The organism is Dietzia sp. ANT_WB102 (genome assembly GCF_008369165.1).
Classification (GTDB): Bacteria; Actinomycetota; Actinomycetes; order Mycobacteriales; family Mycobacteriaceae; genus Dietzia.
The window spans coordinates 1,765,060-1,880,402 of record NZ_VOBA01000001.1 but is presented as its reverse complement, the minus strand read 5'-3'; the positions used below and the strand labels follow the sequence as shown (position 1 = coordinate 1,880,402).

The following is a 115,343-nucleotide window of genomic DNA, read 5'->3' as shown; positions in this document are numbered from 1 at the left end:
CCACCTCCTCGTCGGAGGTGATCCCACCGACAAAGATGTCGGCTGTCTCCTCAATGCGCGGCGCCCAAGATTTGAGCGCGTTCGGTGTGAGCGCGCCCATGATCAGTCGACGATGGCGGCCGTGCTCCGGCGGGTCGGCGAAGAGCAGGACCTTCCGGTCGCTCGTCCCATAGTCTTCGCCAAGTTCCTCTTTGGCCCCGGGACGCTGGGCTGCCATGTCAATCATGCGCTGCCACTCGTCGGAAACTTGCTCACCGAGCATCTTCTTGGTCGAGAACACCGTGGCGTCCTTGAACACCTTTTGCGCATGCTCGTGGTCGGCCACCACCCAGAAGCCCAACGCATCACTGCGGGAGACGGGGCACTTCGACTGCACCTCCTCGAAAGCGGTATGAGGGCACTTGAGCTGCTCCGCGTCCAGGCCGAAGAACTTCTCGTAGTCGTAGCTGGCCGTCACTTGACACCTCCGAAGTGGGTGAAGCCGCTCACGAAGTCGAACTTCCGGACGCTTCCGAAGCCCTCGAGGAGCCCGTGCAATTCGTCGTTCATCGGTCCGTAGATCCGGAGATCGAGCACCTCAACGGACGCCATGAGTCGTCCAACCTTGTCCTGGTCCATCTCCTTGAGGTGCCTGAGCATCGCCACGGCGTCCGCGTAGTGCTCATGAGCGAAGAGAATCCTGGCCTCTTCGTCGACGTAGAAATTGTGCCCACGGATGTGCTCTCCCTCTGTCGAGGAACTGGAGCTCACATCGCCGACGATCGACCTGAGCTCGTCAATCGTTACGTCGTCGTTGATCTTCATCTCCGAGGTGGCCCGCACCTCGTTGCTACTGCCCGCCATTCCAGCATCCCTTCGACTGAATTGAACTCACTTCTTTTACCGTATGTGAGTGACACCACATTGTCAACGGTTGGTCGCCACGCTAAGCCGTCCCCGCCAGCATCCGACACAAGCCGAACGGAGACGTAATGTGCCCCGCCACGAGACCGCACTGACCACCAACGACCGGATCGAGACCCTGTCCTTGACCTCACGTTATGCCCACGCGCTCGACCGGCGGACCCGGGATCGACTCGAGTCGGCGTTCCTGCCCGACGCGATCATGGAATTCGTCGGCATCCCGGCCACGACCGGGCCGACGGAGATCGTCGGAGTGTGCGCCGGGGCTCTCGCCCCCCTGGAGTCCAGCCAACACCTGGCGAGTTCGCCTCTACTGGAAGTGACTGAAGACGGAGTGACGGTGTCGAGCCACTTTCACGCCCCGCACGTCCGCAACGAGGCTCCGGGACTGTTCACGGTCGCCTGAACCTACGACGATCGGATTAAGCGGCGCCCCGAGCGCTGGCAGAGCACACTCCGGCGCCAGTCAGTCAACTGCCAGGCCAGCGATCCCCGGGTCCTGGGCTGACTGCTTCGCCTGTCGAGCAGAGGTGGCTTCGGTCTCGCCGGAGCGGCTCCGCTACGCCACAACTCCGCATCGGCTCGCGCCACGTGTGCGATTTAGACGAGGCATGTCGGCTGCTGCGCGCGACAGCAGCCAGTCCCTGCCCTACTCCCAGACCTCGATCATGCCGACGCCGACGAAATCCACGCCAGGCGACATCGCGGTGACCCCGCAGGAGTCCGATCGAGACTCGTCACCAATCCGGCCCGACACCGAGGACTTGCCGCGGTCACACTCTGCTCGCGGCGGATTCGCCCTCCGTGCCCGACAACACTGCCCGCAACTAGAAGGCAAGGAGCATCCCGCGCGCGCCTTCCGAGTGGAGATTGCGAGCCATACCCTTCCCGATCGCCCGGCGAGGCATGTGCTCACCCGAGGGCCACCACACATTTGCCGATTGTCCGCCCCGACAGCATGTCCACGACCGCTTGCGGGGCTGACTCCAGCCCCTCGTACCGCGCGAGATCCAGCGTCAACCGGCCAGACCCCCACAGATCCGCCAGATGCGCCCGCGCCTCCGGGAGTCGATCCGCGAACGTGCCCGCCAGAAAGCCACGCAAGTTCAGGTCCTTGGTTGTCGCAGCGAAGAGGTTTTCCGGCGCACTCGGGGGCTGCCCGTCGTACCCGGCGATCGCGCCACACAGAGCCACCCGGCCGTACGGGCGAAGTTGGTCGAGCGCGGCCCGCAGATGTTCCCCACCCACGCTGTCGAAATACACATCGATACCGTCAGGAGCGAACTCGGCCAGTGGCCCATCCAGGCCATCACGCCAGTTGAATGCGGCATCCAGCCCGAGCGTATCCGTGAGATAGGCGACCTTCTCCGCACTACCAGCACTCCCGATCACCCGACACCCGTGCGCCTTGGCCAACTGCGCCGCCACACTGCCCACCGCGCCAGCGGCGGCGGAGACCCATACCACGTCCTCCGGCTTGAGCGAGGCCACCTCGAACAGCCCGGCCCACGCCGTGAGGCCAGTCATTCCAAGCAGCCCCACCTGGAGTTCTGGCGGACCCAACTCGCTGTCCAATTTGGCCAGCGACCCTGCCACGCCCAGCGCCTGGTTTCCCGGGTCGACCAGCGCGTAGTCGCGATACCCGAGATCGTGGTGGACGAGATCCCCGGGCGCAAAGCCTTCCACGTCTGACTCGACCACCTCGCCCACCACCATTCCCGCCAGCGCCTCCCCCACCTTGAGCGCCGGCAGGTAGCCGGGAGGCGAGATGGGATCAAGACGCAGACGCGTGGCGGCATCCACCGACAGGAGAAGATTCCGGATCAGGACACGCCCAGGCGCCATGACGGGCATCTCGGCGGGCACCACTTCCAGGTCGCCCACCGCGAGTGCGCCGTCGGGATGCCGCACCAGCCGGACCTCGCGATTGACCCGCCCTCTCGAGTCGAATGCCTTGCCGTGCAGTGCCGTATCAGTCATCAATGACCCGCCTTCCGGTGTGTGGGATGCCCCCAATGAACGCCCTGTGTGGGACAGCTCACACAACCCTAAATGAACTGACTTCACTTTGATAGCAATTTGGCGAGAATCGCTGGACCAACCTGAAATCCAATGCCACAGCACACGTTGGCGAGATGCCCCGGACGCCCAACCGGCACACGCGACCCCGGGCAGTCGCACGAATATGCCGAGAGCAGGTGGACGACGTCGTCGTTGACCCCGGAAAGTACCCTCCCTATCGTCACACCATGCGTGGGCACGATGACCAACCGGATCTCGTCCCCCGCGGCGCAGACGCAGTCCGCCGTTGCCGACCACGAGCTCGGTACCGATCAGCAGCTGGGAGCCGACATGGTCGGATGTGCTCGCTGCAAGTTGCGCCCGCGCGCTCGAACCGCTACGGGCGAGCCATCACCTGGTGGGTTCGCCCCTAACTGGAGTCCGGCAACCACGCAGTAACAATCTCCACCAATCTTTTTCACGCGACAGACCCACTACCCGTGGGTACCCGCCTAATCACCACACTTACCGAGTCGGCGGCGCCCCCGTCTCACCCACCGGGACGCCGCGCCGCCGCAGTTCGGCCTCGGCCCGGTCGAGCCCACCGTGTTCCAGTGCGGCCAGCGAGCTGCGATCGGACCACACCAGGCGACCGTGCCGACGAACCTCTACCTCCAGCTCACCGGCCAGGTGCTCGATCGCCCCGGCTGTGTTGCGCTTCTGCGAAGGCAGCGGCACGGGCAGCACGTGCGCTCGGTCGAGGGGCGAGCGTCCGTTGATGCGGACCTGCCAGCCGTAGCCGCGGCCCTCGAGCTGCCATCGCTCGTCGGTCACCTCAGCGCGGACCGGCGAGACGACCGGGTTGCCCAACCGGATGACCTTGCCGCCGGGAAGCCGCACGACGACCGCAGTCACTTCGGTGCGCAACGGTCCGGAGTGGATCTGCCCGCCAGCGAACGCCACGCACGTGTTCGGCTCGGAGAACGCCTGCGCCTGCCCCCACCACCACGAGTCGGGGAAGCCCTCGGCGCCCCAGTTCTTCTCGCCGTACACCTCGGCGCCGTCGAACTCCCAGCGCTCGCCGTCGAGTTCCGCCCAGCCGGTGGCGCGACCGCCGAGTAGCCAGGGGTGCCAGTACTGATTGAGCGCGGGTACCGCCTGAAAGATGCTCGAGCCGCCGACGGCGGGGTGCGGCCACTGCACCTGGTCGGTGATGTCCACGTGCAGGCGAGCGCCCTCCCCCATGTCCACGCGGACCCCGTCGGGCCGGTACTCGAACAGGTCGCCGGAGCGGGCGCCGATCCGGTCCGGATCGGCCCAACCCTGCGGCGCGGCCATGAGGCGCAGCGTGGAGGACGACGACGAGGTCTCCCCGTCGCTGGCCCGGCGCGATCCACCGGCCTCCATCGGGATGGACACCTCGTCGGAGGCGAGTCCGAGCGTCGCCCAGTGCCCGCCCGGACCCCGGTTGACGCCGACGAGGGCGATCACGACGCGCCCGCGCTCGCGGTCGGTGACCCGAAGGAAGTACCCCTCCATGGCCACGTCGTGCGCCCGGAGCGGATCGCCGAAGGGCAGGTCTGCGCCGGTGGCACGGTATCGCCGGAGAAGTCCCATGCGCGTCAGCGTCCCACAATCGCCCCGCGGCGAGGGCATGAATGCCACGACCGACTGGTCAGGCCGGGCAGTGTCAGTCGGCGTCCACGGGCCGGACGTCGGTGGCCCGATCCAGCTTCCGCACCAGACTTGGCGCCAGATCGGAGAGCGTGTATTCGTCGAGCAGGCGGCGCACCTCGTCGTCGTCGACCCCGGCGAGGACCCGCCCGATGGTGACGCCGTGTGTCGGCTCGGTGACCACTCGGATCACGTCCCCTGCCTCGACGGGTCCCGGGGCGAGTACCCGCGCGTACGCGCCCGGTCGTCCGCCCTCGGTAAAGCGCCGCACCCAGCGCGGTTTGCCCACGCGGTGGGCGAAGGTCCGGCACGGTATGCGTGGCGTGGTCACCTCCATCCGCAGGCTGCCCACCTCCAGCACGGTGCCGATCTGCAGTTCCGAGGTGTCGACTCCGGAGACGCGAAGATTCTCGCCGAAGTACCCGGGCGGAATGGGCCCGCCGAACTCGGGCTCCCACTGCTCAACGTCGGAGTCCGAGAGCAGGTAGACGGCTTTCCACACGCCGCCGTGGTGCTGCCGGTCGGCTTGGACGTCGCCGTGGAGTCCGTACTCGCGCACCTGGACGGGGCCGCTGACGGGCCGCTTGTCGATCGCCGACACACCGACGCGGCCGGGCACCTCGAGCAACTGGTCCACCACGCACACGGTGCGCACGGTGAACGAGGCGGGGACGGCGGCCGTCATCAGTGCCCGAACCGGCGGTTGCGGGCCCCGTAGTCCCGCATCGCGCGCAGGAAGTCGACGCGGCGAAACTCGGGCCAGTAGGCCTCGGTGAACCAGATCTCGGAGTAGGCGCTCTGCCACAGCAGGAATCCCGATAGCCGCTGCTCGCCGGAGGTGCGGATGACGAGGTCGGGGTCGGGTTGACCGGAGGTGTACAGGTGCTGGCCGATCGCCTCGACAGTCATGCCGTCGACCAGTTCCTGTCCGGTGCGCCCCTCGCCGATGAGCTGGGCGACGAGGTTTCGGGCCGCATCCGCGATCTCGTGTCGCCCGCCGTACCCGATCGCCACGTTGACCTTGACCCCGGGCCGACCCCGGCTGGCCTCCTCAGCGGCGCGCAGCCGCGCTGCCATCCAGTCAGGCAGCACTTCCAGACGTCCGACGATCCGGACCTCCCAGTTCCGCCCGGGCCCGGTGATCTCGTCGACCACGTCGGCGATCACCTGCAGCAGCTCATCGAGCTCGCCGGCGTCACGCCCCAGGTTCTCGGTGCTGAGCAGGTAGATAGTGGCGACGTCCACGCCGAGGTCGTCGCACCAGCCCAGCAACTCAGCGATCTTCACCGCGCCAGCCCGGTAACCATGTGCGACGTCGGTGAACCCGGCTTCGCGCGCCCACCGGCGGTTCCCGTCCGCCATCACGGCGATGTGTCGGGGCAGCCTCGACTCGTCCAACGATGCGCGGAGTCGCGCTTCGTACAGTGAGTACAGGGGGCAGGAGGCGTCCACGCGGAAAGCGTACCGCGCGGCGCCCCCTCCACTGAGGCGCCCCTGACCCGCCTGCCCGCTCAGCCGCGCCGGCCGGTGCGGACCGCCGCGGCGAGCGCGCGAAGGCTGTCGGCGGTGGTGTCCCATCCGATGCACGCGTCGGTCACGGACTGGCCATAGACGAGTTCCGTGGCATCGACGGACTGGGCGCCGGGCTCGAGGAAGCTCTCGATCATCAGACCGGAGATCCCCTGCTCCCCCGCGCCGATCCGCTCGGCAAGCTCCGCCACGACCTCGGCCTGCCGCTCGTGCGACTTGCCCGAGTTGGCGTGGCTCGCATCCACCATGACCAGGCCGGGCAGCCCGACCTTCCCGGCCGCGGCCACAGCCGAGGACACGGATCCGGCATCGTAATTGGGGCCGCCGGTGCCGCCCCGCAGGATCACGTGGCAATCAGTGTTACCGGCGGTCTCGACAACCGCGGCACGACCGTCGGCGTCGGTGCCGAAGAACACGTGCCGAGCCGCGGACGACCGACAGCCGTCCACCGCTACCTGGACCTCGCCGTCGGTGCCATTCTTGAAGCCCACCGGCATCGACAGGCCCGACACCAGCTGACGATGCACCTGGCTCTCCGTGGTGCGCGCGCCGATCGCTCCCCACGACACGGCGTCGGCGATGTACTGAGGGCTGGTGGGCTCGAGGAACTCGGTGCCCACGGGCAGTCCCAGGTCGAGGACGTCGAGGAGCAGCTTGCGGGCGGTGCGCAGCCCGCGCGGGATGTCGTAGCTGCCGTCGAGTGCCGGATCGTTGATGAGGCCCTTCCACCCGACCGTGGTGCGCGGCTTCTCGAAGTACACGCGCATGACGATGAGCAGGTCCTCGGCCGTCTCCTTCGCGAGGGCGGCCAGGCGGCGGGCGTAGTCGAGCGCGGCCTCGGTGTCGTGGACGGAGCAGGGGCCCACCACCACGATGAGGCGGTCGTCGCGGCCGGCGAGCACGTCGGCGACCTCGGTGCGGCTGCGCTCGACCAGAGCTTCGCGGGCCTCGCCCAGCGGGAGTTCGCCGAGAATCTCGGTGGGGGTCGGCAGCGGCGAGTAGGACAGGACGCGCCTGTCGGCGGTCTGGGTCGGATTCTCAGCGGTCACGGTCACGGCGGTTGCTCCTGATGCTTGGTCGTGGCGGGCCGGGTGCCGTGATCCTCGTCGGCGCCCAAAGTCGCACCCGGATCCGCCGTCTGGAAAGGCGGGAGGCGGCGACCATGATGGTCACCGCCTCTGGGCTCCGGGTGTCGAGACGTCCGGCTAGCGGACGCGTGCGCTCGCGGCGCGGGCTCCACCCGGAGCCCACATAAAGCGCCAATAGGCGCGAGCGATCGACATGCCCGACACAATAGCAGACCCCACGTCCAGGCGGACCCGCACCTTCGCCACGCGCACGCAGCGAGCGAGGGGGGAATACCACCCCACGCCCTTTTGTTTGACATGTCAGCAAGTTACAATGGAAGCAACCAGACGAGAGGCCACCATCATGCAGTTCGGAATCTTCAGCATCGCCGACATCACCCCGGACCCCACCACCGGGCGGATACCCACAGAGCACGAACGTCTCGAGTCGATCGTCGAGTACGCCACCCTCGCCGAACAGGTGGGCCTGGATGTCTTCGCACTGGGCGAGCACCACAATCCGCCGTTCGTGACGTCCTCCCCCACCACGACGCTCGGGTATGTGGCCGGCAAGACTTCCGAGATCATCCTCTCCACGGCGACCACGCTGATCACCACCAACGACCCGGTGAAGATCGCCGAGGATTACGCCATGTTGCAGCACCTTTCCGGTGGTCGGGTCGACCTGACGATGGGCCGGGGCAACACCGGCCCCGTGTACCCGTGGTTCGGCCAGGACATCCGCCAGGGTCTGCCCATCGCGATAGAGAACTACGAACTACTTCACCGGCTGTGGCACGAGGACGTCGTGGACTGGGAGGGCAAGTTCCGCACGCCCCTGCAGCAGTTCACCTCGACCCCGCGGCCGATGGACGGCGTCGCGCCCTTCGTGTGGCACGGGTCGATCCGCTCGCCACAGATCGCCGAGCAGGCCGCGTTCTACGGCGACGGCTTCTTCCACAACAACATCTTCTGGCCGATCCACCACACCAAGCAGATGGTCGAGCTGTACCGCCAGCGCTACGAGCACTACGGTCACGGCTCGGCTGACCAGGCGATCGTCGGCCTCGGCGGGCAATTCTTCGCCCGCGCCAACAGCCAGGACGCGGTCAACGAGTTCCGTCCCTACTTCGACAATGCCCCGGTTTACGGCAACGGCCCGTCGATGGAGAACTTCACGGCACAGACCCCGCTGACGGTGGGTTCGCCGCAGCAGATCATCGACCGCTACATGACGATGCGTGAGCACGTGGGCGACTACCAGCGCCAACTGTTTCTCATTGACCACGCCGGTCTGCCGCGCACGACGGTGCTCGAGCAGATCGAGATCCTGGGTACCGAGATCGTGCCAACCCTGCGTCGTGAACTCGACGCCCTGCGCCCGGCGCACGTGCCGGACGGACCCACCCATTCCGCCCGGGTCGCCGCCCGCGACGCCGAACTGGCTGCCGCCGACGCCCCCGCCTACTCCGACGCCTACCGCTTCGGCACCGGTGACAACTGGACCGGCCTCACCGCTGAGGGCGGGCAGCGCGCGCAGGAGCAGACATTGGCCCGCGCGCGTCGCGACCAGGTCCGCCTCGGCGACGCGCCGGCCGGAAAGGACTTGAAGTGAACACCCACCACGATCAGTCAGCGGAACGGTCGCTCAACCTTGTCGTCGTCAGCGCCGGCACCTCCGTGCCGTCCAGCACCCGGATGCTCGCCGACCAGCTCACCTCCGCCACCAGTGACGCCCTCGCGCGCCACGGCCAGCAGGTCAGCGTGACGGTTCTCGAGGCCCGCGAACTGGCACACGAGGTCGTCGACGCCACCTTCACCCGGTTCCCCGGGGAGAAATTGCGCGCGGCGGTCGAGGAGATCGGCCGGGCGGACGGTCTGATCGCCGTGACACCGATCTACAACCAGTCGTTCTCCGGCCTGTTCAAATCCCTGTTCGACGTAATCGACCCGGGCACTCTCGCGGGGGTCCCGGTGGCACTCGGCGCGACCGGCGGCACGGCGCGGCACTCGCTCGCGGTCGACTACGCGTTGCGGCCCCTGTTCGCCTACCTCAAGGCCGACGTCGTGCCCACGAGCGTGTTCGCGGCCGCAGAGGACTTCGGCGCCGTCACCACCGCCGGTGACGAGAACTCGCTACGCACCCGAGCCGGGCGTGTGGGAACCGAGCTGGCGGACTACATGCTGCGGTTCGCCGGGGTCACCGCCGGGGCGGTGGCGCCGACGCGCGCGGACGAGGGCCGGGGACGGAAGACCGACGACGACGAGTTCACCGACTTCGTCCCGATGGGCGATCTCCTGGGCCGCTGAACTGGCCGAACGTCTGGCCCCGGAGGGTGCGTGCGCCCGCCGGGGCTAGCCCCTCATCATCTGAGGTAGGTCTCTGATGGGGTCTCCCGGTCCGATGTCGAAGGTGCACTCCGACGACCTCGGATCGGGGACGAAGGACCACAGCATGGCCCCGGCGACACCTCTTCTTCGGTAGTCCTCGATTCGCTCGGATACCCGCACGGCCCTGTCCTCGAGCGGCAGGCACGAACCGGCGGCGATCCCCAGCTCGGTCACGACGAGGGGTTTGTCGCTCTGCGCGAGACGCAGGGGCAGGAACCCGCCCTCGTCGTAATCGTGGTACTGGAGGACGTCGACGTAGGGCGACTCCGCGATCAGGCGGTATCCATCAGCGACGAGACCACACTGGTCTCCACCCAACAGCCCGGCCGTGATGAGCCGGCCCGGGTCCAGATCGCGGATCAGCCTGCCCACGTCATCCGTCCACTCGCGGAGCACCTGAGCGGAATCCTCGGGGCATCGCCGGTGCTGCCATCCGCAGTCAGGGGTGCCGCACACCGCCGTCTCGGGCTCCCCGATCGGTTCCCATGCGGCGACAGCCGGTGAGCTCGACCACCTCTCGACCGCAGTGGTGAGCCAGGCCCGGTAGCTAAGCGGCATCGTGCCCGGCTGTTCCCAGCCGCTCGTGTACCAGGACCGGTCCTTGTATTTTTCGTCCTCGCACGCCCCGTCCTGCCCCGCCAGCACCGGGATGACCATCTGGCCATGACGTTCCGCCGCGGCGAACACGGCGTCCACCGGAGAGAAGTCAAGGTGACCGGTGTTCTTGTTGACCGCGAGCTGCTGGAAGGCGTTGAACCTCGTGAGGGCACCATCGGGAAGCGACCCGAAGTACTCGTCGAGGTCGACCATTGCCCCGCACCCGACATTGACGTTCCAGTCGGTGGCCAGCTGGTAGGCGTTAAGCCCGGTCGGCCACCAGGGCTTCCCGTCGAGTCGGAGCTGGCCCTGCGCGACCGTCGCCCGCGGGGAGAGGTGCTGCGAACGCGAATCCGGTGGCGCGGCACAGGAGACCGCGACGGCGACCGCGACCATCAGGACGGCGACCAGCGAGAGCTGTCTCATGCGTCGACAGTAGAGGAGCCGTCGCCCACTGGGCCCACGCCGTCGGCAACGGTGGTCGGGTCCCCCTCTGTCAGCGGTTCACCCGCCAGAGTCGCCAGGTCGGACGGTCGTTGCCCGAGTTCAGCACCTCCATGACCAGCGTGGCTATCCCCGCGCCGTTGTCATGAATCGTCGGATACCGAAGATTGAGCGCGTCGGACGTCCCCCGTCCTTCGTTGGGAACGGTCAGCATGAACTGCACGCCGTGGCCGGCCGGGTCGTTGAGGATGGTCACGAAGTCCCGGTCGGACGGGATGACGAATCGATCCGGGCGTTTCGTTGACGCGATGATCGGGAAGCCCTGGACGGTGTCCATGAGTACGGATCCCTCGGGCAGTCCGAGAGCGTCGAGGTGATCCGCCAGTCTGCGTTCGGTGTCGAACGAGGCGATGATGGCCTGCTGCTCGAACCGCAGGTCCGGATCGGAGTAACCGAGCCACGGGACCACGGCGGTGTGAAGCGCGTGCTGCTCCTGGGACAGAGCAGGTGAGAGCATCGCGAACGCGCTCACTGGCAGTCCGGCGACGACGACGAGCAGGCCCACAACCTGAACCGGTCGGACCCCGACCATCGGATCAGGTCGACGCTCTGCGGGCATCGGTCCGAGTCTCCTGGCCCGCACTCCCCCCCGACGCGGCGCGATGAAGACGACACAGAGCACCGCCAACGGAACAGCACTGATGTAGAACCGCAGGAACGGGAACGTCATCCCCCGCAGATAGGTCAGGACGGCAAAGGTGAGGACGGCGAGCAGTACGAGCAGCACCAGCGGTTCGGGGTCGCGCCGCCGCACGGCGAGAACAACACTCACGACGCCCACCAGCGCCAGGGCCGGGGCCAGCACCACGATCTCGGCGAGCGAGAACGTCAGCGCGTCCATCCCTCCCCCGGAGCCGCCACCGGACTGCTCCAGGATCGCGGCGTTTCCGTAGCGGGAGGAGAACTGGGCCATGGCGTTGCCCGTGATGAGCCAACTCGTGGCCGCCCACGCCACGAATGCCAGCACGGTGGGAGCCGCGACCAGCAACCCGTCGAGAATCGCCACCGCGGGACGACGGCTACGCCGCCAGGCCACCGCACCGACGAGCAGGGTGGCCGTACCGGAGGCCGCCAGCGCATCGTATCGCGCGAGGTAGGCCAACCCGAGCGCGCAACCGGCGACCATGAGGTCGTGGACGTCGTCGGTGGACATCCAGCGGAACAGACGCCGCACCGCCCACACCACGAGGAATACGAACAACGCCTCGCTCATCCCGTTGGCGCCGTAATAGACGATCATCGGGTGCAGCGCGAACACCGCGGTCAGACCCCACGTCAACCAGGGCGGGCAGCCGCGCTCGCGGGCGAGGGCGTTGACCTGCACCACCGCTCCGGCCATCGCGGGCGCACTCACCGCCACCGCGGTGAGCGACCAGGTCGTCAGCCCTGGAATCCACGCCGACAACCACACGAGCGGCAACTGCAGCAACGCCGTCAACGGGGTGAAGATGAATCCGATCGCCGCGAGGTGGGGGTCGCGCGACAGCAGCGCAGCGCGGGTGTCCGCGACGCGGCTGAGGGCGTCACCCTGCAGGTACCCCACCCCGAGCGAGAGGTAGAGCCCGGCCGCCAGGTAGAGGACGGTGACGACGACGAACAGCACCCCGGTGCGGGACCTCATGAGGCCAGCCCGTGGACGGTCTTCTCCCAGTAGGAGGGATTGGCGAACAACTGGTACGTGCCCTTGATCGCTGCCACGGACATGAGGACCCAGTAGAGCGGGACCGTCAGACACGCCCACCACAACTGCGGGTTCCCGCTCTCACGCACGGCCACGAGGTTGCAGTAGAAGATCGTCGCGTTTCCCAGCAGCAGACAGATCAGTGCCGGGAAGTACACGTAGGCTGGGAACACCTGGGCCACCGCCTCGGGCTGCCCCAGGATCCACGACAGTGTGACCAGCCAAAACACCATGTTCAGGCAGGCGATCACCGGAGTGCCTGCGAGGAGGGTTGTGAACCGGAACATGCCCACCGGCCCCAGTGCGCGCCACAATCGTGCCGGCCGTCGCATGTGCACCAGCCAGGTCTGCAGGTATCCCTTGTACCAGCGCGAGCGTTGCCGGACCCAGTTGATCGGGTCGGGGTTGGCCTCCTCCAGTGTCGTCGAGTCCAGGACCGCGGTCCGGTATCCCCGAGCGGCGATTCGGACGCCCAGGTCGGCGTCTTCGGTCACGTTGTACGGGTCCCACGCGCCAATCTCCGACAGGACGTCGGAGCGGATGTGATTCGAGGTCCCGCCGAGCGGGATGGGCGAGTCGGACTTCATCAGGCCCGGCAGCAGGAAGTTGAACCACAGCGCGTAGTCGGCGGTGAACCACGCGGTGAGCATGTTTTGCGAGCCGTTGTGGAACGCAAGCTTGGCCTGGACACACGCCACCTCGTTGTCGAGTTCGGCAAACGCGACGGCCACCCGACGCAGCTGCAGCGGGTCGGGCCGGTCCTCTGCGTCGAAGATGGTGATGATCGTGCCCGTGGCGTAGTGCAGCGCGTAGTTGCAGGCCTTGGGTTTGGTCCGCGGGTCGGCCGGCGGGATCCGGAGAATCCGACACACCCTCCCGAGACCAGCCGCCTCGGCGGCGTCGATCGTCACGTCATCGTCGGCCTCCAGCAGCAGGAGCACCTCCAGTTTGTCCGCGGGATACTCGAGGGCACTGACCGCGTCTATGAGGTCCGCGATCACCTCGGGTTCGTTGTAGGCGGGCACGAGCACGGTGTAGGTGGGCAGATCCTCGTCGGGTACCTCGCGGGCCAGGTCGTCGGGCACGGTCATGATCGCATCGCGGGCCAGCCCCCGGGTGAGCAGCACCACCCGGTCGGCGAGCGTGACGAGGTAGACGAACGTGCATAGGGCTGTCAGCGCAATCAGGGTTGGGGTCGTCGCCAGAACCAGCAGCACCACGAGTACGAGCAGTCCCGCGAGACCCGCCCTCTTCTGCCATGGCACGAACGCCACCGCCGCCGAGGCGAGCGGCTCCCGCTCGCGGAGACCATGAACGGAGTCGTACAGCGCCGCGTCGCTGCGAGCACGCTCGTCGGCCGGACTCATCGGGTGCTCCATTGCGCCTCCACCAGTCCGCTGCCGAGCTCGGTCAGCAGATCGAGATCCTTGAGTTCGTCGTCGTCCGCCGTCACCGAGGCCTGTCCTCGTAGCAACAACGCGACCAGCCTCGAGGCTGTGGACCTGGCCCCCGGGACCGTGGCGGGGAATTGGGCATCGAAGTCGTGATCGTCGACGGTGAGGATCGAGACCCTCTGGTAGCGGTCGACTCCCCCCCTCGTCCACACGAAAGACAGCAGACTCCAGGTCTCCAGTTCGCCGTCGTTGATGACGGACCGGTATCGGGCGCGGACCCCGTGCGGAAGGTCGACGACGACGGGGGCGCTGATCCGTGCGGCTCTCAGGTCAAAAGTCATCTCGACGGGAAACGCGTCGAACGTTCCGGGGTGGGCCACGGTCAGTGTCTGTACGACCGCCTGCCGTGGACGGCGCAGTGGATCCCAGTCGGCACGCGGCTGGTCCGCTCGGATGAATTGCCGGTGCAGGGTCGCGGCGGGTCCGTATACGCGCGTCGCCCACCCGAAATCCTCACGTGACCGCTCACTCCACCCCACCGGCACCGCTTGTCCGGGACCGATCAGTGAGGGCGGTCCGAGGGCCAGACGTTGCTCGGCCGTCGCCGGCAGCGGGGCCAGGGCGAGGACCACGGCCACCAGCACGAGCAATGGGACGCTCCGCCACGCCTCCCGGCGGGTCACCGCCGGTCCGGGCCACGGCGACGCGCCCCTTCCCCGACCACGCCTCCGGGCCCCGATCAGGGCCCCCACCGGGCCGACGAGCACGACGATGACGACGACGCATGCCAGCGCCCAGGGGCCACCGCCGAGGACAGCCGTAGCCAACCGGATCACGACTGGAGACGCGCCGAACAGCACCAGCCAGGCCGACCAGAACTTGCCGGTCCGCCGCAGACCGAACACGAACACACACCCCCCGAACAGGAAGGCCCACACAGCGGCGATGTCCAGGTGAAGCAATACGTACGTGCCGGCGAAGCGGGGCAGCACCAGCCACTGGATCATGAGCGCGATCGCCATCATGACAGTCCCGACGATCTTGTCCGTCTGACGGTCGTGGATCGGCAACTCCGGCCGGTTGAACCACACCAGGACAGTGAGGGTCAGCGCTGCACCCACGGGGCCTGCGAGCAGCACGGGGCTACCGGCCCCCACGCCGATCTCGCTCACCACCCGGCCCCAGGTCCGGGCCGACGCTGCCACGGCGACAACCAGGAGCACGACGCCGCGAGCGGCGTACTCGGCGACCACCGATCGCCCGGTGGCGCCGGTGGTCACGACCGTCGACCGGATCGGCCGCTGCGTGTGGCCAGCCAGACCAGCCCGCCGAGAGCAAGGCCGGCGACCAGCGTGACCGAACCCACGATGAGAGCGGTGCGGACAGGTCCGCCATCGGCGCTCTTCTCCGCTGGCAGGCCGAGCGCTTCGGTAGTCGACAGGGACAACGGATCGCGGCTCGGTGCAGTGAACACGACGTTGCCGCGCAGTGCCCCCCACCGGTCTTTGTCATCTGATAGCCAGTCGAGGGTCCGGTCGAGCTCGGCGGAACCGGACGTCGTCGAGGCCACAAGCACCGCCCTGTCTCCGTCCTCGACCACCTGCAGAGACGCGAAGTCGATGTCCTCGTAGAACCGCAGTGTGGACGGGTCCTCCTCACCTCGGGCCACCACCTCCAACGCGCGCCCACCGGTGAGCTCGAGCGGCAGGGTCAGCTGCTCGGGAACACCATTGGAGGCGATGAGAACTCCGTGCGCGCGGCCGGAGATGAGCTCGTCCACGGTGACCCACTTCGGACGCAGGGGCACCTCGGACAGTCGTTGCAGCTCAGTCACCAGGTTGATCGCCCGGCGGGTATCGGCCAACGAACTCGTGCCGGTGGCGATCTGCACTTCTGGCATGAATGCCTGGGGAAGGGACTCGAACCCGCGGGGCGCCGGGGACGCGGGATCGGAGAGTCGCAGGCGCGTGTCGCCGGAGATGAGCATCGTCAGCGGCTGCATCACCCCACAGGCGGCGCCCTCACCCGCCGTCTGGAGGGAGACCGAGACCTCCGTGTACCGGCCCAGAAGCGCCGCGGGGATGGTGAGCGAGCGGTCGAGGACGCCGGAGTCGTCCGCGGCCCACGAGTCCAATATCGTGTCCCCGACACTCACCACCAGGAGACCACTGCGTCCACCTGGTGGGGGCGAATAGCTTCCCCTTAGGTCCACCGTGACGTCTCCAGTGACCGCCGCCAGCCTGGTCTGGTCGACTCCGAAACCGGCGCGGACCGACCCCGCCGACCGGACTGACACCGACCCGGTCCCGAGCTCATCAAGAGTCGCCTCGGTGATCAAGCCCCGCGGGACAGGTAACGGGGCCTCCACTGTCACCGCGTCGCTGATCGCGAGCCGGCCCAGATCGGTGGACACCGAGCGAGCCTGTTGCGACAGCGACGCGGCGTCACCGACGATCTCCACCGTCGGCACCGGCGCCTTCAACAGATCGATCCGGGGTTCGCCCCCCTCCCGGATCTCCACCCGGCGGGTAAAGGACGTCGCGGTGTCGGGCCGGGTGGCAGAGGCGGGAAGGACGTCGACCTCCAGCCCTCGCTTGCCGAAACGTGCGGCGGCGACGGCCGACAGATCCGCGGCGGCCTGCGACTCTGCCACACTCGGCTCGTCCGGGAGATAAATCTCCAGCCGATCCAGTACCGGGGGGATGAAATCGGCCAGGACACCCGGAACCTCGGGCTCACCGCCGTATACGACCTTGCTATCGCGCAGTTCCAGCGACCGCTCGCTCCAATCCGGACACGCCTGGCCCACTGAGGTCAGCACTGTACGCAGGGTGAGATCAGCCACCTTGTCCCGGACTCGGGCCCGGTCCAATGGCACTTCGACGCGCTGGAACACCTGCGCCCCGTCCAACTCGACGCGCGCCAGCAGCAGACCTCCCGACCACGCCTCGAGGTGTCCTCGTTCGAGATCCACCGGGGTCTGCACGGTGGCGATCAGAGTTCGCGGGGACAGTCCCCCCGGCACGGGGATCGGCATCATGATCTCATCGGTGCGGTCTCGGAAGGAGAGCTCGTCACTCACCCCGATTGCCGTTGCGTCGAGCACGGTCTCCGCGCCGACGGGCATGGGCGCAGCGAGTAGAGCTGCGAGGAACACTGCGCTGACACCCGCGCGCCGGGCCGATCTCATCACGGGTCCAAACAGTACCTGCGGTAGCTAACGGCTAAGCCAAAAGGCGGTCAGCGGGGGTCCGGATGCCCATCGGTCTCGGTGAGGGGCGGCACGCCCGCCCGGTCGGTTCCCTCGTCGGCCAGCTGATCGAGTTCGGGATGCTCGACGTCGAAGCTCTCCGGAAGGTTCTTGATGTGCTTGTTCATGTTGCGGATGAGCAACACGGTCGCGATGAGCAGTAGAAGGATCACCGGGATGCCGATCGGCGACGCCTTGCCGAACTCCGGTCCCACCGGGTTGTCGTCGTATCCGGGTGTGCCGGGCGACTGGTTCTGCGCGAGGACCATCGCCGACTGGTACGCCAGTATCTGGACGTCCGGTCCCAGGGTGATCATCGTGGGTCCTCACTCGTGCTCGGTCCGACGGGGAGCTCGACGTACGGGTCCACTCCCTCGAAGAGGTCTGACTCGTATTCTCCCTCACCGAGGCGAGGAAAGCCCACCCGGCTGGCGGCCAGCTCGAACTCCTCGGTGGGCCACACCCGTTGCTGCATCTCCACCGGCGCGGCAAAGAACCAGCCGTTGGGGTCGATCTGGGTGGCATGCGCTAGTAGTGCCGAGTTGCGCTGCTCGAAGTAGTCCGCGCACTCCACCCGTGTGGTGACCCGCTCCATGATGTCCGGACGGTCTCCCAGTCGGGACAGGAAGTCCTCGAAATGGCGGACGCCGTCGCGGGCGAACAGTTCCTCATCCAGCAGTTCGAGGCGCTTCTTGGGGAAGCCGTGCGTGTAGTAGACCTTCGCGATCGCCCAGGGCTCGCCGGCATCCGGAAACCGCGTGGGGTCGGCGGCGGCCTCGTAGGCGGCCATCGACGCCGAGTGCACCTTGAGGTGATCCGGGTGGGGATATCCACCGTTCTCGTCGTAGGTGATCATCACGTGGGGTCGGAACTCGCGGATTCTGCGGACCAGGGCCTCGGTGGCCTCGTCGTCGTCGACAAGGGCGAAGCACCCCTCCGGCAGCGGCGGCTTGGGGTCCCCCTCCGGCAACCCGGAGTCCACGAAGCCCAGCCAGTGGTGGTCGACCCCCAGAATGTCGGCTGCGCGCGCCATCTCACGTACCCGCACGGCGGGCAGATCCGCTGTGATGTCAGGGCGGTCCATCGCGGGGTTGAGAATGTCGCCTCGCTCGCCTCCGGTGCACGTCTCCACCAGCACATGGACGCCCTCGGCGACGTACTTGGCCATGGTCGCCGACCCCTTGGACGACTCGTCGTCGGGGTGGGCGTGGACCGCCATCAGCCGCAGACCGGCCATCGTCGCACCTGCCGTTCTTCTCGAGAGAGTGGATGACCGCATCATTCTATGGTCGTCGGCGACCACCGCGCCCCCGGCGGGGCCCGGGTACGCCCCCGGACCGTCGCAGGCGGGCAGCCCGGATACCCTGGTCGCATGAGTGAGCCGAGCTCGGACGCCCCGTCGCAGCGCACCGTGAGCCCGCCAGCCGACCGGTACGCCGCAGCCGACACCGGCTCGAACGTGACCGGGAAAATTGTCGCGGTGGTCCTCGCCCTGCTCGTGGGCGGACTCGTCGCAGCCGGCGCCGTCACCGTGTACCGGCTCAACCAGACGCCCGACATCAAGGGCGAGGCGATCGGGGTGGAGGTCGTCGACGACACCCGGGTCGACCTGACGTTCACCGTCACCCGCGACGAGCCCAGCACGCCCGCCTACTGCATCATCCGGGCCCAGGAGGAGTCCAAGGGCGAACTCGGCCGACGCGAGGTGTACGTCCCGCCGTCGGAGAATGACACGATCCAGATCAACGCCTCCGTCTTCACCACGAAGCGCGCCTTCGCCGCCGACGTCTACGGCTGCGGCGCAGACGTTCCCGACTACCTGCGCAGGTAGTGTCGCCGACACCGGCCGGCGGCAGTCGTGCCTGTGTTAGAATCGCCCCATCAGCACGGCTCCCTTTTCGCGGGGCCGTGTTTTTCTTACATCACGCACGCGAACAGATTGGAGTGCGCTCATGGCGAACGACACCCAGGTCCACTGGCTGACCCAGGACTCGTACGACCGCCTCACGGCCGAGAAGGAGGCGCTGATCGCCAACCGTCCGGTCATCGCAGCCGAGATCAACGAGCGGCGCGAAGAGGGCGATCTCAAGGAGAACGCCGGCTACCACGCCGCGCGTGAGCAGCAGGGCCAGGAAGAGGCCCGGATCCGGACGATCGACGACCTGCTGGCCAACGCCCAGGTCGGCGAGACGCCCACCGAGTCCGGCGTCGCGCTCATCGGGTCCGTTGTCCGCGCCTACTACAACGGCAACGAGGACACCAAGGAGACCTTCCTCATCGGTACCCGTGGCGAGGGCTCCGGCAAGGACGACCTGGAGATCTACTCTCCCGAATCCCCGCTCGGCAAGGCCCTCCTCGGCGCCAAGGACGGTGAGACCCGCGAGTACACCGCCCCCAACGGCAAGACTGTCTCCGTCACCATCGTCACTGCGGAGCCGTACCACAGCTGACCGGCTCCGACGGGGACCGGTGGTAGGTTCTTCACGAATGTCGGGCCGATAACGACGGACCCGAATCCGCCCCGGCGTAGCAGGAGTTCTCACGTGTCAGACCGTTCTCAGGACAGGCCCCACGGCCCGGCCCCGACTATCGAGGCGGCGGCCGGGCGGGTCCTGGGACCGGCACTGCGGACCGGCCAGTCACCCTTCGAGGACGACCTCTACACGTGGACCCCCGAGGTAGCCGAGGAATTGGCCCGCCGCCTCGATGCCGATCCCGAGGAGAGCGCCAGCGGCGCAGGGGCGGGATCGACCCGCTCCCCCGTCATGCAGTCGCTGCACGACCAGCTCGAGGGTGCCGCACGCCCCGTGGTCCTGCTCGCCGCCGAACTGCTCTACATCCAGCAGCTTCCCCTGTCGACTGTCACCGCCCGCCTCAAACGCGGCCGGGTCCGGGACGTGCTGTCGTGGATCGAGGACGCACCCGAGATCCCGGCAGACCTCGACGAGGTCCTCAGCGAGAAGGGCCCACTCACCGGCGGCCTGGGCTTCAACGTGCAGATGCGGGAGCACCTGCGGTGGTTGTGCTCGTTCATCATCCACTGGGCCGAACTCGACGCCTCCGTCCGCGACGCCGCACTGTCGGACCCGTGGGAGTTCCAACGCGCCGCCCGCTCCACCCCAGGTGACTGGCGGGCCATCCGCTACAGCCTGCAATACCTGGTGTGGCCCGGATATTTCCAGCCGATCGTCAAGCACGAGCACAAGACCCGCATCCGCGACGCCTTCGCCGACCTTATCGGCGGCCCGTCTGGCATCGACGAACTAGACATCGACCAGGACCTGCACCGGATCTCCGAGGTTCTGTCCGCCCAGCTAGGCCAGCCCGTCGACTGGTACCGCGGGTCCGTGGCCAACCAATGGCAACGCCACCGCGACGACCACTCGCGGCGCGCCTGGCTCGTGCGGCCCGGCCGCGGCGGTGTCGGCCAGGCCGGCCAGTGGGTCGCGCAGAACCGCATCGCGCTGCCCGCCTCACACCTGCCTCGAATCCCCGCGCACGCCAGCCGGCTCGAGGTGTCCCAGGCCGTCGAGCAGGGCTACCCGCACCTGGACTATCAGGCCCGGTTCCAGCTCACCGCCGAGCTGTACACCTTCCTGTCCCGGATGAACCCCCAGGACGTTGTGGCCACCGTCGCTGACGCCAAGCTTCACCTGGGCACCCTCACCGACGACCTCGGCTACGTCGATGACGGCGGACAGCAGCTCGAACGCTCGGTGGTGTGGAGTGCCGTCACCCTTGACCTGGAGGCCCTGCCCAGTCCGCTGTCCGAGCTGATCGGCGAGCCCGGAACCGTCGTCGATCTCACCGACGGTCTCGACGCACTGCTCTCCGCCATGCACCCCGGCCGGCACTCCACCGAGGCGCAGATCATCGAAGCCCCCGCCGCCGGCGCCGTGCCGACCCTGCCCGACGTCACCGACGAACTGGCCGACAGTCTCCACATGCCCCGCGCGGAACTGCAGGAGATCGTCGACACCCTGCAGCAGCGTCAGCAGATTGTGTTCTACGGCCCGCCCGGCACCGGCAAGACTTTCCTCGCCCAGGAGCTGGCCCGGTTCCTCGCCGGCCCCGACGATCCCAGCCGCGTCCAGTTGGTGCAGTTCCACCCCAGCTACGCCTACGAGGACTTCTTCGAGGGCTACCGTCCCACCCTCACCGAGTCGGGGCAGCCGGGCTTCGCACTCCAGGCCGGACCCCTGCGCCGGCAGGCCGCGCGGGCGACCTCGGAGTCGGGCCGTGAGCATCCCAATTTCCTCATCATCGACGAGATGAACCGCGCCGACCTGGCCCGAGTGTTCGGCGAGATGTACTTCCTGCTCGAGTACCGCGACCGCACCGTACTGCCGCAGTACTCCCCCGACACCTCCTTCCGGCTGCCGCGCAACCTGTTCATCATCGGCACCATGAACACCGCCGACCGCTCGATCGCCATGGTCGACGCGGCCATCCGGCGGCGGTTCGCATTCATGGAGCTGCACCCGGACACCCCGCCGGTCGCGGGTGTGCTGCGCCGTCACCTCGAGGCCCGCGGCGTGACCACCGAACCGGCGGAGTTGCTGGAGGCCTTGAACTCCGAGATTGACGACTCCGACCGCGACCTGCGCATCGGCCCGTCCTACTTCATGAAGGACCAGGCCACCGAACCAGGCGGGCTCGAGGCCATCTGGCGGTTCGACCTGTTACCTCTGCTCGAAGAGCACTATTACGGACGGCTCACCCGAGCCGAGGTCCACGAGCGGTTCGGCCTCGCGGCACTACGCCGCAAGATCGGGCGGGCGTGACAGCACCCTCGACGCGCCCGGGGGCGTCGGCGTTGGCGATGACTCTCGAGTTCGACGAGTTCGACCGCCGCGGCAAGCTCGTCACCCTGAGCTGGGAGGGCGCCCAGCACCTGTCCCAGACCGGCTTGGTGGAGGTGCTTCCCGCCGGCCGCGACACCTGGCGACTCATCCCCAGTGGCGCCGTGGGCTCGGTCCGTGTCGAGGGCCTGTCGGTCCGCGTCATGCCCGCCGCCAGCCTCGGGTTGACGCAGCTGTTCTTCCTGCTCGACCACGCGGCCGACGACCCTTTCCTCCCCTCCTCTGTTCAGGCCAGGGACGACGACGAACTGTGGTCCTCCGTCGCCGAGTCCATGGCCCGGCTCGCGCACCAGGCGTTGGCCGCCGGACTGATCCGCGGGTATCGCAGGGTCGACGAGGCGCTGACCACCGTGCGTGGCCGGATCCGTCTGGGTGACCAGATCCGACGGCACCCGGGGATGACCATTCCGTTGGAGGTCACGTACTCGGAGTTCACCCCGGACATCCCCGAAAACCGCATCCTGCGCACGGCCGCCCACCGCCTGCAGTTCCTGCCCGAACTGCCCGACACCACCCGCCGCCGGCTCGCCATGGTCGACGCCCGTCTGTCGGATGCCACCCTCATCGGTCAGGGCGCGCCCGTGCCCACCTGGACACCGAGCAGGCTCAACGCCCGCTACCAGGACGCGCTCGCGTTGGCGGACCGCATCGTCCGCCGGATCTCGGTGGAGGTCGAGGACGGGCACGCCGCCTCGGCCGCGTTCGTCACCGAGATGCCGGCGCTGTTCGAGCGCTTCGTGGAGGCCGAACTGACGGCCGCCCTCGACGGGAGTGGCGGCCGGCTTCTGCACAACCCCGTCGTCAATCTGGACTCCGGTACCGAGGCCGACGACTCCCCATCGGGGCGTCACAGTGCGCCGTCCGACGACGGTGACCACATTTCCGTGCGGACGGGTCTGGTGTACGAGGTCGACGGCGAGCCGGTCACCACGTTCGTACCGACGTATCCCACGGACCGCCGAGCACGCGCCGCCGAGCACTACCGGCTATTGGCCGCGTGCACGGCGCTCGGGGTGGAGCGGGCCTACCTCGTCTACCCGGCTCAGCGGCGCGACGACTCCCCCCAGCCGCGGCGGATCGTGCACACGGACATCTCGATCGTGGAGTACCCGGTCGATCTGTCGCGGGGCCCCGCCGAGAGCCGGCGGGCGATCGACGAGTTGGCTCGGCACGCCCGCGAGCTCGCCGCACCGTGCTCGGCACGCCACCGCACGGCCTCACGTCACCATGCCGAAGGGAGACGACACGCCCGATGACCATTGCCGACGATGCCTCCCGCCGACTATTGGTGAACCTCGCCGCTCGGGCCGCGACCGCGGCCGAGGACGGAGTGGACGCGGGCGACGGGAACACGTTCCTGCATAATGGGGGCGTGGACGGTAACCCCGAGAGCACCGGCGATGCCCGCGAGGCCGCGGACTCCCTCCGACGCCGGTGCCGGGTCCGGGGAGTGACCCGCACGACTCGGGACCACATCGACCCGCCGGACTGACCCCAACCACACCAGCACTCACCCGCAACGAAGGAGCTTTCCATGCCGGAAGCCGTAATCGTCTCGTACGCCCGCTCACCCATCGGCCGCGCCAACAAGGGTTCCCTCGTGGGCATCCGCTCGGATGACCTCGCCGCACAGATGGTAAAGGCCGCGCTGGACAAGGTCCCCTCGCTCGACCCCACCCAGATCGACGACCTCATGCTGGGCTGCGGCCTGCCGGGCGGCGAGCAGGGCTTCAACATGGCCCGCGTCGTCTCCGTTCTCGCCGGGATGGACACCGTCCCCGGTACCACGGTGAACCGCTACTGCTCGTCCTCGCTGCAGACCACGCGCATGGCGATGCACGCCATCAAGGCCGGCGAGGGCGACGTCTTCATCTCCGCCGGTGTCGAGACGGTCTCCAACTTCTCCAAGGGCACCGCCGACCACATCCCCGACACCAAGAACCCGATCTTCGCCGACGCGATGGCCATCACCGACAAGCGTGCCGAGGGTGGCGCCGAGGTGTGGACCGACCCGCGTGAGAAGGGCCTGCTGCCCGACGTCTACATCCCGATGGGGCAGACCGCCGAGAACGTCGCGCAGATCACCGGCATCACCCGCGAGGAGCAGGACCACTGGGGCGTGCGGTCGCAGAACCGCGCGGTCGAGGCAGTCGAGCGCGGACACTTCGCCAAGGAGATCACCCCGGTGACCATGCCGGACGGTACCGTCGTCTCCGCCGATGACGGCCCGCGGCCCGGCACCACCTACGAGAAGATTTCGCAGCTCAAGCCGGTCTTCCGTCCCGACGGCACCATCGCCGCCGGCAACTGCTGCCCGCTCAACGATGGCGCGGCTGCGCTCGTCATCATGAGCGACGTCAAGGCCAAGGAGCTCGGTCTGACGCCGCTCGCGCGCATCGTCTCCACCGGCGTCTCCGGCCTGTCCCCCGAGATCATGGGTCTCGGCCCCATCCAGGCCGTCAAGAACGCGCTGAAGATCGCCGGCAAGTCGGTCTCCGACATCGACCTGTTCGAGATCAACGAGGCGTTTGCCGTGCAGGTGCTCGGCTCGGCCCGCGAGCTGGGCATCGAGGAGGACAAGCTCAACGTCAACGGTGGCGCCATCGCGCTCGGCCACCCGTTCGGCATGACGGGCGCCCGCATCACCGCGTCGCTCATCAACAACCTGCAGGACAAGGACAAGCAGTTCGGCGTCGAGACCATGTGTGTCGGCGGCGGCCAGGGTATGGCGATGGTGCTCGAGCGCCTCAGCTGATCACACCCGGCGCGGTGTAACCCCGCGCCAGCGACGCGCGCCGCGTCGTTCCCCACCCGCGTGGCGTCGCCTCGCGTGGAGCGTTCCGGACACCTTCCCCGAGGAGGGTGTCCGGAACGCTTTTCTCGTATGGTGGGCGCCCGCTGCGCACCCCTGGGGTGGGCGGGTGACAACGGGGCCGGATGACCTCGGTGATTACGGCCGCCAGGTGTGCACCCTGTGGTTCGGCATCGTGCTCCCGGGCTGACCGGCATTTCCGCCCCCACCCGGTGCCTTGACCTCGAGTGGTCACAAATGTTGAATCCGACACCACTTTTCCTGGGCCGATGTGACGCGATGTGACCACTCAGCGAAGCACCGGGCGCTGGAACTCGAGGACCTGCCCGAAATGCCGACGACCCCGGTTCCCCTCGCGGGGGCCGGGGCCGTTGGATTCGCCGGGGCCTGTTCTGCCCTGATCAGTCAGGCAGCGCTACAGCTCGCGTCGGTCAGTCGCGGAAGTAGCTCATGAGGCGGAGGATCTCGACGTACAGCCACACCAGGGTGACCGTGAGGCCGAGCGCGACGCCCCACGCCATCTTGGACGGGGCACCGGCGCGCACGAGGCGGTCGGCGTTGTCGAAGTCCATTAGGAAGCTGAACGCGGCCAGGCCGATGCACAGCAGGGTGAAGCCGATCGCGATCGGGCCGCCGTCGTACAGCGGGTTGGATCCGGTGAACAGGCTCAGCACGATGCTGCCCAGGGCCGCGAACAGCACGCCGACGATCGCGGCGGACATGAAGCGGGTGAACTTGGGCGTCACGCGGACGGCGCCGGTCTTGTAGACGAAAAGCATGCCCACGAACACGCCGATGGTGCCGAGGATCGCGGCACCCACCGCGCCGAGGACACCGCCGGTCCCCTGCAGATCGATCGTGAACAGGTACGTCGCCGCGCCGACGAACAGCCCCTCGAGGGCGCCGTAGGTCAGTGTGACGGGCGCGGAGTCCATCTTGCGCGCGAAGGTGGCGATCAGAACGGTGATCAGGCCGCCGATGCCGCCGACCAGGATGAACGGGAACAGCAGCCCCGGGTTCATCGTGATGAGGTAGAAGGCGATCGCGCCGACGATGCTGAGCAGACCGAGGGTCGTGCCGGTCTTGGCGACGACGTCGTCGATCGTCATGGGCCGCGTATCGGCGGCGAACTGCGGGTGCGCCTGCGGGGCACCGTAGCCGGCCTGGGCGCCGAAGCCCTGCTGGCCGTACTGTCCTTGCTGGAAGGCGCCTCGGCCCGCACCACCGAGGTGGGTGGCGCTGCGGGCACTGTCCGTGGACAGTGAACTGAAGACCGGGTTGCTGCTGGTGCGCATCGAGGTCCCTTCGGAATTGTCGGGGAAGGTCGTTGGTCGAGAGTCCCCGCCGGGTCACCGACGAATCACTCGTACATGTGCAACGCGCGGGCTCACCTGTGTGTTCCCGACGCCGTCGCCCATCTTGCCCGATCGGCACGACAGGTCGGGGAACCACTCCCGGGGGACGTGGAGTCGACGGGATAGGGGCGCCTGCGGCGGCGACCCGAACGACGACGACGAGGTTTTCAGTGCCGGGACGGCCCGCGGTTGCAGGCGGCGCGGATTATTCGCAGGCGACGCCGTCGTTGTCGCGGTCCAGTTTCGAGGCGTACCCCGGTTGCCCGCGGTACAGCGGCGCGACGCCGGCGGCCCGGGCCGCCGAGCAGTTGGGGTAGTACGCCGCCTGCGGGACCGGCTCGGCGACCGGGGCGGGCGCGTAGGTCTGCGGCGGGGCGTACGTCTGGGCCGGGGCGGGCGCGTACGTGGGCGCGGGGGAATCGGTCTGCCGGGGCGCGTACTCCGATTCGACGGCGACGGGCGTGACCGGGGTCGCCGATGCCGGTGAGCTCGTGGGGGTCTGGGTCACGATGGTCGTCGGTGCTGCGGCCCGGGCCGTGGTGGTGACGGTGCTGGTCGCGGCCACCGGGCTCGAGGCCGGGGTCAGCGAGGGCGCGGGCGTGGGCATCAGCGCCGCGCCGACGACGAGCATGGCGGCCGAGGCGGAGCCGACCACTGGCCAGCGCCGGGCGAACGGGCTCAACGGTGTGTTCCAGGTCAGCGGGCTCAGCGCGTCTGGGGAGACGTAGCCGGCCATCGACTGCGCGGCGAGAGCGGCTTGCCGGTCGAGTTGGAAGTCCTCCTCGGCGTGGGTGCGGTCCTCGCGCTCGCAGAAGACCCACCACCCGCCTGGCAAGGCCATGGCCAGACCGATGAGCGCCATCGCCACAGACTCGAGAACACCGCTGCCGAGCGTTCCGAGTGCCGCGACCACCATGATCCCGCCCAGCACGAGGCCGGCCCAGGCGAGGACCGGCTTCCAGACGGGAGGCGTGAGGTAGGTGGGCTCCGTCAGGGTGGGACGGGCCATGGAGGGCAGGACGATCGGCATGCTCGCGGTCTTTCGAGGGAGGTGAAGTGCCCGCGGCGGCCACAGGACGACGCGCGGTGAGAATGTGAACATTACTCCTCCGCACGCCCTCCGCCAAAGAAATCCTTATCTACACCGGAGCCGGCTCGCGCGGGGGGCCAACCCGTCGTCATTGGTAGGTCTCCCTGAAGGTCGGGGCGAGGCTGGCGCCCCAGTCGTCGCGGAGGTCGTCCACGTCGCCGGAGAGAAGGCTGCGGCCGTGGCACATCAAGACGGGAGTCGGGGCCGCGCCGAGGGTGCCGAGGCGAACGACGACGAGGTCGACCACCCCGCCCGCGCCGCAGGAGCAGGCCACACCGAATCTACAGGGTTGACCGATACCCCAGGGGGTATGTAGTCTCGGGGCATCAGCCAGTCGGATCCTCGACTGGCGGTCGACGCCATCCACGCCGACGACAACCCCCACCCCTTGAGGAGTCCCATCATGTGCCGTCCCGCCACCTGCAAGACCTGCGGCAAGACCACCTGGGCCGGATGCGGAATGCACGTCGACCAGGTGATGTCCGGTGTGCCCAAGGCCGACCGCTGCCCGGGCCACGAGGCCGATGCACCCGCCGTCAAGGTCGGCTTCTCCGCCAAGCTGTTCAGCAGGTAATCCCGGCGCCGTCGTCGAGCGCGTCTCCGCCGGCGTGCCGGGAGCCACCACTATCCCGCCAGCTTCGCCAACGGCCCCTCCGCCGACACCGCACCGATGCAGCTGTCCGGAATGGTCGCAAGCGAACACCATGCGGCCGGCAGTACCGGACGGTATCCGTCGGACACTCCCCCGCCCGCGATGATGTCCCGATAGGCCTCGACGCCCGACGTCGGCCGGCGCGTCAGGGTCGGGTCGCCGAGCACGTCCACCCGGTACAACCCGAACCGAGCCGAGTAGTCGCCCCATTCGTAATTGTCGACGAGAGACCAGTGGTTGTAGCCGATCACTGGGTACCCGTCCGCCACGGCCCGCTGCAGCCAGAAGACGGTGTCGCGCAGGAACTCGCCCCGCTCGATCCCGTCGCCGCGGACGCCGTCGCGGGTGGGCATGCCGTTCTCCACGATGTAGATCGGCTTTCCCGGGTAGGCGTTCGCATAGTGCGCGATCGCCTCGTAGATCCCCTCTGGCTGCGGCCGCACGGCCGCGAAGTCGTCCCACGCCGCATTGATGGCCGTGAGGTTGTTCAGCGCGACCCCGTAGTAATAGTCGATGCCTACGTAGTCGACAACGTCGGCCACCCTGTCCCCTACCAGCGTGTCGGTGAACTCGGTGGCCATTGGCAGGTAGGCCTCGTTCATCGTGACCATCGCAGCCGGGTCGGCCCGGTGGGCGGCAGCGTAGCCGAGCCGGTGGGCGGCCTCGACATTGTCAAGAAAGCGGGAGAAGTCGGTGAAGGCCGCCCGACCGATGGTCGTCTCATGCTTGAAGAACACCATCGGCTCGTTGAAGCTGACCCACATCGTTCCGTCGCCGGCCCACCGGTCGGTGATGAGGTCGGCAAAACGGCCGAACGAGTCCACCGCGCCGGGACCCAGGAAGCCGCCCTCGTCGGCGAGCCAGCCGGGGTAGACGAAGTGCACCATCGTGATCATGGGGGTCATGCCATGTCGGCGGACCGCGTCGATGATCCGGTCATAGTGTCTGAGTGCCTCGTCGTCGTACTCCACCGGCGCGGGCTCGATCCGCGCCCACTCCACGCTCAGCCGGAAGGTGTTGACGCCCATCGCCGCGGCGTTGGCGATGTCCTCCTCGTAGCGGTTCCAAAAATCCACCGCGTCGCCGACCGGGTCGGCCTGGCCCGTCGGCGCGGCCGCGTCGACGTACCGCCTCCAGTTGGAGTCCGGGTTCGAGCCTTCGACCTGGAAACCCGAGGTAGCGACACCCCAATGGAAGCCAGCGCCCGGCGTGGTGGCCGGCTCACCCGGCCGGGCCGCAGCGCTCGGGTGCGACTGCGGAGCCACCGCGACCGCCAGGACGAGCGCCAGGAGAACTGAAAGCCCCCTCCGGATGATCGTCGGATGCCCTGCCCACCGCGCGCTTCCGCTCATGAGTGAACCCTAGGAAGCACCCCGGCGAACAGCAGCGGAATGACCCAAGTTCCCGAACCGGGAGCCCTCGAGCCGGAGACTCGTTCGGCCGACTACGCCGAGGCGGTCTCCTCCGATTCGGCAGACGGGGCGGACTCGGACTCTTCGGTCCGCAGCGCCGAGGCGGGCCCCTCGGTTTGCGCGCTATTGCGGACGAACCACACGCCGGCGACGGTGATGAGCGAGATGATCGCACCCAGCAGCAGTGCGTTGTGGACGCCGGTCATCTGCGCGGCGACGTCGCCGAGGCCAGACTCGGCGCCGGAGACGATGCCCAGCGTCATGACGGTGATGAACAGCGCCGTGCCTGCGGCGGCGGCGACCTGCTGCAGGGTGTTGAGCAGAGCCGAGCCGTGCGAGTACAGGTGCGGCGGCAGGGAGCCGAGCGCGGAGGTCATGAGCGGCGAGAACAGGAACGCCAGGCCCACGCTGAGCACGATATGCCAGACCACGACCGTGACCAGCGAGCTGTCTGCGGAGAAGAACGTGTACATCCCCCACAGGCCGGCGGACGCGAGGATGGAGCCGGGGATGATGAGCGGCCGGGGGCCGATCCGGTCGAACGCGCGGCCCACGAACCAGCCGAGCACGCCCATGATCAGGCCGCCGGGCAGCAGCGCCAGCCCGGAGTTCAGGGTGCTGGTGCCCACGACCTGCTGCATGTAGAGCGGCAGCAGGATGAGGGTGCCGAACAGCGACATCATCGAGACGAGCATGAGGGCCAGGCTCACGGTGAAGGTCGGAAACGCGAACGCCCGCACGTCGAGCAGTGCGTAGTCCTTGAGCGAGAGCTGGCGCCAGACGAACACGGCCAGTGCGACCACGCCGATCGCCACGGGGATCCAGGGCGAGATGAGGGCGTTGTCGCTGGCGGCCTCGCCGATGGAGCTGAGGCCGAAGATGAGGCCTGCGAAGCCGATCGCCGAGAGGACGCCGGAGAAGATGTCGAGCGGGATGGGCCGGGGCTCGGTGACGTTCCTGATGAGCACGGCGCCGGCCACCAGCGCCAGCAGTCCGATAGGAAGCACCGACCAGAACATCCAGCGCCAGCTCAGCACGTCCAGCACCAGCCCGCCCACGGTGGGGCCGACGGCGGGGGCGACGGCGATCACGATGGAGATGACGCCCATGGTGCGGCCGCGACGGTCGGCGGGCACCACGTTGAGCACGGTGGTCATGAGCAGCGGTATCATGATGGCGGTGCCGACCGCCTGGACGACACGACCGGCAACCAGCATGGGGAACACCACGGCCAGCGACGCCAGCAGGGTGCCCGAGGTGAACGTACTCATCGCGATGACGAACACGGACCGCAGCGGCAGGCGAACGAGCAGCCAGCCGGTGAACGGGATGACGACAGCCATCGTGAGCATGAAGGCGGTGGTGAGCCACTGCGCTGTGGCTGCGGTGACGGCGAACTCCACCATCAACTGGGGCAGCGCCACGGACATGATCGTCTCGTTGAGGATCACCACGAACGCGGCCGCGACGAGGAGCGCGATCAACTGCACGGTGGCGGCCGGCAGGGGCTGGGAAGCTGTGCTGGCCTGCGGTTTAACGGCGGCGTCAGACGTCACGGGTCGTCCTTAGGAAAATCGTGCTGCGGAGAAAGAGTTTCGGGGCCCACGGGGCACGGGGCACGGCGCGCGGGAACTCTCGCACTCTAGCGGAGTTCGGACCCCAGCCCAGCCCGGAGTGATCCCCGTTACGCGAGGCGCTTCCTCTCGCTTTCCCGACACCCCAAAAGCTGCACCCCGTGGCAAACATACCCCCATGGGTATAAGATTCGGTTGGGGCGCAAGCCACTGACCCCTGGACCCCATCCCAGGCTGACCATCAACGCCGACCATCAACGAGGAGAACCCCATGTGCAGAGCTGTGAAGTGCCGCAAATGCGGAAAGACGACGTGGGCTGGCTGCGGCATGCACGTCGACCAGGTGATGTCCGGCGTGCCGCGTGCCGACCGCTGCCAGGGCCACGCTAGCGAGCCCAAGGAGGGCTTCTTCGCCAAACTCTTCGGGCGCTGACACACGTGGCCCCCCCTTCGACGCCAAGACTCAGGACCTGCGGGATCACCTCGCGCACCGCTATCTTGACTGGCGTGACCACCCTCGAGCCGCCGTGCAGCCGCTGATCCGGGCCGCCAGCCTGCGCGGGTTCTCCGGTCTCGTGTCCGAACTCGGCGGGGATCCTGACGCGTTCCTGGCTGAGTTCGGCATCGACCGAGCAATCCTGGAGAGCGACGACGGACTGCTATCGATTACCGACCATGACCGGATGCTGGATGCCGCCGCAGCCGAGCTCCGATGCCCCGACCTCGGACTACGGCTGGCCGAGCGGCAGGACCTGACGATCCTCGGCCCCGTCGCCCACGCCATTCGCTCGTCAGTGACAGCCACAGAGGCCTTGGAGTATGCCGGGCGTTTCATGTTTGTCCACAGCCCTGTCCTGAACATCGGCATCGACCGTGATCCGTGGGGTCGACGCGGGGTGATCGCCCTGACCTACCGCAAGGAACTGGCCGAATCGCCGTACTCCCCGCAGGCGCTCGAGCTGGGGCTGGGCCTGTTCTATCGGGTGGCGGTGCAGCTTCTCGGCCGGGCGACGGGCCTGCGATCGGTGGAGGTTCCGCACGGGCCGTTATCCCCGACCATCCGCTACCTCGATTTCTTCGGTGCCGATGTGAAGTTCGATCGCCCGGTGGCCGCTCTATGCGTAGAGCGCCGGAGCCTGGACACCTCCTTCGCGACCGCCGACGAGGAGATCCGCCTGGCTGCCCTTCATCACCTGACGGGCGAATACTCGGACCCCACACGGACGGTGGCCAACCAGGTGCGCCGCGCCGTCCGCGATAGCCTTCCCGGCCCGATCCCCTCGGTCGCAGAGGTGGCCGCCCAGCTCCTGCTCCACCCGAGGACGCTCCAGCGCCGCCTCGCCGTCGCCGGCACTACGTACGGACAGGTGGTGGACAACCTACGACGGGATCGGGCGTACCAGTTCATCACCACCACCGACCTGTCGTTCATCCAAATCGCCGACCTGGTGGGTTTCACTGAACAGTCCACGCTCAGCCACGCGGTGAGGCGGTGGTTTGGCATCTCCCCCGGCGAGCTCCGGCTCCGCGGGAGACGCTAGACCACCTCTGAGGTCGCTGCTGAGATCGCGGGCAGCATCGTGGATCGTGTACCCGCAAACTGTCGCGTGCAAACAAGTTTTGTCCTGCCCAACGTCGGATGCTGGAACAAACGGAAGAACGTCTCCCGTCAAGGAGTGGCAATGACGACGCAGCAGCAGTCGACCGAACAGAACATGACCGACCCGCAGGACACCAAGCGGACCCTCGAGCAGATCGGGGCCCGGTCAATCCCTGAGTTCGACGGCGTCCATGACATCTGGCCCCGCGGCGATCGGCTGGAGGCCGTGCGCGCGGCAGCGACCGAATACAAGAAGCGATTTGTCCAGCAGGGCCAGGTGCGCGCGGTGAAGTCGGTGGATGTGGCCGGCGCACCGTACCCGGTCAAATACGCGTTCGACAACGCCGTGAGCGTGCCCAGCCTGCCGCTGATCACCATGATCAACCGGATGGTGGTGGTGCAGTACGACGACTGGAACGGGCGACCCCGCACACTCGTCTTTGAGCCCACCGTCCCCGCCGGTTCGGCCGAGGCACCGTTCTACTCCAACCTGCAGAAGATGGTCGACAAGATCCCGTTCGGGGCCATGGCCAGCAAGGTGATCCTCAAGTACTTCAACGAGCCGGACGTGGCGCTGGCAAAAGTGGGACTTAGTCCAGAGGACGTGGACTTCTGCACGTTTGACCACCTACATGTGCAGGATCCGCGGATGATCCTGGGTTCCAGCCAGACCATCCCCGGTGAGGCCTCGCCGCGCGAGCCGCTGTTCGGCGACGCCAAGATACTGACGCACCGCCGTGAGTTTGCCACGCTGGAGAGCCTGCATCCCATGCAGTGGGCTTGGTACGTGGAGGACGGCCTCGAGGGTGTGGACTTGGACAAGTTCGCGCTGTTCGACGGCGACATCGAGTTGGGCCCCGGCATCGCGCTGCTGTGGACGCCCGGTCACACCGACGGCAACCATTCCTTGGTCGTCAACACTCCAGATGGCGTGTGGGTCTCGTCGGAGAACGGTATCTCTCTGGACAACTGGCAGCCCGAGCTCTCCAAGATTCCGGGCGTGCGCAGCTACCACGAGCAGTTCGGTCGCGAGATCTGCCCCAACGCCAACACCCTCGAAGACGCCCTTGATCAGTACGACTCCATGATCAAGGAGAAGACCATGGCGGATCCGTGCACGGACGATCCGCGCTGGCTGCAGATCCTGCCGTCCACTGAGCTCGCGCCGTGGAAGCGTTTCTGGCCGGTCGTGCCCACGTACTGTCATGGCGGGATCGAGTACGGACAGATCGAATCGGGCCTGAAAGACAAGAAGTGACGACGACGAAGCCCGCCGCTCTCGTCACCGGAGCCGGTCGCGGGTTGGGCCGTGGGATCGCTGAGCTCCTGGCCGATCGCGGGTACCTCGTCATGGTCACCGACCTCGACGCCGACACCGCGGCTGCTGCTGCGACGGAAATCGGCAGGGGTGCGCTGTGGGCTGTGGTCGACGTGCGCGAACACGCACAGGTTGAGAGTGCTCGTGATGAGCTGATCGCCGCCGCCGGGTCGCTGGATGTCTGGGTGAACAACGCCGGGGTGCTGCACACGGGCCCGGCATGGGAGCAACCCGAGGACCTGCGCAAGCTGCAATTGAACGTGAATGCGCTGGGCACGATCAACGGCACGGTCGCCGCGATCGACGCCATGCGGGGTCGCGGTGGGCACATCATCAACATCGCCTCGCTGGCCGGACTATCGGCGGTGTCGGGCGAGGCCGTGTACGCAGCGTCCAAACACGCGGTGTTGGGGTTCAGCAGCAGCACCGCGGCGGACCTGCGGCTTGCCGGGGTGAAGAACATCGCCATCTCGTGCGTGTGCCCCGACGGCATCTGGACGCCGATGCTCTACGACAAGCTGGAGGATCCGCAGGCTGCATTGTCCTTTTCCGGCGTACTTCTCCAGCCTGAGGATGTCGTGAGAGCCGTAGGCAAGGTACTCGACTCACCCAAGGCCGTGACGGCGCTGCCTGCCTGGCGCGGGATGATCGCGCGGCTCGGGGCGGCGTTCCCGCGACTAGGGGTGGCCGCGCTGCCGCTGCTTGCCGCTCAGGGACGCCGGGTTCAGAAGAAGTTGCACCAGAGCCAGGAGTTGTCCCGAGGATGACCGCGCAGGCCTCCGGAGCCGCACTGTCTGGCCCGATCATCACGCACCGCTCGCCCAGTCCAGAGTCCCGCGCACTGTATTGGGGCGCGCGGGCCACGCTCCGGAACGTGTACCGGGCGTGGCCGCTGACCGAGGCTGGCATCCGGCGGCTCGCGGCAGTCGAGCGCGGTTTCGCCCGGCTGCCTCACTCCCCCGATGTGCGCGTTGATAGCGGGGAACTGGGAGGTGTCCCAGTGGTCACCACGGCACCGGCGGCCACAGATTCTCGGGGAGGCACAGCCGGCGTTTCCGACCTCGCAGTGCTCTACCTTCACGGCGGCGCGTTCGTGTTCTGCGGTCCCGACACTCACCGCCGCGTGTGCAGTGGACTCGCCACCGACCTGGGCGCACCGGTGCACGCTGCGCGGTATCGCAAATTGCCGGAGGTTGACCTGGGGACTGTGGTCGAGGACGCCTACTCCGCCTACCGGGCACTGTCCGATAGATTGCCGGACGGGCACCGGATCGTTGTTGCCGGAGACTCGGCCGGCGGGTTCCTGTCCGCGAAAATCTGCGAGCTCAGCGCACTGGACGGCGTCCGGAGGCCTGCTGCGGTGGTGGGCTATTCGCCGTTGGTCGACCTCGACGGCGACGTGCGCGAGGGCCGTTGGTTCCGCCGCGACGCCTACCAGCCGGCGAGCACGGCCCGCCGCGTGCAGTCGCTCTGGGCGCAGCAGTCCGAGCACCTGCGTGGCGAGAGATCGATGTTGGACGTCGATCCGGAGTTCTTCCCTCCCACGCTCATCACTGTGGCGGCTGGAGAGCTCATCGAGGCCGGGGCACTCGCGCTGACCGCACAGCTGCACGATGCGGGCCGCTCAGTGGAGACGCATCGCTGGCACTCGGCGGTCCACGCCTTCCCGGTCCTCAATTCGCTCACTCCGGAAAGCCGTCAGGCTCGCGCCATCACCGTCGACTTCCTACGCAGGGAGCTCGGTCGATAGTTCCGCCTTTGCCGTCCGTGGCACAACGGCATCCTTCGGGGTGACGCGAGCCGGACTCTGGATTACCTCTCAGCCGACCGTCGCGGCCTTCCATGCCGAGTGGATTGCGCCGTGGATGTAGCCGACGTCGCCAGCGTCGCCGATGACCTCGCAGTCGATGCCGGCGGCGCGGAGTTCGTCGGCGAGCGGGGCGGCGGCGGTGGTGCCGTCGGCGTAGACGACCATGTCGGCCGGGGCGGACTTCGCCTCTCCCTTGGCAGTGGTCCACTCGACACCGGACTCGGTGATGCGGGTGACCTCCACCTGACGCTGGATATCGACACCGTGTTCGCGGGCGTGACGCACCGCAGTCCAGCGGCGCGGCATCGCCAGCGGCAGCCCGAGTTGCTGCGACTCGTGCAGCAGCGTGACCTTGCGGCCACGCTCAGCGAGGAACTCAGCCAGCTCCAGGCCGACCAGCGACCCACCGATCACCACCACGTTCTTGCCCATCGGCAGCGCGATCTTGGTCAGTCGACGGATCCAGGACGGGCGCTTGGTGATGGTCGACAGCTTGCCCAGCCGTCCGGCCATCCGCAGGAAGAACCCGGCCTCGTCAGCTGTAGCGGTGCCCAGCATGGTGGCGCGCAGGGAATCACCGGTGTGGACGTGCGGTAGGCCGCCGCCCGGGATGGTCGGGGCGGGGCGCTTCGCGCCGGTCGCCACGATCACGCGGTCCGCGCCCAGCGCACGGATCGACGCGGGCGTCGCCTCGGTGTTCAGCCGCACATCGATGCCGAGACGCTTGGCCTCCGCCTCATAGAAACGGATCAGCGGCTCGTTTGCCGGCGTGGTGAGGGTGGAGAACCACATGGTGCCGCCCATCCGGTCGGCCTGATCGAGCACCGTCACGCGATGCCCGCGCTCGGTCAGCACCAGCGCCGACTCCATTCCCGCGGGTCCGGCGCCCACCACCACGACATGCTGCCGCTTGGGTGCGGGCGTCAGCGGCAGAAGCTTCTCGTTACCCAGCGCCGGGTTCACCGCACAGAACGGGGTGTCGTCGAAGAAGTTCTCGGCCACACACAGGTAACAGTTGATGCAGGGCCGCACCTGCTCGGGAGTCCCGGCGGCCAGCTTGTTGGGCAGGTTCGGATCGGCGAGCAGTTGCCGGCCCATCGCGGCGAAGTCGACCTTGTCGTCGTCGATCGCCTTCTCCGCCACCTCCGGCAGCATGCGGCCCACGCCGACCACCGGGATCGACACGGCCTTCTTGATGGCTGCGGCGTTGTCCACGTACGCGCCGATCGTGTCGGGCAGTGGGCCGTCGGTGAAGTTGTTGAAGGGGTTGCGGCCCCAGCCGGTGACGTGGATCGCGTCGGCGCCCGCGCGCTCGAACAGCACCGCGGCCTCGGTCGCCTCGGGCAGGGTCAACCCGCCGTCCTGGCCGTACTCCTCCCCGGCCACCCGCACGATCACCGCGAGCTGGTTGCCCACCCGCTCCTTGACCGCAGCGATGACCTCACACGCCAGGCGCGCACGGTTCTCGAGCGACCCGCCGTAGCCATCGGTGCGCTTGTTGTCGCGACGGTTGAGGAACACACCGAGGATGTACCCGTGGGCGGCGTGAATCTCGATCGCGTCGGCGCCGGCCTTGGCGATCCGCTCGGCGGCATCGGCCCAGGTGGAGATGAGCCAGGAGATGTCAGCGTCGTCCATCTCCTTGAAAACCATCTGCTTACCGCCGGTGGCCGCGCCCATCCGTGCCAACTCCTCCGGCGTGCTGTCGGCCAGAGCGGACATGTCGTAGCTGTAGTCCTGCACGCTGGGCGCGATGACCGGCCGGTCGTTGGCGACGTCCACGCGCGCGACCTTGCCGTGATGCGTGGACTGCACGCACAGCTTGGAACCCGCCGCGTGCACCGCGTCCGCCAGCGCCTTCAGGCCCGGGATGAACTTGTCATCCGACAGGCCCGGCTCCTTCATCGACGCTGCCCCCACAGGGAACGCGATCGCGCACGCCCCCGTGATGATCAGACCTGCTCCCCCGGCCGCGCGGGCGGCGTAGTGGTCGATCTCCCGCTGCTCGATTTCACCGTCCTCGGACACGTTCATGTCCATGGCGGGAAGCACGATGCGGTTGTGCGTCTCCATCGGGCCGATCCGGCCGGGAGACATGAGACGAGGGAACGAGGTGAGGGTAGCCACGCGAGTAGATTACTCCGAAGTCGACGGGTGTCGACTGCAAGCACAGAATTGTGTGCGCCCCCAGCGGGATCCGACGACGACGAGGGCGCGCTCTCGACTCGTGAGCCGGTGCCGGTAGACAGGACTGATGAAGGTCTACACCAGTGCCGATCCGGCAATCGCCCCGACGTCCGTCGCGGAATTCGCCCGTCGGGCCGAGGCTGCCGGGTATGACGGCCTGCATATCTCGGAGACGGTGCACGACCCGTTCCTGTTAGCGTTACTCGCCCTGCAGGCGACTGACCGGCTCGTCGTGCGGACGTCCATCGCGCTGGCGTTCGTCCGAAGCCCCATGGCAACCGCGTACTCCGCCTGGGATCTGTCGTCGATATCCGGGGGCCGATTCCAGCTGGGCCTGGGCACTCAGGTCCGGCAGAACATCGAGGACCGGTACGGGATGACGTGGTCGGCGCCGGCGGCGAGGATGAGCGAGTACGTCCATGTTCTCCGGACGGCGTTTACGGCGTTCCGCACCGGCGAGCTCACGCCGTTCGAGGGGCGCCACTACCGCCTCACCCGGCTGCAGCCCTACTTCAATCCCGGCCCGGACGAGCAGACCGCGGTGCCGCCGATCTACCTCGGCGCGGTGGGGCCGCGCATGCTCGAGGTCGCCGGGGCCGACGCGGACGGACTCATCACCCACCCCACCACCGCGGACCCGGCCTACCTCACCGGGACGTGCCTGCCCGCGTTGACGCACGGCGCTGCCGGGGTGGGCAGGTCACTGACCGGGTTCGAGGTGGTCACCGGACTCCAGGTGATCACCGGGGAGACCGACGCCGACCTGGCCGCCGCACGCGAGGAACGCCGCCGACTGTTCGCCTTCCTCTACTCCACTCCCGCCTACCGCGGGGCGCTCGAACGGCACGGCTTCCCCGACCTGCAGCGCGAGTTGGCCTCCCTTGTCCGGGAGGGGCAGTGGGACCGGCTGCCGCAGGTGGTCACCGACGACGTCCTGGACACGATCGTGCTCACCGCCCGGTATAGCGAACTGGCGGAGGCGATCCGTGGGCGGCTCGCGCCCCTGCCGGACGGCATGACCGCCGGGGTGACACTGGCGATGCCGGGTAACCCCGGCCACGATGGAGCGATGGCCGACGTGGTGGCCCGGTTGCAGGCGGACGACGACTAGGACGCCTCGAAGAGCTGCTGCCCGATGTAGGTGTGGCCCTCGGCCATTCCCGGCGGGATCGCGAACACCGAGCTGGTGAGGTGCTGCAGATACTCGGTCAGCCGATCGAACTGCATGCGGGCGAGCACCGGCGTGAAATGTCGTCGCGGATCACGCACGAAGGCGATGAAGAACAGTCCGGCGTCGAGCCGGCCGAGTTCATCCGAGCCGTCGGTGTAGTTGTACCCGCGACGCAACATGTGGACCCCGGCATTGCGGCTCGGGTGCACCAGGGCGATGTGGCTGTCCTCGGGGATCGCGAGATCGCCGCTCCCGGTGCGGGCCGTGAAGTCCGCCGCCGTGAACTCCTCGCCGCCGGAGAGCGGGCCTCCTGACACCTTGACGCGACCAATCGTCTTTTCCTGCTCGAGCATCGACAGCTCGTCCCACACCTCCATCGTCATCCTGATCTTGCGCGCACACAGGTAACTGCCGCCAGCCATCCAGTCGCCAGCGTCGTCGTCGTCATTCACCCACACGAAGTCCTTCAGCAGATCCTCTTGGTCGGCGCGCAGCGACGCGGTGCCGTCTTTGAAGCCGAAGAGGTTACGTGAGGTGGTCTGGCGCGCGCCGGTCGACGAGACGCGCCCGTACCCGAGCTGCGTCCACCTGACGGTGGCAGTGCCGAACGCGATCCGAGTGAGGTTACGGATGGCGTGCAGAGCCACGAGCGGGTCCTCGGCGCACGCCTGGACAACCAGGTCTCCCCCGCTGCGGCCTGCGTCGATCTTCTCCGCCGCCATGCGGGGGATGTCCTCGGCCAAGGGCGCAGGGAGCCGGTTGGCCAGCTCGAAGCGGTCGGTGCCGTCGTCATCGCGGAAAAGTGTGCGCCCGAACCCGAAAGTCACGGTGAGCCCCGCGGCGTCGAGGTCGTGGACCTCGCCGGTGTCGGCGGGCGGCGCCGACCTGGAGACCCGCAGGGCCCCAACCGGAAGCCCGGCGGTGAGGTTCTCCGCCGCCCGGGACCACGCGGTGAGCAGGGCGATCAGCTCGTCGCGGTCGTCGGTGGTCACATCGAAGGCGGTGAGATGCATCTGCTGTTGGGCGGGAGTGGTGATGCCCTGCTGGTGCTCCCCCCGGAACGGGTACATCAGAGTCTGGGTGCCGTGGCCGCCATCGGCGCCGCCGGTGACACGGCTTCCGGCGAATCCGGCCGCCGCCCCGACCCCGCCCGCGAGGCCGGCCGCGAGCACGGTGCGTCGGCTTAGAGGCTCCACGGTCAGCCCACCACGACGTCGGTCAGCATCGCCAGCGGTCGGCGTAGCGCGTTGACGGCGTCGGAAAGCTGCTTGCGCTCTGCCACGTCCAGCTCGGTGAATGGGACGAAACTGTCTGCGCCATCGCGGTAGCCATCCAGAATCTTGGTCAGCGACGTCATGCGGGAGTCGATCTCGGTGACCAGATCGGGATCCTCCTGCTCGGCGAGTTCGCGGAGGATGCCGAAGGCGACCGACGCGCCCTCGACGTTGGCCTGAATGTCGTAGAGGTCGGTGTGCGAGAAGGTCTCCTCCTCTCCAGTGACCTTGGTGCTGGCCACCTCCTCGAGGAGCGCGATCGCGCCGTTGGAGATCTCGTCAAGACTGATCGCGAAGTCGTCGGCGTGCACCAGGTCATAGAGTTTCTGGGTGTCGCGGTCCAGCAACTCGGCAATCTCGCGACCGTTTGCGGGACTCAGTGGCTGCTGTCCCGCGGGCAGCCACAGGTCCTTTTCCAAGACGTGCCATCCGGTCCACGGATCCCCGGTGTCCTGTGAGTCTGCTTCGCGCAGGTCGATCGCGGGGTCGATGTCGCCGAACGCCTCCGCGACGGGCTCGATCCGCTCGAAGTGCATGCGCGCCCGCGGATACAGCTCGCGGGCCCGGTCGAGGTCACCGGCGGTGTAGGCCCCGGTGAATTCCTCGGTGCCGGCCAGCAACGCGCCCACCTGATCGCGGACGTACGCGGTGTAGTCAGCTTCGGCCGTGCCCCTCTGCCCTTGCACATCGTCGGTCTCCGCAACCGTCTGCCCGGAATCGGTCACCGTGAACTCGGCGATTCCGGTGATCTCCCCGACCATGTTGGGCTTGCAGGCCGTGTAGTAGGTCCCCGGTTCCAGCACGATGGTGAACGGGGTCGTCGTGCCGGGCTGGAGGTTCTCCTTCTCCCCCACTACTCGGAGTTTGTCGTCTGCGAGAATCTCAAACTCGTTGACTTCGGAGCCGTTGTTGGTCAGCTCGAACCGCGTGGTGCCGGACGCCGACTGCGCGGGTGAGACCGGACAGGTGTCGCCATCGATCGTCACCTCGAGGGGTTCGGCTCGGTCCGCCGTCGTGGTGCCAGTGGCGTCGGTGCACCCCGCCAGGGTGCCCACCCCCACCACCACGCTCAGCGTTGGCGCAACGATGTTTCTGAACAGAGGGTTTCGTCTCACGGGGTCTCGGCTTTTCTGTAGAGCAGTGTCTGCTGTCGTGGACTGGACTGCCGGCCCACCCCGCACCCAGGCCTTCCCGGGGAACCGGCGCGGTGTTGCGCGACACGAAGACAACCGACCGAAGTTTTAGGTTAGCCTCACCTTGGCTGCTTCAAGGAGAAAGTTTTACTCCCTCACCCTCCGCAGTGCAACACGATCCCGATTTGTGACAGGTCCGTCGGGGTGGAGACTATTCCGGACATGAACCTGTCCCTCTTCTGGAACGGCTGGGAGCCGATCGCTCACACGTTGGTCATGGTCACGGTCGGCACGATCGCGATAGTGATCATGTTGCGACTGTCGGGGCCCCGCACGCTGGCACAGATGTCGCCGCTGGATTTCGTCATCGCCGTCGCCGTGGGCGCCACCTTCGCGCGGACGATCACCGCCGTCGACGTCCCACTCGCCCAGCTGATCTTCGCCATCGCCCTGCTTGTCTTGATGCAGTGGCTGCTGGCGACGGTCCGCGCCCGATCTCACCGTGCGCGGTGTCTACTGGACCACCCGCCGGTCCTCATGTACTACCGGGGCGAGATGCAGAGAACCATGCTGCGGCGCCACCGACTCCTCGAGGACGACATCCACACAGCCGTACGGCAGTCCGGTCGCGGCTCCCTCGACGGCGTGGCTGCGGTCATCCTCCAACAGGACGGCACCCTCGGCGTTATCTCCGATGACACACTCGGCGACGCTTCAAGCCTGCTGCCGTACGTTCAGCGTGCCCGCGGCAGCGCCTCGTCCGAGTGAGTCTCGGTGAGCTGAACTGCCGTCGCGGGAAGTGGCAGTGATGAGAATCCCGAAGAACGCACCCGTGCTCGCGATCGTGAAAGCAATTCAGAGGGGCGCAATCTAGAGGGACAACTGCACTACGGCGTGCGGGACAGACAGCAGCCACCACACGAACCCGGGCCCCCAGCTGAGGCGTAAAAATTCTCCGGAAAATCGGACAACCGGACTGTGGTGGCTTCCATGACGGAACCTCTTTGCCAGCCCGAGCAGGAGCCGGTTCCTGTCGCATGAGTCTCGAATCCCTCGATAACACCCGCTGGCGTACACGATACTACTGTTGGATATCAGTTCCGCGACAAATATGCCGGTTGACGAGACCACGTACGCGCTTCCGGAAAGTCCCAGCGAGCGCCACACCCGACAGCGTGGGCAACACCGGCGCGAGTGCCGAAAAACTTCACATAACACTCGTGTGTACAGTTCAGGGTCGGCCAAAAGACGCTATTGCGTTTTGACTGCGCCACCGTAGTAATCGAAGTCGCGCACATTCGGTACCGGTGGTGGACCGGCCTGATGTCCCGTAACGTCCGGGTATCAAGTAACACGAAATGTCATCGTCACGTAGCGTCAGCTACTCAAGCACTATCGCACGTGGGTGTTATCCCACTGCTGAATGAAAGGAAATGCGAATGATCACCTTGGGTGTAATTCTGTTGATTCTCGGGTTCATCTTGAAGATCCCCGTCCTGTGGACCATCGGTATCGTCCTGCTGGTCATCGGCTTGGTCTTGTTCGCGCTCGGCGCTGCCGGACGCACGATCGGTGGACGTAAACACTGGTTCTGATCAGCGGGCCGCGAAACACGAGCGGCCGCGACTGACTCCTTGGCGGATAGCTCCAGCAATACTGGCTGGAGCTGTCCGCCAAATCCTTTTCGCGGCGGCGCCATCCGGGAATCCGATGGCGCCGAATCCTTCCCATGTACCGGGTTTCTCCGTCCCCTCCGCCCGAGGCCTTCCAGCTGACCGTGGACGCCTCGGCCGTGCCGGATGTCCTCGTCGACTCGTCCACAGGGCGATCGAGAGAGCAGTACCGGCGGGTGAACGGTCCGGCATACCCGTGGAAATCGCCACCCACGGACTACCTCAGAGATACCGGCAGGTGGTGGAACGACTGGGTGCCGATCGCGACGACGGGGTGGGGCGCGCTGGTCGTGATCGCCCCATTGCTGGTGGTGCAGTTTCTTGTCTGGGTCATAGGGACGACGCTTCGTGACACTGCGAACGGTGCGTGACGAGGCCGGAGGTCCCCACGCGCGACTGTTCCGACGGCGGCGAGTCGGGTATACGATGGGCCCAAGGCATTGGAGCCCATCATGAGCGCATCGCAGGCCGGCATCTGGAGTGGCCCCGTCGGGGACTCGTGGGTGCGCAACGCAGCCGCTTACGACCGAGCTCTCGAGCCCCTTGGTCGAGCGGCGCTCGACCTGCTTGAGCTGGGCCCGCACCAGCGGGTGCTGGACGTCGGCTGCGGGACAGGGACCACGACTCTCGAGATAGCTCGGCGGGTGCACCCCGGCGGTTCGGTCGTTGGGGTCGACGTGTCCCGTCCGATGATCGAGTACGCCCGGGCCCGAATTTCTGGCGAGACCGAGGGCGAGAATGTCGAATTCGCTGTCCTCGATGTGGAGAAAGACGATCTACCCGGTCCGTTCGATGCCGCCTTCTCGCGGCTGGGTGTGATGTTCTTCGACCATCCGACGGTGGCCTTCGCCAACATCGCGTCCTCGTTGAAAGCTCGGAGCCGCTTTGCGTTCGTATGCTTCAAGACTCCCTCCGAAAACCCGTTCATCTCGATCCCCGTCGAGGCAGCGCTCGCAGAATTGAACGGTCCCGGTATGCCGCCCCGTGGCGCTGCAGGACCGTTCTCACTGGCTGACCCCGACATGGTGCGCGGGTTGCTTGAATCAGCTGGCTTCGAGTCTGTCGTCATATCCTCCGGACCTGACGAGGTCACCTTGGGTCCAGCTTCCGAACTCGACGATCTGGCGAGGCAGGCCGTGGAGCAGAACCCCGTTGTCATGCCGCTGCTCATCTCCAATGCCCACGCCCGTGAGGCCGCAGTCGAGGCGGCCGCCACAGCGCTACGCGATCACGTTCACACCGGCGATGTCCGTCTGGGCGCCGGAACCTGGCTCGTCGAGGCCCGCGTCGCAGATCGGTAGTTGGACCGACTCGACCGGGCGCCACTGTGCACCGGTTCGCTGTGAGGACTAGGCCCGCGCGGCCAGCCGCCACAGCGTGGTGCGTTCGCGCGCCCGGGCGGAATGGAGCGGATCGGCGCTGTCGGCCGCGCGTGGGTGACGTGGCGTCGTCACGTGTGTGCCGATGACGGCCAGGCCGGCGTCAGCAATGCGGTCGAGGAGCGCGTCGCGGGTGCGCAAGCCAAGGTGTTCGGCGAGGTCGGACAGGATCAGCCACCCTTCGCCTCGCGGCGTCAGGTGGATCGGGAGCTCGCTGAGGAAGCGATGGAGCATGTCGGAGCCGGGGTCATAGATCCCACGCTCGAGTGTCGAGGTAGGGCGCCCGGGTATCCAGGGCGGGTTGCACACCACCAGGTCGGCCCGTTTTTCGCCGGCAGGCCAGAGGTCGGCCTCGACGGCGTGGACTCGGTCCGCGATCCCGAGTCGGTCCATGTTCTCACTCGCACACTGCACCGCGCGCGGGTTGATGTCGGTCGCCACCACATGTCGGGCACCGCGCTGGGCCAGGACTGCGGCGAGCACTCCGGTCCCGGTACCGATGTCCCACACGACGGGCTGGTGGATGCCCGGCGGCCAGGGAGCGTCTGCGACCAGGTCAATGTACTCGTCCCGCGTGGGAGCGAAGACGCCGTGGGCGGGATGGATCCGCGCGCCTAGTGCGCCGATCTCGATTCCTGTGCGATGCCACTCGTAGGCGCTGATGACGCCGAGGAGTTCAGGTAGCGACACGAGAGTCTCCTCGCCAGCGGCACCATTTCCATCGCTGCTTGGCTGCCCGTAGGCGTGCCGGCAGGCGTCACGCACGTCCGGCGCCCGGCGCAGGCGAATTGTGTAGTCGTGCTCCAACTCGATGAGGATCGCGCCGAGAATCGCCGCTCGTTGTGCGCGGGCCCTCCTGTTGGCGTGAAACCCCTCCCCCGGGTCGGCGGCCTGCGGTGCGCGGGATGCCCGCTTCTTCAGGCGGCGGTCGAGGGCTCGCATGAGCTGCCGGGCGTTGTGGAAGTCGCCTCTCCAAAGCATCCCGGTGCCTGACCGGGCGAGCCGGAGGGCCTTGTCCGCGGAGATGTCGTCGTCGATCACGACGATGTCGCGTGGCGGCGGAGCCCCGTTCTCGGCGCGCCAGCTCGCAGTTCGTTGCGTGTGGTTCTCACTCCAGCCGACTATCGGCATGGCGAGTCCAACGGAGGGGCGTGGAAGAGGCAAGTGCATCCCTTTTTCAGCAGGCGCCCACTCGCCGATACGGCGGAAGCATGGATATCGGCGACACGGTGGTGGCGCCGGAACCGGTCCACACCACCCTATAGGCGCTAGCTCGGCGAGACCTCGCACTGGGCACCACGCTGTGCGAACAGCGCACTGCACCTCCCCTGGAGATACGAGGAGGTGCAGTTCGAACGGCGTGAGCGTTCACGCTCCCCGTCCGAGTCGAAGATCAGGAACCGAGGCCCGCAATCAGGTTAGCGGCGCCCAGGAGCAAGTTGCTCATGATGTCGTAGGCGCTGTCCGCGGCCGCCGAGCCGGATTCATACAAGCTCGACCCGGTGCCTAGTTGCTTAAGGATATTGGAGATCATGAGATCGACCTTCCTTCGAGAGGCGACGGGCTGTCCGCCGTCGACAGTCAGAGTGGCACTGTCGTTCACCCTGTACAACCGCTCCGGCACTATTGTTGTCAGTTTTTGACCATCAGATTTCTGGCAGCCGATCGGCTGCCCTGCTGGAGTGGAACCGCGCGGATCGGGTCAGCCGAGCGCAGAAGTTCACAGGGCTGGTTCGGGCGCCGGTGCGGGGGCACACTAGGACAATGAAGCGTCCCGGTCAGGGGATCCCGCACAGCACGCGACATCGCCGCGCGCCCCGACGGGGTGGCGAGCGCGGTGCCGGGGTCATGACGCTCGGGGCCTTAGGTGTGGTCTTTGGCGACATCGGTACGAGCCCGCTGTATGCGCTGCACACCGCGTTCAGCTTCCGCCACAATGCGGTCGCGGTTACTCCGGACAACGTCTACGGGATCATCTCCATGGTTTTGTGGACGATCACCATCATCGTGACGATCAAGTTCGTCATGCTCGTCATCAGGGCCGACAACGACGGTGAAGGGGGCATCCTCGCCCTCGTCGCATTGTTGCGACGCCACCTCCACGGTCGACGGGCCGGCGCGGTGGTGACGGTCCTCGGGGTTCTCGGGGCGGGGCTGTTTTTCGGGGACGCGGTGATCACGCCGACCATCTCGGTGCTCAGCGCGGTCGAAGGGCTGTCGGTGGTCAACCCGAGTCTGGGGTCGGTCGTCGTCCCGGTGGCCGTGGGGATGCTGGCCCTGCTGTTCTTCGTCCAGCCGGTCGGCACCGCGCGGGTGTCGTGGGCGTTCGGCCCGGTGATGCTTGTGTGGTTCGTGGTGCTGGCCGTGCTGGGTATCCCCCATATCGTGGCCCACCCGTCGATCCTGGTGAGCTTGTCTCCGACGTGGGCGGTTGAGTTGATGTTCCGGCACCCGTTCCAGGCGTTCGTGTTGTTGGGTGCGGTGGTGCTCACGGTGACCGGCGCCGAGGCCCTCTACGCCGATCTCGGGCACTTCTCGGCGTCTGCGATTCGTCGCGCCTGGTTTGTGGTGGTCCTTCCCGCGCTGGCCTTGGTGTATCTGGGGCAGGGTGCGCTTGTCATCTCCCGACCGGACGCCGTGAGCAATCCCCTGTTTCATCTTGCTCCGGGCGCGCTTCAGGTCCCCTTGGTCGTGTTGGCCACTGCGGCGACGATCATCGCCTCTCAGGCCGTGATCTCGGGCGCGTTCTCGATCGCGCGCCAAGCGATGCGGTTGTCGCTCTTGCCCCGACTGACTGTGCGGTACACCTCACGCGACCAGGCGGGGCAGATTTACGTCCCCGCATTGAACTGGCTGCTGTTTGTCACCGTGGTGTCCCTGGTCGTGACATTCGGCTCGTCTGCGTCGCTGGCCAACGCGTACGGGTTCGCAGTGACCGGCACCCTGGTTCTGGAGTCGGGGTTGTTCCTGATGTTCGCGGTCTCTGTCTGGCGCTGGCGGTGGCCGGCGGTGGTCCTGTACGTGGTGACGATCGGGGCCTTGGAGGTTCTTCTGTTGGCGGCCAATGCCACCAAGATCATCGATGGCGGCTGGTTGCCGGTGCTGCTCGCCGCTGCGGTCGTGGTAGTGATGATGACCTGGCGCCGCGGCAATGCCGAAGTGTCGGCTGCCCGGCGCGAGTTGGAGGGGCCGCTGACAGACTTCCTCACCTCGCTCGGCCGGGCACCGGTGGGGCGGGGTCCGGCGGTGGCCGTGTTCCCTCACGCCAACCCGGACACCACCCCGTTGGCGCTGGTGAGCTGCGTGACGGATCTGCAGATTTTCCCCGACCAGGTCGTCATCGTCAGGCTCGAGCACTGCAATGTTCCTCATGTCCGTCTCGAGGACAAGTATGTGAGCGAGCACCTGGACTCCCCGCTGGGCGCACTGATCCGGCTCACTGTGCGGGTGGGGTTCGCCGACCCCCCTGACATTCCGACAAATCTTCGCCAGGCGAAGGACCAACTCGACCTCGACATCGACCTCGCCGCGGCGACCTATTTCCTGTCGGTGCTCTCCCTCCGCCCCTCTCGGACCCCGGGCTTGCGGCACTGGCGTGAGCGGCTCTTCCTCTCTTTGGAGAGGAATCAGGCCAATCGGACCGAGGCCTTCCACCTGCCGCCGCAGCGGACGGTGGTCCTCGGCGAGGAACTGCACATCTGATGGGGGTGCGACTCTCTCCCACTCTCAAGGTATAGCTGGTGGGGGGCCTTGCGGCAAGACCCCCGTGGGGGCGCACACTTGCGCGATGCCGCGCCCCGCCACCAGCACGTTTGCCCTCCCCGGCCACCTGTCACACAAGGCCGATCCGGCGTTCATCGCCGCCGATGATCGCCACTTCGCCGCCATCTCCCGCGCCCTCGAGGATAGGGTCGCCGACCTCTCGACCCGCCTGGACGTGCGCCGCCGCGATCCCGCCGGGCGTGGGGCGCACACAATCGAGCGGGCCTCCGACATCCGCCGCCTGGTCGCCGAGCTCACCACCCTGCGTCGGTTCGGCCTGGATGTGTGCATCGGTCATTACTCCACCGCCACGCCGGGCTCCGGTCGGGCCGGGGCCGCACCGGTGTACGTCGGTCGGATCGGCCTCACCGATGCGACCGGGACTCCCCTGCTGGTGGACTGGCGCACCCCGGCCGCCGAGCCGTTCTTCGCCGCGACGCTCGGTGATCCGAGGGGCGTGACCTATCGCCGGCGGTACCGGTGGTCGGGCGGCCGGATCGTGGATTACTGGGATGAGGTCTTTGATGACGACGAGGTCTCCTCTCACGTCTGCCCTGACGACCTCTCAGCGTTCGTCCTGAGCTTGTCCGAGGCGCGGACCGGCCGAAAGCGGGATGTCCTCACCACGATCCAGGCCGATCAGGACGCGATTGTCCGCGCCGACTCCCGGGGCGCCCTCGTCGTGGATGGCGGCCCGGGCACCGGCAAGACAGTGGTGGCCCTGCACCGGGCGGCGTACCTGCTGCACGCGCAGTCCCTCGAGGGCCAGCGGCGCGGGAACTTGCTGCTCGTCGGGCCGCATCGGCCATACCTCGACTACGTGGCCGCTGTGCTCCCCGCGCTCGGAGAGCACAGCGTGCAGACGGCGACGGTGGCTGATCTCGGGCTGGACGCTCTCGGTGCGGCGATAACGTCACCGACAGGCGGACTGCCCGACGAGCGCGATATCGAGGTCGCTCGCCTAAAGTCCGAGCTGCGCATGGTCGGGGCAATTGAGACCGCGGCACACTTCTATGAACAGCCGCCGGGGCAGCCGATGCTGGTACAGACCGAGTGGGTAGATCTGCATCTCACGCCTGCAGACTGGGCCGAGGCGTTCACCTCCGTGGAGGACGGCACCCCGCACAACGAGTCCCACCCGCAGATCAGCGAGACGCTCGCCGACATCCTGGTCGAGAAAGCCAAAGGGACCGTCCCAGAGAATGTCCTCCGGGCGGAGCTCGCGGCGAACCCGGAGTTGCACCGCGCCCTATATCGGGCCTGGCCGATGATCGATGCGGCCGATCTCGTCGGTGACCTGTGGACCGTCCCCGCGTACTTGCGACTGTGCGCACCATGGCTGATCACCGAGGCGATTAGGCTCCTCCAGCGTTCCGGGCCCGACGCATGGACGACTGCGGACCTGCCGCTCCTCGACGCGGCCCGCCACCGGCTGGGCGACCCCAACTGGGCACGCGGGTCTCAGCGCCGCCGCGCCGAGCACGCCGCAGAACTCGCCCGCCGCAGGCAGGTGATCGATGAGCTCGTCGCCGCCGACGACGACCCCGAGGGCGTCTCCGCGATGCTCCGCCACACCGACCTGCAGGAGGCTTTGCTCGACCCGACGACCGACGAGACAACGTCGGCCGGCACGCCTCGTCTCTCGGGCCCGTTCGGCCACATCATTGTGGACGAAGCGCAGGAACTTACAGATGTCGAGTGGAGGATGATCCTGCGCCGCTGCCCGTCGGGCAGTCTCACAGTGGTCGGCGACCGCGCCCAGTCTCGCCATGACTTCAACGAAACCTGGCCCGAGCGGCTCGCGCGCATCGGCCTCTCCCCCGCCCGTATCACCACTGTGCAGCTGAGCATCAACTACCGCACGCCCGCGGAGATCATGGAGGCCGCAGCCCCGGTGATCAGGTCGGTTCGCCCCGACGCCGCCGTCCCCGAGTCGGTCCGCCGCAGCGGAGTACCGGTCCAGTACGGCCGGATCACCGATCTCCATCGTGTCGTTGACGCCTGGTTGGCTGCTCACCCCGAGGGCGTGGCGTGCGTGATTCACGCGCTCAGTTCGATGGCTCCAGACCTCGCCGGATCTGACCGAGTCCGCCTTCTCACTCCCACTCAAGCTAAGGGCCTCGAGTTCGACCTAGTGATTGTGATCGCCCCCGAGTTGCTCGGTTCGGGCGTGACGGGGGCGGTCGACCGCTACGTAGCCATGACGCGGGCGACGCAGCAGCTGGTGGTCCTGGAGCCGGGGATCACGTAGTGCTCGGTGTCGGCGGACGACGACAGCATTCGTATCTCAGCATGCCGCCGGGGCGACTGTCATGTGGACCCGACCGACATCGCAAGTGGCCCGAGGGACCCGAGCGAGCCTGCCGTTGAGGACTCCAGGATGTGTGCGAGCCGGCGAAACAGCTGGTCCGCGGGGTGGCCCTGCAGTACGGCATTGGACAGGTTCATGAACACGGCGATCGTCGCCCCGGATTCGGGATTGTGGAAGATCGCTGCGGTGAACCCGAGCCCCTCTCCGTTGTGGCCCCACCATCCGTCCGTTTCGCCGATACCGAGCCCGTAGATGTCGTACGGCGGACCAGCATCCAAAGGCGTCCCTTTGAGACGGTCAGCCTGGGTCCCCGGGGCCACCAGGGCTCCAGTCGCGAGGGCTTCACCCCAGACGCGCGCATCGTCGATGGTGGTGACCATGGACCCGGCGGGGCCGAATATGGAGAGGTTCTGGTGCTGTTCCTCCGGGCCGTCCTCGCCTGGTGAGTATCCGCTGGGGTGCGGCTCTGCCCACTTGTTCACATCAAGGATGTAGTGCGTGTCCTTCTGGCCGAGTGGCTGCAGAATGCGCGCGTTGAGGACCTCGGCAAAAGGCGCGCCGGTCACCTTCTCGACAACAGCACCGAGAAGATTGGTGTTGGCGTTCGTGTACACGTGCTGCGCGCCTGGGGAGAACTGTTCTGGCATGCCGAGCATGAAACTGTTGAGTTCGGCGAGGGTGAACAGGCGGGCGGGGTCGGCCTCGTAGGCGTCCGCGAATTTCTCGTTGGTGTAATCCGCGTTACCGCTGGTCATGTTCGCGAGTTGGCGGAGGGTGATGGTGTCGCCGTTGGTCACGCCGTCCACGTACTTGCCAATGGTGTCGTCGAGACTGAGTGCGCCCTGGTCGACGAGCTGCAGAATGAGCGTGACTGTGTACGACTTCGTGATGCTGCGCAACGGCCAGGACGTGCCTGTGCTGGCTGGAGTATTACTCGCAATGTCGGCGAGGCCTGCGGCGGCGGTCCATGTTCCGTCGCCGGGGACCCATACGCCTACCGCCGCGCCGGGTACACCGTATTCGGCCATCGTCTCGTCCACGGCTTGCCGAAATTGCGATTGCAGCGCTGCGGGCACAGAGCCAGCGGGAGCTGCCGACCCTGTGGTCGCCGGCTGGGGCGTCTCGGCCGACACGGCTCCGGAGAGCAGTGCGCCACTGAGGACAACCGGGATGATCGCCCCCAGTGCGACGAGAGCGATCAGACCTCGGGACCTTCCCGGTACATGCCGTCGTGGGAACATCTGTCCTCCTTGATCGTCACGCTGTGAGCGCGATCGATTCGTCCTGGCTCGAGACGCCCATGTCGGGACAGATGCCTCTACGGCCGGTTGCGGTCTTCGCCCGGCAGCTGCCGGTATCTCCTTCAACCGAATTGTTCGGACACTTGACCCTAGCGATTAATATGACCTACGTCACTACCTGCGGCCTTGCGTGGGATTCTTGTAGCAGCCAGCGGTGTCGGGTCGCCCTGTCCTGTGCCAGCATGACCTGCATGGAAACCATCGGCTTCACCCGCAGCGCAGTCAGGGCGGCCTCGGCCGCGGCCGGGATCGCGCTGGCATTGGGTCTCGCGGCTCCGGCCGCCGCGAATGCCCAGGAGTTGGGATCGCTGACACCGATGTCGGTGGACCTTCCCGGATACCTCGTTCCCGGTCCCGGCAACCTCCTCGCGGTGGGTGGCTCGCCAACTGGCCTGTGTCAGGGGGCGGCCGCAGCGCGTGTCACTGACTCGGGGTATCCCGCATCGGCGGCAGTGAGTTGGGGCGTGGCGATGCCCGGGGTGGGGCCGTGCGACCTTGTCGCCACACTCGACTGGCACAACCTCGACACGGGGGCGCGGGGGCAGAAGACGCTCGATATCCCGGGGCCCAGACTCTGGACCGGTGTTGCTCACCCCTACGACGCGATCATTCCGACAGGTGGCGGCACGGTGGAGTACCGGCTCACCACCAACGGCGGCGCTGCCGCCGGACCGATCGTCGTGGAGACCTCGCCCTGGCCGTGACCGCAGAGACGGGATGCGGTGGCGGCCCCGTCACTCTCGGGAGAGCACGTTGCCGCTGATCACGATGGTGAAGTGACGTTCGTCGGTGAGCACATTGAGAAACCCTGGATCGACACTGAGGACATAACCGGTGATCGTGCCGTCAGTAGTCTCGATCACCTCGTGCGGAACCCAGGGCGTCTGACCGAGCGCCGCGAGGACCAGCACGCCGATCCCTGCGACCCAGCCGACCCGCGCCATGGCGACCGCCAATGCGTGTTTCAGCGGACGCCCGGAAGGCAGAAATCGGATCAGCGCGATTACCGCGAACACGGTCGCCGCCCCGGCGGGTAGCCACCAGATTCCGAAGCTCGACGTGAGAGCCAGCAGAATGACCAGTCCCAGCGCGGACAGCAATAAGACCACGGTTCGGTGTTCACGCGGACCCCACAGGTACCCGGCGAACAGTAGCGGGAGTACGCCGATCAGGAGGACCGCGGTGAGCGTGTGCTCGGCGATGAGGGAGCCGAAGATCAGGGCGAACCCGTCGTTGAGCCCGAGCGTGGTGCTGACGAGGAACGCCGTGTGCCAGTCATACCCGGACACCGCGAAGAGCCGCAGGGTCAGGAAGGCCACTCCCCACGTCGCGCCGTGCGCGGCAGCCCCGGCGAACCGAGTCGGGAGCTGTACACGATCCTGCACTGAGGCCCCGCGCCCTTCGACGGCAGTTCCGGTCGGGTCGGCATCCATGCTGTGAACCTACTATCCGCCCAGGCGGCTCAACGCCCCGAAACCTCGACGCAGGTCGTCTTACGATCAGTGCGGCTCGGGGGCGACGGTCCGCTATCTGTCCGGGGCGGGTCGCGGAGCGAGAGGAGATCGGCATGCAGTTCCAGGAGACCATCGAGGCCGTCGGTGAGGTCATCGACGCGGTCGGGGTGGCGGCGATCGTCGTCGGCATCGTCGCCTCGACCGTCATCGCGGTGTGCCGCCTGGTCAGCCGGGAGCCGGATGTCTACCGGCAGTTCCGTCGGTTTCTCGGGAGGTCGATCCTGCTGGGACTGGAGATCCTGGTGGCGGCCGACATCATCAAGACCGTCGCGGTGACCCCGACGCTCGAGAGCGTGGCGGTCCTGGCGGCGATCGTCGTGATCCGGACCTTCCTCAGTTGGTCCCTGGAGCTGGAGATCAGTGGTCGCTGGCCGTGGCAGAAGCCGGCGGCTCCCCGGGCCGCGACGGCACAATCCGGCGAGGCCTGATTGACTCCGCACACGCCCTGCCCAATTCTCGCTAGGAATAGCCCCTGATGCCGCCGACCGCCCGGCGCAGTTCGACCGCCAAGCGGCGCAAGCCTGCCCGCCGCACCACGTCGACTGCCCCGCCACAAGCCCCGTCCATTCCGCCCGGCCAGCGTGCGTGGTTGCTCGAGCTCCCCTGGGAGCGGCCTCCGGGTCTCCCGAGCGTGACCTACTATAAGGCGCTTAAGGCACACGCCTGGATCGGCGAGAGCCTTCCCACTGAACTCCTCCCTTACGCCTCCAAGCCGTACTCCTACCAGCGGTGGGTGGAAGACGACCTCAACGGCGAGGCTGGTCCGGGCGCGGGTGGTCCGCCGGTTACTCCGACAGCCGCTCAGGTCGAGGATGCCCGCGTGATCACCGTCGCCGCGGCTGCCAAGTTCCGGTCAGTCCTGGTTGCCAACTCGCCCGGCACGGGCAAGACCTTTGTGGCCCTGCTCGCCGCGAAGGAGATCGCGAGGATGCGGGGCTCGCGCACCATCCTGATCACCGTCGACCGGCCCGCGCGGATCACCATCCCCACCTGGCGGGCGGCGATCGCCGCATTGGGCGACGACGGGCTGAGGTGGGTCATCATGTCCTCCGACGGGTTGGGCAAGCTCATGAGCCGCAACGGCCGCCCGAGCCACGCCTTCGACCTCGTCATCGCCGACGAGGCGCACCTGTTCCGCCACGACACCAAGCGCACTGCCTATATGCGGAGACTGTGCCGGGCCACCGCCCCGGCGGACAAGGCCCCGTTCGTGCTGTGGATGACCGCCACCCCGGGGCACCATCCGGGAGAGTGGGGTTACCTGGGGTCGCTGTTCGCACAGCTGCACGGCGACGACCCGGCGGATTGGGCCGACTTCGGGCAGGCGCTCGCCTCCCGCGGACACCCCCTGGTCCGCTCCTTCGGCAAATGGGTGCTTTCCCCCGAGGCCAAGGAGTCCCCGGAGATCGAGGAACGGTTCATTGCGCAGGTTCGCGACGAACTCCTGCACCACGACCCCCCGCTGATGCTGGCCAGGCAGGCGCATTGGGGCCGGCCGCCACTGGATATGCAGCTGGTGGAGCTGACCGCCGATCAGCGCCGCGGCTACGAGCTCGAGTGGGGTGCCTTCCGGCGCGAGATGCAGCTGGCGCGGTCCGGGCGCGACTCCGCCCGCGGCCTGGCGGCGATCCTGCGTCTCCGGCAGAAGGCCTCCCTGCTGAGGGTCGAGCACACGGTCGACGCCGTCCGGGCCGAGCTCGACAAGGGCTTCCAGGTACTGGTGGCAACCGAACTGGTGACCACCGGAGCCCAGCCTCTGGTCGAGCAGCTCGAGGCCGCCGGCATCCCGGTCGCCCGGATCTACGGATCCAACCCCGATGCCGAAGCCGAGCGACTGCGGTTCCAGCGAGGGCAGGCCCAGGTGGTGGTGTTCAACACCCCTTCGTCGATCAACCTCCAGGCCGGGGAACTGCTCGCCGACGGATCGACCGCCACCATGACCCCGCGCCGCGGGTTCTTTCATCAGGCCCGCTGGAGCGGCCTGATGGCGGAGCAGATCATGGGCCGCGCGCATCGCAACGGGATGGTGTGTCAGTGGTCGCTGCTGGCCGCTGAGGACACCATCGAGCAGCGTACGGCCGAGATCATGGTGCGGCGCCTCATCGCGACCGCGGCGAGCACCAACAGTGACACCTCGGCGCTCACTGACATCGTGGAGCTCTTCACCGGCGAATGGATGCCCACCGCCGCCCTAAATAAGCTACTGACCTGAGCTCGCTCTTCCGGAATCTTCGTCTCGTGCACCCCTTGACGCCCGGGGCGCACGGGTCCATGGTTATCGGATACTCGGCGGTCTCTCGGGAAGAGTCGAATGATGGACGACATCCGCGCGTTAGCAGCCCGAGCGATCCGTGTGATGGCCGTGGGAGACCGCTCTGACTTCGACGCCCTCATTGCCCCTGGAGCCGTCAACCACGCGGCCGTCGCCGAGCCACCCGCCTGTAAAGTCACCGGTCCCGACGGGTTCTACGCTACGGCGCTGTGGCTGCGAGGAGCCTTTGCCGACCTCGATCACCGGATCGAGCACATCGTGGCGCAGGACGACCTCGTCGTCGTCGACACCACGATGAGCGGGCGGCACGTCGCCCCCTTCGTGATCCACGATGAGGCGGGCCGAATCGACACCGTATGGGCTCCCACTGGTCGATCCTTCGCCACCAGGCAGAGCCACTGGCTCCGGGTCCTCGACGACCAGGTCACCGAGCACTGGGCGGTTCGCGACGACCTCGGGCAGAGCATCCAACTCGGGTGGATACCGCCGACGCCCTGGTACCTGGCGCGGTGCGCCCGGGCCAAGCGGCTGGCGATCCGTGCCTCGCGGGCCGCGCCGACCCCGGTCCCGAAGGCGCACTGACGATGGATCGTATCGCGTCGACACCGCGCCCAACGCCGACACCGCCGACCCCCTCTACGGCCGTAGGGCCGTAGTCGCCGGTGGCGGTAGCGAGATCGGCGTGGCGGCATCTCCGATCGCGGCTCTCATCACGATGGCGTCCTTCGCAGTGGTCTCGTTCGGCGTGCTCGGAGTCGGGCTCCTTCTGTCGCGATAGTCGCCGGTCCCCCAATCCCTGAATGTGAGTCTTTGGGCTGCCCGGCCGAGTGCTTCCGTCGGGTTCGCACCCATCCTCGATCGGCTCGTGCGTCGTCTCGGGACAGAGGTCGAGGTCCGCTGTACCTTCAACACCTGACAGCTCTGCATCAGCTGTCACTGCGTGCTCCTCGTTCCCGCATGTCGATATCCGCGGGATGCCACGGGAGCGAATTGCCTGGGTGCCGGAGTTCATCCGCAGCCTCTGACTGACGACCGTTTCTACTAGTTGCGCCCGGGCATAACATCGGGTGTGGCACGCGATCCTGGTTCCGAGGGGAAGGCGGTCGACGATGCCTGAGTGGTTGGCGGCTGGCGGGGCCGGCCTGCTCGCGGGCAGTGCGCTGCTCGTGGGAAGTGGGATCGCGTGGCTCGCGGCGGTGCCCGCGCGCGTCGTGGCTGTGGTGATGGCCTTCGGCTCCGGCGTGCTGATCTCGGCGCTGTCGTTCGATCTCGTCCTGGAGGCGATGGATCAGGGCGGGCTGGGGGCCACCGCGGGAGGTTTCCTCGCGGGCGCGCTCATCTACGTGGGTCTCAACGTGCTGCTGTCTCGTCGCGGTGCACGGCACCGTAAGCGTTCCGGCGACCAGCAGGCAAGCGATTCCGGCAGCGGCGCGGCAATCGCGATCGGCGCGCTGATCGACGGGGTCCCCGAATCAATGGTGCTCGGGTTGAGCTTCCTCTCCGGCGGCGGGCTCAGCATCCCGATGCTCGCCGCGGTGTTCATCTCCAACATCCCCGAGGGGCTGTCCAGTACCGCCGGCATGAAGAAAGCCGGGCGTTCGGCGGGGTTCGTCTTCGGTGTTTGGGGCGGCATCGCGGTGGCCTCCGGAGTTGCTGCGCTGGCCGGCTTTCTCCTCTTGGACGGCGCACCGGCCGAACTCCTGGCCGCGGTTAACGCGCTGGCAGCGGGCGCGATCCTCGCGATGATCACCGACACCATGATCCCGGAGGCTTTCGAGAACGCCGCCGTGTATTCCGGCCTCATCGCGACGCTGGGATTCCTCGCCGCGTTCAGCCTGCACGCGATGGGCTGAGCCCCGCGGGAACGGTGCTGGCCAGAAGTCGGCGAGTCGAGGGGACGACGAGTAGTGGCGGTCGGCAGAGTTGCTCGATCGACCTTAAGAACTGATGCCGAACTGCATCGCGAGATACGGGAACAGCCCCATGCACTCGGGCGTCAGTGCCAGACACATGGCCTCACCCGGCCCGGGGCCGAACAGGTAGCGCAGCGGATTCGACACCGAACCAGTGGAAAACACGATCTCACTCCTCACAGACGTCGTACAGCGGAAATCGAGCGTAACCGGAAACCCTGATTACTGCTCCCTGGTCGCCGCGCCGAGAGCGACCGCAGGGACTACTTGCCGATGACGCCCATTCTGAGCCCGGGGCGCGGTCCAAATGCAGGCTCAACAGACGGTGCCGCTCGATCTCGACACGCCGGTACGAGCAGTTCCTACCCTCTCCGCGCTCCGGCCCACCCCGGCCCGCGCAGCAGGTACCCCACGCGGTCGCTCCAGGTCTCTGACCTGAAGATGTCGCGGGCGATGGCAACCCACTCGTGGGTGGCGATGCGGGCCGGGTTGAACGTGTCGAGGTTGGTGGTCAACCCGTAGACCACCGGCTCATCTTCGGGCTCGAAGGTGCCGAACAGGCGGTCCCACAGGATGAGGATGCTGCCGTGGTTGCGGTCGAGGTACCGCCGGTTGCTGCCGTGGTGGACGCGGTGGTGGGAGGGCGAGTTGAACAGCCTTTCCAGCGGCCCGATTGAGCGGATGACTTCGGTGTGGATCCAGAACTGGTAAATGAGGTTGACCGCCCTCGCGTCCATCACGAGTGCCGGCCGCACCCCCAGCACGGAGAGCAGCCCGTAGGGAACGTAGATCGTCAGGGCCTCGGCGACCGGCTGGCGGAGCGCCGTGGAGAGGTTGTAGCGCTCGCTGGAGTGGTGCACCACGTGCATGGCCCACAACCAGCGGCTCTCGTGAGAAAACCTGTGGTTCCAGTAGTAGATGAGGTCCCAGCCCAGGATTGCCACCGCGTACGCCAACGGTCCGCGTCCCAGGTCCAGCGGGGTCATCCGGAAGAGTTTTCTGCTGGCGGTCTCCGCGCTCCACACGGTCGAGACCGTGACAACCATCGACGCCATCGCGGTGACCGCGGACCCGCCGGTGATGCGCCGCAAGGCGGGCGGCACATGCGCGGCCTCGGCGATTGGAGCTGGGTCGGGGGCGGTGACCTCGTCGTCGTTCTCCCCCATGTTGCGGAGGGGTGACGACGGCAACGTGCCCGCCTCGAGCAGGCCGGTGGTTCGGGTGCGCCGCCAGACGTCTCCCGCAGTGGCCACCGCGGCGGCCGCGAGCGACAATCCCATGAGTGCTTTGGCGTATCGGCCGGTGCGCGGGGTGACGGGCGCGAGGACCTTATTCGCGACGAACGGCGCGATCAGACTGCCAATGCCCATCGACAAGCTGGCCAAGGTGTCGGCCAACTCGTAGTCGCCGGCCCTCTCGCCCTGCGCGGGGTTGCGGGACTGCCACGCGTACTCGCCCGCCATCGCCGCCACGAAACCGGGGATGGCCAGGACTGTCAGATCAAGCTTCATGCACTTCAGGGTATGGCGTGTGTCACTTCCCTGCCTTTAGGGGCGCCTGTGCAGACGATTGTCGTTACGGCTCCCCCGCCAATCTCGCCCGCGGCCTATCCGCCGACACGGACAAATCCACGATCAGATGACAGATTTCGGACGTGGCAATGGTTGGCGACTGACCGAAACCTGGATCGCATCGCACCGTGAACCGGATCGTGCAAGCGTCTCTCCTGTGGTCGTTCAACACCGGGGTCGCAAATCTGGAGTCCTAAGCTGACCAGCCTGCGAACCGTCGAAACACTGAAGATGTCGTACGGCCTACCTATCATCAGCGTTAACACTCCAGATGGGTCGCACTTCGTTCGCCGGTCCACCTGCAGTCCCCAACGCCAACACTCGAACAAGGCTCATCATGCGCTCTCGCTTCACCGCCCCTTTCGCGGCGATCATCTTCCTGGTTTTCGGTCTAACGGCGTGCAGTTCTGCCGATTCAGTGTCGGAGCAAAGCACAGTCACTTCGACGGTGCCGTCATCGTCCATTTCCAGCTCAACCACGCCGAGTTCCACCTCGACCAATGTCACTCCTACTACGAGCAAGGAAGCGCCCGCTGCTCCAGTGGTCGACGAGTGCGGCGCCGTGGGATATACGGCCGCGCCCGGCCAGGAGCGCCCCCACTGTTTGGGAAAGCAGATCGCGTCATGCGGCACGTCTGTCCACGAATTCGGGACCACGTTCTTCACCGACGGAACGTCCGGATGGACCCAGACGTGCGACACCCAGATGCGGGCGAACTACGTTCCGCCCACCTACGAGACCTTTGACCAAGATGCCTACAACCAGGAGTTCGCCGACGAGTACTGGCGGACCCATCCCAAGCCCACGTTCAACCCTGACTCTGCAGACGGATACGGACCGGACCAGGAGCTCCCGCCAGCTTGCCTGCGACTCCAGGGCGTCGACTGCTGAACAACCCCGGCGCGCCACCAAACTCGGGATGTCCAACAGTGTGGGTTCGGGGTATCGTCGCGGAAATACTCGACAGCCAGAGCGCCAATTCGGCGAAGCTACGGTGACGATTGGCGATTGATACTCGGTTGCCAGACGCAGGGTCATTGGCCGACCTTCAATCGCTGGGGTGCGTGACGAGGTTGACGGCCCACGGGGCAGCTTCCGGGCAGGCGACGCGCAACTGTCGAGTGATGCTCGCAAGCCATTGGTCGAGCTCGTCCAACGTCTGCCAATTCTGGGTGGGGTACGACCCAATTACCTCCGCCCTACAGGCCGCGACCACCAGGTCCGGACCCGAAGCCACAAACGACGGTGCGGCCGCCAAGGGCATCTGCAAGCGGAAAGCAGCTGTGCATGCAATGCGGCGCTCACACCCGCTCCCCGCTCAGCTCCACCGGACGAACGGCCGAAGGACCCGCCTCGGCCGCCGCGGAAGGACACCGCAAGTACCTAGGTCAGGCATTCGATAGGGTCGCGGTTCATGTCGACGGTGATGGTGATCAGGTAGCTCTCGGGCAAACCCGACCTCAATCCTCGCTGGACCTGAGTTCTTGGTATTCAGAACGGACGTCGGCGAGACGACGACCGTCTGGCATTGCCCAGAACAACCAACCGTTCAACGGTTTCTTGTGAAGATGCCGTCCGGCGCCCGAAGGACTCGCGAACTGCTTCCCATCCAGTTCGATCAATCCATTGGCGGTTACAACCCCAGTCACTCCGTGAAAGTCTCGGTAGGTCGCCGCAAGGGGCGTGCCGGGCGGAATCAGACCCGCACTCACCAGATGCTTGACCTCAATCCACCCGTGGTCCTTGGTCTGCGGGTCATCAACTCGGCCAGTGTGACCGTCCGGCACTGGCCAGATAGCAAGCAGGCTGGCAATCATGGACGAGGTTCGCTGATTAATTCGCGCCTCATCCCACTCGGCTTCTTGCGGCAAGTCGAGCAAGCGTCCGGTGAGTTTGATGGTGTTGTGCTGCAAAAGTGCAGACCTCTTGGCAGTCCACGGACTGTTAGACACTTTAGAGTTGAGTTTGCTTGTTAGTAGAGTGAGGTTTCCAAGCAGGTGGATATGGTCCTGCCGTTCGATCTGGTCCTCGGGTGTCGCTACCGGCCAGTGATCTTGCCACTTCTGCGGGAGTATGTGCTCAATCGGATACTTAGTACGTTCGACCTGAGGCTGGCGCGTTTCAGCACGGTGTGAATTTTCAATGGCCTCCAAAACCATCCGCAAACGAGCGCGCGGATAACGCTTGTACGCGTTCTCGGTTTCAAGATGTGCGCGGACCTCCTCATCTCCAGGCCAGTACGTACTTGTGACGCTGAGTCGCGAGAGATGCGAGATGATTCGATCCGAAAGATCATCCTTAGGCGTTGAATCGCCCAACCGGATCAGATCCGCGACGACGCGGCCGAGATCGGTGTTTGTCAATCGGAGAAGTTGTCGTCTAATCACCCAACTCTCAGCCGCTCGAACTATTGAATCTATGGTTGCCTGCGGCAGATCTCGCCCGGGCTCATGCAACCAGATCAACAATGGATGGAGTAGTTGACTTCCCGTCGCACTCATCCTGTAGACGGCCATTTCGACCGGCGAGAGATTGCCGCTAGTTGCACGAGCCGCCTCAGTCCATTGCTCGTACATGGCCGCTTGCCGCTTAAGGTCGATCAAGAGTTCCGCGATTGACACGTCGGCATGATGCTCCACGTATGACTTGAAACGCGCAAATGTAGCTTGGGGGCTGATCTCCTCCCCCAACCGAGCCGCCAACCACTGGTTGAAGAAGAGGGAACTGCGTGAGACAAAAAATCGGCCAACGCTGACCTCTTTTGCCCAAAATGCCTTCTCAAATGGCCAGTCTTCCTTGTACGCCTTGGCTGTGTCCTCGCCTTGCAGTTCCAGATTCTGGAACACGAAATTCCGGATCAGGTCGGCAGCAGTTAATGGAGTTCCTCGAGCATTCAATGTCTCGAAAATCTCCTGTGAGTTCTCGGAGGAACTCAACTCTATAGTGACAAGTTGCAACTCGTTCTGGATTACAGTTGCCAGTTGCTCCGCGCGCATCGAGAACGCCTCTGCTTCCGGATCGCCGAGCCACTGCGCAATTGCAACGCTGAAGAATTGATGCGCACGGACAATCTGACTTTCCGGGTAGCCGAGGTTCGCATAATCGACCGGGGCCTCCGCATCCATGACCTCATCAAACGCCGCACGATCCCTGTTCAGGTGCCGCAATTTGAGTCGACTCTCACCTTCGTCGACAAAGTTAATTGAGTTGTGGGTGAGAGACTCCAACTGACTTGCGAGCTTGCCCAAATCGTTTGCGGTCAGTGCCGCGCTCGCAGCGTCCATCAACAGCTGCAGTGTTGTCAGTCGCTGTTGGCCATCTACGACGTTCCACGCGTTAAGCTGCCCGGCAGTTGCGTCATGCGCTTGGAGGACCACTGCCCCGAGAAAGTGCTGCGGCTTGAGGTGTGGCTCCTCGATCCGCAACTCAGCAACTCGACAAATGTCCTTCCATAACGGCTCCCACTGCTCTTCCTGTTTCCACACGTAGGGGCGCTGGAACAGGGGAATCATAAAGTGCTGAGGCAGGTTGAACAGCTGCATCGGTGTACGCTTAAAAGTTTCCATAGATCAGATGGTGCCATGTGCCTCCGACGTACCGAGATGGCCCCCTGGATTATGGCGGCAGTCCGATCTACCAGACATGAGAAACAATCGCACCCACCCCTCGCACCCTTCCATGCCGCCCGGATTCCGCGTTGGTTGCAACTGACGTCGTCGGCCTCGCTGATGACCTCGCAATTGATGCCGGTGAGACGGCGCCCTCCATTCGCTTGATGGAATCGATGACCCCAGCGATAGCGATGCGCAGGGCAAGTTGCACGGCGACCACCTGAATCGAGAGTAACTGCGCGGGACTCGCGGCCACCCCAGTGAAACGAAGGTGATGAGAAATCTGCGATCCAGATCGCGTCATGCCCAGGAACGTATGAACACCGTCCTTGGTCGGTATGAGCCCGTCCTTCAGCACCACATAGGTCAATGCAGCCTCGGTGGGCCCACTCACAAGCACGTCGCCGTTCTCGATGTACAGAGCGGGTTCCGCGCCGCCTGAGTCGGCCGTGTGATCACCTTCGGGTGACATGCACGTACTCCTCGCCCTGACATCTGCTGGCCTTCGGTCCAAAACCTACGGCTCTGACTATCAATCGTTGTGGGGCAGCTTTCTCCTCCGCGACCGCACCCGCAAATAGCATGCACGTCGGATTATGTCGGTTCGGAGCCTGAGTTAACGGCTGTGGCGTAAAGACCGATTTAGCGCTCCCGACAGCGCTACCAGTCATACTTCGAATTGACCGCCGAGCACAGCTCCGCGTCGGTGATATACCCCTCGTCACACCCGTGCTTCGTTTGAATCTCTCCCGAGCTGGGGTTCGGGTTTCCGTCGGTGTCGTGCCCGTATCCACACCTATACGCTGGGCACGTCCCTCCATCAGCAATGGGGACGTCTTCTGGGTTCACCTGCGGCTGCTGGTCGTAAATGGAGGTTCCGTCTTCGAGCACCATCGGGCCTCCGGCGGACTCGTCGCATGATTCTAGGTAAGTCGTAGATCCATCTGACATCAGACCTGTGCCGTCTGCCAGTTGGCATCGGACAAAACTCGGCGTTGGGGCCGGCACAACTGGGGGGCTGAGATCAACGGAAGGACTAGGGGTTTCAACCGGCGACTTCGTGGTGACAGTTGTGGCGCTTGAACTCGATGGTATCGACTCACTGGACACTCCGGCAGGGTCACCTGTCGTGGACGCACCGCAAGCGGTCGTCGCTCCCGCCAGCAGTAGTGCCGCGAGAAAGACATGACCGATTCTCACTGATATCTCCTTGATAAATTTTGACCCGATCGGTCCCACTCGAAACCACAACCAGGCGAGGCCCGACCACGCTGCTCATCCGATCAATCTGGCGCGCCGCCGTCCACTTCCCGATGACACGCCCCGGGTGGAGCGATCCGGGCGCGGCGGCGTCTTTCCGACACCTCGTCGCTTCGATTTTCTTGACTTGTTCGAATCATCGGCTTTCTGGGGCGTGGACGGGCCAGCGCCGAGAGTCACCGTGGCACCCGCGTTGTTGGCCAGCCACCGCTGAAGTGCCCGTCTTCGTAGCTGTAGGTGCTCCCGCCTTTGCCTCAGCAGACGCTCCTCGTGTCCCCGGTTCCTTTCGAGGTTTTTCCTACGCGCCTGTTCCAGAAGCTCGATTTTCGCCTCCACCAACACGGTTTCGTTCTCGATTTGTCGAATTTCGTGTTGTGCCCACTCCAGCTGGGCGCGGAGGGATGCATCCGCCTGGGGCCTGTCGACAGGCTTCGACGGCGCGCTAGCCGCCAACCGGGTACCGCCTTGGGCAGCGCTGGAAAAGTGAGCTGCGCTCGTAGGCGTCGGATCTGCCTGAGCCGCTGGGTGTTGCGACTTCTTGCCCTTCGGAGGTTTCCGGTACTCAGACCGCCCAGCGATGCCCAGCTCCTTGCGGATTGAGGCCTTCCTTGCACCCACGGCAACTACCCTTCTGTCCGCGACCAATGTGACGGTAACCTATCCTTTATCTCTGACACCGATTTTGAGTCAGCGTTGCTCCCCACGCGAGGACCATGCTGAGGTCATCGCACCGTAGGACCTGCCTCTCGGACAGCTGTCTATTCCGCTGCGAAATCGTGTGAGCATCGATAACCTCACGAGGTCCCCTTGCGAAAGAAAGACCACCTAGTGACAACGACTTCCGTTCAGCACTCCCCGGCCGACTCATCCGCACCTCAGGTCCCCTTCGCTCCAGGCGTGACGGTCGAGGTCCGTGACGAGGAATGGTTGGTCACGGCGGTGGAGCGGGCAGCGAGCTCTCCGGCGACAGGCAACGAGTCGTACCTGCTCAAGGTTCGCGGGGTCAGCCCGTACGTGCGTGACACCACGGCGACGTTTTACACCGATCTCGACCACGTAACTCCCTTGGATCCGAGTGACGCGACGGTAGTGGCGGACGACTCCCCCGGGTACCGCCGGTCGCGCCTGTGGCTGGAGTCGACTCTTCGCCGGACCCCGGTGCCGTTGTACGACGAGTCACTGGTGGTGTCGACGGAGATGCTTGCGGACCACCTCAACTATCAGCTCAGTGCGGTGCGCAAGGCGCTGTCCAACAAGATGCTGCGACCCCGCTTGCTGATCGCTGACGCAGTGGGTCTGGGAAAGACTCTCGAGATCGGCATGATTCTGTCCGAGCTCATCCGCCGTGGCCGCGGTGAGCGGATCCTGGTGGTCACCCCCCGCCACGTGATGGAACAGATGCAGCAGGAGCTGTGGACTCGCTTCGCGATCCCTCTTGTCCGCTTGGATTCGGTGGGAATCCAGAAGGTTCGCCGCACTCTGCCGGCCACGCGGAACCCGTTCACGTTCTTCCCTCGCGTGATTGTTTCCATCGACACTCTCAAGTCGGCCAAGTACAAGGCACAGCTGGAGCGCGTCCGTTGGGACGCCGTGGTGATCGACGAGGTCCACAACGCCACTAACGCCGCTACACAGAACAATGAGCTTGCGCGTCTACTCGCGCCGACCACCGAGGCGCTTCTGCTGGCGTCGGCGACGCCGCACAACGGCAGGGCCGAGAGTTTCGCGGAGATTCTCAGTCTGCTCGATCCCACGGTCGTCCGTCCTGACGGATCGATCGACCGCGAGGAGTTGAAGCCGCTCATTATCCGCCGGCATCGGCATAGCCCCGAGGTCGCGAGCGAAGTCGGCTCGGCATGGGCAGAGCGTGCGGAACCGAACAACGTCTTGGTGCCCGCCTCTCCGCAGGAGACTGCGCTGGCTCGTGAATTGCGCGACACGTGGACTGGCCCCGGAGTACAGCCGCCGTCCGGCGACAATCGCCTGTTCCCGTGGACACTGGCCAAGGCGTTTTTGTCCTCCCCCGCGGCGCTGGCCGAATCGGTGTCTAACCGCAGAAAGAACGCCTCTGGACCGGCCGAGATCGCCGCTCTCGACCGCCTGGCCGAGCTCGCGGAGGCGGTCACCCCAGCCACCAGCGCGAAGTACCAGCGGCTTGTGGCTTACCTGCGGGAGATCGGGATATCGCCACGAAGCGACATGCGTGTCGTGATCTTCTCCGAGCGCGTCCGCACGCTGCATTGGTTGGCGGAACATATTGCCGCTGATCTCAAGCTCAAGCCGGACGCTGTCGCCGTGATGCACGGAGGCCTGTCCGATCAGGAGCAGCTGGATCTGGTGGACGGCTTCAAGCGCGCGTCTAGCCCGCTGCGCGTCCTGGTCACCGGCGACGTGGCATCAGAAGGCGTCAACCTGCACACGCAGTGCCATCAACTGGTGCACTACGACATCCCGTGGTCGCTCATCCGCATTCAGCAGCGCAATGGCCGCGTGGACCGCTACGGCCAGCGCACTTCGCCCGTAATCACGACGCTGCTGCTTGATCCGCCGGAGGATGCGGCACCCGGCGATTTGCAAGTGCTCACGCGCCTGATGGAGCGCGAGTATGAGGCCCACTCCCAGCTCGGCGATGTCGCCTCGCTCATGGGCGCCCACTCGGAAGCTCGGGAGGAGGAGACCATTCGCCGGGTATTGGCGGGTGGTCGTCGGTTCGACGATGCCGTGCGGCGCCCGGAGGAGGTGCTGGCCGAGGCGGAAAAGATTGGTGACGACGACGAGTTGGACATTGACGACATCGATGCTTGGCTCGAGCAAATTGGACAGGGCGACGAGTCTGCGCCCTCCTCGGCCACCTCAGTCGCTGACCGATACAGCGTGTACGACGCTGAGGTCGATTACCTCGAGGACGCCCTCACTGAGGCGTTCCATGGTGAGCCTCAGTTCCCCAGGGGCCGCGGCGGTGTGGCGTGGCGGCGCAACGCCAACGACACTGCGCAGCTCGAGCCGACCGATGATCTCGCCCGGCGCCTGGACTTGCTTCCCGAGGACTACGTCCGGCAGCGCCGGGTGCGCGAGGAACTCACGTTGGCCACCTCCAAGCACCGTGCTTCCGAATCGCTGCGCGAGGCCCGAGAGGGCGCGTCGGAAACCACGTGGCCTATTGCCCACTTCCTCGGTCCGCTGCATCCGGTGTCTGACTGGGCGGCCGACCGCGCACTGGCGTCGATGGCGCGGCTCGAGGTCCCGGCCGTTCGGGGCAGCGTCGAGGTGCCGACGGTGCTGGTGATGGGGACGCTGATGAACCGTCGCGGGCAGGTGGTCTCGCGGGCCTTCCACGTGGTGGAGTTCCAGACCGCCGATTTCCACACGGGCGACACGATCGCGGATCCCTACGGCTGGCTTCGGGGGATTGGGCTCGACAAGAGCGCCACCAACCCCGGTCCCGTGGCCGACACAGATGAGCTCACGCAGCTCATCCCCGCCGCGGTCGCGGCGACGGCCGCCAGCTTGGACGGGGTGTTCGCCGAAGCGACCACCGAGGCGGAGCGGAGGGTCACCGAATGGCGGGACCGCTCCTCTCGCTGGGAGAGCGAGGCTGGTGAGCTATTCAGCAGCGCCCGTCTGGCGAACCTGACCCGGCGTGTGCAGGAGGAGGCGGAGCTCGCCGAGCAGCTCCGGCCCGAGCAGCGCCTGGTGCGGCCCCTCCTTGTCGTCGTCCCCACCGATCACGCCATCGCCCCCACCCCCACCATCTCCGAGGAGGACCGCTGAACATGGCCGCCGACAGTGCGATCGTCAACGTCGACGAGTGGATCAGCGAGCATTACCTCACCACGGACGAGACCAAGCAGTCCTATCTGGCTCGCGTGAGGGCCCTGGTCAAGGGGTGGAAGCAGGACGCCGGCGAGGGCGCGGTATCTCCGCTCAAGCGCTTCACTGGTGAGCGACAAGCTCTGCTGATCGCGCTCTCGCAACTCTCCCCGGAGGACTCAGGTGCCACGGCCCCCGCACCCGAGGATGAGCGCGCTCGCCTGCGGCGCGCCTTGGGTTACGGAAGCCCTGCCCCACACTCGTGGACGCGCAGCGAGACCGTTTGGTGTGCTGACGCGTGGGCTGGCGACGGAGTGCTCCTTGTGGAGGCTGAACCGGTCGACACCGTCGAGGACTTGCGCTCGGCGGTCCCGTTGGGCGAGGTCACGGTGGACCACAAACCAACTACAGCCTCGATCGGAAAGCTGGTCGGCGAGCTGTTCGTCTCCGACGCTCCCCCGTCGTTTATCGCGGTGCTGGCTGGCCGGTGGTTCATGCTCGCCGAGCGGGAATCGTGGCCGCTGGGGCGCGCTTTGGTGATCGACCTTCTGCTCGCACTCGAACGCGGTGACACCCGCTCTGGTGGCGAGGTCGAGCGGGTGGTGGCGGCGGCGTGCCGCGAATCGGCCGAACGCCGGGCTGACGGCACCGTGTGGTGGACGGAGACGCTGGAGGATTCGCGGCAGCATTCGGTGAAGGTGTCCGAGTCGCTGCGTGGCGCAGTGCGCGAGTCCATCGAGATCATCGCCAACGACGTCCTGGACCGCCGCCGGGCGCGAGGCCTGAGTGTGGACAACGTCGATGGACAATTGCTCGCCCGCCAATCGCTGCGGTACCTGTACCGCATACTGTTCCTACTGTTCGCTGAGGCCTCACCGGAACTCAAGATCCTCCCAGTGGGATCGACGGAGTACGACGACGGCTACGGCCTCACCCGCTTGCGTGATCAGATCCTTGCCCCGCCGGCGACCCCGCGCGAGGAGCAGGGAACGTACCTGTACGACTCGCTCGCGCTGCTCTTCCGCCTTGTCGACCGGGGGCATCACCCCGACGACGAGCCAGGCATGGCCCCGGGCTTGGAGTTCAACGAGCTCTCCGCTGATCTGTTCTCCCACAAGGCCACCGACCTCATCGACCAGGTTGAGCTGTCCAACATTGCGCTCTACCACGTCCTGGGCAACTTGCTGCTCACCAAAGAGCAGGCAGGCAAGGACCGCGGTTTCATCTCCTACGCCACACTCGGTGTCACCGAGTTGGGGCAGGTGTATGAGGGGTTGATGTCCTACACCGGCTTCATCGCCCAAGAGGACCTGTGGGAGGTGGCTCGCGGAGGCGATGACTCCAAGGGCTCGTGGGTGGTGCGCCACGACGATTCCTTGGAGGTTTCCGCCGCCGACCGGGTCGTCCGTCGCAACCCGGTGACCGGCGAGGACGAATGGGTGCGCCACCCCAAGGGGTCGTTCGTATTCCGCCAGTCCTCACGTGACCGCGAACGCTCGGCGTCCTTTTACACGCCACAAGTGCTCAGCGAGTTCGTAGTGGGGCAGGCGATCGAGGAACTCGATGCCACTGGCCGGATCGACCGCGCGGAGGATATCCTCACGCTCTCCATTTGTGAGCCGACAATGGGCTCGGGCGCGTTCGCCGTCGAGGCGGTACGCCAGCTCGCCGACCTGTATCTGGATCGCCGCCAAAAGGAACTCGGTGAGGAAATCGATCCCGAGACCCGGACAGCGGAACTCCAGAAGGTCAAAGCATATCTAGCGCTGCATCGCGTCTACGGCGTGGACCTCAACGCCACCGCCGTGGAGCTAGCGGAGATCGCCTTGTGGCTGGACACCATGACGCCGGGACTGCAGGCTCCTTGGTTCGGCCTGCACTTGCGGCGCGGCAATTCACTCATCGGCGCGCGACGGGCCACCTACTCCCCTACCCAGGTGGAAAAGAAACAGTGGCTGACCGCTGAGCCCCAAGATGCACCGCTAGCGAGCCTGGCTACAGCGGTGGATGACGAGCGGGGAGCCGACCCGGCGGTCCGCGGCCGCATCCATCACTTCCTACTCCCGGCTGCCGGCTGGGGCGCTGCCGCCGATGCCAAGGACTTGGCGCCATATGTAGGCGATGCGCAGAAGGAACTCAAAGCCTGGCGCAAGCAGATCGCCGCCAAGCCGACTAAGACCCAGGTTCGTCGCCTCACCGACTTGGCCGAGCGTGCCGAGCGCCTGTGGCAATTCTCGTTGGTTCGCATGCGGATCGCCGAGGATCACGTCCGTCGGAAGATCGACGTCTACGGCGCCGAGCTGACCTCACCGATCAATCCCGTCCCTCGCGCTGAGATCGAAAAGTCTTTTGCTGACCGTGACGGCGCATTTCAGCGCCTGCGCCTCGCAATGGATGCTTGGTGCGCGCTCTGGTTCTGGCCGCTGACCAAGGATAAGCTGACGATTGCTGGCCAGCAGGTCGCGCCGCCGACCTTAGACAAATGGCTCGAGGGACTCGAGGCACTCTTGGGCCGTGCATACTCGGATGCGCCTAAGGGGCGAGGTCGTCGGGCTCCCGGTGAGGGCCAGATCGTCCTGGGGTCCGATCTCACTTGGGAGCAGATTGACCAGGCCGAAGAATTCGACCGGGTCTTTGCTGGCGAGAAGCCTACGTCGGCGGTGTTCGATGATCACCCGTGGCTCGCAGTGTGCGACCAAGTCGCCCGCGAACAGGGATTTTTCCACTGGGAACTGGACTTCGCTCCCGTCTTCGCATCCGGCGGATTTGACCTGCAGGTCGGAAACCCGCCCTGGGTTCGACCGCAGTCCGACATCGAAGCACTTCTGGGGGAGTCTGACCCGTGGTGGATTCTTGCCCACAAACCGACTCAGGCTGCAAAGCAATCGCGGCAAAAAATCACAGTCCAACGGCCAGGGGCGATTGGCATCCTCGCTAGCGGATTGTCTGAAACGCTCGTTACTGCCGCGTTTTTACACGACACCGTGCAGTACCCGCTGCTTGCAGGCCAGAAACCGGATCTATACCGCGCCTTCATGCAGCGCACGTGGAGATCCACAAGAGAGAACGGCATCGTGACTCTCATCCATCCCGAGTCACACTTCACTGAGAAGAAGGCGGCACCGCTCCGACGAGAAAGCTACCTCCGGTTGCGACGCCACTGGCAATTCATTAACTCCCTATTTCTTTTTGATATTCACGACTTAGTACGCTATGGAATTAACACTTACGGTAGCCGAAATTCGTCCCCGCGATTCTTAAACGCCTCATCAATTTATCACCCGTCCATCGTTGAAAGTTCGCTAGTCCACGATGGGACGGGACCACTTCCGGGCTTCAAGAACGATGCAGACCAATGGGATCTTCGACCCCATCAGGACCGGATTATTCACGTTGATGGTTCCACCCTCGATTTGTGGAAGTCAATTCTCGAAGACAACGAAACACCCTCTTTGGAATCGCGGATGGTCTATTCGGTCACGCGGGAAGCAGAAGGCGTCCTGCGGAAACTCGCGACTGCGTCGCGGATTAAGGAACTTAACCTTCAATATTCGCAAGGATGGAACGAAACTACCGACCGGAAGAACGGCTATTTCGACACGAAGTGGGCGGTACCCGCGTCATGGGATGACGTCATCCTTCAGGGGCCGCACTTCAGTGTCGCAAACCCGTTCGCCAAGCAGCCGAACCCCACGCTGAAGCACAATCAGGACTGGACCGAGATCGACCTCGAGGCCATGCCAGCGGACTTCATCCCGGCAACGGCCTACCAGCCGAACCGCGACAACAGAAAGTACGACCAGTCGTATACCCGATGGGAAACCGGAGGAAAATTTGTAGAAGATCGCGCATCGTTCCGCTTCCTTTGGCGAAAAATGGCTGCCACTACTGGTTATCGCACGCTCTACATCAGCCTCATCCCACCACGGGCCGCGATCGCGGGCGCAGCTATCAGCGCACGCGTCGACTCCAGTGAACTTACGCTTGTTGAATTCATTGCGAACGCGGCGTTTTTATCGAATTTTCTAGTCGACTTCCAAGTGAGGTCCACCGGCGTAGCCAACATCTACGGTGAAACGGTCAATTCCTTACCCCGATACCAAGGAAGCAACCACGAAGCGCTGTCGGCTCGCTTCCTTCGTCTAAATTGCCTCACCATGGCTTATGGCCCCCTTTGGAACGAGGTCACTGGCACCGAGTGGACGTCCGACGTCCCCCTCCGCAAGGCCGAAGAACGCCGCCAAGCTCAGGTCGAGATCGACGCCCTGGTCGCCCTGTCACTGGGAGTGACTGCCGAAGAACTATGCATGATCTATCGCACCCAGTTCCCAGTGATGCGGAAGTATGACTCGCAGGACCTGTTCGACACCAACGGCCGCAAGGTCGCCGACGACGTCGCCAAATTAGAGCGCAAACTCAAACCGGGACAGGAACTCAGCTTGGACGATCGGACGTGGACCCATCCGCAGTCCGGCGCCACCTACGTGTTCGAGTACCCGTTCCGCATCCTCGATCGTGAAGCCGACATGCGAGCCGCCTATGAAATGTTTGAACGCGAGCTAGCTGACGGAGATCTGAAGTGAGTGCCCTTCTGCCAATCCAGGCGGCCGGCGAACTCCGGGAAGGTATCGCCGAGTTCCTCTCGACAACCTTCGCCTTGTCAGACAACCGCACCCGATCTGCGCTGACGGACTTCGTGCGCGATCCGGCCAACGGCATGTTCCGTGGGCCATTCGTGCGCACGCGGATGCCTTTCGAGCCGGCCGCGGATTCCGCATCAGGCGCCCTGGAGTGGACACCGTCAACGTTTCCCTTCCGGCCCTACGTCCACCAGGCCCAGGCGTTCGGGCGACTTACCAGCCGCCCTGCCCCGGATTCGACCGAACCGTGGCGTCGCCCCGACCCGACCCTGGTCGTCACAGGTACCGGCTCAGGCAAAACCGAAGCATTCCTGTACCCCGTCCTCGACCACGCTCGACGTGCTCGCGCCCAAGGCATACGCGGAGTCAAAGCACTGTTCCTGTACCCCATGAACGCCCTGGCAACCGACCAAGCCGAGCGTCTCACCCGACTGCTCACGTCCGAGCCGGGGCTTGCTGGCGTCACCGCTGGCCTCTACACCGGTGAACACTCCGGCTCCGGCCGGACCACCGTCAGCGAAGCCGGGCTGATCACCGACCGCGCCACAATGCGGGAAGACCCTCCGGATCTGCTGCTAACCAACTACAAGATGCTTGACCAGCTTCTGTTGCGGTCCGAGGACGCCGACATCTGGCGACTATCCGCGCACGGACTGCAATACGTGGTGCTCGACGAATTTCACACCTACGACGGCGCGCAAGGCACGGATGTAGCTCTGCTCCTGCGACGACTGGGCCTCGTCGTCGGCACCCATCTCAACGCCTCCGCGTCCAACCCGGTCCCCCGCACCAACGGCGACCTCGCGCGTCCCCTCGGGCGGATCACTCCAGTGGCCACATCGGCCACACTCGGCGACGACGGCGACACCACCGCCGTACGCGAGTTTGCCCGCACCGTTTTTGGCGAAGAATTCCCGCCCGAATCCGTCCTCACCGAATCCCGGCTAAGCGTGGATCAGTGGATGGACGCCGCGCCCGCGGACCGAGTGCCGGCAGAAGTGTCCGCTTCCCCTGCTGTCGTGGCTGAGGTAGAGGCGGAGATCTCCAGGCACCTGGCCACAGATCGTGATCCTGCCGAGGCGATCTACCAGGCAGTGTGCACGGAGGTATTCCGTGTGCCCGCCGATTCACCAGCCAGTGACGTGCTGGACGCCGTCCGACAACACGAGCTTGTTGCACGAATTCTCGAGCACTCTGCTCGGGCAGTCAGCGTCTCCGACCTGACCCGCAGCGTCCTACCGACGGAATTCGGCCGCCGCCCTGGAGAGACCAAACAATTCCTGTCTCGGGTCCTCGGAGCGCTAAGTCACCTCCGCGCCACCATCACTGCCGCCAACCCGATCGCCGGACGCCAACTACCCAGCATCGAAGCGCACCTGTGGGTACGGGAGCTGTCCCGGCTCGACCGTGCGGTGACCACCGCACCGGATTACCGCTGGCACGACGATGGCCCAGACCTGGGAGCCGACGACCTCGGCGAAGCCGGATCGCTCGGCGTCCGCGAGTACCTGCCCGCCATCTTCTGCCGCCATTGCGGGCGTGCCGGCTGGATGACCGCCTACGAGCATGGAACCGAACAACCCACCTTCACTCCCGCGACTATCCGCCAACAGTCACTCTCGGAGCCCTCCGGCGTCAGAGCGCTCATCGCTGCAGACCAGGAGGTGCGGGCCGCCGAGGCGAATCACACACCACTGAGCCAGATACGCGGGTCCCGGGACTCCACAACATCTCTGATGTGGCTCGATGCCACCCAAGCCAAACTCCACGCAGCCGACGGCATCGACCCCGCCGACGACACCCGGATCGTGCCCGTCCTCCTCCACACGGGCATCACCGCCAAGGAATTATCCGAACGCCAGACGTGCCCGGCATGCGGCACCCGCGATTCGATCCGCTACATCGGGTCGGCGGTGGCCACCCTGCTGTCGGTGGCGCTGTCCAACTTGTTTGGCGTGCGCGGGCTGAACACCGCCGACAAGCGCACGCTCGTATTCAGCGACTCAGTGCAGGACGCCTCACACCGGGCCGGTTTCGTCCAGGCGCGCTCGCACGCCTTCGCGCTCCGCACTGCCATCACCTCCGCCCTCGACGGCGGCACCGAGTTCCTCGACGAACTCAGCAACACGGTCCTCACACGGGCAGACGGCCCCGTCGACCGCTACCACCTTCTACACCCGTCGATCGCCGAGCGCAGCAACTTCTCGGCGTTCTGGAACCCCACCGCCAGCGCCGATAGCCGACGCCGGGCGACCAAACGCGTCCGCGAACGGCTGCTGTTCGACCTCTGCCTAGAATTCGGACTCCGGACCACCGTCGGTCGAACGCTGGCGTTGACGGGCACCGCTGTGCCCAGTGTCAACGCCGCACCGTCCGCACTCCGCGCAGCCGCACGACGCACGTGGGAGGCGACCGCGATCGAGTCGGCACTCACCGAGACCGAACCCGACGACGCCGCGCTTGAGGCGTGGGCCAGGGTCGTGGTCGAACGCATCCGCCAACGCGGCGGCATCACCCACCCGTGGCTCGGCAAGTACCTGGCCACCGACGGCAACACCTGGCACCTGAACAACCGTGGGGCCCGCGCCAAGGGTGTGCCGGGCTTCCCCGTCGGTGGGTGGCCATCTTTCCCCCGCGTGGGTAAGACGCTGGCCCAAGACCGCTACCGCGACGGAACCGACGCCGTCGCCAGCAGCCGTTCCTGGTACGCGCGCTGGACCGCCCGACACCTTGGAGTCACCCCCGATACCGGTGCCAAGCTGGCGTCGTCACTGATGGAAGGACTGGCCGACGATTCTGTGCTCGACTCGCTGGCCACCGAATCCGGCGCGACGATTTACGGGATCGCTCCAAACGAGATTCTGGTGTCAGCCGAGGACTCCCCGGCTGAGCTACGGTGCTCCGTTTGCCACAACGCGACTCCTGCCGCGCCTGCAGTGCGCGAGGCGCTAACCGGCGTGCCCTGTCTGACCGTAGAGTGCTCCGGTCACCTCGAATCCGCGCCGATCGCGGGCGACAACTATTACCGGCGGCTCTACTACTCCAGCGACAGCCGTTCGGTGGTCGCTCGTGAGCACACCGGATTGCTCGAGTCCGCCGAACGGGCCCGCATCGAAACGCAGTTCAAGTCTGCCGCCGACGAGCCCGGAGCACCCAACGTCCTGGTGGCCACCCCGACGCTGGAGATGGGAATCGACATCGGGGACCTGTCGTCCGTCATGCTCTCCTCCCTGCCCAGCTCGGTGGCGTCCTATGTGCAGCGAGTAGGGCGGGCGGGCCGGCTGACGGGCAACTCCCTCGTCGTCGCTCTCGTCCAAGGCCGTGGCGCCACGCTCCCCGTGGTCCATGAACCGCTCTCACTGATCAACGGCAGCGTGCAACCGCCCGCGGCGTTCCTCTCGGCCGCAGAGATCCTGCGCCGGCAGTTCATCGCCCATGCCATTGACGCCCTTCTGCTGGAGGGGATCTATCCCGAGGACAACAGGGCGCGAGCAGTGCTATCCAACCACCCCGGCTCGTTCGTGCCGCTGCTTCGTGACGAGCTACCTAGCAGGGTTGAGGGGCTGCTAGGGCGATTCCTCGGCAGCCTTGAAGGCCACGTCGGCGACGCTGCCGCGGCGGACCTGCGTCAGTGGGCCACCGGGCGCACCCCCGCCGGCACCCCGGCGCCGCACACTCTGGACTCCACGCTCGCGCTGGCGGTGGACCGGTGGCGCGACGACTACCTCCAACTCAGCCACCGCCTGGACGCACTCGACACCGTCCTCGTCGAACTGCAAGAACGAGCGGCCAGCCCCGGAGCGAGCGACCAGGACAAGGACGACTTGCGTGCAGCCCAGGCTTCCCGCAAGGCGACTCTGTCGCAGAAGACCACCCACACACAGGAGTACTGGATAGCCGCACTCGAGCGCTACGGGCTGCTGCCCGGTTACCAACTGCTCGACGACACTGTGGACCTGCACGCCTCGGTGACCACCTACGACCCGGACACCCTCGAATGGGACGCGACCTCGTCCACGTTCACCCGCTCGGTGTCCTCCGCGCTCACCGAGCTCGCACCCGGCAACTCGTTCTACGCCGACAGGATGCGGATTGAAATAAGTAGCGTCGACGTGGGCGCGAACGGCGACGCCCTCGAACGGTGGCGCGTGTGCCCCGCATGCAGCTACGCCCACACCGAGGTTGCCACCACGAAGCCGGGTGCCTGCCCCTCGTGCGGTACGTCAGGCTTCGCCGATTCGGCGCAGATTCTGGACGTAGTGCCGCTGCGCAAAGTCGCCGCCCAGGTGACCCGTGATGCGGCCGCGGTCGACGAGCGCCACGACGAGCGCCGACGCCGCCGGTACCACGTCGCACGGACGCTTGCGTGGAACAATGACGACTCCGCACCGGCATGGTTCGTCGACAACAACGGCTTCGGCGCGCAATACCTGCGACGAGCCGACGTCCGATGGGTCAACCTTGGCACCGGTGCCGGCGCGACCCGAATGATCGGGGGCATGCAGCCCGCGGCGCCACACTTCCGGGTGTGCGAGTACTGCGGCCACCTCGACTCTGAGGCTGGAACCAACTTGCGCCGGGACCACCGCCCGTGGTGCCCGCACACCAAGTCCAGCGACGAACCCAGCATCCACGTCGCGCTCGGCCGCGCACTGGCCACCGAGGGGGTGCTGCTGTACCTACCGAGCACGGTATCCACCTACGACGGCATGGTAATGCCCAGCCTCGTCGCAGCCCTCAAACTCGGCTTCCGGCGGGTCCTTGGCGGCGATCCCAGCCACCTCGACGTCGCAACAGTGACCGTGCCGCAGGTCGGCAAGCCTTCACCTGCCTTACTCCTGCACGACTCTGTGCCTGGCGGCACCGGGTATCTCGCGGACTTCACCACACCAGAGCGCGTGTGGGAGCTGCTCCACACCGCCTACGTCGCGGTGCGTGACTGCGAATGCGCGGACGCCAACCGGCTTGCCTGCCCGAAGTGTCTCCTTCCCCACGCACACGGGAGCGATGCCGACCGCACTTCCCGCGGGGCCGCCGAGACCGCACTTCTCGGGTTGCTGCGCGGAACAGACAGAGACGACGACGCCGAACCGAACCGCGAGGACTGGACGATCGTGACCGAACAGAAGCTCGACATCGACGGCGACTCGGCGCTGGAGGTCCGCTTCCGCCACGCATTCCAGGCGGCGTTGGAGGCCGCTGGCGCCAAGGTGACCACCAAGCCCGACGGCAAATACTCCGCGCTAAAGATCCGTTTCCCCGGGTCGCCGCTCACCTGGAGTATGCGTGCACAAAACTACGTCCACGAGGCCAACACGACCCCCGACTATGTCTTGCAGGCGGACGATCCACACCAATTGAAGTTCGCGATTTACGCGGACGGTCTCAAGTACCACGCCAGCGCCAAGCACAACCGCGTTGCCGACGATGCGGAGAAGCGCGAGGCGCTTCGAGCAAGTGGGTGGGTGCCGTGGGCGGTGACCCACGCAGACCTGAACGAGTACGACGACGAAGGCCCGCCGCCTGCATGGAAGCAACAAAATTTTGTTAAAGCATTCGGGTCCACCCTCGGGATCGCGCCCTCGCGTTTGAATTCCGCCGCAGGCGACCCCGTGCGCCTCCTGGCCGGGATCCTCACCGACCCGAAGCCCGACGTATGGCGGTCGGTGGGTCATGCGTGCGCGGCCTACTGGTTCGCCGCCGGTGAACGTCTCAAAGCCCGCTCGGTCCACCAGCGGCCCTATGCGCAGTTGGTGGTGCAAGGTCACCCCCGGCAGCCAGCCTCTCTTGCCGCCGAGCTCATGATCGACGATGCCTCCGAGGCGGTAGCGAGCGACGACTACCGGGACGACTGGCAATGGTGGCTACGAGCGTCCAACCTGCTGGCATTACGCGGCGAAAACTCGGTGATCAGTGTGGTGACCGGATTGTTCACCTCCGACGACATCGACGCCGAACTCGCCGCGATGGTGGAGGAATCGACAGGCCACATCACCAACGGGGATTCGACAGGACACGATGCGTCCTCCAGCACGGGCGAGGCGGCAGCCCCCTCAGGGCCAGCGCCTACAACCGAGCTTCCCGAATCGTGGCGAGAAATCGCGGACGATGTGGACCCCGACGATCCCGACTCTGCAGCGGAGATCGACCTGCTGCACGCGCTCGCCGCACGGTCGGTGCCCCTACCGGATTACGGCGAGGAGGTCCACGGCGTGATCGCCAACTTCTCGTGGCCGGACGCCAAGATCGCGGTCTTCGTGTCGCAGTCATCGGATAGGGTCCGGCCGATCGCCGAGGAAGGCTGGACGGTAATCGACGTAGACACCGGTGACGACACTTCAGAAGCAGCGGCCGAGCAGGTGCGAGTGGCGCTCGATGCGCACGGCGGAAAGGGATCCTGAGATGGCCACCATCACGCTGATCAACAAGAAGGAGAACCTCGACGGTTCTCTCCGCAAGCGCGTATTCGACATGCTCTCCAAGCTCCAGGCCAACGATACGGCCGCCGGTGCGCATGTGGAGCCAATCAAGAACGCCGCGGATCCGCGCATTCGCTCGGTGCGCGTCAACGACAAATTCCGATCGCTCGTATTCCGGATCGACGGTGGCGCCGAGACGCACTACGTCTACGTGGGGACGTTCCCGCACGATGACGCTTACGATGCCGCGGCGACCATGCAACTCCGGGTCAACCCGGTCAATGGTGTGCTCACGCTTGTCCGCGAGCAGGCTGCTGCGCTTGATGCCGAGTTGGCGGCAGCCGCAGAAAAGGAGAAGCAGGCCTCTCTCGCCGCGCAAAGGGCGGATCAGGCGATCCAGTCCGGCACCACCGCCGAGGCGGGCGTTGAAACTACGTCAAGGACCGAGGCCGCGGCGACAGCGGGATCACCGAAGGTCGCCGAGCCGGCCGCGGTATCGCCCGACCCGTCGTTCTCAACACTCACGGTGGAACAGCTCCACCAGGAACTCGGACTCGAGCCGAGTGTCTCAGCCCCTGCCCTGGCGACCACCACCCTGGCCGAACTCGAAGCCCGGATTGCGAACGTCGCCCCATGGGAGCGCGACGCATTGCTGGGTCTGGCAGTCGGGTACACGATCGACGAGGTTCGCAAGCAGCTCGCTCTCTCCGACGACGACGAAACTTCGCCAGAAGAATCCGACGACGAATTCGTTCGAGCGGTCACCAAGCCCGCATCCAAGATGCAGTTCACCTACCTCGGTGACAACCCTGACGCGACGGACGTCATGCGCGAGATCATCGAGAGCGGTGACTTCGAGGCGTGGACGACCTTCCTGCACCCCACACAGCGGGTCCTCGCGACCCGGTATCGCAACGGATCCTGGCGGGTCTCTGGCGGCGCCGGCACCGGTAAAACGGTCGTGGCGCTACACCGTACTAAGGCGCTTGTGGACGGGACCATCAACGGCCCAGTGCTCGAGGGGACGCCGCCAAAGGTGCTGCTCACCACCTTCACCAAAGTCCTCGCCGCATCGTTATCTCGTCAGCTGTCGGTTCTGGATGCCGATCTCCCGCGGGCGCAGACTCCAGGAGAGCCGGGAATCTGCGTGGCCGGGATCGACCAGACCACCATGACCGTCCTCCGACGTGCAACTCCGTCGCAGCTTGCGGCCGCAGCGCCTTCGGTCCTCGGCGAATCGATCCCGACTGTTCCTTCGCCCCTGTCCGATCAGGACGACAAAGAAATGTGGTTCGAGGCCGTCGACCGGGCTACTACCCGACCCGAGGGAGGCACGAGCACGCCAGAGTTCCTCCGCGGAGAGTTCGAGACGGTCGTTCTCGCGCAGAAGATCACCACCAAAGCCGGGTATCTCAAGGCCGATCGCACTGGCCGCGGCACACCATTGAACCGAAAGGCCCGCACCGCAGTGTGGTCCGTCATCGAGTCCTACCTCGCGATCGCTCGCCGAGAGAACAAGCACACCTTTCCCGTCCTCGGCTGTCTTGCCGCGGCTGTCCTCGACACCGTCGAAAAAGCAGGTGGCGGCCGCTTGCTGGACCACGTTGTTGTCGACGAAGCCCAGGACTTCCACGTCGGGCACTGGCGGCTACTCCGGGCGCTCGTCGCCGATGGGCCAAACGACCTCTTCATTGCGGAGGACGGACACCAGCGAATCTACGGACGCCCGACGAGGCTGTCCCACTACGGAATCAATATCCGCGGACGCGCCACCCGGCTCACGCTCAATTACCGGACCACGGCCGAGAACCTGGGATTCGCGATGGGCATTCTCGCTGGCGAGACGTTCGTCAACACCGACGGTGAAGCCGACTCCATCATCGGCTACCGATCTGCGCGGAGCGGACCAACACCCCAGGTGGCGCAAGCAAACACACTCGCCGGAGAGCTCGACGTAGCAGCGAAGCACATCCGGAAGTGGCAGGAAGACGACGAGGGTGCATCCATCGGCGTCCTCACCCACAACCGCCGGGACGTCGACCGGATTGTTGACGGCCTCGAAGACCGCAACATTGCTGTATCCACGGACGAAGGTGCTGGCGTTCACGTGACGACCATGCATTCCTCCAAGGGCATGGAGTTCACCCACGTCATCCTCGCCCGGGTCACCGAGGGAACAGTCCCGGCTCCACTTCGCAGTCGTGGGCTGACCGAGGAGGACCGCGACCACCTCCTCCGGCGTGAACGATCCCTGCTGTACGTCGCAGCGTCGCGAGCGCGCGATGAACTCGTAGTGACTACAGGGGCACAGCCCTCCCCACTCCTTCCAGAAGGCCTAGTCCCGGAGGCCTCCTGATGGAAACCCAAAACAAAGCACCCGAGGTGCAGTGGCAAGAAGCGTTTCCGCACTGGGCACCCGTCGCAGACCACGTTCCCGTGGGCGGACAGCAGAAAATCTCAGAGACCACCCCCGAGGACCGCGTCGAGACCATTCTTGAACTCGCAAGCGTGTACCCAGCTATTGGCGAGTTCACGCTAGGTGAGCTATACCCACTTGTTCCTGCCCGTTTCCGCTTCCGAGTCGATTCCACCGACCCATCCTCGAAGCGCGTGAGCTTCGCTTCTGTGGCGACCGTTCCTGCCGTTGACATTCTCCCCGCTCGGTCCCGCGCTGCCGCGCGCGCAGTGCACCGCACGCTTGCGCAAACCAACGCAGCCGCAGCAATCAGTGGCAGTGTTGACTGGCCGGCTGACGAGATCCTTTCCACAATAGGGTCGGGGTTCTTCGCTCTATATCCCACCGAGTTCTACGCGCTCGTTGATGTAGCGCTGCAGAATCGTGAGCGCACCACAGCCGATGCCTACGCAGCGCAGCACCTCGCGGTCGAGGACCTCGAGGACTACGCAAAAGTTGCCGCCTCTGTGGTCTACGAAGACGTGCTTTCTAATGGTGCGGTTGTCGACTGGTTGACCGGACTTCACACGGCGGGTGGGCGGCTGACAGCCACCAACCTTGCCCACTCTCACCCCCAACTCTTGCGGCGCCTCCCGCTTCTCCATTTGACGTTGATGGAAGCGGTTGCTGCGATTGACCCACGACTTTCGCTCGACGGAGGCGCGCTCAAGATCGACCCAGACGGCTCGCTGCCAATCGGGCTGTCGCCACGAGATCGAAGGGTTGTCGAATATGTCGCCGCCAACCCCGACGTCAGCAGCGTTGAGGCGGCCAAAGCCGTCGGCATGGACCTTCAGAGATTTAGCGCCCTACTCGAGAGCCATGCTTCGGTTGAAACTGCCTCAAGCATCCCCGTTCCAGACGACGATCATAATCGTCCAGGGCTAGACGAGTTGGCGCCATTTGACGAAGAATCCGCGTCCCCGGCAACTCCAGTCACAGACTCACCGGCAGCACGCACATTGGGGAACGAGGCAAGCCTCGACGAGTGGGAAAGCGTTCTCCGTGAACGGCTCGAAGGCGCTGTTCTAGCAGCCGATACCGATCTTTCCCCAGCAGAGCTCGACAATCTCCTCGACGTCTACGGCGAGCGGTACCGGATCGCCCGCAACCGACACACCACGGTTCCCCAATTCGTTCACCACTATCCGGCCGCCACTCTCCTTTCACTCGTCGGAATGGCATCCGTGGGATTGGAAAACAACACCTACTGGTCTGCCTTTTGGGAGCGTTTGAGAACGGAGCATAATTCGACGGACGAGAATGCATTCCGCCAGCAAGTCCGAGTACTGCTCGACCAGTTCGGCTTGGACCCAATCGATGGCCTGCCAAGGGACCGGCACGTCCAACGGCTCGCCATTCACGCAGGGATCCCCGCCTCGAGTTTCGACAAGCTGCTCGACGTTCTCACTACCTACGTTGCAGTTGTCGACAACTATCAAGATCGACCATTCAACAACTGGATCTTGGACCCCAGCCACGAAATCCAGTTCCATCAGCTGGATGCCAACACGCGATACTTCATCGAATACTCGGGCGATCGTGGACGCGAGATTCTTGCTGGCCTCACAGCAATCGTCTCTGATGCCGCCGAAGACCGGTACCGTGCGGAGGCCGCCGTTGACACCTCGTCAACCCCGCTCCCCGAGCTCATCCGGCTCGCGCTCAAAGACGCTTTCGCCCGCGCGGACATTGGCGAAGAAGTCCGCGCACGACGCCGACAGTCACGCCGCGCGCCGACGATCCACCTTGAAGCCGACAACAGCATCGTGGTTCGCCTTCCAGCGCCGCGAAGCCACACGTCGGTGCCATGGGCCGTCACCATTGATTCCGACGTTCGACACGTGTCGCCCGACAGATTCGCCCGCGACACCTCCGTTGATGTCCCTGCCGACCGTCCCGCACGTCGTATCGTTGTTTCTCACCCGTCGTTCAACGACCCAGTGGAAATGCGGCTCTTCGACCCGAAGTGCCCAATCATCGCATTCACTCCTGACGGCGAGCACGTCGCGATCAGCCAACGCCTGACGCGTGGAGAGCTCATCGTCGCCTTCCCCACGGACTTGACTGTTAGAGGTGAAGGCGAACTGGCCCCTCGGGTCGCCGGTCAGTACGGGACTCCCAACGGCTGGGCTGGCTGGCGTATCGAACACTGGGACCTCACCGGAACTGACGCAGTTCGGCTCCAATACGGGAACCATTCGCCAGTCGATCTGGCTGTAGGCAAGCGCGAGCTCCCGTATCTCTACGAATCTGAGGACGAGCCGCTGCCAATCCTGAACGGAGTTCTCCACGAGCGTCGTCCAGTCTTCGGCGCCCGGCCCTATATCGCGCTTCCCCCTCTCGGCTCCAACGACGTGGTCCCTTGGACAGTGAGATACCGGCGATCCGGCGCTCGTGAATGGACCGTCCAAGGCACGCACGCCTCCACCGAACTGATCGCCTGGGAACTATTCGAGGGCCATCCCGACCTACTTGGCCGGTTCGACATCTCCGTCACCGGTCCAGACGGCGCACGTTTCGATCAGAGCGTCTTTATCGCCGAAGGACTCGACATTGAGTACGACGACGACGTTCGCCTGCCCGAAGATGAGGGACTCACAGAGTTTGGCGCAACCCTTACATCCTCGTCCGAGTTACTCACGATTTCACCGACGCGACTCGAGTTTGACTCAAAAACCTCATCCCGTGAAATTCGGCTGAGTAGCGGCGGGGCAACCGCAACCGTCACTATTCGCCCGCCACGAGTGGAGTTCCGACTGACCCCCGTCGGTACCCTCCCTACCTGGAGCGATCGGCCAATCGGCATCCGCCCAGAATCACTCTCGCAAGCAACACTTGCGGTTCGGGGCGCTCCTGACAACGTTCGGCTCGAAGCAGTCGTCAAGGATGCCAGCGGAAAAATTCAGGCTCGCCTCGATCTCACCGACCAAACCCGCTCAGACATTCGCAAAGCGAATTCTGACCGGCTTGCCCCGGCCGCACGATCCGCACAGAGCGGTGACCTCATACTTCTCATGCACTACCCCGCGGGAGAGGGTACGTGGGAGGCCCCACTCGCACGTTTCAACACAGTAGGTCCCCGGGTCCGTATTGAGGCAGACGAGGATGAATTTTTAGTCAGCGGCCTAGCGACTTCGCAGGATGTGGTCCTCCACATCTGGCAAGTGGCCCGCCCGTGGATGGTCCCACTCTCCGTCCCTGTGATCGATGGGTGTGCCACGATCCCGGAGTCCGCACGGACCGTCGGCCCCCTACGGGTAACCCCGGTCATTGAAGACGCGTGGGACCCACAACCAGCGGAACCTCTTCCAACTAAATTCAGTGTCCGGTTCGACCGTCCAGGCGATTTCGGGGATAGTCCGACCGCAGGCCTATCGCGTTTCCTGGCTGGCGAGACCCCATATCCCCAAATCGTCCCGACTAATCCGAGGCTATGGCACGGTCTCGCGTACCTCGACAGAGGTCTCCTCGACCGACACGCGTCCCAGTTCAACATCCTTGCCGACTTCGTGTGTCGCAACGCCAGGCAAGCCACATTTGCCCTTGCGGAGTCCACACTTTCGACCCCAGAGAAGCTCGCGCTTTACATTCGTAGCGGTCTAGTTTTCGAATCAGTCGAGGTATCACGGCCCGGCACCCGACGGGGCGACCTCTCCGCCGAACCCTGGTTGGACATGATCGTCGCGATGGCCGATCTCAGACGCGCCGAATCAGGATTACGCGAGTGGCTTGAGCGTCGAATCCTGGAGATCGGAGGCCACAGCCTTACCCAGATTCTTACAACCGGTCAGGACCCACTCGCCGAGACTGCAGTGATCGATCGGGGCGCAGCGGCGCTCAGCAACAATCCGGAAATTCTTCGAGCAGAGCTCGCCAAACTCAAAGTCGTTCCGGGAGGTTTGGTCGACGCGGCCTCCCGCTATGAAGGCTACTTCTCGCTCTTCCAATTGCAGCACGACCAGGACAACTCCGTACTCACAGAGTTGTACAAGGTCACCGTGACCTCGAAATATCGTGTGATGAGCCAGCTTCGACGCTTCAAGAACTTATGGCACTACGTTGAGGTCCGCAGCGATCCTCTCGATGGTCTCGACCCGCACAAGTTTGCATGGGCCAGCGCAACCTATGTCAGCCTTGCATTGGCGCTCTTCGCGCGCCTCGTGGCAATTGGTAAAATCTCGTACCGCCGACACCCGGAGTTACTTCAAGCCTGGGCGGAATTCGCGCGAAAAGAACCGATGCAAACCATGATCGACCTTATCATTGCTGAAGCACTAGTCCGGCACGACAGATATCCCTCAATCATGACTTCCCCATGGCGAACCGATATCGAATGGGCTAACGCGATCGCTCTCGTATTTGACACAAACGCACCAGCAGTAACCGAGTAGGACATTATATGACTGACATTCTCGATCCGCTTGACACGGCCCGATCAATCGAATCGACATACAAGCGATACATCACCACCCTACTCAGCCCCAATGACTCTGATCTGCACGCCGCTTTCACCTCCGAAGTCACCAACACACGCAATCTCACCAAAGGCCCGCTGCTGGAAGCGACCCCGCCGTACGCCCCCGGCGCCTCGCTCGAACAGCTGATAGACGAGGGAGTACTTACCCAAGGTTTCCGGCGCCTGGAGAGCTCCGATTTGCCTCTGGGCCGCCCGCTGTATTTGCATCAGGAGCGAGCGATCCGCAAGGTGCAAGATGGACGGAATATTGTGGTCACCACGGGGACCGGCTCCGGCAAGACCGAAAGTTTCCTCCTCCCGATCTTCGACCACCTCATGAAGGAGAACGAAAACGGAACACTAGGCCCAGGCGTTAGGGCCCTCCTTCTTTATCCCATGAACGCGCTGGCAAACGACCAACTCAAACGATTGCGCTCATTGCTCGCCGGCATCCCCGAAATCACTTTCGGCCGGTACACCGGCGAGACCAAACAGACCCGTAAGGCCGCAGAATCCCACTTCAAATCCCTTCACCCTGGCCAGGAGCTGCTTCCCAATGAGAAGCTCAGCCGCGAAGAGATGCAGGAGCAGCCTCCACATATTCTGCTCACTAATTATGCGATGCTCGAATATTTGCTACTTCGACCGCGCGATATTGAACTATTCGCAGGACAGTCCTGGAGGTTTGTGGCCCTCGATGAAGCGCATGTATACGACGGGGCACAGGCCGCAGAAGTCGGGATGCTCCTGCGTCGGCTAAAGGACCGAGTTACTCCGTCCAGGCGCCTGCAATGCATCGCGACATCAGCATCACTCGATGGTGACCCCGACCAGGTCACGACTTTTGCGTCTGACCTGTTCAACGCTCCTTTCGAATTCGCCGACGATCCGTCTAAGCAGGACATCGTCCACGCCTCACGAATCCCACACACTGACGTACACACTTGGGCGATGACAGCTGAGCAACTTTCCGATGTTCTCGCTGGCAGGACTGACGAATGGGGAACCCCCGGAGCAGACGCCCCGGACCTAGCCAGCCTGGTGGAGCTATCTGGCCTGCAAGACGCCGGCTCCGCACTTGATCAAGAGGAACACGTTGTCGCGCTCCGCAGTCAGCTGGCTGAAGGACCGCGAGACATTCACCAGATTGCGCCTCAGGTGTGGCCGAACCGAGTGGATGCAGAGCGTCTACTCGAGGGGCTGGTACGACTCTGTGGGCAAGTGAAGCTCCCCAATGGGCATCCGGTACTTTCCGCCCGCTACCACTACTTCGTCCGCGCCACCGAGGGCGCGTTCACATGTCTGTCTCCGTCTGGGCCCCATGTGCGACTGGCTCGGCACGAACAGTGCCCAGAATGTGATGCAGCGGCATTTGAGTTCGCGACGTGCACGTCCTGCGGAACCGTATATCTGGCCGGTGAGATCGATGAAACTCACAGTTTGGTCCCGGTGAACGCCCGAGCGCTCAAAGCCCAGTGGTTTGCACTTCTCGATTCCGACGAGGTCATCGTCGACGAGGACGACGATTTGCTGGAAAAGGACGCCGCGGAGATCAACCCCCGGCTTAATTTTCTTTGCACGGGATGCGGGCATGTGTCAGACGTCCCTGTGCCAACGTGTGGACGCGAATGCGGCAAAGGCGAGATCCGACCGATTACTTCACTTCAGGTATCTAAAGCCGGACTGTCCACTTGCAACCACTGCGGCGCACGGAAGAGCAACCTCATTCGTCGACTCGACCTAGGCAACGACGCGCCCTCCGCCGTCGTGACCACATCCCTCTACCAGCAACTCCCTGTCGCACGTGACTCGTCGCGCGAGCTAGTCGGCGAAGGACGCAAGCTGCTCATGTTCAGCGACTCTCGTCAGGCTGCGGCATACGCTGCGCCTTACCTAGACTCAAGCTATTCGCGACTGATGCAACGAAGGTTGCTTGCACAGGTGCTCGAATATCCGCATTACGCCGAACATGGCGGCAGCGTCGCCGATGTCATCAGTGACGGTGTTGCCCGTGGCGAAGCGGCCCATCTGTTCGATCCGGCGGACACCAAGCGGACTATGGACCGCGAAGTCGGTAATTGGTTGATGGCGGACCTGGTCGGCACCGACGTTCGCCAATCGCTCGAAGGGCTTGGACTTCTACACGCTTCTTTCCGCATCCCCGCTGATGCGCCGCTTCCCAGCCCACTCGTTTCCGCTCTGGGTGAAGAAGCGGCAGTAGCGGTACTGCAACAGTTGGCTGCGATGACGCGTCGGCAAGGCGCGCTCACGATGCCCGACGGTGTCAACGCCAAAGACCAGATCTTTGCGCCCCGGAACGTCATCGTTTCCATCAATCAGGGAGGGTCAGACCGTCGAGCACAGCTACTTTCGTGGGAACCCACTCGTGGCACCAACAAGCGGTTGAACTATCTCCAGCGTGTCCTCGATACCGTAGGCAAAAAAGATCTGGCTTCTGAGTTCCTCGCCCGCTTGTGGGATTTCCTAACTCCGCCAGAAGCCCCGCAACGTCCAGGGTTCGGGTGGCTGCGCCCCAACTCGCCCAAAACTGGGGCATTTCAACTCGACCATCGCAAGCTTGAACTTCGCGCCGGAACGTCGGCATCGTGGTGGCGATGCAATGTGTGCCGCGCCCTCACTGCGCACAACGCCGCAAATATCTGTCCTACCTTGAACTGTGCGGGAACGCTGGTTGACGCCCGCGTACCTGACCTCGCAGATGAGTGGAATCACTACCGGCACCTATACCGGTCACTTCAGATTGCTCCGTTATCGGCTAAAGAGCACACCGCGCAGTGGACCGCCGAACAAGCCCTAGAGGTCCAGAATGACTTCATTCGGGGCAATCTCAACGTTCTATCGTGCTCGACGACGTTCGAACTTGGCGTGGATGTGGGCGACCTGCAGGCAGTAGTGCTTCGCAACATGCCGCCAAAGACCGCGAACTACGTTCAGCGAGCTGGTCGCGCCGGGCGACGGACCGATTCCGCGGCGTTCGTCACCACTTATGCCCAGCGGCGTTCTCGAGATTTGTCGCGGTTCCAGGATCCGACCGACATGATCAGTGGGATCATGCGCGTTCCCTGGGTGCCGATATCCAACGAGCGGATCGCGCGACGACACATCCACTCAATCGTCTTTGCTGAGTTCTTTCGCCACATGTTCGTTGAGCGCGGGATTGAGTTCCGCACGATCGCGGATCTTTTCTGTGCCGAGAATCCCGCACAGGAAATGTGGAGGGAGATCCGTCTATTCCTCGACCCGGTGCCACAGGCCATCGCCGATTCTGTAGCCCGGTCTGTACCAGTGCAACTTCATGATGAACTCGGTGTGGCAGACAACACCTGGGTAGCGCCCCTGCTCGATCTTCTCGATCAGATCGCAGATGAGATTCGCGTCGAGCGGCATCAATTGACCGAACTTCGCGAAAGCGCAGTAGGAGAGAAACAGTATCGGTTCGCCGATTTACTTGATCGGACACTGCGTACCGTCGAAAGCCGCCAAACGCTCGCCGTTCTGGCTCAGCGAAATGTCCTGCCCAAGTACGGATTCCCGGTGGACACAGTCGGTCTACGCACAAACCATTCTCCGGATCCCGCTGGCCAAAAGCTTGAACTCGACCGCGATCTTTCGCTTGCAATTCTCGACTACGCTCCCGGGAACCAGGTCGTTGCAGCCGGCAAGCTATGGACCTCGCGTGCCGTAGCGAAAAGACCTGGTAAAGCATTCGAGCGGAACGACTATCGAGTCTGCAAGTATTGCAGCGCGTTTCAAGCCGGTCTGGATCTGTCCAATGCAGCTCCGAACTGTGAGGTCTGCGGCAACGAATTCCGCGCCAACAACCTTCGCAAATTCATCATCCCGGAGTGGGGCTTCATTGCGGACCCCGAACCAGATTCGGTGGGTTCAGCCCCTCCCAAGAGGAGGACCGTTGGATCGTCCCATGTTGAAGATCCCGGCCATTCTCGTTTCATAGTCGAGCTCGTCGGAGGCACCGCAACCACTACAGTTACGGCGGGAGTTCGCGCAAAGATGGTTGTCCTCTCTGAAGGTATCGGCGGTGGTTTCCGGATTTGTACGACGTGCGGGTGGGGACGACCTCAGGACCAGGACAGGTCTACTTCTCACACAAACCCGCTTTCCGGCTCAGATTGCCGTGGCAGTTTTGACCTGGTATCACTCGGCCACCGCTACCAAACTGACAGCGCCGAGATTGTTGCTCGGGGATTGATTGATGCTGGCCATGACGCGATGCTTTCCTTGATGTACGCGCTCTTAGAGGGAGCATCTGAGGGGTTGGAAATTTCGCGCGATGACATTGACGCGACTCTTTCCTGGTCAAAAGGCGTGAGGTCGATCGTTCTCTACGACACCGTTCCAGCAGGAGCTGGTGCAGCGAAGAGCATCACAGAGAACATCACCCAGGTGATGGACGAAGCGCACCGTCGCGTAAGCGCCTGCGATTGCGGTATCGAAACCAGCTGCTTTGGTTGCCTACGAAACGCGTTCAACGACCGCGACCACGAAGTTTTAAGTCGTCAAGACGCCCTACGTCTTCTTGATCAGCTGCGGTCATATACAACCGTCACCCACACCGACCTGGCTGGAGAGACATCCGAGACTAGTGCGATCTGATCATCCTGTTGGAGAAGACCCCTTGTATACGCGCCCTGGGACGGGTGAACACGCATGCTCGCGGCAAGCATCGAGCGCCCCAGGACCCGATTCAAACGCTCTCTCCATGCTCCTCAGATGCGCAACACGACCTGTGAAGGCCGATGAACTACCGGTTCTGCAGTACCAATTAAGGTTCCCAGCCCAGGAAAATTGGACCGATTTCTATACCGTAATCTCCAACGCTGCTATACGCCGGTTTCGAGCGTTGACGAATGTTCGCGCGTTATCCAAGTAGCTCTTATAGGCTTCTAAAGTGTCCGGTAATCCGGTGCGGCTGAAGCCGTTAAAACACGTCATGAATCGGACCTTTTGCATATCTGGGTCGACTAAATCTTGGAGCAGAAAGAAGTCAACGAATCCACCGAAGTCGCAGAAGAGCTGGAAAAATTCAGCATTGGCGTCGATGACAGCCGACAGCGGACTCTCATCACCACTATAGTGCCGTCGAACACACTCAAGGGTCAGGTCGAACCTATCAGCAATCTTGAGGTTCAGACCTCGCATTCCGTTGATGGTCCCAGCCCCGGGCACCGTGGTGCTCGGCCAGATCATCATCCCTCCGATGGTGTAGCACTCCCGTTGAATCTTCTGCGTCTTCCAAAAGGGCGCCCGTGACACGATCGGCCCCATCCGCTTCCACCCGAGATACGTTGGGATCACCGAGTCGCTGGAGAGCGCGAAAGACCCGAGATGCGAGTCGTGACTCAAGTACCGCTTTGGAACATCGTCCATGAGGGTGAAGACCTGCCCAGATGGAAGTTCGCGACTCCACAGGGCCTTGTGATATCGCCGTAGCGTCGGGCTCCACGAATCGGGATCCTTGCCCACTGGGGTGTCTCTCCGAAAATCGAACCGCGTGTCGAGCGTTACGGGCACTTTCGTACCTCTCGTTCCGAACCAGCAATCCCGTACCCCCAGTCGGACTCGAACCGACACTGTGACGGTTTTAAGCCGTCTGCCTCTGCCAATTGGGCTATGGGGGCTTGCGGCCCACACGTGGTGTGAGCCTTCCGGCCTCGCCGAAGCGGGGCCGGGTGACGCGCTAGGCGCCCAGAGTCGCTCCATCAGCCGGCTAAGCGCGCCAGCACCGACATAGCGATCCCATCCAGAATATCCTTCTCGCTGACCGTGAGCTCACCAATCCCGGCCCGCTCCGCCATCACATCACACAGCGCAGAGGCGACCAGCGCCCCGCCCCCGATCACGTCCACGCGGCCCGGATGCATCGGGCCAAGACCCCTGCGTTCGGCCACCGGCGCGGCCACCATCCGATCGCACACCTCGCGCATCTGCTCCACGGTGATCACGGAGTTGTGAATGCGCTCGGGGTCGTACTCGGTCATTCCCTGCGCCAGCGCCGAGAGCGTCGTGAAGGTCCCGGCCACACCCACCCACCGCGAGGCCAAACCCAGCGGCAGGTCGGCGACCCCAGCGAACTCCTCTGCAATCGCCGCCCGGCCATTGGCGATCTCGGCCGCGGTCGGCGGATCGGAATGCAACGTCCGCTCCGTGATGCGCACACAACCCACGTCAGTGCTGCGCGCACCCAACAGCCGCGGCTGTCCGTCGACCAGCTCCCCCACCACGATCTCCGTGGACCCGCCGCCGAGGTCGGTCACCACGAATGGCCCATCTTCGGGCGACAGGTCCGCGACCCCGCCCGCAAAAGTCAGCTCGGCCTCGGTCTGCCCCGAGATCACCTCCGCCTGCGCGCCCGGAAAATGCTCACCCAGCACCTCGGCGGTCATGCCGAAGAACTCGTCCTTGTTCTCAGCATCGCGGGTAGCGGAGGTGGCGACCATCCGCACCGACTGCACACCGAGCTCAGCCATGGTCGAGGTGTAGTCGGTCAGAGCCGTCCGACACCGGGACAGCGCGCCGTCCGAGAGCCTGCCCGTCGCGTCGACTCCCTCGCCCAGCCGGATAATCCGCATCTCTCGGGTGACGTCCACCAGCCCGGCCTCACCGGGGATGCCCTCGGCCACGAGAAGCCGGATCGAGTTGGTACCGCAGTCCACAGCCCCCACGCGCACAGCGCCCGGACGGGACGAGCCGAGAACCGGATCGGAGGCGCTCACTGCTGGTCCATCGCGATGTAGTCGGGCACACCCAGCTCCTCGGGCGTCGGCCAGTCGGCGGGCAGGGCATTGCCGCGAAGCCCGGCCTCGCAGGCCAGCGCCACGGACTCATCGCCCAGCCGCACCACGCCCGGCCCCTCGGCCAGCGCGTACGCCATGAGCACGTGCAGGCACTTGACCCGCTCGGGCATGCCGCCTCCGGAGAAGTCCGTGCCCAAGTCCTCGATCTCATTGCGTTTAGCGAGGAACCGCTCGTGCGCCTGCCGGTAGTTGGCGTCCAGTTCGGGCTCGTTGGCGAGCCTCGTCGTCATCCCCCTCATGATCCCCGCCGACTCCTGCCGGCTCGCCTCGGCGGTGAGCCGTGGATCGGTGAGGTAGTACAACGTCGGGAACGGGGTGCCGTCCTCCAGCCGCGGCGCGGTCTTGACCACCCCGGGCTGGCCGTCGGGGCTGCGGTAGGACACCTCCAGCACGCCTCGCGGCGGCCGGCCCAGCTGGGCCTGGATCGCATCGAGGTCGGCTTGGGACACGCTCTGTTCCGCGCTCACGCTGGGGGGTCCTCCTGTGGTTGCTGTTGCTGGACGCCGCCCGGGATGGGGGCGGCCGGGCCCTCGCCTCCGGGCGCGCCGGGAACGACCGGCACCGGCGGGGTGTCAGGGCCGCCGGGGATGGACCTGCCCTCGAGCACTGTCGAATCCTCCGGCATGATCGGTTCGGCGGGCTCGGCGATCGAGTTCCACACCCGCGTCTGCCACGGCAGCGCCGCCAACTCGGCTGCCCGCTGCTCGGCCGCCGCCTGCTCGACCGGGTCGACCATCGACACCCGGTACGGGGTCTCCCCCGGCTTTACCGCGCCAAAGCGGATGCGGGCCTGCTGCTCGATGTACGCCGGGTCCGCCAACATCTGCTCCTCGGCCTCGAGCTCGGCGATCGTCGCCTCCAGCGCGGCCCGTTCCTGCGCCACGGTCTTCTCGTCCCGCAGGAACTGGTAGTGGTTACGCAACGGGAACGACACGGTGACGAGCAGCATCATGGCGACGACGGCGAGGAGCCCGATCCGCCGCGGGGTGTAGTTTCGCGGACCCAACAGGGTGTCGGACAGGTCGGTGCGCGTAGTGAGGCGATGGGCCTCCGGATGCGCGGTGGTGCCGACCCGGCCGGACCGGGCAGACGCCGGGACGGGCCGGTCCCGTTCGCGGCCCGGCGTGCGCCGGCGAGGCGTCTCCCGGCGGGAGGGGCCAGCAGGATGGTCGGCCCCGGCCCGACCCTCAGGTGCGGTGCCACGACCCGTGGCACTCCCCCGGTCCGCGGCGGCCCCGTGACCCGCCCCGCCGGCCCGGCGCCGGATGGCACCCGACCCCTCCCCTGGCCGCCGGGACGCCGCACGATCGCGTGCGTCTCCCCGACGGTCCGAGGGGCGAGGCGGGCGGGCCATAAGCCATCCTTTCCGACTACTGAGCTATCAGTCTGCCGAGCTGTCAGCCTGCGGGCCTGACGGCGCTGCGGGGGCCGTCAGGCGGTGAAGCGCGGGAACGCCCCGGTGCCGGCGTACCGGGCGGCGTCGCCGAGCATCTCCTCGATGCGCAGCAGCTGGTTGTACTTGGCCACGCGCTCCGAGCGGGCCGGGGCGCCGGTCTTGATCTGGCCGCAGTTGCAGGCCACCGCGAGGTCGGCGATGGTCGTGTCCTCAGTCTCGCCGGAGCGGTGGCTCATCATCGAGGCGTAGCGGTTGCGGTGGGCCAGGTCCACGGCGTCCAGCGTCTCGGTGAGGGTGCCGATCTGGTTGACCTTGACCAGCAGCGCGTTGGCGGCGCCCCTGGAGATGCCGTCGGCCAGGCGTTGCGGGTTGGTGACAAACAGGTCGTCGCCCACGATCTGGACCTTGTCGCCGATCATGTCGGTGAGGGTCGTCCAGCCGTCCCAGTCGTCCTCGTCGAGCGGGTCCTCGATGGAGACCAGAGCGTACTTGTTCACGAGCTCGGCGTAGACGTCGGCCATCTCGGCGGCAGAGAGCTGCTTGCCCTCGAAGTGGTATTTGCCGTCCTTGAAGAACTCGGTCGCCGCGACGTCGAGTGCGAGGGCGACGTCGGTGCCGAGCGCGTAGCCGGCCTTCTCGATGGCCTCGACGATGAGGTCGAGCGCTGCGGTGGTGGACTCGACGGAGGGGGCGAACCCGCCTTCGTCGCCCAGGCCGGTCGACAGGCCACGGTCCTTGATGACGGTCTTGAGGTGGTGGTACACCTCGGTACCCATACGCAGGGCCTCACGGAACGTGGGCGCACCGATGGGGGCGATCATGAACTCCTGGACGTCGACGCCCGAGTCGGCGTGGGCGCCACCGTTGAGGATGTTCATCATGGGCACGGGCAGCACGTGTGCGTTGGCGCCGCCAACGAAGCGGTACAGCTCGAGGCCAGCGGACTCGGCGGCGGCGCGGGCCACGGCCAGCGAGACACCCAGCACGGCGTTGGCGCCGACAGTCGACTTGTTGGGGGTGCCGTCGGCGTCGAGGAGGGCCTCGTCCACCAGACGCTGCTCCTCGGCCGGGATTCCGATCACAGCGGGGGCGAGGACGTCCAGCACGGCCTCGACGGCCTTGGTGACGCCCTTACCCAGGTAACGGTCGTCCCCGTCGCGCAGCTCCACAGCCTCGTGGGCGCCCGTGGAGGCACCGGACGGCACGGCGGCGCGGCCGAACGAGCCGTCGTCCAGAAGCACCTCCACCTCGACGGTGGGGTTGCCTCGCGAATCGAGGATCTCCCGGGCTCCGACCTGCTCGATAAGCGCCATCTGTGCTCCTTGGGGGAAGTTCGTGGATCGTGTCAGGGGTCGGCACTACTCCACCAGGCGCAGCACCGCAGGCCATTGTTCCACGTCGGTGATCGCGGCGGGCCGAGGCGGCGCCGGGGGGCGTGCCACCCAGCCCCCTCCCCGCACTCCCCGGGTTGCGCGTGCCCTATGTACGCCGCCTGCCCGGGTGCGCGTCCGGAGTGGTCCATTCCGGGCGCGCACCTTGTCAGAGACGTGCAGGCAGCTACCGCCTCGGCGAACGTGGCCACTACGGTCACCAGGATGACGAAGGCGTGGGTTATCCGGTCGGGGAAGTTCGGCGAGCGCGACCATGTGGCACTCACCTCTCTTCACTGTTTCGGCCGCCACCAAGCCGACTACGTGACCGGGCTCGAACGGCGGTGACAAAACAGCCGATCCCGAGGTCGACTATGGGCGAAAATTCGAGTGCCATGCGACTTCCTTAAGCGGCGATGCTCGTCGTCGTCACCGATACGGCCCCGCCCCCCCCAGCTTCCCAAACCGTGCCAGTCACCACGACCAGGGCCGGAAGTCCCTGGTCTCGTGGGCCCAAAGTCCCCGGTGCCGGTTGCGCAAGGGACTGCCGGCCGGGGCCGAAAGCGCCCACGATGAACCTGTGGACTACGTACTCGATTTCTCGGACCTCGACCTCGACGCCGCCGGCACCGTCGGCGGCAAGGGAGCCAATCTCGGGGTACTGACGTCGATCGGGCTGCGGGTCCCGACCGGCTTCGTCCTGGCCGCAGACGCCTTCACCGTCTCGATGGATCACGCCGGCGTCCGCGGTGAGCTCCTCGACACCCACCGTCGGGCACTCGACGTGCACGACGACCCCACGGCGGTCGACGAGGCCTGTTCAGAGATGAGAGGGCTGGTGGAGCGGGCCGGGATGGCACCGGACGTGCGGCTGGCGCTGCTCGAGGCGTACCGCGCGCTGGGGGACGACGCGCCGGTGCCCGTCGCGGTGCGCTCGTCGGCCATCGGCGAGGACGGCGCGACCACATCGTTCGCCGGGATGAACGAGTCGTTCACCAATGTCTCCGGCGAGGACGAGGTCATCGACGCCGTCGGGCGATGCTGGGCCTCGCTGTTCACCCCACGTGTCATCGCCTACCGCACGGGCCGGGGCCTCACCGCCGATCCGGTGATGGCGGTCGTCGTGCACCGCATGATCCCCTCGGTGATCGCCGGGACCGTCTTCACCGCTGATCCCGTGACCGGGAATCGCGAACACCTGATGGTCGAAGCCGTTCGCGGTCAGGGAGAGGCGGTGGTCTCGGGCGCGGTCATCCCCGAGACTTTCGTGGTGTCGAAGTCGGACCTCTCCGTGGTTTCCAGATCCGCGGGACGACAGGACTTCCAGATCGTTCGGGGCGCCGACGGGCGCGACCGCCGAGAACCCACACCCGAAGCCGTGAATTCCGGTTCGATCCTGGACGAGGAATCCCTGCGGTCCATCGCCTCGATGGCGGTGACCGCCGAGACCCACTACGGATGTCCCCAGGACATGGAGTGGATCATCGACCCGGACGGGGAGACGTGGATCCTGCAGTCCCGGCCGATCACCACCCTCGACGGCACGCCCTCCGGGGCATCCCCCGCGGCGACCCCTCATTCCGGGACGCGGCGACACGCCGCCGCGGACCGGACAGTCGTGTCCGGCCTGCCCGCATCGCCCGGTGTGGTGACGGGCCCAGTGCGCCTGCTGACCTCACCGTCCGAGGGGCACCGGTTGGCCGAGGGCGAGGTGCTCGTCGCGCCGATGACCGATCCGGACTGGCTACCCGCCATCCGACGAGCCTCGGCGCTGGTGACCGACCAGGGCGGGATCACGTGCCACGCGGCGATCGTCGCCCGTGAGGTCGGGGTCCCGTGCGTCGTCGGCACGGTCTCGGCGACCGAGAAGCTCGTCGACGGCGACATCGTCACCGTCGACGGGGACATCGGCGAGGTCCGGCTCGGCGCGGACCCGAGCCCCATCCACGTGCCCCACACTCGTCCCGCCGGGGTCGCCTCGGCGGGACCGGAAACCACGGCAACGAAGATCTACGTCAACCTCGCCACGGTCGACCGGGCCGCGGAGGTGGCGGCGACCGACGTCGACGGCGGCGGACTACTCCGGGCGGAATTCCTGCTCACCGAGGCACTGTCCGGGCGACACCCCCGGGCGGTGATCGCCGACGGCGGGGCGGCCGACTTCGTCGCGACCATGTCCGAGGCGCTCAGCGCCATCGCGGGCCCGTTCGGCACCCGCCCGGTCATCTACCGCACCACCGACTTCCGGACCAACGAGTTCGCCAAGCTCGACGGCGGCGAAGCCTACGAGCCGGCAGAACGGAACCCGATGATCGGCTTCCGGGGCTGCTACCGCTACATCCGCGACCCGGAGGTGTTCAACCTGGAGCTCGAGGCGCTGGCGCTGGCCCGCGAACGGCACCCCAACCTCCACGTGATGTTGCCGTTCGTCCGCACCCGGTGGGAGCTCGAACATTGCCTGGGGCTCCTCGATGCGAGTCCCCTCGGCCGGCAGCGCGGGCTCCACCGGTGGGTGATGGCCGAGGTGCCCTCGGTGACGTACTGGCTGCCCGCCTACATCGACGCGGGTATCGACGGGGTGTCCATCGGGAGCAACGACCTCACCCAGTTGATCCTCGGGGTCGACAGGGATTCGCAAACCTGCGCGGAACTGTTCGACAGTAGTGATCCGGCCGTCCTCGACGCCATCTCGACCATCATCGGTATCGCCCGCTCGCGCGGCATCACGTCCTCGCTGTGCGGACAGGCCCCCTCGACCGACCCGACGTTCGCCGAGCATTTGGTCCGGATGGGCATCACCTCGATCTCCGTCAACCCCGACGCGGTGCCCGCAGCCCGCCGCCACATCGCGCAGGCGGAGCGCCGGCTGTTGACCGAGGCGGCGCTCAGGTCATGACCCCGCCGCCGCGGGTTCCTTACTCGCGGCCCCGGTCGACGACCCGCGCCGCGTAGAGCGCGGCCTGGGTCCGACGTTCCATCCCCAGTTTGGTCAGGAGACGGGAGACGTAGTTTTTCACCGTCTTCTCCGCGAGATGCATCCGCTCGGCGATCTGTCGGTTGGTCAGCCCCTCACCCAGCAGGGTGAGCAGGGTGTGTTCCTGCGGCGTCAGTCCCGCCAGCGGCCCTGTCTCCTCGCCCTGACGGCGGCGCAGCCGGTCCATGAGGACGGCCGCCGCCCGGTTGTCCAGCATGGACCGGCCCTGCCCCACGTCGGAGACGGCCTTTGCCAGTTCCATCCCGGTGATGTCCTTGACCACGTAGCCGCTGGCACCGGCCAGGATGGCGTCCATCATTGCCTGGTCCTCCGTGTACGACGTGAGGATGAGACAGCGCAGCCCCTCGACCTTGTCCAGCAGTTCGCGACACAGTTCGATGCCGTTGCCGTCGGGGAGCCGGACATCGAGGACGGCGACATCCGGGCGGAGCGCTGGTATCCGTGCCAATGCCTGGGAGCACGAGTCCGCCTCACCGACGACGGTCAGGGTGGGGTCCGCGTCCAGCACCTCGATCAGGCCACGACGCACTATCTCATGGTCGTCGACGAGGAATACGGTCGTCATCGCGGCGCCTCCCGAGGCGGATGATGGTGCGTTGACAGTCTACGAGCGGTTCACGCCGCAGGGTCGGGATGCAGGACTGCGGCTCCGGAGAACCGACCGGCGGCGAGATCACGTAGCGCGGACAGTGCGTCATCGAGGTGATATCGCCTCGTCGTCACCCGTAACCGGTGCCGTCCGGCAAAGGCGAGGAAGTCCACCGCGTCGTCCCGGGTGTTGGCTTCGACGCTGCGGATCTGCCGTTCGTGGAACAGGTGGCGACGGTAGTCCAGCGGCGGTGTGTCGCTCATGTGGATGCCCGCGAGGGCGAGAATCCCCCCGCGGTCGAGGGCGGACAACGCGACGGGCACGAGATCACCCACGGGGGCAAAGATGATCGCGGCGTCCAAGGGCTCGGGCGGTTCGGCGTAGGCCTCCGCTGCCGACGCCGCCCCGAGTTCGAGAGCGAGGCGACGGGCGTCGGGTTCGCGTGTCATCACGTGGACGGTGGCGCCACGGTGGAGGGCGACCTGGGCGACAAGGTGCGCGCTGCCGCCGAAACCGTAGAGCCCCAGCCGGCCGCCCGCGGGCAGGTCGGTGCGGCGCAGAGCGCGGAAGCCGATGATCCCCGCGCACAACAAGGGGGCCAGCTCGTCAGAGTCGTATCCCTCGGGCAGAGACAGTGCATACGCGGCGGGCGCGACGACGTACTCTGCGTATCCCCCGTCGGCATCCCACCCGGTGTACGTCGAGGCTGGGCACAGGTTCTCCGCGCCACGTCGGCAGTACGTGCACTCACCGCATGTCCCGCGCAGCCACGGAACACCGACCAGATCGCCGATCCGGAGGCTCGTCTCGGTCCCACGGCCGATCCCGACGACCTCCCCCACGATCTCGTGACCGGGGATCACGTGTGCGCGGTGGACGGGCAGATCGCCCTCGCAGACATGGAGATCGGTACGGCACACTCCGCACGCCTCCACCCGCAGGAGCAATTCGCCCGTGGACGGGGACGGTATCGGGACCTCCACATAGTGCAGGGGCGCCTGCGAGACCGGGGCCGGGGTCGTGACGGTCCAGGCCTTCATCGTCGCCGAGGTCCCGGTCATCGGTCCCTCCGCAGTGTCGTCGACGTCATCTGGTGAGGATCCTGCCCGCGAGGCGTCGCCGGGAGGGCCACAGGACCCTGTGTCGGGGGACTTCGGTCACGCGGCACACGGGTCGGTCTCCACCGTGTGGGAGCCTCCCGCCGGGCTACGACTGTGCAGAACTCGGTGTGGTTCGCGGGCTGCCCGCCTAGGCTCTGGAAATGGGCACGGAGTCAGGCAGGGCAGGCGATCGCTTGCCTCCGGCCGCGCCGTTCCGGGCAGAGCAGGGCGAGATCATCGAGGCCATGCTCGCGGACACGTCGGATCTCGGGCTGGAGACGACGCTCCGCTGGATCGAGGCGACGCGTGATGTCCGCACCGAGCTCCTCGCCGACGCCGGCGACCGCGACGTGTTGAACCTGATCGCTCGGAAGGTCCTGGTACTCGCGGACGCCGACCTGGTCTTCATCGCACAACCCGACGATCCCGAGCACCCAGCCCACCTGGTGGGGCATCTCGTCGTCACCGTCGCGTCCGGCTCGCGGGCCGACCTGCTCGAAGGCGAAGCGATCCCCGTGGCGGGGTCGACGACAGGGAGAGCATTCACGTCACGGCAGCCCGTCCACGGAGACCGCCTCGAGTACGCGGTCACGCGCGATGTCGGCGACGGTTTCGGGCCGGTCCTGGCCGTGCCGATGCGTGCGGTCGACTCCACCACCGGAGTGCTCGTCGCGCTGCGTGCGGACGGACGGCCCGGCTTCACCGAGGACGTCGTGGACATGACCGCAAACTTCGCGGATCAGGCGAGCCTCGCCGTACACCTGGGTGCGGCAGCAGCGCAGGCCCGCCAGGTGGAAGTGCTCGCCGAACGGGAACGCATCGCGCGCGATCTCCATGACCATGTCATCCAACGGATCTTCGCCGAGGGCCTGACCTTGCAGGCCACCCTCCAGCGCACCCAGTCCCCCGACATCCGTGAACGGTTGACGCGAACCATAGACACCCTCCAGAGCATCGTCCAGGAGATCCGCACCACCATCTTCGACCTCCAGTCCGGCGACACGCAGACCTCCGGTCTGCGCCAACGCATCCACGAGGTGATCGACCAGCAGCTCGGCGACTCCCCGCTCCGCACGCACCTCCGCATATCCGGGCCGTTGTCCGTGGTGGACCAGCACACGGCAGAGCACCTGGTCGCGGTGGTTCGCGAATCGGTGAGCAACGTGGTCCGCCACGCCTGGGCCGAGTCGATGACGGTCACCGTCGGGATCGGGGACGACATCGTGGTGGAGGTGTCCGACGACGGGGTCGGTCTCGATCCGACGACCGACCGGAGCGGACTCGCCAATCTCAGACGACGCGCCGAGAGCCTCGGCGGGACGCTGACCACCCCGGCCCAGCGCACGGGCACCGTGGTGCGGTGGTCGGTGCCACTGCGATGACGGCATCAACGCGGGATCGGCCGCGAGCGCCCCGACCTATGGCGCGGTGGTCCCCACCGAGTACGCGGCCGCCGCGTCGCGCACGTCCATGACGTATTCGCGGGATGCGTTGTAGGCGAGCACTGCCCGCTGCCAGTTCTCGGCCTGGCTCAGGTCTCCCCCGGCGTCGCACAGGAGGCGGGCGGCGGCCACGGCGGCGTCGTCGATCTGATTGGGGTCGGCGCGGCCGTCGCCGCTGGCGTCGCGGCCGTACTTGCGCCACGACTCGGGGATGAACTGCATGGGTCCCACAGCCCGGTCGTGCTCGGTGTCGCCGTCCCACTCGCCGTCATCGGTATCGGGCAGGTCTGCGAAACCGGGTGAACCGTCGAGTTTGATCCCGATGATCGGCGGCAGGGCGTAGCCGTCGTCGCTCAATGACGCCCCCTGGTACCGACCGTGCCGCGTCTCCACGTGCCCGATGCCGGCCAGCGTGGTCCAGGCGAGGCTGCACTCAGGCCGGGTCTGCCGCATGGTTTCGGCGGCGTTGCCGTACGCGGCGAGCGCGGCGACGGGGATGTTCATCGCCTCGTTGATGCCCGCCGCCCACTCGCGCAACTGGTCGGAGGTGCGGCCGGGCGCGTTGATGTCGATGGTCGGCACCGGGGCGCCGGCCGCGGGCGGGATGCCCGGGGGGATCGGGATCGGCGCCTGGCGGGTGGGCCCATAGGAGCACGACGACGACAACACGGCGATCGCGAGCAGGCCCGCGATACTCGCGGTGGCGCGGGGGGTCAGGGTGGGCATCGCCTGCAAGTCTGCCCGAGCCGGGATACGCCACGCCTCGGGGTCCTCCCTGATTCGGGGCGGGGCGAACTCAACCGCGGGACGCCAATCCCCGGGCCAGCGCGGTGAACTCGTCGAGCAACGCCTCGCGGCTGATGGCGGGACGGTCAAGCACCCAGCGCACGGCGATGTTCTCCACGGCCATGACGATCACCCACGCCCGCGCCGCCGGGTCGGCCGAGCGCAGGCCCGCGGCGGAGAGGTAAACGGTCAGCAGTTCGCGGACCCGCCGCTCCAGCGCGTGCTGCGCGGCCCGGTGCCGGGCCGCCGGCAGTTCCTCCCACACGATCCGCAGCAGCCCCGCGTCCGCCTCCAAGGCGGCGAGCAGTGCGTCGGCGATCGCCCGCACGGTGGCGGGATCCTGGACCTCCATCGGCCCGGCGCCGGCCAGCGACGCCGCCACCTGGTCGGAGATCTCGGCAGTCCAGCGGTCCATCACCACCGTGACCAGCGCGGACTTGTCGGGGAAGTACTGGTACAGCGACCCCGGGCTGACCTCGGCCTCGTCGGCGACGCGGTTGGTGGTGAACGATTCGTAGCCGTCACGCACGAGCACGACGCGAGCAGCCTCCTCGATCCGGCGCACCATTTCCCGGGATCTTGCCTGTTGGGGAACCCTTCGCATGAACGCGAATTGTATGCGAGTAAATACTCGCGTCAAAGTGGTGGCATGACCACCGCACCCGAACGGCCCACCCCGGACCCCGTCACCGTCGCGCGCTACCCGACCCGCTTCCGCGAGGCCGAGGAGCGTTCGCGGCGCATCGGCCGCCCCCTCAAGCGCATCGCCGGCGTGGACGAGGTGGACGAGCAGCTCATGGACCGCCTCGGCCGCGGCTACCTCGAGCGCGACGAACTCGGCAACGAACTGGCCGCGGCCATGCGACTACGTTCCGGCGAACCGGGCGCCGTGAGCCGCCGCCAACTCGACGAGGCGCTGACCACCGGCACCGCCGGGCTCGGCGAGGACGCGCCACCGGTACTGCGCAGGTACCTCGAGCGACTCGAGGACACCCCGGACTGGGTCGACTGGGACCGGATCGAACGCGGACAGAAGGCCTACCTGCGCCTGGGGCAGAACGCCGCGGACATCCTGCTGCAGCTCTCCCTCATCGGCGGCTACCGGTTCGGCGGCCCCACCGACCTCCTCGTGGCCACCGGCGGCCTGACGGGCAACACCACGCTGCGCCGGCTCGCCGAGACCAGCCACTGGACCATGTCCCTGACCCTCCCCGACGGGCTGCGGCCCCACGGGGAGGCATGGCGACTCACCGGCCACGTGCGCGCGATGCACGCCGTGGTCAATCACGCCATGGAGCCGCGCTGGGACATCGACCGCTGGGGCCTACCGATCAGCCAGAGCGACCTCGCCGCCACCCTCGGCCTCTTTGACGCCGTCGTCCTGCTGGGGTCCCGAACGCTCGGCGTAGCGGTGAGCCGCCAGGATTCGGCGGACATCATGCACATGTGGCGCTACGTCGGCTGGCTGCTCGGAGTGGACGACGACTTCCTGGTCGAGCGCGAGAGCGAGCGACACCGGATGAACTACCACGTCCTCCTCGCGCAGGCCGGACTCTCCGAAGCCGGACCGCAGCTCACCCAGGCGCTGGTGGCGGCGCAACGCCGCCGCCACCGCAGCGGGCCGCTCCCCCGGCTCCGCGCCCGCGTAGGCCACGAGCGACTGTTGAGCATGCTCACCGTGCTCCTCGGCCGCGAGTCAATGCGCGAGTTCGGTCTGCCCGTCCGGCCGCCGTGGGCACACGCCTACCTCATCGCGCTGAACACCCTGCGGTACCGCACCCCGGTCGGCCGGGCCCGGCTCGAAGCATGGGGCGAGCGGGTCCGCGTCCGCGAGCGCAAAGAGACTTTTGGTGACGCCCGACCCGACATCGGCAGGCCCGCCTCGCCGACAACATCGCCCGCCCTCGCTGCTCGTCAACGACCTGCAAGCGGCCCGCACGCCGACGACACCCGCCTCGCTAGCGACAGCGACTAATGAGGCCGCAGAGCCTCAACCGGTGAAATTAGGCGATAACGGCTCATTTGTCACTTTTAGGCGCTTACGCCTTATGTCGGCGGGGTGTGGCACGATCGCCTCATGTACGTCGTGACCATCGATCAACGTCGCAGCCGCAGCAGCGCCGACCGGGTACCCGCCCTGCTCGACGCCCTGGCTGCGGTCCCGACCGCCGCCGCGTTCGAGCGCACGGCCGGCGACGAGGTCCAGGGTCTGCTCACCGACCCTGGCGCGGTTCGGTCCGCACTACTCATCACGCTGCGCTCGGGTGACTGGCACTGCGGGGTAGGGGTGGGAGACGTCGACGACGAGTCCTACCTATCTGGGACCAGAGCCGGTCGCGGACGCGCCTATATCGCGGCCCGCGACGCCGTCGACGCCGCGAAGAGCCTGCCCGGCTCGGTGGCGATACGGGTCGCCGACGACGCCGCCGCGGATCCGGACCCCGCCACCGGCGCCGGCGCCAGCGCCAGCGCCGACCGGCACGACGACGGCAGTTCGGCCACGGCGTGGGCCGCCGACTGCGAAGCGGTCTGGGCGCTGGTCGCGCCGCTCGTACTGGGCCGCACCGAGGCACAGTGGCGGGTGGTGGACGCCGTCGACCGCTCCCCCACCCAGGTCGCCGCCGCCGAAGAGCTGGGAATCGCCCCCGCCTCGGTGACCGGAGCCCTGCGCCTGTCACGCATCCGGGAGGAACGCGCCGCCTACCCGGTGCTCGACCGGCTGCTCGCGGGCGCTCACAGGGCGGCGACAGAAGGTGCGGAATGAGCACCTGGCCTGACTGGATCCTCGTCGCGATCGTTGTCACGCTCAGCCTCATCGCCTCGGCGGGGCTCGGGTCGCCCATCGCTTCGCTGGTGCTGCGCTCGGCCCGCGTCCCCGAGCCACCCACCGTCGAGATCAGCGGCGACTCCCGCCGGCCGGTGGTACGCAAACGCGACGACCCCGCCCCTCACGTCCGCGAGGTGCTGCGCGGCGGAATGTGGATCGGCATCCTCGAACGCGTCGGACTCACCGCCGCCATCCTCGCCGGACGGTTCGAGCTCGCCGCCGTGGTGGTGGCCATCAAAGCGCTCGGCCGATACCCCGAGATCCGGGAGAACCCCGCGGTGAGCGAGCGGTTCATCATCGGTACGCTCGCCTCTCTGCTCGTCGCGGCAGCGTGCGGGGCCGCCGGATTGGCCCTCCTGCACGCGATCACCTGACAACCGCGACCACCAGAGCATCGTCATCACCGCACCCCAAGGACACCCCATGCTGACCATCCGCTCAGCCACCAGCGCCGACGCGCCCGCGATCGCCGGCATCCTCAGCGAGGCCTTCCGCGACGATCCCGCGTGGTCGGTTAGCCTGACGCGCCAGGAGAACAAGGTCGCCACACTGGCCGCCCACTACGGCCGCCGGGTGCGGCGGCACCCCGAGTGGGTCGATGTCGCGGTGGACGACGGTCGCATCGTCGGCGCCATCCTGTGGGAGCCACCCGCCAGCCCCGGAGTGCTCGACACGGCTCGGCGCGCGGTGACCGCAGCGGCGCGGCAGGTCCTGGGACGACTCCCCGGCGGACACGGCATCCGCCACACCCAACAGATCGAGGCGTACCGCCCGGACGAACCGCACTGGTACCTCCGCGACATCGGCACCGGCCCGGACGCGCGCGGCAAGGGCGTCGGATCGGCCCTGCTCGAGCACCGCCTGAGAATCGTCGACCGGTCCCCCACCCCGCTGACCTTCCTCGAATCCACCACCCCGGGCAGCCGCCGCCTCTACGAGCGGTTCGGATTCGAGGCGGTGGGCTCGGTCCCGACCCTTCCCGGGGAAGCCTCGACCGCGATGATCCGCCGGTCCGGCGGCAACGCGCGGTAAAGCAGACGGGGTAGCACCGGCAAGGTCCGGCAGGCGTGGTCCCACAGTCGGACCCCGGGCGTCGCCCCTGCCAGTACCCTCACCCGCATGACAGCTGACTTCGCGGCCCCGATCACAGAGGCCCTGGGCCGAGCCCGCCAGAACGTCATCTACCGATCCGGCATCTCCGGCATCACCCCGGCGGTGCCGACCAGCGCCGAGAAACTCGAAGCCGCCGCCCAGCGCGCACTCCTGCGCAGGCCGGGCGGGAGGAAGGCATGGGCATACGTCTACGGCGGCGCCGGCTCCGGCACAACCATGGACGCCAACCGCGAAGCGTTCGACCGGCGCCGGATCGTCCCGCGCATGCTCCGCGACACCTCCCGGCGCGACATCTCCACCACCGTGCTCGGACAGCGGCTCCCCGCCCCCGTCCTGGTCGCCCCGATCGGCGCCGCCGGACTGGTGCGCCGCGACGCCGACGTACTCATCGGCAAAGCCGCCGCCCGACGAGGGCTGCCGTACATCTTCTCCTCGCAGGGCTCCTCCCCAATGGAGGCCACCGCGGCCGCGATGCAGGACGGCCCCCGATGGTTCCAGCTGTACTGGAGCAGCGACGAAAACCTGGTCGACAGCTTCATCGCCCGGGCCGAGGCCATCAACGCCGAGGCGCTGGTCGTCACCCTCGACACCACCACCCTGGGCTGGCGGCCGTGGGACCTCGACCTCGGCTCGCTACCGTTCACCCGGGGCGTTGGGATCGCGCAGTACACCTCCGACCCCCGCTTCCGTGAGATGGTCGCCGAGCGGGTGTCCCGCGCGGCCGGCGCCGGCACGAACCCCGACCCGGTCACGATCACCCCGCGGGCGGTACTCACCCTGCTCGAGATGGCACGAAACCACCCGGGCACCCTGCGGACAAACCTCCGCGCCCCCGAGACCCGCGCGGCCGTCGAGACGTTCCTCGACACCTTCTCCAACCCGGCCCTGAGTTGGGACCACCTGTCGACCCTGCGGGCTCGGACGCGACTGCCGATCGTGCTCAAGGGCGTCCTGCACCCCGACGACGCGCAGCGGGCCTTCGACGCGGGCGTCGACGCGGTCATGGTCTCCAATCACGGAGGCCGGCAGGTCGACGGGTCGATCGGCAGCCTCGACGCCCTCGTCCGGGTCCGCGAGGCCGTCGGCCCAGAGCCGACCCTGCTGCTCGACTCCGGCATCCGCAACGGCACCGACGTCGTCAAAGCCATGGCCTGCGGGGCGAACGCCGTCACGATCGGTCGGCCCCACATCTACGGCCTGGCCATCGCCGGCGAGCGTGGCGTCGGCGAGGTGCTCGACAATCTGCTCGCCGAGATCGACCTCACCATGTCGCTGAGCGGCGCGAGCTCGTGGGACGAGGTCGACAGCTCACTGTTGACCGTGTGATCTGGCGATCTGGTGATCCCATCACCTGACCTGGTGACTCCTGCATAAACAACAACCCCCGGTCGGCGAGTGCCGACCGGGGGGTCGTTGTTCGTGAACGAGCTAGATGATCGCTTCGCCGTCGCGCTTGGATTCCGCGACCTCCTTGACGAAACCGCGCACGAGCACGACCAGGACGCCGGCCACGATCACCGGCCAGATGAGCACATAGATCGTGAGAAGAATCGGTGTCATGAGTAACTGACCTCCTTTCCCTAGACCCGGACCAGGTCGTCGTCGTTGTCGTCGTCGTCATCGCCACGGCGCCGATCCCTACCGGCGGCGACCGGCGCGTTGTCGGCCCCCGCCGCGGCATCCCGCTCGGCGTCGGCCTCGGCCTCTGCCTCGAGCACCTCCGCGACCTCCTCCGTGTCGTAATCGGCGGTGCGGCGGGCGATCTTGGCGAAGTCGAAGTCCATCGAGCTACGCACCGACATGGCATAGCAGACGATCGTGCTCACCGCGTACGCCACCAGCGAGGCTGTCAGCGTGTCGTAATCGCGCAGGAAGTTAAAGACGAACGGTGCACTGGCCAACGCGGCGAGCCCGCCGACCAGCAGCGCCGGACGCAGCCCGACGAAGCCGAACACCATCAGCCCCAGCACCACGCCCACGCCGACAACTGCCAGCGCCTCGATCACGATCGGCAGCACACCCGTGTCCGGGACAAGCCCGAAACGGGTCGGGATGAACACCGCCAACGCCACCAACACGGACACCGTGAACGCCGAGTTGGTGACCTTCTTCCAGTAGAAGCTGGCGATCACCGGGAACACCAGCGCACCCCACAGGGCACCCACGAACACCAGCAGATCCAGAATGTTGAACCGGATGTTGGCGAAGATCAACGCCGCTGTCGTCGCAAGGATCATCGTCAACCGGCCGATAATGAGCATCGTGCGCGGGTTGGGGATCTTTCCACGGCCGCGCAGGCTCTGGCCGTACATGTCCGTCATCGCGATCGAGGACATAGCCGCCAGATCCGAGTCCGCGGTCGAGGACAGGGACCCGATGATCATGATGAAGAACAACGCAACAAGGACGCCAGGCAGGTACTCGGCGGCGACCTGCGGCAACAGGTTGTTGGGGTCGCCCTCGACCGGATCGATCCCGGCGTACAGCGCGAGCACACCCACCATGCCGATGCCGATGATCGTGGCACCGTAACCGATCGTGGCGGTGATGAACGTCGGCTTGATCAGGTCCTCGCGCACCGCGAACAGCCGCTGCGCGATGGTCTGGTTACCGATCGCGTAGGCGAGCACGGCGGCGATGTACGGCGCGCCCTGATTGAGGAACGCCTCGGACGAAAAGAACGACTGCTGCTGCGGGGTGACGTTCTGCACGCCCGACTCGAACAGTTCTGTTCCGCCGAGGAAAAAGAACATGGCCGGCACGATGATGACCACTGCACCGAGCATCGCCAGCACCTGACCGAAGTCCGTCAGGACCGAGGCGCGGAAACCCGACCACAGGGTGTAGAGCAGCACACCGCCCGCGATCACGATCACGCCCTGGATGAAGCTGAACGGGCTCAGCATGGAGATCAGTGCGCCACCGGCGATGAAGTTCGACGTCAAGGAAATGACGGAACCGAGGATGTTGGATCCTGCCAGCATCAGCTGGGAGGATCGGCCGTGGCGCGCGAACATGACCTCGGCCAGGGTGTGCGCCTGCGGCGCGACCTTCCGGATGCGCCGCCCGAAGGGGTAGATGAACAGGATCATCAGGGCACCCCAGAGCCCATAGTGGATCGGGCCGGACACCCCGTAGAGGTAGCCCGAGTTCACCGAGGCGTACATGGACGACGCCCAGATCCACGTGGCGGTCATCGATGCCGCCGACATGCCGAAGCCGATCTTGTGTCCGGCCGTCATGAAGTCGTCAGCGTTCTCGTCCTTCTGCGCGATCCGCATGGACGCGAACATCGTTCCGCCGTAAAACAACAACAGAAGTAGCACGACAGCGGTCGCGCTCAATGCGGTAGTCCCAAGCAACCTCTCTGCCCTTTCCCTCTTCGTTTGTTTCGACCAACCCCAGCGAGCATAGAGAATTCTGGGCGCAAACTGAGAATCGTTGTGGCGATCGCGGTTGTCCGACCGTCCAACGCGAGGGGCCGATTTTCCCGTATTGCGCCCGAAGCGACGGGGTCCGAATGGAGGGAAACTCCAAACCGCCGGTGTTGCTCAGGTTCTGTTGTGGATGAAGACCCACACTATTGACGGCCCCAATAAATTTCACCACGATGCAAGAAAAACCGCGTTTGGTCTGCAGATATTCGATCGCGGGGGCGCATGGCGCCGCTCCCAATAACCCAGGAACTCAACAATGGAAACGGCGTCAACTTAAGTGTGAGATTACGATCTCACCTAGTGAGACCGAGTAGCCGCGCCTCGCAGCTAGTGCGGCCACGCCGCGCGCCAGTCGGCAGCAGTCGCCTCGGCGACCGGCATCGCCAGAAGCGCCTCGGCCCGGCTGACCGAGCGAGCGAACCGTCGAACCACCCGCCGGTAATCGACCTCTGCCGAGCCCGAGCCCGCCGTGGCGGTGTCAGGGTCAGTGTCGGAGCCAGTGTCGGTGGCGGTGCCGGTGCCGGTGGCACGGTCGCGGAACAGGCCCGTGGGTTCCACATGGACGACCCGCATCTCGGCGGGCACCAGGTCCTCGGGGACGCCTGCCGAGCGAACTCGCGCCAGGACCTTCTGCCCCAGCGCCAGAGCGGGCATATCCCAGGAGATCCCTTCGACCACGCCCCGAGGTGTCCGCCCCGCCCGCTCGCCGGCCTTGGCCTGTTGCCACAGCCGGTCCTGCTCCGCCGCGTCGAGCTTCTTGGCGCCGGCGTCGTCGGTGAACCAGTACGGGGCCCGGCGGCGGAGCTTGTCGAGCAGCGCGCCAGCCACGTCCTGGATGTCGAACGGCTGCTCGGGATGCTCGGCGCCGATCGCCGCATGGAACAGCACCTGCAGAAGTAGGTCGCCGAGCTCGGAGACCAGCTCGGCGCGGTCGCCATCGGCCACCGCATCGACCAACTCCCACGACTCCTCGAGCAGGTACGGCAGGAGCGAGGCGTGAGTCTGGGCGGACTCCCACTTGCCGTCGCGGCGGATCCGCGCCATCACCTCGACCGCCTCGACCAGTCGGTCGCCGCCGGAGCGAGTCCCGTCGGGTCTCGCCGGGGCTGCGCGCTCGCGGCCGGGTTCCGCCGAGCCGGAGCTCATCCCGCGGGCGCCGTCTCCGGCTGGATCACCGGGTTCGATCCCTCCGGATCCCCTGCCATCGCGGTGAGGAAGTCTGCGGCGTACTGCAGCATCTCGTCGTCGCGCGCCTTCTCTCCGCCCGCACCGGCGCGGGCCCCGGCGGCCTTGGGCAGCGGCAGGAGCACCGTCTTCTGCGTGGCCCGGTACTGGGCGGCCGGATACATGCGCTTGAGTCGCATCTGCTGCGAGTCCAGCAGGTCGAGCGGCCCCACTCGCAGTCGCGAACCGGCCAGCACGATCTCGCGGACCCGATACTTTTGGGCGACCAGCCGCAGACGCGACACGGACACCACGCGGCGGGCTTCGACGGGGAGCGGCCCGTAGCGGTCGATGAGCTCCTCGACCACGGCATCGATGTCGCCGGGCTCGCGCGCCTGCGAGAGCTTGCGGTAGGCCTCCAACCGCAGTCGGTCCCCGTCGACGTAGTCGACGGGGATGTAGGCGTCGACGGGCAACTCGATGCGGATCTCGCCGAGCTCCTCCTCGACCTCGACGGTCTCGCCGTCGGCGATAGCGCGGTACGCCTCCACCGCCTCACCCACAAGGCGGATGTAAAGGTCGAATCCGACGCCCGCGATGTGCCCGGACTGTTCAGCTCCCAGGACGTTGCCGGCGCCGCGGAGTTCGAGGTCCTTCATCGCCACGGCCATGCCGGCGCCCAGTTCGTTGTTCTGCGCGATGGTGGCGAGCCGCTCGTAGGCTGTCTCGGTGAGCGGCTTCTCCGGGTCGTACAGGAAGTAGGCGTATCCACGTTCGCGGGACCGGCCCACACGGCCGCGCAACTGATGCATTTGCGACAGTCCGAGCTGGTCGGAGCGGTCCACGATGAGCGTGTTGGCGTTGGAGATGTCCAGGCCGGTCTCGACGATGGTCGTACACACCAGCACGTCGTAGTCGCGGTTCCAGAAGCCGCCGACGGTCTGCTCGAGCTGCTCCTCCCCCATCTGCCCGTGCGCCACCACTACGCGCGCCTCGGGCACCAGGTCGCGGATCCTCGCCGCGGTGGCGTCGATGGTCCGCACGCGGTTGTGCACGTAGAAGATCTGCCCCTCGCGCAGCAACTCGCGGCGGATCGCGGCGGCGACGTGCTTATCCGAGTACGCGCCCACGTACGTCAACACCGGCAGCCGCTCCTCGGGCGGGGTGAGGATCTGGCTCATCTCGCGGATGCCGGCCAGCGACATCTCGAGCGTGCGCGGGATCGGCGTGGCGGACATGGTGAGCACGTCCACGTGGGTGCGCAGGGAGGTGATGTGCTCCTTGTGCTCCACGCCGAAGCGCTGTTCCTCGTCCACGATCACCAAGCCGAGGTTCTTCCACCGCACGCCGGTCGCGAGCAGCCGGTGAGTGCCGATCACCACGTCCACGGTGCCGTCGGCGAGGCCCGCGATGACCTTCTTGGCCTCCGCGTCCGAGGTGAAGCGGCTGAGTCCCTTGATGGTCACGGGGAAACCTGTCATCCGCTCCGCGAACGTGGCCATGTGCTGCTGCGCGAGCAGGGTGGTGGGCACGAGCACCGCCACCTGGGTGCCGTCCTGCACGGCCTTGAACGCCGCGCGCACCGCGACCTCGGTCTTGCCGTAGCCCACGTCGCCCACCACCACGCGATCCATGGGGGCGGTCTTCTCCATGTCCGCCTTGACGTCCTCGATCGCGGTGAGCTGGTCGACGGTCTCGGTGAAGGGGAACGCGTCCTCCATCTCGAGCTGCCACGGGGTGTCGGGGCCGAAGGCGCGGCCGGGCGCGGACTGCCGCTTGGCGTACAGCTGCACCAGCTCGGTGGCGATCTCCCGGACGGCCTTGCGGGCCTTGCGCTTGGTGTTCTGCCAGTCGGCGCCGCCCATCTTGGACAACGTCGGGGCCTCACCGCCCACGTAGCGGCTGAGTTGCCCGAGCGACTCCATGGGCACGTACAGCCGGTCACCGGCCGCGCCGCGCTTGCCGGGCGCGTACTCGATCACCAGGTACTCGCGCCGCGAGGAGCCGTCGCCGCCGCGCACCTGCCGCTCGACCATCTCCACGAACCGGCCGATGCCGTGCTGGTCGTGCACCACCCAGTCGCCGGCCTTGAGCGCCAGCGGGTCGACCTGGTTGCGCCGCTTGGAGTGGCGCGCCTTGGGGCGGGTGGTGGAGCCGAGACGGTTGCCGGTGAGGTCGGTCTCGGAGACGACGACGAGGTCGTCGGACACCCCGTCGGCGCCGCCGGTGAGCGAGAACCCGCCGTGCAGGACCGACTCGTAGACCGACACCAGTCCGGCGGCGGGCTCGGCCCCCGCCGTCGCGGCCGTGGCGGGGACCTCCGCCTCGGACAGGCGTTCCAGGATGCGGGTGACGGTGCCGTGGCCAGGCACCACCACCGCGGCCCGGCCGCCGCCGCCGACCAGCGCCCGGAGCCGGACGAACATGGCCTCCATCTCGGAGTCCTTGCCGCGCGGGGCCGGCGGGTCGCCCGCGGGGACGGTCACCAGCAGGCCGTCCTCGGGGTCGGTGAGGAATCCGGGCGGGACCAGCTGCCACCAGGCGCGGCCCGCGGCGGTCGCTTCCTCACGGACGGCGGAGAAGGTGCGGTAGCCCGAGCCGGACAGGTCCAGGGTCTCGCTGTCCACGGGGGCGTCGCCGCCCATGGTCGCGGCGGTCCACGAGGCCTCGAGGAACTCCCGGCCGGCGGACGCCAGGTCGGCGGCGCGGCGGCGGACCTTGTCCGGGTCGCACACCACCACGCGGGTGTCGGCGGGCATGAGCATCGGAAGGGTGGTCATGTCCTCCGGCACGAGCACCGAGGTCAGGGCCTCCATGCCGTCGCGGGGGATGCCCTCGGCCAGTGAGTCCAGCAGTTCGGCCAGAGTGGGGTTGGCGCGGTGCTCTGCGGCCAACTCCCCCGCCCGGGCCCGCACGGTGTCGTCGAGTAGCAGTTCGCGGCACGGGAACAGCAGTGCCGATTCCACCTCGCCGTCGGGCAGCGATCGCTGGTCGGCGACCGAGAACTCGCGGATCTCGGCGATGGTGTCGCCGTCGAACTCGATACGCAGCGGATGGTCGGCGGTGGTCGGGAAGACGTCGACGATCCCGCCGCGGACCGCGACGTCGCCGCGCCGGGCCACCATGTCCTCGCGGAGGTAGGCGAACTCGGCGAGCCGCACGATGAGATCGGTCGGGTCCAGCTCGGCGCCCTTGGCCAACCGCACCGGCTCCCGGCGGGCCGCTCCGGGAGAGATCGGCTGCACCACCGACCGCGCCGCCGCCACGACGATCCCCGGCGGCCGACCGGACAGCACCGAGTTCAGTACCTGTAACCGGCGTCCGATCGTGTCCGCGGCCGGCGAGAGACGCTCGTGCGGCAATGTCTCCCAGCTGGGGAACTGCGCCACCTCGTCGTCGTACAACCCCGACAGCTCGTCGGCCAGTTCCTCACACTCGCGCTCGGTGGCCGTCACCACCAGCAACGGGGTGCGCTGCGCGAGCGCGGCGACCAGGAACGGCCGCATCGCCTCGGGCGAGCGCACCACCGCCGCGTCCCGGTCCAGGCCCTCGCGCAGGTCGGCCAGTGCCGGGTTGGCCAGGACCGCACCCGCCAGACCGGACAGCGCGGCGGTCGCAGGTGTGGTGGCGGTGGCGGTGGTGGTCACGCGTGTGGATCCTCCGGGTTCGGAATTCAGCGTTCGAGGTTCGGCGTTCGGGGTTCGAGGTTCGTCGAGCGGGGTCGTGCGGGTCGCACCGGTGGTGGGACGCACACCTGGGGGCCGCAGAACACCCACTCTAACCGCGCGCCCGCCCCGGTAGCCTGTGCGTATGCGCGAGACCACAGACGCCGAGCACGTCGACCCTGAGCACGCCGACCCTGAGCGCGTCGACGACTCGGGTGCCCCCGCCGGCCCGGTGACGATAACTCCCGCCACCGCCCCCCGCGCCGACGCCGCCCACACGATCGGCGCGCGCGTGTTCACCGACCGGTGGATCGGTGTGCTGTTGACGATCGGCTCGGCCATCGCGCTGGTCGCCTCGTTCCAGCTCAGCCTCGACAAGATCCGACTGTTGGAGAACCCGGATTACACGCCGGCGTGCAACTTCTCCATCCTCATGAGCTGCAAGAGCGTCATCAACTCCGAGCAGGGGACGGCGTTCGGATTCCCCAACCCGTTCATCGGGCTGATCGGGTTCGGCATCGTGATCGCCATCGGCGTCGCCGCCGCCTCGGGGGTGCGGTTCCCGCGCTGGTACTGGGTGGGCGCACTGCTCGGGCTGACCTTCGCCACCGTGTTCGTCCACTGGCTGGCGTTCCAGTCGATCTTCGTGATCCAGGTGCTGTGCCCGTGGTGCATGGTCGTGTGGTCCGCCACCATCCCCATGTTCTGGTACACCCTGCTGCACGTGGTGGCCAAGCTCACCCCGGCGCGCTGGGTCCGCGGGCTCCAGCAGTGGCACCTGGTGCCCGTCGTGGTGTGGTTCCTCGCTCTGGCAGGTGTGATCCTGTGGGCGTTCTGGGACTTCTACTGGGCTGACTTCTTCGGCAACCTCTGAGGCGGCCGGGCCCGTGACGGAATATGCAGGGGTCGACGTGGTGATCCCCGCCCACGACGAGCAGGATCTTTTGCCCGGCTGCCTCGACGCGCTCGACGACTGCATTGCCGCCACCCCGATCCCGGTGACCGTGACCATCGTCCTGGACTCCTGCAG

Annotated in this window: 85 protein-coding genes and 1 tRNA gene (2 of these 86 only partly in view); 42 read left to right on the top strand and 44 right to left on the bottom strand. The window is 66.3% G+C overall.

Translation table 11 applies throughout. The features are described from left to right. On the bottom strand, positions 1 to 457 hold the 5' portion of the coding sequence (locus FQ137_RS08620) for a cytochrome P450 (RefSeq protein ID WP_149292015.1). Its footprint begins 818 nt before the window's first position; 457 of the gene's 1,275 nt are visible here — the first part of the coding sequence; the start codon lies at positions 455 to 457; its stop codon lies off the left edge, out of view. After that, entirely contained in the window at positions 454 to 843 is a 390-nt protein-coding gene (locus FQ137_RS08615; RefSeq protein WP_149292014.1) for a hypothetical protein, read from the bottom strand. The genes FQ137_RS08620 and FQ137_RS08615 overlap by 4 nt, the downstream gene beginning before the upstream one ends. Before the next feature lie 130 nt (positions 844 to 973). Here FQ137_RS08615 and FQ137_RS08610 point away from each other — a divergent pair, with 130 nt between their 5' ends. Continuing rightward, the gene (locus FQ137_RS08610) at positions 974 to 1,309 is read left to right on the top strand and encodes a nuclear transport factor 2 family protein (RefSeq protein ID WP_188064860.1); all 336 of its coding nucleotides are present in this window, start codon (positions 974 to 976) and stop codon (positions 1,307 to 1,309) included. Positions 1,310 to 1,815: 506 nt separating this feature from the next. Here FQ137_RS08610 and FQ137_RS08605 read toward each other — a convergent pair. The 5 genes from FQ137_RS08605 to FQ137_RS08580 all read right to left on the bottom strand — a co-directional run bounded on the left by FQ137_RS08605 (position 1,816) and on the right by FQ137_RS08580 (position 7,163). Then, positions 1,816 to 2,883: an NADP-dependent oxidoreductase gene (locus FQ137_RS08605; RefSeq protein WP_149292012.1), complete on the bottom strand. Its 1,068-nt coding sequence runs from the start codon at positions 2,881 to 2,883 to the stop codon at positions 1,816 to 1,818. Positions 2,884 to 3,429: 546 nt separating this feature from the next. After that, positions 3,430 to 4,521, bottom strand: coding sequence for a tocopherol cyclase family protein (locus tag FQ137_RS08595; protein WP_149292011.1), 1,092 nt, complete (start codon positions 4,519 to 4,521; stop codon positions 3,430 to 3,432). 73 nt (positions 4,522 to 4,594) lie between these two features. Beyond that, the gene (locus FQ137_RS08590; protein WP_149292010.1) at positions 4,595 to 5,263 is read right to left on the bottom strand and encodes an MOSC domain-containing protein; all 669 of its coding nucleotides are present in this window, start codon (positions 5,261 to 5,263) and stop codon (positions 4,595 to 4,597) included. Further along, positions 5,263 to 6,030: an isoprenyl transferase gene (locus FQ137_RS08585; protein WP_149292009.1), complete on the bottom strand. Its 768-nt coding sequence runs from the start codon at positions 6,028 to 6,030 to the stop codon at positions 5,263 to 5,265. The genes FQ137_RS08590 and FQ137_RS08585 overlap by 1 nt, the downstream gene beginning before the upstream one ends. Before the next feature lie 59 nt (positions 6,031 to 6,089). Beyond that, positions 6,090 to 7,163, bottom strand: a complete 1,074-nt coding sequence (locus tag FQ137_RS08580; protein WP_149292008.1) for a 3-deoxy-7-phosphoheptulonate synthase — start codon at positions 7,161 to 7,163, stop codon at positions 6,090 to 6,092. Between the two features lie 376 nt (positions 7,164 to 7,539). Here FQ137_RS08580 and FQ137_RS08575 point away from each other — a divergent pair, with 376 nt between their 5' ends. Together FQ137_RS08575 and FQ137_RS08570 are read left to right on the top strand one after the other, a co-directional pair. After that, entirely contained in the window at positions 7,540 to 8,790 is a 1,251-nt protein-coding gene (locus FQ137_RS08575) for an LLM class flavin-dependent oxidoreductase (protein WP_149292738.1), read from the top strand. Beyond that, a complete protein-coding gene (locus tag FQ137_RS08570; RefSeq protein ID WP_149292007.1) occupies positions 8,787 to 9,485 on the top strand; it encodes a CE1759 family FMN reductase in 699 nt (232 codons plus the stop codon). Before FQ137_RS08575 ends, FQ137_RS08570 begins: the two co-directional genes overlap by 4 nt. Before the next feature lie 45 nt (positions 9,486 to 9,530). Here FQ137_RS08570 and FQ137_RS08565 read toward each other — a convergent pair whose 3' ends face one another. The 7 genes from FQ137_RS08565 to mca form a co-directional block, all read right to left on the bottom strand. After that, entirely contained in the window at positions 9,531 to 10,589 is a 1,059-nt protein-coding gene (locus FQ137_RS08565) for a beta-mannosidase (protein ID WP_149292006.1), read from the bottom strand. A gap of 70 nt (positions 10,590 to 10,659) precedes the next feature. Continuing rightward, positions 10,660 to 12,288 (bottom strand): glycosyltransferase family 39 protein, encoded by a 1,629-nt coding sequence (locus FQ137_RS08560; RefSeq protein ID WP_188064858.1) that lies wholly within the window; start codon positions 12,286 to 12,288, stop codon positions 10,660 to 10,662. Then, positions 12,285 to 13,715, bottom strand: coding sequence for a glycosyltransferase (locus FQ137_RS08555; protein WP_149292005.1), 1,431 nt, complete (start codon positions 13,713 to 13,715; stop codon positions 12,285 to 12,287). The genes FQ137_RS08560 and FQ137_RS08555 overlap by 4 nt, the downstream gene beginning before the upstream one ends. Further along, complete coding sequence (locus FQ137_RS08550; RefSeq protein WP_149292004.1) at positions 13,712 to 15,022, bottom strand: hypothetical protein; 1,311 nt, start codon at positions 15,020 to 15,022, stop codon at positions 13,712 to 13,714. The genes FQ137_RS08555 and FQ137_RS08550 overlap by 4 nt, the downstream gene beginning before the upstream one ends. Beyond that, complete coding sequence (locus tag FQ137_RS08545) at positions 15,019 to 16,935, bottom strand: hypothetical protein (RefSeq protein WP_149292003.1); 1,917 nt, start codon at positions 16,933 to 16,935, stop codon at positions 15,019 to 15,021. Before FQ137_RS08545 ends, FQ137_RS08550 begins: the two co-directional genes overlap by 4 nt. A gap of 47 nt (positions 16,936 to 16,982) precedes the next feature. Continuing rightward, positions 16,983 to 17,309: a hypothetical protein gene (locus FQ137_RS08540; RefSeq protein WP_149292002.1), complete on the bottom strand. Its 327-nt coding sequence runs from the start codon at positions 17,307 to 17,309 to the stop codon at positions 16,983 to 16,985. Further along, entirely contained in the window at positions 17,306 to 18,229 is a 924-nt protein-coding gene (mca, locus tag FQ137_RS08535; protein ID WP_149292001.1) for a mycothiol conjugate amidase Mca, read from the bottom strand. The genes FQ137_RS08540 and mca overlap by 4 nt, the downstream gene beginning before the upstream one ends. Positions 18,230 to 18,364: 135 nt before the next feature. Between mca and FQ137_RS08530 the strand changes: the two genes are divergently transcribed. From FQ137_RS08530 to FQ137_RS08505, 6 genes are all read left to right on the top strand, one after another. Further along, positions 18,365 to 18,823, top strand: a complete 459-nt coding sequence (locus FQ137_RS08530; protein WP_149292000.1) for a DUF4307 domain-containing protein — start codon at positions 18,365 to 18,367, stop codon at positions 18,821 to 18,823. Between the two features lie 121 nt (positions 18,824 to 18,944). After that, entirely contained in the window at positions 18,945 to 19,442 is a 498-nt protein-coding gene (gene greA, locus FQ137_RS08525) for a transcription elongation factor GreA (RefSeq protein ID WP_149291999.1), read from the top strand. 93 nt (positions 19,443 to 19,535) lie between these two features. Continuing rightward, positions 19,536 to 21,776, top strand: coding sequence for an McrB family protein (locus FQ137_RS08520; RefSeq protein WP_149291998.1), 2,241 nt, complete (start codon positions 19,536 to 19,538; stop codon positions 21,774 to 21,776). After that, positions 21,773 to 23,110: an McrC family protein gene (locus FQ137_RS08515; protein ID WP_255583838.1), complete on the top strand. Its 1,338-nt coding sequence runs from the start codon at positions 21,773 to 21,775 to the stop codon at positions 23,108 to 23,110. The genes FQ137_RS08520 and FQ137_RS08515 overlap by 4 nt, the downstream gene beginning before the upstream one ends. Beyond that, the gene (locus FQ137_RS08510) at positions 23,107 to 23,346 is read left to right on the top strand and encodes a hypothetical protein (protein WP_188064856.1); all 240 of its coding nucleotides are present in this window, start codon (positions 23,107 to 23,109) and stop codon (positions 23,344 to 23,346) included. Before FQ137_RS08515 ends, FQ137_RS08510 begins: the two co-directional genes overlap by 4 nt. Before the next feature lie 42 nt (positions 23,347 to 23,388). Beyond that, positions 23,389 to 24,609, top strand: coding sequence for an acetyl-CoA C-acetyltransferase (locus tag FQ137_RS08505; protein ID WP_149291997.1), 1,221 nt, complete (start codon positions 23,389 to 23,391; stop codon positions 24,607 to 24,609). 488 nt (positions 24,610 to 25,097) lie between these two features. Here FQ137_RS08505 and FQ137_RS08500 read toward each other — a convergent pair whose 3' ends face one another. From FQ137_RS08500 to FQ137_RS15570, 3 genes are all read right to left on the bottom strand, one after another. Beyond that, entirely contained in the window at positions 25,098 to 25,961 is an 864-nt protein-coding gene (locus FQ137_RS08500) for a Bax inhibitor-1/YccA family protein (RefSeq protein ID WP_149291996.1), read from the bottom strand. Positions 25,962 to 26,226: 265 nt separating this feature from the next. After that, a complete protein-coding gene (locus FQ137_RS08495; RefSeq protein ID WP_223146497.1) occupies positions 26,227 to 27,123 on the bottom strand; it encodes an excalibur calcium-binding domain-containing protein in 897 nt (298 codons plus the stop codon). 76 nt (positions 27,124 to 27,199) lie between these two features. Continuing rightward, a complete protein-coding gene (locus tag FQ137_RS15570; RefSeq protein WP_255583834.1) occupies positions 27,200 to 27,385 on the bottom strand; it encodes a hypothetical protein in 186 nt (61 codons plus the stop codon). A 129-nt stretch (positions 27,386 to 27,514) separates the two neighbouring features. On the opposite strand from FQ137_RS15570, the gene FQ137_RS15390 reads away from it, so the two are divergent. After that, entirely contained in the window at positions 27,515 to 27,685 is a 171-nt protein-coding gene (locus tag FQ137_RS15390) for a hypothetical protein (RefSeq protein ID WP_188064853.1), read from the top strand. Positions 27,686 to 27,735: 50 nt separating this feature from the next. Here FQ137_RS15390 and FQ137_RS08485 read toward each other — a convergent pair whose 3' ends face one another. Together FQ137_RS08485 and FQ137_RS08480 are read right to left on the bottom strand one after the other, a co-directional pair. Then, complete coding sequence (locus FQ137_RS08485; RefSeq protein ID WP_149291995.1) at positions 27,736 to 29,115, bottom strand: family 1 glycosylhydrolase; 1,380 nt, start codon at positions 29,113 to 29,115, stop codon at positions 27,736 to 27,738. 92 nt (positions 29,116 to 29,207) lie between these two features. Beyond that, a complete protein-coding gene (locus FQ137_RS08480) occupies positions 29,208 to 30,731 on the bottom strand; it encodes an MDR family MFS transporter (RefSeq protein WP_149291994.1) in 1,524 nt (507 codons plus the stop codon). 289 nt (positions 30,732 to 31,020) lie between these two features. On the opposite strand from FQ137_RS08480, the gene FQ137_RS15385 reads away from it, so the two are divergent. From FQ137_RS15385 to FQ137_RS08460, 5 genes are all read left to right on the top strand, one after another. Further along, entirely contained in the window at positions 31,021 to 31,182 is a 162-nt protein-coding gene (locus FQ137_RS15385; protein WP_188064851.1) for a hypothetical protein, read from the top strand. 94 nt (positions 31,183 to 31,276) lie between these two features. Further along, positions 31,277 to 32,290 (top strand): AraC family transcriptional regulator, encoded by a 1,014-nt coding sequence (locus FQ137_RS08475; RefSeq protein ID WP_188064849.1) that lies wholly within the window; start codon positions 31,277 to 31,279, stop codon positions 32,288 to 32,290. 141 nt (positions 32,291 to 32,431) lie between these two features. Next, positions 32,432 to 33,607, top strand: a complete 1,176-nt coding sequence (locus FQ137_RS08470; protein ID WP_149291993.1) for a hypothetical protein — start codon at positions 32,432 to 32,434, stop codon at positions 33,605 to 33,607. Next, positions 33,604 to 34,434: an SDR family oxidoreductase gene (locus FQ137_RS08465; RefSeq protein WP_149291992.1), complete on the top strand. Its 831-nt coding sequence runs from the start codon at positions 33,604 to 33,606 to the stop codon at positions 34,432 to 34,434. The genes FQ137_RS08470 and FQ137_RS08465 overlap by 4 nt, the downstream gene beginning before the upstream one ends. Beyond that, a complete protein-coding gene (locus FQ137_RS08460) occupies positions 34,431 to 35,417 on the top strand; it encodes an alpha/beta hydrolase (RefSeq protein ID WP_149291991.1) in 987 nt (328 codons plus the stop codon). Before FQ137_RS08465 ends, FQ137_RS08460 begins: the two co-directional genes overlap by 4 nt. Before the next feature lie 69 nt (positions 35,418 to 35,486). Here the strand turns inward: FQ137_RS08460 and FQ137_RS08455 are convergent, their stop codons facing one another. Beyond that, complete coding sequence (locus FQ137_RS08455; RefSeq protein ID WP_149292732.1) at positions 35,487 to 37,574, bottom strand: NAD(P)/FAD-dependent oxidoreductase; 2,088 nt, start codon at positions 37,572 to 37,574, stop codon at positions 35,487 to 35,489. A gap of 157 nt (positions 37,575 to 37,731) precedes the next feature. Here FQ137_RS08455 and FQ137_RS08450 point away from each other — a divergent pair, with 157 nt between their 5' ends. After that, positions 37,732 to 38,775 carry a TIGR03617 family F420-dependent LLM class oxidoreductase gene (locus FQ137_RS08450; protein WP_149291990.1) on the top strand — a complete coding sequence of 348 codons (1,044 nt, stop codon included), beginning with the start codon at positions 37,732 to 37,734 and terminating at the stop codon, positions 38,773 to 38,775. Here FQ137_RS08450 and FQ137_RS08445 read toward each other — a convergent pair. Both FQ137_RS08445 and efeO read right to left on the bottom strand, forming a co-directional pair. Continuing rightward, positions 38,772 to 40,037: a Dyp-type peroxidase gene (locus tag FQ137_RS08445; RefSeq protein WP_149291989.1), complete on the bottom strand. Its 1,266-nt coding sequence runs from the start codon at positions 40,035 to 40,037 to the stop codon at positions 38,772 to 38,774. The genes FQ137_RS08450 and FQ137_RS08445 overlap by 4 nt on opposite strands. Then, the gene (efeO, locus tag FQ137_RS08440; protein ID WP_255583830.1) at positions 40,034 to 41,224 is read right to left on the bottom strand and encodes an iron uptake system protein EfeO; all 1,191 of its coding nucleotides are present in this window, start codon (positions 41,222 to 41,224) and stop codon (positions 40,034 to 40,036) included. Before efeO ends, FQ137_RS08445 begins: the two co-directional genes overlap by 4 nt. Before the next feature lie 240 nt (positions 41,225 to 41,464). Between efeO and FQ137_RS08435 the strand changes: the two genes are divergently transcribed. The 3 genes from FQ137_RS08435 to FQ137_RS08425 all read left to right on the top strand — a co-directional run bounded on the left by FQ137_RS08435 (position 41,465) and on the right by FQ137_RS08425 (position 44,216). Continuing rightward, on the top strand, positions 41,465 to 42,010 hold the full coding sequence (locus FQ137_RS08435) for a DUF421 domain-containing protein (protein ID WP_149291988.1): 546 nt from the start codon (positions 41,465 to 41,467) through the stop codon (positions 42,008 to 42,010). Between the two features lie 671 nt (positions 42,011 to 42,681). Then, positions 42,682 to 42,837, top strand: a complete 156-nt coding sequence (locus tag FQ137_RS08430) for a DUF6131 family protein (RefSeq protein ID WP_149291987.1) — start codon at positions 42,682 to 42,684, stop codon at positions 42,835 to 42,837. Between the two features lie 530 nt (positions 42,838 to 43,367). Next, on the top strand, positions 43,368 to 44,216 hold the full coding sequence (locus FQ137_RS08425) for a class I SAM-dependent methyltransferase (protein WP_149291986.1): 849 nt from the start codon (positions 43,368 to 43,370) through the stop codon (positions 44,214 to 44,216). A 48-nt stretch (positions 44,217 to 44,264) separates the two neighbouring features. Here the strand turns inward: FQ137_RS08425 and FQ137_RS08420 are convergent, their stop codons facing one another. Together FQ137_RS08420 and FQ137_RS08415 are read right to left on the bottom strand one after the other, a co-directional pair. Continuing rightward, on the bottom strand, positions 44,265 to 45,425 hold the full coding sequence (locus FQ137_RS08420) for a methyltransferase (RefSeq protein ID WP_149291985.1): 1,161 nt from the start codon (positions 45,423 to 45,425) through the stop codon (positions 44,265 to 44,267). Between the two features lie 262 nt (positions 45,426 to 45,687). Further along, positions 45,688 to 45,897 carry a hypothetical protein gene (locus FQ137_RS08415; RefSeq protein WP_149291984.1) on the bottom strand — a complete coding sequence of 70 codons (210 nt, stop codon included), beginning with the start codon at positions 45,895 to 45,897 and terminating at the stop codon, positions 45,688 to 45,690. 161 nt (positions 45,898 to 46,058) lie between these two features. Between FQ137_RS08415 and FQ137_RS08410 the strand changes: the two genes are divergently transcribed. Together FQ137_RS08410 and helR are read left to right on the top strand one after the other, a co-directional pair. After that, the gene (locus tag FQ137_RS08410) at positions 46,059 to 47,996 is read left to right on the top strand and encodes a potassium transporter Kup (RefSeq protein WP_149291983.1); all 1,938 of its coding nucleotides are present in this window, start codon (positions 46,059 to 46,061) and stop codon (positions 47,994 to 47,996) included. Positions 47,997 to 48,081: 85 nt separating this feature from the next. Next, positions 48,082 to 50,307, top strand: a complete 2,226-nt coding sequence (helR, locus tag FQ137_RS08405) for an RNA polymerase recycling motor ATPase HelR (protein ID WP_149291982.1) — start codon at positions 48,082 to 48,084, stop codon at positions 50,305 to 50,307. Positions 50,308 to 50,366: 59 nt separating this feature from the next. Here helR and FQ137_RS08400 read toward each other — a convergent pair whose 3' ends face one another. Continuing rightward, positions 50,367 to 51,608: a serine hydrolase gene (locus FQ137_RS08400; RefSeq protein ID WP_149291981.1), complete on the bottom strand. Its 1,242-nt coding sequence runs from the start codon at positions 51,606 to 51,608 to the stop codon at positions 50,367 to 50,369. A gap of 242 nt (positions 51,609 to 51,850) precedes the next feature. On the opposite strand from FQ137_RS08400, the gene FQ137_RS08395 reads away from it, so the two are divergent. Continuing rightward, positions 51,851 to 52,372 (top strand): hypothetical protein, encoded by a 522-nt coding sequence (locus FQ137_RS08395; RefSeq protein WP_255583824.1) that lies wholly within the window; start codon positions 51,851 to 51,853, stop codon positions 52,370 to 52,372. Between the two features lie 30 nt (positions 52,373 to 52,402). On the opposite strand, the gene FQ137_RS08390 is transcribed toward FQ137_RS08395, so the two are convergent. Beyond that, complete coding sequence (locus FQ137_RS08390; RefSeq protein ID WP_149291980.1) at positions 52,403 to 53,101, bottom strand: hypothetical protein; 699 nt, start codon at positions 53,099 to 53,101, stop codon at positions 52,403 to 52,405. A 134-nt stretch (positions 53,102 to 53,235) separates the two neighbouring features. Between FQ137_RS08390 and FQ137_RS08385 the strand changes: the two genes are divergently transcribed. The 4 genes from FQ137_RS08385 (at position 53,236) to FQ137_RS08370 (ending at position 57,307) form a co-directional block, all read left to right on the top strand. Then, positions 53,236 to 53,610: a DUF1622 domain-containing protein gene (locus FQ137_RS08385; protein ID WP_149291979.1), complete on the top strand. Its 375-nt coding sequence runs from the start codon at positions 53,236 to 53,238 to the stop codon at positions 53,608 to 53,610. Positions 53,611 to 53,813: 203 nt separating this feature from the next. After that, positions 53,814 to 55,394, top strand: coding sequence for a DEAD/DEAH box helicase (locus FQ137_RS08380; RefSeq protein ID WP_255583821.1), 1,581 nt, complete (start codon positions 53,814 to 53,816; stop codon positions 55,392 to 55,394). Positions 55,395 to 55,496: 102 nt separating this feature from the next. Next, entirely contained in the window at positions 55,497 to 56,036 is a 540-nt protein-coding gene (locus FQ137_RS08375; RefSeq protein WP_255583819.1) for an ester cyclase, read from the top strand. Positions 56,037 to 56,563: 527 nt separating this feature from the next. Beyond that, the gene (locus FQ137_RS08370) at positions 56,564 to 57,307 is read left to right on the top strand and encodes a ZIP family metal transporter (protein ID WP_149291976.1); all 744 of its coding nucleotides are present in this window, start codon (positions 56,564 to 56,566) and stop codon (positions 57,305 to 57,307) included. Positions 57,308 to 57,391: 84 nt separating this feature from the next. On the opposite strand, the gene FQ137_RS15380 is transcribed toward FQ137_RS08370, so the two are convergent. Together FQ137_RS15380 and FQ137_RS08365 are read right to left on the bottom strand one after the other, a co-directional pair. Next, positions 57,392 to 57,532: a hypothetical protein gene (locus FQ137_RS15380; protein ID WP_188064847.1), complete on the bottom strand. Its 141-nt coding sequence runs from the start codon at positions 57,530 to 57,532 to the stop codon at positions 57,392 to 57,394. 197 nt (positions 57,533 to 57,729) lie between these two features. After that, positions 57,730 to 58,878 carry a sterol desaturase family protein gene (locus FQ137_RS08365; protein ID WP_149291975.1) on the bottom strand — a complete coding sequence of 383 codons (1,149 nt, stop codon included), beginning with the start codon at positions 58,876 to 58,878 and terminating at the stop codon, positions 57,730 to 57,732. A gap of 664 nt (positions 58,879 to 59,542) precedes the next feature. On the opposite strand from FQ137_RS08365, the gene FQ137_RS08360 reads away from it, so the two are divergent. After that, a complete protein-coding gene (locus FQ137_RS08360; protein WP_188064845.1) occupies positions 59,543 to 59,830 on the top strand; it encodes a hypothetical protein in 288 nt (95 codons plus the stop codon). Between the two features lie 569 nt (positions 59,831 to 60,399). Here FQ137_RS08360 and FQ137_RS08350 read toward each other — a convergent pair. Beyond that, positions 60,400 to 62,505, bottom strand: coding sequence for a DUF262 domain-containing protein (locus FQ137_RS08350; RefSeq protein WP_149291973.1), 2,106 nt, complete (start codon positions 62,503 to 62,505; stop codon positions 60,400 to 60,402). A gap of 67 nt (positions 62,506 to 62,572) precedes the next feature. Beyond that, on the bottom strand, positions 62,573 to 63,022 hold the full coding sequence (locus tag FQ137_RS08345; RefSeq protein WP_149291972.1) for a hypothetical protein: 450 nt from the start codon (positions 63,020 to 63,022) through the stop codon (positions 62,573 to 62,575). A 1,685-nt stretch (positions 63,023 to 64,707) separates the two neighbouring features. On the opposite strand from FQ137_RS08345, the gene FQ137_RS08340 reads away from it, so the two are divergent. Genes FQ137_RS08340 through FQ137_RS08315 form a run of 6 tightly spaced genes read left to right on the top strand, consistent with a single transcriptional unit; the run spans position 64,708 to position 90,228 of the window. Next, positions 64,708 to 67,581 carry a DEAD/DEAH box helicase gene (locus FQ137_RS08340; RefSeq protein ID WP_255583809.1) on the top strand — a complete coding sequence of 958 codons (2,874 nt, stop codon included), beginning with the start codon at positions 64,708 to 64,710 and terminating at the stop codon, positions 67,579 to 67,581. Between the two features lie 2 nt (positions 67,582 to 67,583). After that, a complete protein-coding gene (locus tag FQ137_RS08335; protein WP_149291970.1) occupies positions 67,584 to 72,203 on the top strand; it encodes a class I SAM-dependent DNA methyltransferase in 4,620 nt (1,539 codons plus the stop codon). Beyond that, positions 72,200 to 78,661 carry a DEAD/DEAH box helicase gene (locus tag FQ137_RS08330; protein WP_149291969.1) on the top strand — a complete coding sequence of 2,154 codons (6,462 nt, stop codon included), beginning with the start codon at positions 72,200 to 72,202 and terminating at the stop codon, positions 78,659 to 78,661. Before FQ137_RS08335 ends, FQ137_RS08330 begins: the two co-directional genes overlap by 4 nt. 1 nt (position 78,662) lies before the next feature. Next, the gene (locus FQ137_RS08325) at positions 78,663 to 81,035 is read left to right on the top strand and encodes a 3'-5' exonuclease (RefSeq protein WP_188064841.1); all 2,373 of its coding nucleotides are present in this window, start codon (positions 78,663 to 78,665) and stop codon (positions 81,033 to 81,035) included. Further along, a complete protein-coding gene (locus FQ137_RS08320) occupies positions 81,035 to 85,528 on the top strand; it encodes a hypothetical protein (RefSeq protein ID WP_149291967.1) in 4,494 nt (1,497 codons plus the stop codon). Before FQ137_RS08325 ends, FQ137_RS08320 begins: the two co-directional genes overlap by 1 nt. A gap of 8 nt (positions 85,529 to 85,536) precedes the next feature. Beyond that, positions 85,537 to 90,228 carry a DEAD/DEAH box helicase gene (locus tag FQ137_RS08315; RefSeq protein WP_149291966.1) on the top strand — a complete coding sequence of 1,564 codons (4,692 nt, stop codon included), beginning with the start codon at positions 85,537 to 85,539 and terminating at the stop codon, positions 90,226 to 90,228. Between the two features lie 204 nt (positions 90,229 to 90,432). Here the strand turns inward: FQ137_RS08315 and FQ137_RS08310 are convergent, their stop codons facing one another. From FQ137_RS08310 to eno, 6 genes are all read right to left on the bottom strand, one after another. Further along, the gene (locus FQ137_RS08310) at positions 90,433 to 91,098 is read right to left on the bottom strand and encodes a hypothetical protein (RefSeq protein WP_149291965.1); all 666 of its coding nucleotides are present in this window, start codon (positions 91,096 to 91,098) and stop codon (positions 90,433 to 90,435) included. An 81-nt stretch (positions 91,099 to 91,179) separates the two neighbouring features. Next, positions 91,180 to 91,253, bottom strand: a tRNA-Leu gene (locus tag FQ137_RS08305). A gap of 81 nt (positions 91,254 to 91,334) precedes the next feature. Further along, positions 91,335 to 92,348, bottom strand: coding sequence for a Ppx/GppA phosphatase family protein (locus tag FQ137_RS08300; RefSeq protein WP_304506052.1), 1,014 nt, complete (start codon positions 92,346 to 92,348; stop codon positions 91,335 to 91,337). After that, the gene (locus FQ137_RS08295) at positions 92,345 to 92,896 is read right to left on the bottom strand and encodes a DUF501 domain-containing protein (RefSeq protein ID WP_149291964.1); all 552 of its coding nucleotides are present in this window, start codon (positions 92,894 to 92,896) and stop codon (positions 92,345 to 92,347) included. Before FQ137_RS08295 ends, FQ137_RS08300 begins: the two co-directional genes overlap by 4 nt. After that, the gene (locus FQ137_RS08290) at positions 92,893 to 93,783 is read right to left on the bottom strand and encodes a septum formation initiator family protein (protein WP_149291963.1); all 891 of its coding nucleotides are present in this window, start codon (positions 93,781 to 93,783) and stop codon (positions 92,893 to 92,895) included. Before FQ137_RS08290 ends, FQ137_RS08295 begins: the two co-directional genes overlap by 4 nt. A 77-nt stretch (positions 93,784 to 93,860) precedes the next feature. Next, a complete protein-coding gene (eno, locus tag FQ137_RS08285) occupies positions 93,861 to 95,138 on the bottom strand; it encodes a phosphopyruvate hydratase (protein ID WP_149291962.1) in 1,278 nt (425 codons plus the stop codon). Between the two features lie 637 nt (positions 95,139 to 95,775). On the opposite strand from eno, the gene ppsA reads away from it, so the two are divergent. Then, positions 95,776 to 98,091, top strand: coding sequence for a phosphoenolpyruvate synthase (gene ppsA / locus FQ137_RS08280; protein WP_149291961.1), 2,316 nt, complete (start codon positions 95,776 to 95,778; stop codon positions 98,089 to 98,091). Between the two features lie 19 nt (positions 98,092 to 98,110). On the opposite strand, the gene FQ137_RS08275 is transcribed toward ppsA, so the two are convergent. Then, a complete protein-coding gene (locus FQ137_RS08275; RefSeq protein ID WP_149291960.1) occupies positions 98,111 to 98,755 on the bottom strand; it encodes a response regulator transcription factor in 645 nt (214 codons plus the stop codon). Between the two features lie 50 nt (positions 98,756 to 98,805). Next, the gene (locus FQ137_RS08270; RefSeq protein ID WP_149292728.1) at positions 98,806 to 99,819 is read right to left on the bottom strand and encodes a zinc-binding alcohol dehydrogenase family protein; all 1,014 of its coding nucleotides are present in this window, start codon (positions 99,817 to 99,819) and stop codon (positions 98,806 to 98,808) included. Positions 99,820 to 100,040: 221 nt separating this feature from the next. On the opposite strand from FQ137_RS08270, the gene FQ137_RS08265 reads away from it, so the two are divergent. Next, positions 100,041 to 101,261 (top strand): GAF domain-containing sensor histidine kinase, encoded by a 1,221-nt coding sequence (locus tag FQ137_RS08265; protein WP_149291959.1) that lies wholly within the window; start codon positions 100,041 to 100,043, stop codon positions 101,259 to 101,261. 36 nt (positions 101,262 to 101,297) lie between these two features. Here FQ137_RS08265 and FQ137_RS08260 read toward each other — a convergent pair whose 3' ends face one another. Next, positions 101,298 to 102,047, bottom strand: coding sequence for a lytic transglycosylase domain-containing protein (locus FQ137_RS08260; protein WP_149291958.1), 750 nt, complete (start codon positions 102,045 to 102,047; stop codon positions 101,298 to 101,300). 70 nt (positions 102,048 to 102,117) lie between these two features. Then, the gene (locus FQ137_RS08255) at positions 102,118 to 102,711 is read right to left on the bottom strand and encodes a TetR/AcrR family transcriptional regulator (protein WP_255583808.1); all 594 of its coding nucleotides are present in this window, start codon (positions 102,709 to 102,711) and stop codon (positions 102,118 to 102,120) included. Between the two features lie 45 nt (positions 102,712 to 102,756). On the opposite strand from FQ137_RS08255, the gene FQ137_RS08250 reads away from it, so the two are divergent. From FQ137_RS08250 to FQ137_RS08230, 5 genes are all read left to right on the top strand, one after another. Further along, positions 102,757 to 104,082: an oxygenase MpaB family protein gene (locus tag FQ137_RS08250; protein ID WP_149291957.1), complete on the top strand. Its 1,326-nt coding sequence runs from the start codon at positions 102,757 to 102,759 to the stop codon at positions 104,080 to 104,082. 102 nt (positions 104,083 to 104,184) lie between these two features. After that, entirely contained in the window at positions 104,185 to 104,871 is a 687-nt protein-coding gene (locus FQ137_RS08245) for a hypothetical protein (RefSeq protein WP_149291956.1), read from the top strand. Next, positions 104,868 to 105,308 carry a hypothetical protein gene (locus FQ137_RS08240; protein WP_149291955.1) on the top strand — a complete coding sequence of 147 codons (441 nt, stop codon included), beginning with the start codon at positions 104,868 to 104,870 and terminating at the stop codon, positions 105,306 to 105,308. The genes FQ137_RS08245 and FQ137_RS08240 overlap by 4 nt, the downstream gene beginning before the upstream one ends. A gap of 49 nt (positions 105,309 to 105,357) precedes the next feature. Further along, positions 105,358 to 105,966, top strand: a complete 609-nt coding sequence (locus FQ137_RS08235; protein WP_149291954.1) for a GNAT family N-acetyltransferase — start codon at positions 105,358 to 105,360, stop codon at positions 105,964 to 105,966. 87 nt (positions 105,967 to 106,053) lie between these two features. Next, positions 106,054 to 107,373 carry an alpha-hydroxy-acid oxidizing protein gene (locus FQ137_RS08230; protein WP_149291953.1) on the top strand — a complete coding sequence of 440 codons (1,320 nt, stop codon included), beginning with the start codon at positions 106,054 to 106,056 and terminating at the stop codon, positions 107,371 to 107,373. Between the two features lie 102 nt (positions 107,374 to 107,475). On the opposite strand, the gene FQ137_RS15445 is transcribed toward FQ137_RS08230, so the two are convergent. The 4 genes from FQ137_RS15445 to mfd all read right to left on the bottom strand — a co-directional run bounded on the left by FQ137_RS15445 (position 107,476) and on the right by mfd (position 114,295). Next, positions 107,476 to 107,607, bottom strand: a complete 132-nt coding sequence (locus FQ137_RS15445) for a putative transporter small subunit (protein ID WP_223146496.1) — start codon at positions 107,605 to 107,607, stop codon at positions 107,476 to 107,478. A gap of 20 nt (positions 107,608 to 107,627) precedes the next feature. Beyond that, positions 107,628 to 109,340, bottom strand: a complete 1,713-nt coding sequence (locus FQ137_RS08225; protein WP_149292726.1) for a sodium:solute symporter family protein — start codon at positions 109,338 to 109,340, stop codon at positions 107,628 to 107,630. A gap of 471 nt (positions 109,341 to 109,811) precedes the next feature. Next, on the bottom strand, positions 109,812 to 110,630 hold the full coding sequence (locus tag FQ137_RS08220) for a MazG nucleotide pyrophosphohydrolase domain-containing protein (protein ID WP_149291952.1): 819 nt from the start codon (positions 110,628 to 110,630) through the stop codon (positions 109,812 to 109,814). Beyond that, positions 110,627 to 114,295, bottom strand: coding sequence for a transcription-repair coupling factor (gene mfd, locus FQ137_RS08215; protein ID WP_149291951.1), 3,669 nt, complete (start codon positions 114,293 to 114,295; stop codon positions 110,627 to 110,629). The genes FQ137_RS08220 and mfd overlap by 4 nt, the downstream gene beginning before the upstream one ends. Before the next feature lie 163 nt (positions 114,296 to 114,458). Here mfd and FQ137_RS08210 point away from each other — a divergent pair, with 163 nt between their 5' ends. Together FQ137_RS08210 and FQ137_RS08205 are read left to right on the top strand one after the other, a co-directional pair. After that, a complete protein-coding gene (locus tag FQ137_RS08210; protein ID WP_149291950.1) occupies positions 114,459 to 115,187 on the top strand; it encodes a vitamin K epoxide reductase family protein in 729 nt (242 codons plus the stop codon). A gap of 13 nt (positions 115,188 to 115,200) precedes the next feature. Further along, positions 115,201 to 115,343, top strand: the start of a protein-coding gene (locus FQ137_RS08205; RefSeq protein ID WP_255583807.1) for a glycosyltransferase family 2 protein. The gene runs 568 nt beyond the window's last position; the window shows 143 of its 711 coding nt (coding positions 1-143); it begins with the start codon at positions 115,201 to 115,203; the stop codon falls past the right edge of the window.

What these genes read in the sequence shown, in the direction of transcription:
- FQ137_RS08410 (WP_149291983.1), top strand. Translation starts at nt 46,059, where the DNA reads ATGAAGCGTCCCGGTCAGGGGATCCCGCACAGCACGCGACATCGCCGC.
- FQ137_RS08345 (WP_149291972.1), bottom strand. Translation starts at nt 63,022, where the DNA reads ATGTCACCCGAAGGTGATCACACGGCCGACTCAGGCGGCGCGGAACCC.
- FQ137_RS08400 (WP_149291981.1), bottom strand. Translation starts at nt 51,608, where the DNA reads ATGTTCCCACGACGGCATGTACCGGGAAGGTCCCGAGGTCTGATCGCT.
- FQ137_RS08225 (WP_149292726.1), bottom strand. Translation starts at nt 109,340, where the DNA reads ATGTTCGCGTCCATGCGGATCGCGCAGAAGGACGAGAACGCTGACGAC.
- FQ137_RS08320 (WP_149291967.1), top strand. Translation starts at nt 81,035, where the DNA reads ATGGAAACCCAAAACAAAGCACCCGAGGTGCAGTGGCAAGAAGCGTTT.
- FQ137_RS08425 (WP_149291986.1), top strand. Translation starts at nt 43,368, where the DNA reads ATGAGCGCATCGCAGGCCGGCATCTGGAGTGGCCCCGTCGGGGACTCG.
- FQ137_RS08560 (WP_188064858.1), bottom strand. Translation starts at nt 12,288, where the DNA reads ATGAGGTCCCGCACCGGGGTGCTGTTCGTCGTCGTCACCGTCCTCTAC.
- FQ137_RS08315 (WP_149291966.1), top strand. Translation starts at nt 85,537, where the DNA reads ATGACTGACATTCTCGATCCGCTTGACACGGCCCGATCAATCGAATCG.
- FQ137_RS08365 (WP_149291975.1), bottom strand. Translation starts at nt 58,878, where the DNA reads ATGAAGCTTGATCTGACAGTCCTGGCCATCCCCGGTTTCGTGGCGGCG.
- FQ137_RS08565 (WP_149292006.1), bottom strand. Translation starts at nt 10,589, where the DNA reads ATGAGACAGCTCTCGCTGGTCGCCGTCCTGATGGTCGCGGTCGCCGTC.
- FQ137_RS08470 (WP_149291993.1), top strand. Translation starts at nt 32,432, where the DNA reads ATGACGACGCAGCAGCAGTCGACCGAACAGAACATGACCGACCCGCAG.
- FQ137_RS08275 (WP_149291960.1), bottom strand. Translation starts at nt 98,755, where the DNA reads ATGACGACCGTATTCCTCGTCGACGACCATGAGATAGTGCGTCGTGGC.
- FQ137_RS08255 (WP_255583808.1), bottom strand. Translation starts at nt 102,711, where the DNA reads ATGCGAAGGGTTCCCCAACAGGCAAGATCCCGGGAAATGGTGCGCCGG.
- FQ137_RS08335 (WP_149291970.1), top strand. Translation starts at nt 67,584, where the DNA reads ATGGCCGCCGACAGTGCGATCGTCAACGTCGACGAGTGGATCAGCGAG.
- FQ137_RS08495 (WP_223146497.1), bottom strand. Translation starts at nt 27,123, where the DNA reads ATGTTCACATTCTCACCGCGCGTCGTCCTGTGGCCGCCGCGGGCACTT.
- FQ137_RS08430 (WP_149291987.1), top strand. Translation starts at nt 42,682, where the DNA reads ATGATCACCTTGGGTGTAATTCTGTTGATTCTCGGGTTCATCTTGAAG.
- FQ137_RS08230 (WP_149291953.1), top strand. Translation starts at nt 106,054, where the DNA reads ATGACAGCTGACTTCGCGGCCCCGATCACAGAGGCCCTGGGCCGAGCC.
- FQ137_RS08265 (WP_149291959.1), top strand. Translation starts at nt 100,041, where the DNA reads ATGGGCACGGAGTCAGGCAGGGCAGGCGATCGCTTGCCTCCGGCCGCG.
- FQ137_RS08385 (WP_149291979.1), top strand. Translation starts at nt 53,236, where the DNA reads ATGCAGTTCCAGGAGACCATCGAGGCCGTCGGTGAGGTCATCGACGCG.
- FQ137_RS08240 (WP_149291955.1), top strand. Translation starts at nt 104,868, where the DNA reads ATGAGCACCTGGCCTGACTGGATCCTCGTCGCGATCGTTGTCACGCTC.
- FQ137_RS08420 (WP_149291985.1), bottom strand. Translation starts at nt 45,425, where the DNA reads ATGCCGATAGTCGGCTGGAGTGAGAACCACACGCAACGAACTGCGAGC.
- FQ137_RS08450 (WP_149291990.1), top strand. Translation starts at nt 37,732, where the DNA reads ATGAAGGTCTACACCAGTGCCGATCCGGCAATCGCCCCGACGTCCGTC.
- FQ137_RS08325 (WP_188064841.1), top strand. Translation starts at nt 78,663, where the DNA reads ATGGCCACCATCACGCTGATCAACAAGAAGGAGAACCTCGACGGTTCT.
- FQ137_RS08595 (WP_149292011.1), bottom strand. Translation starts at nt 4,521, where the DNA reads ATGGGACTTCTCCGGCGATACCGTGCCACCGGCGCAGACCTGCCCTTC.
- FQ137_RS08505 (WP_149291997.1), top strand. Translation starts at nt 23,389, where the DNA reads ATGCCGGAAGCCGTAATCGTCTCGTACGCCCGCTCACCCATCGGCCGC.
- greA (WP_149291999.1), top strand. Translation starts at nt 18,945, where the DNA reads ATGGCGAACGACACCCAGGTCCACTGGCTGACCCAGGACTCGTACGAC.
- FQ137_RS08435 (WP_149291988.1), top strand. Translation starts at nt 41,465, where the DNA reads ATGAACCTGTCCCTCTTCTGGAACGGCTGGGAGCCGATCGCTCACACG.
- eno (WP_149291962.1), bottom strand. Translation starts at nt 95,138, where the DNA reads ATGGCGCTTATCGAGCAGGTCGGAGCCCGGGAGATCCTCGATTCGCGA.
- FQ137_RS08615 (WP_149292014.1), bottom strand. Translation starts at nt 843, where the DNA reads ATGGCGGGCAGTAGCAACGAGGTGCGGGCCACCTCGGAGATGAAGATC.
- FQ137_RS08290 (WP_149291963.1), bottom strand. Translation starts at nt 93,783, where the DNA reads ATGGCCCGCCCGCCTCGCCCCTCGGACCGTCGGGGAGACGCACGCGAT.
- FQ137_RS08540 (WP_149292002.1), bottom strand. Translation starts at nt 17,309, where the DNA reads ATGATCACCCTGGGACCGGACGTCCAGATACTGGCGTACCAGTCGGCG.
- FQ137_RS15390 (WP_188064853.1), top strand. Translation starts at nt 27,515, where the DNA reads ATGTGCCGTCCCGCCACCTGCAAGACCTGCGGCAAGACCACCTGGGCC.
- FQ137_RS08235 (WP_149291954.1), top strand. Translation starts at nt 105,358, where the DNA reads ATGCTGACCATCCGCTCAGCCACCAGCGCCGACGCGCCCGCGATCGCC.
- FQ137_RS08250 (WP_149291957.1), top strand. Translation starts at nt 102,757, where the DNA reads ATGACCACCGCACCCGAACGGCCCACCCCGGACCCCGTCACCGTCGCG.
- FQ137_RS08210 (WP_149291950.1), top strand. Translation starts at nt 114,459, where the DNA reads ATGCGCGAGACCACAGACGCCGAGCACGTCGACCCTGAGCACGCCGAC.
- mca (WP_149292001.1), bottom strand. Translation starts at nt 18,229, where the DNA reads ATGGCCGGTCTGCGGCTGATGGCGGTCCACGCCCACCCCGACGACGAG.
- helR (WP_149291982.1), top strand. Translation starts at nt 48,082, where the DNA reads ATGCCGCGCCCCGCCACCAGCACGTTTGCCCTCCCCGGCCACCTGTCA.
- FQ137_RS08460 (WP_149291991.1), top strand. Translation starts at nt 34,431, where the DNA reads ATGACCGCGCAGGCCTCCGGAGCCGCACTGTCTGGCCCGATCATCACG.
- FQ137_RS08455 (WP_149292732.1), bottom strand. Translation starts at nt 37,574, where the DNA reads ATGTCTCCCGGCCGGATCGGCCCGATGGAGACGCACAACCGCATCGTG.
- FQ137_RS08510 (WP_188064856.1), top strand. Translation starts at nt 23,107, where the DNA reads ATGACCATTGCCGACGATGCCTCCCGCCGACTATTGGTGAACCTCGCC.
- FQ137_RS08575 (WP_149292738.1), top strand. Translation starts at nt 7,540, where the DNA reads ATGCAGTTCGGAATCTTCAGCATCGCCGACATCACCCCGGACCCCACC.
- FQ137_RS08605 (WP_149292012.1), bottom strand. Translation starts at nt 2,883, where the DNA reads ATGACTGATACGGCACTGCACGGCAAGGCATTCGACTCGAGAGGGCGG.
- FQ137_RS08395 (WP_255583824.1), top strand. Translation starts at nt 51,851, where the DNA reads ATGACCTGCATGGAAACCATCGGCTTCACCCGCAGCGCAGTCAGGGCG.
- FQ137_RS08220 (WP_149291952.1), bottom strand. Translation starts at nt 110,630, where the DNA reads ATGAGCTCCGGCTCGGCGGAACCCGGCCGCGAGCGCGCAGCCCCGGCG.
- FQ137_RS08500 (WP_149291996.1), bottom strand. Translation starts at nt 25,961, where the DNA reads ATGCGCACCAGCAGCAACCCGGTCTTCAGTTCACTGTCCACGGACAGT.
- FQ137_RS08370 (WP_149291976.1), top strand. Translation starts at nt 56,564, where the DNA reads ATGCCTGAGTGGTTGGCGGCTGGCGGGGCCGGCCTGCTCGCGGGCAGT.
- FQ137_RS08390 (WP_149291980.1), bottom strand. Translation starts at nt 53,101, where the DNA reads ATGGATGCCGACCCGACCGGAACTGCCGTCGAAGGGCGCGGGGCCTCA.
- FQ137_RS08555 (WP_149292005.1), bottom strand. Translation starts at nt 13,715, where the DNA reads ATGAGTCCGGCCGACGAGCGTGCTCGCAGCGACGCGGCGCTGTACGAC.
- FQ137_RS08590 (WP_149292010.1), bottom strand. Translation starts at nt 5,263, where the DNA reads ATGACGGCCGCCGTCCCCGCCTCGTTCACCGTGCGCACCGTGTGCGTG.
- FQ137_RS08485 (WP_149291995.1), bottom strand. Translation starts at nt 29,115, where the DNA reads ATGAGCGGAAGCGCGCGGTGGGCAGGGCATCCGACGATCATCCGGAGG.
- FQ137_RS08530 (WP_149292000.1), top strand. Translation starts at nt 18,365, where the DNA reads ATGAGTGAGCCGAGCTCGGACGCCCCGTCGCAGCGCACCGTGAGCCCG.
- FQ137_RS15385 (WP_188064851.1), top strand. Translation starts at nt 31,021, where the DNA reads ATGTGCAGAGCTGTGAAGTGCCGCAAATGCGGAAAGACGACGTGGGCT.
- FQ137_RS08350 (WP_149291973.1), bottom strand. Translation starts at nt 62,505, where the DNA reads ATGGAAACTTTTAAGCGTACACCGATGCAGCTGTTCAACCTGCCTCAG.
- FQ137_RS08270 (WP_149292728.1), bottom strand. Translation starts at nt 99,819, where the DNA reads ATGAAGGCCTGGACCGTCACGACCCCGGCCCCGGTCTCGCAGGCGCCC.
- FQ137_RS08375 (WP_255583819.1), top strand. Translation starts at nt 55,497, where the DNA reads ATGGACGACATCCGCGCGTTAGCAGCCCGAGCGATCCGTGTGATGGCC.
- FQ137_RS08260 (WP_149291958.1), bottom strand. Translation starts at nt 102,047, where the DNA reads ATGCCCACCCTGACCCCCCGCGCCACCGCGAGTATCGCGGGCCTGCTC.
- FQ137_RS15445 (WP_223146496.1), bottom strand. Translation starts at nt 107,607, where the DNA reads ATGACACCGATTCTTCTCACGATCTATGTGCTCATCTGGCCGGTGATC.
- FQ137_RS08245 (WP_149291956.1), top strand. Translation starts at nt 104,185, where the DNA reads ATGTACGTCGTGACCATCGATCAACGTCGCAGCCGCAGCAGCGCCGAC.